This window comes from Sedimentibacter sp. B4 (assembly GCF_000309315.1).
Lineage (GTDB): Bacteria > Bacillota > Clostridia > Tissierellales > Sedimentibacteraceae > Sedimentibacter > Sedimentibacter saalensis.
In genome coordinates, this window is the sequence record NZ_CANG01000955.1 from 57,672 (window position 1) to 173,014 (window position 115,343).

The 115,343-nt window shown below is 34.4% G+C and carries 115 protein-coding genes, 1 other RNA gene, 6 pseudogenes, 4 riboswitches and 1 other annotated feature (1 of these 127 only partly in view); of the genes and pseudogenes, 27 read left to right on the top strand and 95 right to left on the bottom strand.

Annotated features, from left to right (window positions below):
• Window positions 1–86, bottom strand: the 5' portion of a protein-coding gene (locus BN358_RS25740; protein WP_019229948.1) for a hypothetical protein. 85 nt of this gene lie to the left of the window's left edge; only the first 86 of its 171 coding nucleotides appear in the window; the start codon lies at window positions 84–86; the stop codon falls past the left edge of the window.
• Window positions 87–668: 582 nt separating this feature from the next.
• A riboswitch (purine riboswitch) is annotated at window positions 669–770 on the top strand.
• Between the two features lie 112 nt (window positions 771–882).
• Here BN358_RS25740 and BN358_RS18200 point away from each other — a divergent pair.
• Both BN358_RS18200 and BN358_RS18205 read left to right on the top strand, forming a co-directional pair.
• Window positions 883–1,950, top strand: a complete 1,068-nt coding sequence (locus BN358_RS18200; protein WP_019229949.1) for a hypothetical protein — start codon at window positions 883–885, stop codon at window positions 1,948–1,950.
• A 12-nt stretch (window positions 1,951–1,962) separates the two neighbouring features.
• Window positions 1,963–2,502 (top strand): phosphoribosyltransferase family protein, encoded by a 540-nt coding sequence (locus BN358_RS18205; RefSeq protein ID WP_019229950.1) that lies wholly within the window; start codon window positions 1,963–1,965, stop codon window positions 2,500–2,502.
• 98 nt (window positions 2,503–2,600) lie between these two features.
• On the opposite strand, the gene BN358_RS18210 is transcribed toward BN358_RS18205, so the two are convergent.
• Genes BN358_RS18210 through BN358_RS28425 form a run of 3 tightly spaced genes read right to left on the bottom strand, consistent with a single transcriptional unit; the run spans window position 2,601 to window position 5,432 of the window.
• Entirely contained in the window at window positions 2,601–4,046 is a 1,446-nt protein-coding gene (locus tag BN358_RS18210) for a M20/M25/M40 family metallo-hydrolase (protein WP_019229951.1), read from the bottom strand.
• 31 nt (window positions 4,047–4,077) lie between these two features.
• Complete coding sequence (locus BN358_RS28420) at window positions 4,078–4,701, bottom strand: Na+/H+ antiporter NhaC family protein (RefSeq protein WP_083851660.1); 624 nt, start codon at window positions 4,699–4,701, stop codon at window positions 4,078–4,080.
• 5 nt (window positions 4,702–4,706) lie between these two features.
• The gene (locus tag BN358_RS28425) at window positions 4,707–5,432 is read right to left on the bottom strand and encodes a hypothetical protein (protein ID WP_019229953.1); all 726 of its coding nucleotides are present in this window, start codon (window positions 5,430–5,432) and stop codon (window positions 4,707–4,709) included.
• A 263-nt stretch (window positions 5,433–5,695) separates the two neighbouring features.
• Here BN358_RS28425 and BN358_RS18225 point away from each other — a divergent pair, with 263 nt between their 5' ends.
• The 3 genes from BN358_RS18225 to ygiD all read left to right on the top strand — a co-directional run bounded on the left by BN358_RS18225 (window position 5,696) and on the right by ygiD (window position 9,798).
• Entirely contained in the window at window positions 5,696–7,195 is a 1,500-nt protein-coding gene (locus BN358_RS18225; protein WP_019229954.1) for an NAD(P)/FAD-dependent oxidoreductase, read from the top strand.
• Between the two features lie 218 nt (window positions 7,196–7,413).
• Window positions 7,414–8,820 carry a sorbosone dehydrogenase family protein gene (locus BN358_RS18230; RefSeq protein ID WP_019229955.1) on the top strand — a complete coding sequence of 469 codons (1,407 nt, stop codon included), beginning with the start codon at window positions 7,414–7,416 and terminating at the stop codon, window positions 8,818–8,820.
• A gap of 210 nt (window positions 8,821–9,030) precedes the next feature.
• Window positions 9,031–9,798, top strand: a complete 768-nt coding sequence (gene ygiD, locus BN358_RS18235; RefSeq protein WP_019229956.1) for a 4,5-DOPA dioxygenase extradiol — start codon at window positions 9,031–9,033, stop codon at window positions 9,796–9,798.
• A 42-nt stretch (window positions 9,799–9,840) separates the two neighbouring features.
• On the opposite strand, the gene BN358_RS18240 is transcribed toward ygiD, so the two are convergent.
• From BN358_RS18240 to BN358_RS27165, 27 genes and pseudogenes are all read right to left on the bottom strand, one after another.
• Window positions 9,841–10,215, bottom strand: coding sequence for an MmcQ/YjbR family DNA-binding protein (locus tag BN358_RS18240; protein ID WP_019229957.1), 375 nt, complete (start codon window positions 10,213–10,215; stop codon window positions 9,841–9,843).
• Between the two features lie 145 nt (window positions 10,216–10,360).
• Window positions 10,361–10,867 carry a DUF2812 domain-containing protein gene (locus BN358_RS18245; RefSeq protein WP_019229958.1) on the bottom strand — a complete coding sequence of 169 codons (507 nt, stop codon included), beginning with the start codon at window positions 10,865–10,867 and terminating at the stop codon, window positions 10,361–10,363.
• Window positions 10,867–11,196: a PadR family transcriptional regulator gene (locus BN358_RS18250; RefSeq protein WP_019229959.1), complete on the bottom strand. Its 330-nt coding sequence runs from the start codon at window positions 11,194–11,196 to the stop codon at window positions 10,867–10,869. Before BN358_RS18250 ends, BN358_RS18245 begins: the two co-directional genes overlap by 1 nt.
• A gap of 242 nt (window positions 11,197–11,438) precedes the next feature.
• A complete protein-coding gene (locus tag BN358_RS18255) occupies window positions 11,439–11,858 on the bottom strand; it encodes a UV-damage repair protein (RefSeq protein WP_019229960.1) in 420 nt (139 codons plus the stop codon).
• Complete coding sequence (locus tag BN358_RS18260; RefSeq protein ID WP_019229961.1) at window positions 11,855–13,378, bottom strand: DNA methylase; 1,524 nt, start codon at window positions 13,376–13,378, stop codon at window positions 11,855–11,857. The genes BN358_RS18255 and BN358_RS18260 overlap by 4 nt, the downstream gene beginning before the upstream one ends.
• A 58-nt stretch (window positions 13,379–13,436) precedes the next feature.
• Complete coding sequence (locus BN358_RS18265) at window positions 13,437–13,898, bottom strand: GNAT family N-acetyltransferase (protein ID WP_019229962.1); 462 nt, start codon at window positions 13,896–13,898, stop codon at window positions 13,437–13,439.
• Window positions 13,899–13,967: 69 nt separating this feature from the next.
• Window positions 13,968–14,108, bottom strand: coding sequence for a hypothetical protein (locus tag BN358_RS25745; protein ID WP_019229963.1), 141 nt, complete (start codon window positions 14,106–14,108; stop codon window positions 13,968–13,970).
• Window positions 14,109–14,155: 47 nt separating this feature from the next.
• On the bottom strand, window positions 14,156–15,157 hold the full coding sequence (locus tag BN358_RS18270) for a Fic family protein (protein WP_019229964.1): 1,002 nt from the start codon (window positions 15,155–15,157) through the stop codon (window positions 14,156–14,158).
• 604 nt (window positions 15,158–15,761) lie between these two features.
• Entirely contained in the window at window positions 15,762–16,157 is a 396-nt protein-coding gene (locus tag BN358_RS18275; protein ID WP_019229965.1) for a hypothetical protein, read from the bottom strand.
• Window positions 16,154–18,922 carry a hypothetical protein gene (locus BN358_RS18280; protein ID WP_019229966.1) on the bottom strand — a complete coding sequence of 923 codons (2,769 nt, stop codon included), beginning with the start codon at window positions 18,920–18,922 and terminating at the stop codon, window positions 16,154–16,156. The genes BN358_RS18275 and BN358_RS18280 overlap by 4 nt, the downstream gene beginning before the upstream one ends.
• Window positions 18,923–19,653: 731 nt before the next feature.
• Entirely contained in the window at window positions 19,654–22,785 is a 3,132-nt protein-coding gene (locus tag BN358_RS18285) for a type I restriction endonuclease subunit R (protein WP_019229967.1), read from the bottom strand.
• Complete coding sequence (locus BN358_RS18290) at window positions 22,778–24,010, bottom strand: restriction endonuclease subunit S (protein WP_232233374.1); 1,233 nt, start codon at window positions 24,008–24,010, stop codon at window positions 22,778–22,780. Before BN358_RS18290 ends, BN358_RS18285 begins: the two co-directional genes overlap by 8 nt.
• Window positions 23,985–24,788, bottom strand: a complete 804-nt coding sequence (locus tag BN358_RS18295; protein ID WP_019229969.1) for a hypothetical protein — start codon at window positions 24,786–24,788, stop codon at window positions 23,985–23,987. Before BN358_RS18295 ends, BN358_RS18290 begins: the two co-directional genes overlap by 26 nt.
• Before the next feature lie 3 nt (window positions 24,789–24,791).
• On the bottom strand, window positions 24,792–26,411 hold the full coding sequence (locus BN358_RS18300) for a type I restriction-modification system subunit M (protein WP_019229970.1): 1,620 nt from the start codon (window positions 26,409–26,411) through the stop codon (window positions 24,792–24,794).
• Window positions 26,412–26,423: 12 nt separating this feature from the next.
• A complete protein-coding gene (locus BN358_RS18305; protein WP_019229971.1) occupies window positions 26,424–26,837 on the bottom strand; it encodes a helix-turn-helix domain-containing protein in 414 nt (137 codons plus the stop codon).
• A gap of 775 nt (window positions 26,838–27,612) precedes the next feature.
• Window positions 27,613–28,806 carry an HNH endonuclease gene (locus BN358_RS28010; RefSeq protein WP_019229972.1) on the bottom strand — a complete coding sequence of 398 codons (1,194 nt, stop codon included), beginning with the start codon at window positions 28,804–28,806 and terminating at the stop codon, window positions 27,613–27,615.
• A complete protein-coding gene (locus BN358_RS18315; RefSeq protein WP_019229973.1) occupies window positions 28,803–29,879 on the bottom strand; it encodes a phospholipase D family protein in 1,077 nt (358 codons plus the stop codon). The genes BN358_RS28010 and BN358_RS18315 overlap by 4 nt, the downstream gene beginning before the upstream one ends.
• A gap of 499 nt (window positions 29,880–30,378) precedes the next feature.
• Entirely contained in the window at window positions 30,379–31,233 is an 855-nt protein-coding gene (locus BN358_RS18320) for a hypothetical protein (RefSeq protein WP_019229975.1), read from the bottom strand.
• 18 nt (window positions 31,234–31,251) lie between these two features.
• Window positions 31,252–31,854, bottom strand: coding sequence for an HNH endonuclease (locus BN358_RS22585; RefSeq protein WP_019229976.1), 603 nt, complete (start codon window positions 31,852–31,854; stop codon window positions 31,252–31,254).
• Window positions 31,855–32,021: 167 nt separating this feature from the next.
• A complete protein-coding gene (locus BN358_RS29465) occupies window positions 32,022–32,147 on the bottom strand; it encodes a recombinase family protein (protein ID WP_083851672.1) in 126 nt (41 codons plus the stop codon).
• A gap of 206 nt (window positions 32,148–32,353) precedes the next feature.
• Complete coding sequence (locus BN358_RS18335) at window positions 32,354–32,614, bottom strand: hypothetical protein (protein WP_019229977.1); 261 nt, start codon at window positions 32,612–32,614, stop codon at window positions 32,354–32,356.
• A gap of 62 nt (window positions 32,615–32,676) precedes the next feature.
• Window positions 32,677–34,146, bottom strand: a complete 1,470-nt coding sequence (locus BN358_RS18340; RefSeq protein WP_019229978.1) for a sodium:alanine symporter family protein — start codon at window positions 34,144–34,146, stop codon at window positions 32,677–32,679.
• Window positions 34,147–34,283: 137 nt separating this feature from the next.
• Window positions 34,284–35,126 carry a DNA-binding domain-containing protein gene (locus BN358_RS18345; protein WP_019229979.1) on the bottom strand — a complete coding sequence of 281 codons (843 nt, stop codon included), beginning with the start codon at window positions 35,124–35,126 and terminating at the stop codon, window positions 34,284–34,286.
• Window positions 35,107–36,399, bottom strand: coding sequence for an ATP-binding protein (locus BN358_RS18350; RefSeq protein ID WP_019229980.1), 1,293 nt, complete (start codon window positions 36,397–36,399; stop codon window positions 35,107–35,109). The genes BN358_RS18345 and BN358_RS18350 overlap by 20 nt, the downstream gene beginning before the upstream one ends.
• A gap of 617 nt (window positions 36,400–37,016) precedes the next feature.
• Window positions 37,017–38,975 carry a methyl-accepting chemotaxis protein gene (locus BN358_RS18355; protein ID WP_019229981.1) on the bottom strand — a complete coding sequence of 653 codons (1,959 nt, stop codon included), beginning with the start codon at window positions 38,973–38,975 and terminating at the stop codon, window positions 37,017–37,019.
• A 170-nt stretch (window positions 38,976–39,145) separates the two neighbouring features.
• Window positions 39,146–39,230: riboswitch (cyclic di-GMP riboswitch) on the bottom strand.
• Between the two features lie 280 nt (window positions 39,231–39,510).
• Window positions 39,511–39,794: pseudogene (locus BN358_RS24790) on the bottom strand (LOG family protein); the annotation flags it as partial.
• A gap of 22 nt (window positions 39,795–39,816) precedes the next feature.
• Window positions 39,817–40,050 (bottom strand): annotated as a pseudogene (locus BN358_RS27165) (DMT family transporter); the annotation flags it as partial.
• Between the two features lie 23 nt (window positions 40,051–40,073).
• On the opposite strand from BN358_RS27165, the pseudogene BN358_RS28015 reads away from it, so the two are divergent.
• Window positions 40,074–40,299: pseudogene (locus tag BN358_RS28015) on the top strand (tyrosine-type recombinase/integrase); the annotation flags it as partial.
• Window positions 40,300–40,363: 64 nt separating this feature from the next.
• Here the strand turns inward: BN358_RS28015 and BN358_RS18370 are convergent.
• The 10 genes and pseudogenes from BN358_RS18370 to gcvT form a co-directional block, all read right to left on the bottom strand.
• Window positions 40,364–40,624, bottom strand: a pseudogene (locus tag BN358_RS18370) (GMP synthase (glutamine-hydrolyzing)); the annotation flags it as partial.
• 727 nt (window positions 40,625–41,351) lie between these two features.
• A complete protein-coding gene (locus BN358_RS18375; RefSeq protein ID WP_019229985.1) occupies window positions 41,352–41,876 on the bottom strand; it encodes a hypothetical protein in 525 nt (174 codons plus the stop codon).
• A gap of 1,098 nt (window positions 41,877–42,974) precedes the next feature.
• The gene (locus BN358_RS18380) at window positions 42,975–43,385 is read right to left on the bottom strand and encodes a hypothetical protein (protein WP_019229986.1); all 411 of its coding nucleotides are present in this window, start codon (window positions 43,383–43,385) and stop codon (window positions 42,975–42,977) included.
• A gap of 80 nt (window positions 43,386–43,465) precedes the next feature.
• Window positions 43,466–44,230, bottom strand: coding sequence for a site-specific integrase (locus tag BN358_RS24800; RefSeq protein WP_083851662.1), 765 nt, complete (start codon window positions 44,228–44,230; stop codon window positions 43,466–43,468).
• The gene (locus BN358_RS18390) at window positions 44,223–44,465 is read right to left on the bottom strand and encodes a hypothetical protein (RefSeq protein ID WP_019229988.1); all 243 of its coding nucleotides are present in this window, start codon (window positions 44,463–44,465) and stop codon (window positions 44,223–44,225) included. The genes BN358_RS24800 and BN358_RS18390 overlap by 8 nt, the downstream gene beginning before the upstream one ends.
• Window positions 44,466–44,593: 128 nt before the next feature.
• A pseudogene (guaA, locus tag BN358_RS18395) lies at window positions 44,594–46,125 on the bottom strand (glutamine-hydrolyzing GMP synthase).
• 194 nt (window positions 46,126–46,319) lie between these two features.
• The gene (gene gcvPB, locus BN358_RS18400; protein ID WP_019229989.1) at window positions 46,320–47,777 is read right to left on the bottom strand and encodes an aminomethyl-transferring glycine dehydrogenase subunit GcvPB; all 1,458 of its coding nucleotides are present in this window, start codon (window positions 47,775–47,777) and stop codon (window positions 46,320–46,322) included.
• A 1-nt stretch (window position 47,778) separates the two neighbouring features.
• Complete coding sequence (gene gcvPA / locus BN358_RS18405) at window positions 47,779–49,113, bottom strand: aminomethyl-transferring glycine dehydrogenase subunit GcvPA (protein ID WP_019229990.1); 1,335 nt, start codon at window positions 49,111–49,113, stop codon at window positions 47,779–47,781.
• Window positions 49,114–49,123: 10 nt separating this feature from the next.
• Window positions 49,124–49,498 carry a glycine cleavage system protein GcvH gene (gene gcvH / locus BN358_RS18410; RefSeq protein ID WP_019229991.1) on the bottom strand — a complete coding sequence of 125 codons (375 nt, stop codon included), beginning with the start codon at window positions 49,496–49,498 and terminating at the stop codon, window positions 49,124–49,126.
• Window positions 49,499–49,611: 113 nt separating this feature from the next.
• Window positions 49,612–50,709 carry a glycine cleavage system aminomethyltransferase GcvT gene (gcvT, locus tag BN358_RS18415; RefSeq protein ID WP_019229992.1) on the bottom strand — a complete coding sequence of 366 codons (1,098 nt, stop codon included), beginning with the start codon at window positions 50,707–50,709 and terminating at the stop codon, window positions 49,612–49,614.
• Window positions 50,710–50,799: 90 nt separating this feature from the next.
• Window positions 50,800–50,896, bottom strand: a riboswitch (glycine riboswitch).
• A 244-nt stretch (window positions 50,897–51,140) separates the two neighbouring features.
• On the opposite strand from gcvT, the gene BN358_RS18420 reads away from it, so the two are divergent.
• Window positions 51,141–51,626: a flavodoxin domain-containing protein gene (locus BN358_RS18420; RefSeq protein WP_019229993.1), complete on the top strand. Its 486-nt coding sequence runs from the start codon at window positions 51,141–51,143 to the stop codon at window positions 51,624–51,626.
• A gap of 81 nt (window positions 51,627–51,707) precedes the next feature.
• Here the strand turns inward: BN358_RS18420 and BN358_RS18425 are convergent, their stop codons facing one another.
• From BN358_RS18425 to BN358_RS18440, 4 genes are all read right to left on the bottom strand, one after another.
• Window positions 51,708–51,986, bottom strand: coding sequence for a hypothetical protein (locus BN358_RS18425; protein ID WP_019229994.1), 279 nt, complete (start codon window positions 51,984–51,986; stop codon window positions 51,708–51,710).
• Between the two features lie 122 nt (window positions 51,987–52,108).
• A complete protein-coding gene (locus BN358_RS18430; protein ID WP_019229995.1) occupies window positions 52,109–52,822 on the bottom strand; it encodes a TrmH family RNA methyltransferase in 714 nt (237 codons plus the stop codon).
• An 8-nt stretch (window positions 52,823–52,830) separates the two neighbouring features.
• Complete coding sequence (locus BN358_RS18435) at window positions 52,831–53,769, bottom strand: AEC family transporter (protein WP_019229996.1); 939 nt, start codon at window positions 53,767–53,769, stop codon at window positions 52,831–52,833.
• A gap of 23 nt (window positions 53,770–53,792) precedes the next feature.
• Complete coding sequence (locus tag BN358_RS18440) at window positions 53,793–54,824, bottom strand: M42 family metallopeptidase (protein WP_019229997.1); 1,032 nt, start codon at window positions 54,822–54,824, stop codon at window positions 53,793–53,795.
• A 137-nt stretch (window positions 54,825–54,961) separates the two neighbouring features.
• Between BN358_RS18440 and BN358_RS18445 the strand changes: the two genes are divergently transcribed.
• Window positions 54,962–56,941: a S9 family peptidase gene (locus BN358_RS18445; protein WP_019229998.1), complete on the top strand. Its 1,980-nt coding sequence runs from the start codon at window positions 54,962–54,964 to the stop codon at window positions 56,939–56,941.
• 150 nt (window positions 56,942–57,091) lie between these two features.
• Here BN358_RS18445 and BN358_RS18450 read toward each other — a convergent pair whose 3' ends face one another.
• Window positions 57,092–57,295, bottom strand: a complete 204-nt coding sequence (locus BN358_RS18450) for a hypothetical protein (protein ID WP_019229999.1) — start codon at window positions 57,293–57,295, stop codon at window positions 57,092–57,094.
• Between the two features lie 64 nt (window positions 57,296–57,359).
• Window positions 57,360–57,671 carry a hypothetical protein gene (locus tag BN358_RS18455; RefSeq protein ID WP_019230000.1) on the bottom strand — a complete coding sequence of 104 codons (312 nt, stop codon included), beginning with the start codon at window positions 57,669–57,671 and terminating at the stop codon, window positions 57,360–57,362.
• Window positions 57,672–57,800: 129 nt separating this feature from the next.
• Between BN358_RS18455 and BN358_RS18460 the strand changes: the two genes are divergently transcribed.
• Window positions 57,801–59,165 carry a GerMN domain-containing protein gene (locus BN358_RS18460; protein ID WP_019230001.1) on the top strand — a complete coding sequence of 455 codons (1,365 nt, stop codon included), beginning with the start codon at window positions 57,801–57,803 and terminating at the stop codon, window positions 59,163–59,165.
• A 15-nt stretch (window positions 59,166–59,180) separates the two neighbouring features.
• Window positions 59,181–59,594 carry a hypothetical protein gene (locus BN358_RS18465; RefSeq protein ID WP_019230002.1) on the top strand — a complete coding sequence of 138 codons (414 nt, stop codon included), beginning with the start codon at window positions 59,181–59,183 and terminating at the stop codon, window positions 59,592–59,594.
• Window positions 59,595–59,734: 140 nt separating this feature from the next.
• Here the strand turns inward: BN358_RS18465 and BN358_RS18470 are convergent, their stop codons facing one another.
• The 5 genes from BN358_RS18470 to BN358_RS18485 all read right to left on the bottom strand — a co-directional run bounded on the left by BN358_RS18470 (window position 59,735) and on the right by BN358_RS18485 (window position 65,474).
• Window positions 59,735–60,250: an ECF transporter S component gene (locus tag BN358_RS18470; RefSeq protein ID WP_019230003.1), complete on the bottom strand. Its 516-nt coding sequence runs from the start codon at window positions 60,248–60,250 to the stop codon at window positions 59,735–59,737.
• 85 nt (window positions 60,251–60,335) lie between these two features.
• Window positions 60,336–60,533: signal recognition particle sRNA large type (gene ffs / locus BN358_RS24805), an RNA gene on the bottom strand.
• 8 nt (window positions 60,534–60,541) lie between these two features.
• Window positions 60,542–62,254, bottom strand: coding sequence for an ABC transporter ATP-binding protein (locus BN358_RS18475; RefSeq protein WP_306461335.1), 1,713 nt, complete (start codon window positions 62,252–62,254; stop codon window positions 60,542–60,544).
• Window positions 62,255–62,376: 122 nt separating this feature from the next.
• Window positions 62,377–64,185, bottom strand: a complete 1,809-nt coding sequence (locus BN358_RS18480; RefSeq protein ID WP_019230005.1) for an ABC transporter ATP-binding protein — start codon at window positions 64,183–64,185, stop codon at window positions 62,377–62,379.
• Between the two features lie 194 nt (window positions 64,186–64,379).
• Complete coding sequence (locus BN358_RS18485; protein ID WP_019230006.1) at window positions 64,380–65,474, bottom strand: hypothetical protein; 1,095 nt, start codon at window positions 65,472–65,474, stop codon at window positions 64,380–64,382.
• A 503-nt stretch (window positions 65,475–65,977) separates the two neighbouring features.
• On the opposite strand from BN358_RS18485, the gene BN358_RS18490 reads away from it, so the two are divergent.
• The gene (locus BN358_RS18490) at window positions 65,978–66,544 is read left to right on the top strand and encodes a hypothetical protein (RefSeq protein ID WP_019230007.1); all 567 of its coding nucleotides are present in this window, start codon (window positions 65,978–65,980) and stop codon (window positions 66,542–66,544) included.
• Between the two features lie 78 nt (window positions 66,545–66,622).
• Here the strand turns inward: BN358_RS18490 and sdaAA are convergent, their stop codons facing one another.
• The 4 genes from sdaAA to BN358_RS18510 form a co-directional block, all read right to left on the bottom strand.
• Window positions 66,623–67,510, bottom strand: coding sequence for an L-serine ammonia-lyase, iron-sulfur-dependent, subunit alpha (sdaAA, locus tag BN358_RS18495; RefSeq protein WP_019230008.1), 888 nt, complete (start codon window positions 67,508–67,510; stop codon window positions 66,623–66,625).
• A 1-nt stretch (window position 67,511) separates the two neighbouring features.
• The gene (gene sdaAB, locus BN358_RS18500; RefSeq protein ID WP_019230009.1) at window positions 67,512–68,195 is read right to left on the bottom strand and encodes an L-serine ammonia-lyase, iron-sulfur-dependent subunit beta; all 684 of its coding nucleotides are present in this window, start codon (window positions 68,193–68,195) and stop codon (window positions 67,512–67,514) included.
• Window positions 68,196–68,322: 127 nt separating this feature from the next.
• On the bottom strand, window positions 68,323–69,450 hold the full coding sequence (locus BN358_RS18505; protein WP_019230010.1) for a dicarboxylate/amino acid:cation symporter: 1,128 nt from the start codon (window positions 69,448–69,450) through the stop codon (window positions 68,323–68,325).
• 501 nt (window positions 69,451–69,951) lie between these two features.
• Window positions 69,952–71,025 (bottom strand): acyltransferase, encoded by a 1,074-nt coding sequence (locus BN358_RS18510; RefSeq protein WP_019230011.1) that lies wholly within the window; start codon window positions 71,023–71,025, stop codon window positions 69,952–69,954.
• 253 nt (window positions 71,026–71,278) lie between these two features.
• Here BN358_RS18510 and BN358_RS18515 point away from each other — a divergent pair, with 253 nt between their 5' ends.
• The gene (locus BN358_RS18515; RefSeq protein ID WP_019230012.1) at window positions 71,279–71,521 is read left to right on the top strand and encodes a helix-turn-helix domain-containing protein; all 243 of its coding nucleotides are present in this window, start codon (window positions 71,279–71,281) and stop codon (window positions 71,519–71,521) included.
• A gap of 38 nt (window positions 71,522–71,559) precedes the next feature.
• On the opposite strand, the gene BN358_RS18520 is transcribed toward BN358_RS18515, so the two are convergent.
• Both BN358_RS18520 and BN358_RS18525 read right to left on the bottom strand, forming a co-directional pair.
• Window positions 71,560–71,814 (bottom strand): YaaL family protein, encoded by a 255-nt coding sequence (locus BN358_RS18520; protein ID WP_019230013.1) that lies wholly within the window; start codon window positions 71,812–71,814, stop codon window positions 71,560–71,562.
• A 75-nt stretch (window positions 71,815–71,889) separates the two neighbouring features.
• Entirely contained in the window at window positions 71,890–72,528 is a 639-nt protein-coding gene (locus BN358_RS18525; RefSeq protein ID WP_019230014.1) for an HAD family hydrolase, read from the bottom strand.
• Window positions 72,529–72,798: 270 nt separating this feature from the next.
• Between BN358_RS18525 and BN358_RS18530 the strand changes: the two genes are divergently transcribed.
• Window positions 72,799–73,158, top strand: a complete 360-nt coding sequence (locus tag BN358_RS18530) for a NifB/NifX family molybdenum-iron cluster-binding protein (protein ID WP_019230015.1) — start codon at window positions 72,799–72,801, stop codon at window positions 73,156–73,158.
• A gap of 34 nt (window positions 73,159–73,192) precedes the next feature.
• On the opposite strand, the gene BN358_RS18535 is transcribed toward BN358_RS18530, so the two are convergent.
• Both BN358_RS18535 and BN358_RS18540 read right to left on the bottom strand, forming a co-directional pair.
• Window positions 73,193–73,477: a sodium ion-translocating decarboxylase subunit beta gene (locus tag BN358_RS18535; protein ID WP_019230016.1), complete on the bottom strand. Its 285-nt coding sequence runs from the start codon at window positions 73,475–73,477 to the stop codon at window positions 73,193–73,195.
• A 24-nt stretch (window positions 73,478–73,501) separates the two neighbouring features.
• Window positions 73,502–73,780, bottom strand: a complete 279-nt coding sequence (locus BN358_RS18540; protein WP_019230017.1) for a hypothetical protein — start codon at window positions 73,778–73,780, stop codon at window positions 73,502–73,504.
• A 233-nt stretch (window positions 73,781–74,013) separates the two neighbouring features.
• On the opposite strand from BN358_RS18540, the gene folE reads away from it, so the two are divergent.
• The 5 genes and pseudogenes from folE to BN358_RS18565 all read left to right on the top strand — a co-directional run bounded on the left by folE (window position 74,014) and on the right by BN358_RS18565 (window position 76,746).
• Window positions 74,014–74,574 (top strand): GTP cyclohydrolase I FolE, encoded by a 561-nt coding sequence (folE, locus tag BN358_RS18545; protein ID WP_019230018.1) that lies wholly within the window; start codon window positions 74,014–74,016, stop codon window positions 74,572–74,574.
• Between the two features lie 51 nt (window positions 74,575–74,625).
• Window positions 74,626–75,441: a dihydropteroate synthase gene (gene folP, locus BN358_RS18550; protein ID WP_040583958.1), complete on the top strand. Its 816-nt coding sequence runs from the start codon at window positions 74,626–74,628 to the stop codon at window positions 75,439–75,441.
• 24 nt (window positions 75,442–75,465) lie between these two features.
• A pseudogene (folB, locus tag BN358_RS18555) lies at window positions 75,466–75,803 on the top strand (dihydroneopterin aldolase).
• On the top strand, window positions 75,800–76,273 hold the full coding sequence (gene folK / locus BN358_RS18560; RefSeq protein WP_019230021.1) for a 2-amino-4-hydroxy-6-hydroxymethyldihydropteridine diphosphokinase: 474 nt from the start codon (window positions 75,800–75,802) through the stop codon (window positions 76,271–76,273). The pseudogene folB and the gene folK overlap by 4 nt, the downstream one beginning before the upstream one ends.
• Window positions 76,270–76,746, top strand: coding sequence for an HD domain-containing protein (locus tag BN358_RS18565; protein WP_019230022.1), 477 nt, complete (start codon window positions 76,270–76,272; stop codon window positions 76,744–76,746). The genes folK and BN358_RS18565 overlap by 4 nt, the downstream gene beginning before the upstream one ends.
• Window positions 76,747–76,768: 22 nt before the next feature.
• Here BN358_RS18565 and BN358_RS18570 read toward each other — a convergent pair whose 3' ends face one another.
• Window positions 76,769–77,620 (bottom strand): polysaccharide deacetylase family protein, encoded by an 852-nt coding sequence (locus tag BN358_RS18570; protein WP_019230023.1) that lies wholly within the window; start codon window positions 77,618–77,620, stop codon window positions 76,769–76,771.
• Window positions 77,621–77,884: 264 nt separating this feature from the next.
• Window positions 77,885–78,140, top strand: a binding site (T-box leader).
• A 91-nt stretch (window positions 78,141–78,231) separates the two neighbouring features.
• Between BN358_RS18570 and BN358_RS18575 the strand changes: the two genes are divergently transcribed.
• A complete protein-coding gene (locus tag BN358_RS18575; RefSeq protein ID WP_019230024.1) occupies window positions 78,232–79,425 on the top strand; it encodes a hypothetical protein in 1,194 nt (397 codons plus the stop codon).
• Window positions 79,426–79,518: 93 nt separating this feature from the next.
• A complete protein-coding gene (locus BN358_RS18580) occupies window positions 79,519–80,586 on the top strand; it encodes an iron-containing alcohol dehydrogenase family protein (protein ID WP_019230025.1) in 1,068 nt (355 codons plus the stop codon).
• A gap of 154 nt (window positions 80,587–80,740) precedes the next feature.
• Here the strand turns inward: BN358_RS18580 and BN358_RS18585 are convergent, their stop codons facing one another.
• The 7 genes from BN358_RS18585 to BN358_RS18615 form a co-directional block, all read right to left on the bottom strand.
• Complete coding sequence (locus BN358_RS18585) at window positions 80,741–80,989, bottom strand: hypothetical protein (RefSeq protein WP_019230026.1); 249 nt, start codon at window positions 80,987–80,989, stop codon at window positions 80,741–80,743.
• A gap of 93 nt (window positions 80,990–81,082) precedes the next feature.
• On the bottom strand, window positions 81,083–81,325 hold the full coding sequence (locus tag BN358_RS18590; protein ID WP_019230027.1) for a hypothetical protein: 243 nt from the start codon (window positions 81,323–81,325) through the stop codon (window positions 81,083–81,085).
• Between the two features lie 27 nt (window positions 81,326–81,352).
• Window positions 81,353–81,928: a hypothetical protein gene (locus BN358_RS18595; protein WP_019230028.1), complete on the bottom strand. Its 576-nt coding sequence runs from the start codon at window positions 81,926–81,928 to the stop codon at window positions 81,353–81,355.
• A gap of 269 nt (window positions 81,929–82,197) precedes the next feature.
• Complete coding sequence (locus BN358_RS22590; RefSeq protein ID WP_019230030.1) at window positions 82,198–83,760, bottom strand: DUF5050 domain-containing protein; 1,563 nt, start codon at window positions 83,758–83,760, stop codon at window positions 82,198–82,200.
• A gap of 133 nt (window positions 83,761–83,893) precedes the next feature.
• Window positions 83,894–84,367, bottom strand: a complete 474-nt coding sequence (locus tag BN358_RS18605; RefSeq protein WP_019230031.1) for a flavodoxin domain-containing protein — start codon at window positions 84,365–84,367, stop codon at window positions 83,894–83,896.
• Between the two features lie 11 nt (window positions 84,368–84,378).
• Entirely contained in the window at window positions 84,379–84,762 is a 384-nt protein-coding gene (locus BN358_RS18610) for an FMN-binding protein (RefSeq protein WP_019230032.1), read from the bottom strand.
• A 19-nt stretch (window positions 84,763–84,781) separates the two neighbouring features.
• Window positions 84,782–85,378, bottom strand: a complete 597-nt coding sequence (locus BN358_RS18615) for a TetR/AcrR family transcriptional regulator (RefSeq protein WP_019230033.1) — start codon at window positions 85,376–85,378, stop codon at window positions 84,782–84,784.
• Between the two features lie 226 nt (window positions 85,379–85,604).
• On the opposite strand from BN358_RS18615, the gene nudC reads away from it, so the two are divergent.
• The gene (nudC, locus tag BN358_RS18620) at window positions 85,605–86,447 is read left to right on the top strand and encodes an NAD(+) diphosphatase (RefSeq protein ID WP_019230034.1); all 843 of its coding nucleotides are present in this window, start codon (window positions 85,605–85,607) and stop codon (window positions 86,445–86,447) included.
• A 79-nt stretch (window positions 86,448–86,526) separates the two neighbouring features.
• Window positions 86,527–86,979: a DUF1064 domain-containing protein gene (locus BN358_RS18625; RefSeq protein ID WP_019230035.1), complete on the top strand. Its 453-nt coding sequence runs from the start codon at window positions 86,527–86,529 to the stop codon at window positions 86,977–86,979.
• 180 nt (window positions 86,980–87,159) lie between these two features.
• On the opposite strand, the gene BN358_RS18630 is transcribed toward BN358_RS18625, so the two are convergent.
• The 17 genes from BN358_RS18630 to BN358_RS18710 all read right to left on the bottom strand — a co-directional run bounded on the left by BN358_RS18630 (window position 87,160) and on the right by BN358_RS18710 (window position 101,169).
• The gene (locus tag BN358_RS18630; protein WP_019230036.1) at window positions 87,160–89,163 is read right to left on the bottom strand and encodes a methyl-accepting chemotaxis protein; all 2,004 of its coding nucleotides are present in this window, start codon (window positions 89,161–89,163) and stop codon (window positions 87,160–87,162) included.
• A gap of 221 nt (window positions 89,164–89,384) precedes the next feature.
• The gene (locus tag BN358_RS18635; protein WP_019230037.1) at window positions 89,385–90,146 is read right to left on the bottom strand and encodes a peroxiredoxin; all 762 of its coding nucleotides are present in this window, start codon (window positions 90,144–90,146) and stop codon (window positions 89,385–89,387) included.
• A 237-nt stretch (window positions 90,147–90,383) separates the two neighbouring features.
• Entirely contained in the window at window positions 90,384–90,743 is a 360-nt protein-coding gene (locus tag BN358_RS18640; protein ID WP_019230038.1) for a NifB/NifX family molybdenum-iron cluster-binding protein, read from the bottom strand.
• Window positions 90,744–90,912: 169 nt separating this feature from the next.
• Entirely contained in the window at window positions 90,913–92,463 is a 1,551-nt protein-coding gene (locus tag BN358_RS18645; protein WP_019230039.1) for a glutamate synthase-related protein, read from the bottom strand.
• 208 nt (window positions 92,464–92,671) lie between these two features.
• The gene (locus BN358_RS18650) at window positions 92,672–93,568 is read right to left on the bottom strand and encodes a DUF3658 domain-containing protein (protein WP_019230040.1); all 897 of its coding nucleotides are present in this window, start codon (window positions 93,566–93,568) and stop codon (window positions 92,672–92,674) included.
• Between the two features lie 37 nt (window positions 93,569–93,605).
• Window positions 93,606–93,998, bottom strand: a complete 393-nt coding sequence (locus tag BN358_RS18655) for an N-acetyltransferase (RefSeq protein WP_019230041.1) — start codon at window positions 93,996–93,998, stop codon at window positions 93,606–93,608.
• A gap of 119 nt (window positions 93,999–94,117) precedes the next feature.
• The gene (locus BN358_RS18660; protein ID WP_019230042.1) at window positions 94,118–94,354 is read right to left on the bottom strand and encodes a DUF2164 domain-containing protein; all 237 of its coding nucleotides are present in this window, start codon (window positions 94,352–94,354) and stop codon (window positions 94,118–94,120) included.
• Window positions 94,355–94,378: 24 nt separating this feature from the next.
• Entirely contained in the window at window positions 94,379–95,131 is a 753-nt protein-coding gene (locus BN358_RS18665) for a nucleoside phosphorylase (RefSeq protein WP_019230043.1), read from the bottom strand.
• Between the two features lie 22 nt (window positions 95,132–95,153).
• Window positions 95,154–95,687, bottom strand: a complete 534-nt coding sequence (locus BN358_RS18670) for a GNAT family N-acetyltransferase (RefSeq protein WP_019230044.1) — start codon at window positions 95,685–95,687, stop codon at window positions 95,154–95,156.
• A gap of 161 nt (window positions 95,688–95,848) precedes the next feature.
• A complete protein-coding gene (locus BN358_RS18675; RefSeq protein WP_019230045.1) occupies window positions 95,849–96,514 on the bottom strand; it encodes a DUF1905 domain-containing protein in 666 nt (221 codons plus the stop codon).
• 35 nt (window positions 96,515–96,549) lie between these two features.
• On the bottom strand, window positions 96,550–96,969 hold the full coding sequence (locus tag BN358_RS18680) for a hypothetical protein (protein WP_019230046.1): 420 nt from the start codon (window positions 96,967–96,969) through the stop codon (window positions 96,550–96,552).
• A gap of 40 nt (window positions 96,970–97,009) precedes the next feature.
• On the bottom strand, window positions 97,010–97,972 hold the full coding sequence (locus tag BN358_RS18685) for a hypothetical protein (protein WP_019230047.1): 963 nt from the start codon (window positions 97,970–97,972) through the stop codon (window positions 97,010–97,012).
• A gap of 86 nt (window positions 97,973–98,058) precedes the next feature.
• Entirely contained in the window at window positions 98,059–98,565 is a 507-nt protein-coding gene (locus BN358_RS18690; RefSeq protein ID WP_019230048.1) for a hypothetical protein, read from the bottom strand.
• Between the two features lie 214 nt (window positions 98,566–98,779).
• Window positions 98,780–99,043: a hypothetical protein gene (locus BN358_RS18695; RefSeq protein WP_019230049.1), complete on the bottom strand. Its 264-nt coding sequence runs from the start codon at window positions 99,041–99,043 to the stop codon at window positions 98,780–98,782.
• Between the two features lie 79 nt (window positions 99,044–99,122).
• Window positions 99,123–99,575, bottom strand: a complete 453-nt coding sequence (locus BN358_RS18700) for a hypothetical protein (protein WP_019230050.1) — start codon at window positions 99,573–99,575, stop codon at window positions 99,123–99,125.
• Between the two features lie 12 nt (window positions 99,576–99,587).
• Window positions 99,588–100,181 (bottom strand): hypothetical protein, encoded by a 594-nt coding sequence (locus BN358_RS18705; RefSeq protein ID WP_019230051.1) that lies wholly within the window; start codon window positions 100,179–100,181, stop codon window positions 99,588–99,590.
• A gap of 34 nt (window positions 100,182–100,215) precedes the next feature.
• A complete protein-coding gene (locus tag BN358_RS18710; protein WP_019230052.1) occupies window positions 100,216–101,169 on the bottom strand; it encodes a lysine exporter LysO family protein in 954 nt (317 codons plus the stop codon).
• Between the two features lie 264 nt (window positions 101,170–101,433).
• Between BN358_RS18710 and BN358_RS18715 the strand changes: the two genes are divergently transcribed.
• The 5 genes from BN358_RS18715 to BN358_RS18735 all read left to right on the top strand — a co-directional run bounded on the left by BN358_RS18715 (window position 101,434) and on the right by BN358_RS18735 (window position 105,412).
• On the top strand, window positions 101,434–102,375 hold the full coding sequence (locus BN358_RS18715; protein WP_019230053.1) for a phosphate ABC transporter substrate-binding protein: 942 nt from the start codon (window positions 101,434–101,436) through the stop codon (window positions 102,373–102,375).
• Between the two features lie 107 nt (window positions 102,376–102,482).
• Complete coding sequence (gene pstC / locus BN358_RS18720) at window positions 102,483–103,343, top strand: phosphate ABC transporter permease subunit PstC (protein WP_019230054.1); 861 nt, start codon at window positions 102,483–102,485, stop codon at window positions 103,341–103,343.
• A 5-nt stretch (window positions 103,344–103,348) separates the two neighbouring features.
• Complete coding sequence (locus BN358_RS18725) at window positions 103,349–104,179, top strand: PstA family ABC transporter permease (RefSeq protein ID WP_019230055.1); 831 nt, start codon at window positions 103,349–103,351, stop codon at window positions 104,177–104,179.
• Window positions 104,180–104,929, top strand: a complete 750-nt coding sequence (locus BN358_RS18730; protein ID WP_019230056.1) for a phosphate ABC transporter ATP-binding protein — start codon at window positions 104,180–104,182, stop codon at window positions 104,927–104,929.
• A gap of 12 nt (window positions 104,930–104,941) precedes the next feature.
• On the top strand, window positions 104,942–105,412 hold the full coding sequence (locus BN358_RS18735; RefSeq protein ID WP_019230057.1) for an HAD family hydrolase: 471 nt from the start codon (window positions 104,942–104,944) through the stop codon (window positions 105,410–105,412).
• Between the two features lie 57 nt (window positions 105,413–105,469).
• Here the strand turns inward: BN358_RS18735 and BN358_RS18740 are convergent, their stop codons facing one another.
• The 10 genes from BN358_RS18740 to BN358_RS18780 form a co-directional block, all read right to left on the bottom strand.
• Complete coding sequence (locus tag BN358_RS18740) at window positions 105,470–106,177, bottom strand: B3/4 domain-containing protein (RefSeq protein WP_019230058.1); 708 nt, start codon at window positions 106,175–106,177, stop codon at window positions 105,470–105,472.
• Between the two features lie 59 nt (window positions 106,178–106,236).
• Window positions 106,237–106,331, bottom strand: a riboswitch (guanidine-I (ykkC/yxkD leader).
• A gap of 85 nt (window positions 106,332–106,416) precedes the next feature.
• Window positions 106,417–106,554 carry a hypothetical protein gene (locus BN358_RS25765; RefSeq protein ID WP_019230059.1) on the bottom strand — a complete coding sequence of 46 codons (138 nt, stop codon included), beginning with the start codon at window positions 106,552–106,554 and terminating at the stop codon, window positions 106,417–106,419.
• Window positions 106,555–106,596: 42 nt separating this feature from the next.
• Entirely contained in the window at window positions 106,597–106,812 is a 216-nt protein-coding gene (locus BN358_RS18745) for a hypothetical protein (RefSeq protein ID WP_019230060.1), read from the bottom strand.
• A 277-nt stretch (window positions 106,813–107,089) separates the two neighbouring features.
• Entirely contained in the window at window positions 107,090–108,475 is a 1,386-nt protein-coding gene (locus BN358_RS18750; protein WP_019230061.1) for a sigma-54-dependent Fis family transcriptional regulator, read from the bottom strand.
• Window positions 108,476–108,675: 200 nt separating this feature from the next.
• A complete protein-coding gene (locus tag BN358_RS18755; RefSeq protein ID WP_019230062.1) occupies window positions 108,676–109,716 on the bottom strand; it encodes an electron transfer flavoprotein subunit alpha/FixB family protein in 1,041 nt (346 codons plus the stop codon).
• 17 nt (window positions 109,717–109,733) lie between these two features.
• Window positions 109,734–110,531: an electron transfer flavoprotein subunit beta/FixA family protein gene (locus BN358_RS18760; RefSeq protein WP_019230063.1), complete on the bottom strand. Its 798-nt coding sequence runs from the start codon at window positions 110,529–110,531 to the stop codon at window positions 109,734–109,736.
• Window positions 110,532–110,540: 9 nt separating this feature from the next.
• Window positions 110,541–111,677, bottom strand: coding sequence for an acryloyl-CoA reductase (gene acrC / locus BN358_RS18765; protein WP_019230064.1), 1,137 nt, complete (start codon window positions 111,675–111,677; stop codon window positions 110,541–110,543).
• A 116-nt stretch (window positions 111,678–111,793) separates the two neighbouring features.
• On the bottom strand, window positions 111,794–113,017 hold the full coding sequence (locus BN358_RS18770; protein WP_019230065.1) for a CaiB/BaiF CoA-transferase family protein: 1,224 nt from the start codon (window positions 113,015–113,017) through the stop codon (window positions 111,794–111,796).
• Between the two features lie 68 nt (window positions 113,018–113,085).
• Window positions 113,086–114,405 (bottom strand): GntP family permease, encoded by a 1,320-nt coding sequence (locus tag BN358_RS18775; protein ID WP_019230066.1) that lies wholly within the window; start codon window positions 114,403–114,405, stop codon window positions 113,086–113,088.
• An 85-nt stretch (window positions 114,406–114,490) separates the two neighbouring features.
• Window positions 114,491–115,291, bottom strand: coding sequence for an enoyl-CoA hydratase-related protein (locus tag BN358_RS18780; RefSeq protein WP_019230067.1), 801 nt, complete (start codon window positions 115,289–115,291; stop codon window positions 114,491–114,493).
• Window positions 115,292–115,343: the final 52 nt, after the last annotated feature.

Sequence of the window (115,343 nt, forward strand, 5' to 3'; positions counted from 1 at the left end):
AATACATTCACTCCGTCTATGTTAAACTCATTATAATAATTGTTGTTATCTTCAAAATCTTTTACAAGCTCAATACCTAAGCTCATTGGAGTGCTGCCTCACCCACCAAATGACATTACAGATTTGATGACGTAGGAACTGTTTTGAGCAACTGCAGTGTCATAAGCTTTTTTTTCAATACTAATCAAGATATCACCATCTTTCATATATTAATTTTAATATCAGTTCATTATTACTATTTTAATGTTACAATTTGCCCTTATGTATACACACCTTCTGAATATTCTTTATTAGTAAAAACTTAATTCTTATAATCTAATCTCATTAAATGTACCGTTTTAAGTATATCTTAAAAAGTAAAAATGCAATAGTGTATTTTGCACACTACTAACGCAATATTCATAATTAATCCATTATATTGCCTAATTGCCACGAAGAACCGTCCGGGACCATTGAAAAAGTCTATTTTGTCATCCTGAACGTTAGTGAAGGATCTCATCTTTTGTTGAAAACATGAGATTCTTCGAGCAAGCTCTCAGAATGACAGTGAATAAATGCATAGTTTTTCAGCGACCTCGAACCGTCCCCTATGAACCCTATGACTACCCTACGATTGATATTTACATATTATATATAAAAGCTATTGAAAAATATTATTTAGTCTGTTATATTATTAAAATATGTACTCTCATATATTTTCGAAAATATGGTTCGAAAGTTTCTACGGGATGACCTTAAATTATCCTACTATGAGAAGAATAACAGATAATAGGGTCTTTAAGACCTTGATTTATTGTGCCTAATCTGGAATTCTCCTCAAAAAGAATTCCAGATTTTTTGTTCTTTTCATTTCATAAATCAGAGTGCAACTAAGGAGGAATTATGGAATTATTAAAGGATTTACTTGCTGCATTAAGTGTTGTTCTTAACGGATTGCCGCAAGGATTATTAGCACTATCTTTTGGTTTTGCATCAGTACCGACAGCTTTTGCTTTTTTGGTTGGTGCTGTTGGCTGCCTGGCTCTTGGAGTTGTGGCACCAATTTCGTTTCAGGCTGAGACCATTACATTGGCTGGAACAATGGGAAATAACATGAGGGAAAGATTGTCAATGATTGTTTTCGGAGCAATCGGCATGACATTTATCGGATTGTTTGGTTTGCTGGAAAAAATTGTTTCATTCATCGGTCCTGCAATAACAAACGGTATGATGGCAGGCGTGGGAATAATGCTTGCAAGAGTTGCGTTAAATATGGCAAAGAAAAATAAAATTGTTGGGTACGCTTCAATTGCAGTCAGTTTTATTGTTTACATGATTACAAAAGATTTGGTTTACACTGTAACAATATCTGTAGTTGGTACAAGCATTTTAGCAGTAATATTAAAACAAAAATCAGATTTGATAATTACCGAAAGAGAAAAAATTTCATTTCAAAAGCCTGTACTAAATTTAACTGTAATACAAGGGGCTTTAGCAATGATTTGTCTTAATATTGGAGCCAATATTGCTTTTGGAGAAATTACCGGTTCAATTGCAAACACTGCTGTTAATATAGATCATTTATCAATTGTAAGCAGTCTGGCTGACCTTGTTTCAGCATCATTTGGAGGAGGACCTGTTGAATCCATTATATCTGCTACGGGTGGAGCTCCTGATCCACTGCGTTCTTCTGTTATAATGATGGGCATTATGGCAATAATATTGTTCGCGGGACTTCTGCCTAAAATCGGTAAGTATGTGCCAAGCGAATCAATAGCAGGTTTCCTATTCGTTCTTGGAGCCATAGTAACCGTACCTGTTAATGCATTGGCAGCACTAAGTGTAACTGGTATCCCCGGGGGAGCTATGGTAGGAGGTATCACTATGACCGTGACAGCTATAAGTGATCCATTTTACGGAATGTTGGCCGGAGTTATTTTTAGAACTGTAGCAAGTTTAGTTGGAATGTAACGGAGGTTTATTATGAATACATATAATATTGAAGTGGCAGGAGTAAAAAGAGATCTTCCAATAATTAAAATAAAAGAAGACTTAAGCATTGCCAGCTTTGTAATATTGGGTGATACAGAATTGGTGTGTGCTGCTGCTGAAGAAATTGTAAAAAAACTGCCTGAATTAGATATATTGGTTACAGCTGAAGCTAAGGGAATTCCCTTAACATTTGAAATATCAAGATTATTGAAAATGAAAAATTACATAGTAGCCAGAAAAAGCGTCAAACCATACATGGATTCACCTATTATTGATGAGGTTGTATCTATTACAACTCAGAAGAAACAACTTTTAGTGCTGGATGAGCAGGATGCCTTGAGTATTAAAGGAAAAAGAGTTGCTATAATTGATGATGTTATAAGTACAGGAGAATCTATAAAAGCAATTGAAAGGCTTGTTGAATCAGCAGGCGGTATCATAGCTGCAAAGGCAGCCATACTTGCAGAAGGTGACGCAGCAAATAGAAATGATATTATTTTCTTGGAAAAGTTACCGTTATTTGAAGAATAAAAGTAAATAATTTTAAACGCAGCATTCGACAGTTTGAAAAGTCGAATGCTGTTTTTTTCGTAAACAATGGAATCATAGAATATCATGGGGACGGGGTGTTATAATTGCTTTATCAATCTGATGTAAAACGCAACAGTTTCCATCAATGCTTTTACCGTGATTCGCTCATCATTGCCATGAATCATGCCTCTCTCTTCAGATGAAAGCGTCATTGCTGAAAATCTTAAGACGTTGTCGCTTATTGCGCAAAAATGCCTAGAATCACTTGCAGCTAACATCAAATAAGGTGACACAATAGTTCCTTGCCATGTTTCTTCTATGGCTCGCTCCACCTTTTTCCAACCCTCCGATGTGGTATTCGCTATTGGTGAAGCGTTATGTCCCCCTATGCAAGTTACTTGAATATCGGAATCTGATATTATACGGTTAATACGCGCTAATGAACTTTCTACAGTGTCGGTAACCATCAAGCGTAAATTCAGTCCTACTTTGGCCTTGGGAGGCATGACATTGAACGCCTGGCTGCCTTCCATAACTGTCGGTGCAAGGGTGGTTCTAATGAATGCATTCATCTCTCCACCTTGCTTTGTAAAAAGAACTTTTAAAAGCGGTCCAAAACACCACATATTCGCAAATATTAGACGGTACATAAACGTTGAATGTCTTCCCATTTTTTCAAACATCTCCTTAACCGCCGGGGAAATATTTGCTTTAAAAGGATGCTGTTCAAGCCTTACCACTGCTTTAGCCAATTTTCCCACTAATGTATGTGAAGGAGGTGCTGATGAGTGACCACCTTTACCAGACATTTCTAAAACCACATCCATGTATCCTTTTTCACCTACACCGATGAGCGCACTTGGTTTTGTGACTCCCGGAAATACATTTTCAACAATTGCACCGCCTTCATCCAAAACGAGTTTTGGGCGAATGCCACGTAATTTTAACGCTTCGACGATAGTTGGTGCAGAATTACCGCTAATCTCTTCATCTCCTGAAAAAGAAAGATAGATATCTGTTTCAGGCACAAACCCCTCTCCTATAAGCTTTTCTACAGCTTCAACCACACCACAAAGCGTTCCTTTTGTATCAAGTGTCCCACGTCCCCAAATAACGCCGTTTTCCAAAAGGCCTTCAAACGCAGGCTTTGTCCATAATTCCTCATTCACTGGAACGACGTCATAATGTGACATTAACACCACAGGATCGCCGGCAATCTTGCCGGGCCATCTATACAGAACACCTGCATCACCATGAAGTTCTCTCGTACAAGCTTCATTAAGTCTAGGATAATTCCTTACAAGCATTTCCTTGAATCGCTCGAACTCCTTAAAATCTATTTTTGAACGGTCATTATACGATATGGTTTTGTGCTGTATCATCTCCTGAAATCTTTGAACGATGCCGTTTTCGACAGCTGAATCTTCTATTCCTGTCGGTGTTTGCTTTATCTCTTTTGATTTTTCGGGTTTAAAAAATGCTGTTCTTAAAAATATACTTGCTGCAAATAAAATTATTAATCCTAATAAAATATAAATTATCATCGTTTATCCTCCTTATTTATAATTAAGCATTTTATAATCCGTACCCGATTGTAAAGGCAACAGCAAGCCAAAATAGCGATAAAAGCATCAAAATCCCTTGAAGTGGCAATATGAATTTAATCCACTTACCATAGCCGACTTGAACCAGTCCAAGTGAAATCAACAGCACCGCATTAGTTGGATAAAATACATTTGAAAATCCGTCTCCAAACTGAAAAGCTAAAATTCCCAGTTGTCTTCCTATTCCAAATAGGTCCATAATTGGCACAAGAATTGGCATTAATATAAATGCCTTAGCACTGCCGGATCCAATAAAAAAGTTCATAATCATAACAATAATAAATACAATAAAAACTGCTATTAACGGAGATGTGTGACTGATATTTTGTGAAATTTGATAGAGAATGGTATCCAAAATATGACCTTCAATCATAACGTGTTTGATACCTGTAGCCAGTAAAATTAATATTATGGCTGGTGACATATCCTTTGCACCAATGAAAAACTGTTTTGCCACCCTTGTAGGTTTCCAATTTGAAATAAGCCCCACACCAATGCCTGCCATAAGAAAAATAACACCGATTAATGGCAATGTGTAATCTCTTAACGCTTCCACAAAAGGTGTAGCTCCCACAAGCATAAACATGATGAGCATTAGGACTATAAAAAGCCATATGCTTTTTTTGATACATCATAATTGTCTGTAAGTTCATTTTCCACACAATCTATCCGATGTTTCTTTGTTCTCCTGAATAAAAATGCTACTAAAATAACATAAACAGAGATAAAAACCAATAGTCTCAGCAATGCCCCAGAAAAAATAGGAACATCTGCAAGGCCTTGGGCAACACCTATGGTAAATGGATTTGTAACTGCAGCAGCAAAGCCAAGTCCGGTTGCCAGTACACTTACGCCCAGCCCTGTCAATTCATCCCACCCCATTCGTCTTGCAAGGATAATAATGAGTGGTACGAGGGGTACTACTTCTTCAAATACACCGATGAAAGCACCAAGAGCCATAAAAACAAAAACAAGCATACAAAGAAGTGCAAATTCATTGTCTTTAAATTTCTTAACGATGGCTAAAATGATGCCCTCTATCAGTCCCGTTTCTTTAAGAAGATGAATCGAGCCACCAATGATTAATAGAAAAAGAATAATGGCTATCACAAGTACTCCTGATTCACTGAAGAGCACCAGTATGGGTGCACCTATCCAAGTGAGGATTGGGATTCCCTGTTCTTCTCTTTCAGTAAATGTCATCGTCTCAGCATTAAAATCACCATTAGGAATTAAATACGTCAGCAAACCCGTTAAAAACAGCATGATGATTAAAACGATTGCCGCGGACAAAAATGTCTTAACAGCTGGATTGTTTTGCTTCATGATTTTCCCCCTCAATAAGCCAATTTTCTTCTATAAAGCGAAAAGTGTTTGTACCGTCTGAGCAACAACTTGCTTCATTAATTATATGAATAAATTTCCAAAATTACAACTTATTTCTGAATGCCCTGATATTTTTAGAGTAATTTTCTCCTAATTGTCCTTTAATTAAAGTTCTAATAGTTTATTTCTTAATAAAGAAGATGTTAATATTGTAATTTTTGCAAATACTAAGAAGATAGATAGTATAGTTTAAGGAGATTTTTATGAGTAAAAAAGCAATTATTATAGGTGCCGGAATTGGTGGCCTGTCTTCAGCTTTAAGACTTTTACATAATGGATATGAGGTAGAGATTTATGAAAAAGAAAATTCAATTGGTGGAAGAGTCAATATTATAGAAACAGAAAACTTCACTTTTGATTTAACAGCTTCAATCTTAATGATGCCTGATGTTTATAAGGAGCTTTTTTCATATGTTAATAAAAATTATGAAGATTATCTTGAGTTTATAGAAATTGATCCTATTTACAGAGTTTTTTCGGGTGGTGGGCATTTTATAGACTTCAATACAAGTATCTCTAAACTAACTAAAAATCTAGAAGCCATATCAAAGGATGACTCTCTAGGTTATTTTAAATTTATATCTGATGTTTATGAAAAATATTTAATCGCAAATAAATATTTTCTGGAAAAATCACAAGATACTCCAAAGGATTTCTTTAATTTAACAACTCTATCTAAAGCATTTAAAATACATACACTTTCAACCTCTTATGATTTCATCTCAGATTATATTAAAAATGAAAATATTCGGGAATACCTTGCCTTTCAATCTATGTATGTAGGTATATCTCCTTATGAAGGTCCTAATATCTACACACTTATACCCGTAGTATCTCAATTATATGGATTGTGGCACTTAAAGGGCGGAATGTATTCATTTGTTAATGCTATTTCTCAATTAATTGTTGAATTTGGAGGCATCATAAATACAGGAGCAACCGTTGAAGAAATAATATTTTTAAATGATAGAGCCATTGGAATAAGAACATCCCAAGCTATAGAAAAAGCAGATATCATCGTATGCAATGCAGATTTTCCGTATGCTATGAAAAATCTAATTAAGGACGAACATTACAAGAACGATTATACCGATAACAAACTCTCTGAGTTAAAATACTCTTGTTCTACTTTTATAATTTATTTAGGACTCAGAAAAAAATACCCTCAATTAACAGTTCATAATATATACTTGGGTGAAAATTTCAAAAATAATATAGAATCAGCCTTTGAAGGTAATTTACCTGAAAGCCCTACTCTTTATATTTACTGTCCCAGTAGAATTGATGACAGTATGGCCAAAAATGAAGGCGAATGTTTAAACATTATGCTGAGAGTACCTAATCTGTTTTTCAATAAAATAACCTGGGATGATGTTACAATTAATAAATTATCAAATAAAATAATTATGGAATTGAAGAAAATAAAAGGGTTAGAGGATATAGAAGAGAATATTGTATATAAAAATCATCTTACTCCTCTTGATATGGAGCGTAGATTTAATGCTTATGGAGGCACGGCCTTTGGACTTAGCACTACATTGACTCAAACAAATTATTTTAGACCACATTTTAAATCAGATAAAGCTAATAACTTATTCTTTGTAGGTAACTCATTGCATCCTGGACCTGGAGTATCCTTAGTTTTAAACTCAAGTAAATTAGTAACTGAGGAAATATTAATAGAATCCCAAAACAAGGACTAGTCAATGTATAAGCAATGGGCACGTGATTATTATGAACTGTGGACGATTTTCCTGACCAATTCACACTCTGCAAATATTTTTAATAAACCATTTGTCTTGCCGAATTGCCACCGAGAGCCGTCTCCTATGTCTCATAAAGGTCTCCTGTCTTGTTTTTTTATAGTACATCGAATGATTCCAAACATATACTAATAAAAAAGCAAAAAGGAGTGTAATCATTGAAAAAAGTAAATGTTAGACTGCGCCCCATAGTGAATAACATAAACTTGCCAACCGTCATTAAAACAGCCATTCTTCCGGGAGACTCAATGGAAAGTTTGTTTATTGCAACACAGGTGGGTGAAATTTTTTATGTAAGAAATGAAAATATAAGGTTATTTTTAGATATTCGCCAGAGAATAATAGAGCTGGGTGCTAATGGTGGGTATGATGAAAGAGGGCTCTTGGGCTTAGCGTTCCATCCTGATTTTTATAACAATGGCCTTTTTTATCTCCATTATACAATAGCCGGAAGCCAAGGTCTTGGAGCTCTGCCTGGTTCTTTCCTGCCAAACCCATGTAACCCCAATACCCTAAACCAAAAATGGAATAACAGAGAAACAAACTATGATCATATTGATACAGTTGAGGAATGGATTTTACTGCCAAACGGTCAAACTCATAGAAGACGTTCGTTGCTTAACTTAAGAAGACCTTTTATGAATCATAATGGTGTCAACAGCTTAAACTTTTCGCCGGAAACAAAAAAACTAATATTGACAACCGGAGATGGAGGTTCTGGTTATGATCCGTTTAATTTAAGTCAGGATATAATGGAAGTTGCAGGCAAAGTAATTGAAATCGATGTAGCTATGAGTACTTTTGTGGATATCCCAGAAGTAACGCGATTTGATGAACTTCCTGAATCTATTTATAGAGCTCTTTCTGTAATTGCCAAAGGTGTTCGAAATATTCCCGGCATTTCATTTCAAAGATATTACAATCAATACATCAAATATGTGGGAAATGTTGGTCAGGACTTGGTAGAATCAATTTTTTCATTTGTTTATTATACTCCAATACCGGTCACTGAAATAATTCAAGCTTCATCACAAAATCGTGAGTTTAATCAGGAAGCTCTCGTAAACCTAGGCTGGAGGGGCTGGGAGGGTAATTTGCCGACTACCATTATACGAGGTTGTTCAGCAAACTCTTCTTTAGCTCAGGAAACTATTGCTTATTTCAATGAAGCAATAAGCACTTCAGCTGGTCGTATACATCCTCTGACTTGTTATTATCACATAGATTCACGGCCTGATAAATTTAGCGGCTCAGCGCTAACAGGTGTTCAACCATATATGGGAAGTGAAATTCCCGATTTATCAGGATGCGTTATTTTTACTGATTTCTCATCAGAAGAATCTCCGCCACCAGAAAGAGGAGTCTTAGCCTACACTAAAGTAAGGCCAGATTGCAAAGAAAATGATTACGGTATTATTGAACCAGATTATAATTTTGGCAATCAATCATCATTTTATGTCAGCCTGGGTACTAATCTCAATCAATCAAGACTATATTTAGGCGTCTATGGTTCTTCAAATGTAACCGATTATAATAAAGGCACCATTTTTGAAATTGTTGAATAATGCGATAAAATTCTGGCGACATTCCTCAGAATTTATTGATAGTTGAAAGGATAACACCTTTTTAAATATTCGTACACAAAGCTTGCTAAAAATAAATATATAAAAGAATATATTACATTTTGCAATACAATTAGTACATTAAAAAATGTTTTCAATAAGTATTTTATGGGTATTATTTATTTATCAAATGTATTGGAAGGTAGATAAAGTATGAAAAATATGCCTGTATTATTTATTGGTCATGGTTCGCCCATGAATGCAATTGAAGATAACAAATTTGTTCGTGAATGGCAGTCGCTTACAGAAAGATTACACAACCCTAAAGCAATATTATCTGTTTCAGCTCACTGGTATACAAATGGGACTAAAATTATGGATGAGGAATATCCAGAGACAATATACGATATGTATGGTTTTCCGGATGCTCTTTATAAAATTATATACGCTGCCAAAGGCTCTCCTGAACTTTCTAACAACATTATTAAAATATTATCTCGTCCAGTGGAAATAGATAATTCATGGGGCTATGACCACGGAACATGGTCAGTATTACACAGAATATACCCAAAAGCAGATATTCCGTTGATTCAGCTTAGTGTCGACCGTAACGCTTCCATGCAAGAGCATTATAATATTGGTCAACAATTAGCCAGACTCAGACAAGAAGGTGTCCTGATATTTGGAAGTGGAAATGTTACACATAACCTAAGTAGAATTAACTGGCAAATGGATGGAGGATATGATTGGGCTGAGGAATTTGATAATTATATTATAAAAAATATTAAAGACAAAAATTATGATAATGTGGTTGATTATAGAAAGATAGGTAAATCTGCAGATTATGCTGTACCCATTTCCGACCATTTTGCTCCGCTTTTATATGTATTAGGAGCATTAGACGGAAATGAAAAACTAAGCGTCTTTAATGACGAAGGTATTATGGGCTCCATGTCTATGACAAGCTTTTTATTCGAATAGTTCAAAAAATATCCTGCGTGAATAATCGCAGGATATTTTACCCTAATTTACTTTATCACTACACATTATTTCCATCTGTTTTTTCTTACTAAAACCTAAAAACACTAATTGATAGGATTTATCCAAAAGATCCTTTAGCAAATCATCTGGTACTTCTCCATCTGGCTTAATGGAATTCCAGTGTACTTTATTCATATAATATCCCGGAATTATGTCCTTAAATTGACTTCTTAAAAAGTCTCCTTCTGCTGGTTCCAATTTTAAAGTAATATAATAAGGTTCATTATTTTCGTCCAAACAAACAGCAGCAAACATCTTCCCGCCAATCTGATAACGAATCCAATTCCAATCCTTTTGAAGATCCTTAGTAACACCTTTTTTACTTACTAAAAATTCATCAACCCACGTATATCTCATATATTTTCCTCACTTATACTTTTTTTCATACGAGCCAACGGGGATAGTTCTCACTGTACGTTCACACTCAACAAAATTCTTTTTTAGCAATTTGCCTTGCTGGATATACACTAGGAACCGTCCCCTATGGCATCCTATGGTTTCATCATTCATAGAGTTGTCTATCTTTTATCATAGCTTCCTTTTTGCCATGAATTCTGCCAAGACCATACATAAGCAATGTTGCACACAATAAATTGATAGAACCTGCATGTGTCGGATTAAATGTATTTATGACTCCAATAATCAGGTTTGCAATCCCAGCTATTTCAATTGTTCTTCCAATTCTATTCAGATGGGTAATTCGTGAATCTATGTCTGAAAAAATATCGAACGAACCATCTTCAGTTTTTTTGCAAAAGTAAACCCACTGCACTACGCGACCAATGTATACAGCACCTGTTTCTTTCATAAAATTAATGTATGCATCATCTACTCCATGCATTTCCAGGCGAATAATGTACTCACCGGGTTCACACTTTTCAAATGTAAATCTGCAAAAGCTCACTTCGCAAAGAACCCAACCGTTCATCGCCATTTCGTTAAGCCATTGCTCTTCTTTTTCAAAATCCCATGCCCAAATCCATTTATGGATAGTCTTCTTTTCTTTCATCACTTTTCCCCCCCAAGAATTAAATCTCCATTATAAACAAGTTCTCTCAGACGTTCAATCTCACTCTTTAAAATCGACACTCCGCGTCCCGTTATCTTATATTCTTTCTTTCTGCTTCCTTCTTCGACCGGAAGAAGAGTTATCCATCCTTTTTCACACATGGTATTTAGCGCACCATATAATGTTCCTGCGGCTAGTCTGATTCGTCCTTTTGATAATTCCTCTGCCTGCTGCATTATTCCGTATCCATGTTGCGGTTTATACAGCGATAACAATATATAATAAGTTGTTTCAGTCAACGCTAGATTTTCATTCATGTTCTTATACATCCTCTCGTCACCCGTTATATCGTCTGTCGTTATATCGTAAATATATTATATCGTCACACGATATATTTGTCAACTCTAAAATACAAATAAAAAGTGGTTTAGTTTATTGTTGACAATCCAGATTTCCATTTAAACTTTCCATCGATAATGCCTACTTAAAAATAATAAAATAGATGGCTCTGATTACCGAAAAATTCAGTAATCATAACCATCTATCCAAAATTCATGCTAACCCGATATCCTCACATGGTTTCAAATATCTGCCCATCAATGCTGGCTATTTCATCAATGGAGACCCTTGTGCCATCGGTCATAACAACAACCCGTTCATATTCATCTATCTTTTTAGCCCTGCCGCTAACAGTAACATAGGCGCCGCCGTTCTTCTTTTCATCTGGCTGAAAGTAGGTAATTGCTATTTTTGGATGCTCTTTAAGCTGATCTGCTATGATTTGAAGCCTGATGCTCAAAACGTCCTTCATGTATTCGTCCAATTCCACTCTCTCCCCAGTCAATCTTGCGGTTTCTTTGATGGCGTCACCATATCCGGTCAGTGCGGCAAAAGGAGAAAACTGAGCTGCCCGGTCAATAGCCGACATATGAGGGCGTGTTGCTGAGACATGGTGCGGTAGATTCATGATGTCGTCATATGATTTTTTCATGCCTTATGACCTCCAATTTGCTCATTTCTTTCCACTGTGGTTGCGCCTTCCTCCAGATTCATACACTTTAGGATGGCATTTTTTCCATATTTCTTTTTTATTTGTAGTATTGCTTTCTGCATCTTTTTTTCACGAGCAAGCTCGGCTTCTTCATATGCTTTATTCGCCTGTTCAGCCTCATAGTCTGTAAAAAGATCAAGCTGTTCATTGTTATCTGTCTTTTGAACAGCTGCCTCGTCAACAACATGATTTGCAGTAATGTTGACTCTCCTGATTAAAAGGTTTTTATCAACGATGCGCTCAAACAGCTCTGTGACGGCATCCAAAATTAGCTTTGAAGAGGAGGTCTGCCTGCCAAGATTTGCCGAACCATGGGCAGATTTCGGAACAACACGTCCGTAGTAGTCGGTTGTAATCGTCCCCTTATATGATTTCTCTTTCACAGGGTTTGATAGATTTTCAATGTCATATCCAACAGTCAAAACAAGCTGATCGGTCACAAGCTTCTTATCTACTAAATCAAGTACAAGTAAATCAGTCATTTCTCTCACAATCAACTTCGCTTTATCAAATGTATAGGCAGAGTGCAGCACCTGCCCTGATCCAATACTGTTTGTGCTTGGCTTATATGCCTTAATATGTGCAATGGTGCATGGTTCCCAACCCCATGCATGGTCAATAAGCAGCTCAGCGTTGATGCCAAACAGCTTATACAGTAAATCCTCGTTGTAATAATCATTTGGCTTCCCAAGAGAACATCTTGCAATATCTCCCATGGTAAAGAGCCCTTGTTCTTCCAACTTCTTTGCATACCCCCTGCCTACGCGCCAAAAATCTGTTAAAGGCTGGTGTGACCACAGCAAGCGACGGTAGCTCATTTCGTCCAATTCAGCAATCTTCACGCCTTTTTCATTGGCTGGAATGTGTTTTGCTCTAATATCCATAGCAACCTTGCAAAGATACAAGTTTGTTCCAATTCCTGCTGTTGCTGTAATACCCGTCGTTTCAAGAACATCAAGAATTATTTTTGTGGCAAGCTCATGGGCAGAAAGATTGTATGTGTTCAAATAATCAGTGGCATCAATGAATACTTCGTCGATAGAGTATACATGGATATCTTCGGGGGCAATGTATTTCAAGTAAATATTGTAAATTTGCGTGCTGTACTCTATATAAAGGGCCATCCTCGGCGTAGCAGCAATGTAGTCCAACGCCATATCAGGTGAGGATTTCAATTCAGCATCGTTGAAGGATGCTCCTGTAAAAGTTCTCCCTGGTGCTTTGCGCCGACGTTCTGAATTAACTTCCTTGACCTTCTGCACCACTTCAAACAGCCTCGCCCTGCCTGGAATGCCGTACGCTTTGAGAGAGGGAGAGACAGCAAGACAGATGGTTTTTTCAGTGCGGCTTGCATCAGCTACAACCAGGTTTGTGGTCAAAGGATTAAGCTCTCGTTCCATACACTCAACCGAAGCATAAAAGGATTTTAAATCGATTGCGATATATGTTCTGTTCTTCATTTTATTCTCTGTCCGCCTCCTTCAAAAATTATCTGCCGTCAATTGAATTTCCCATTTACTACCACAATTCTTTCAACATTCTAAATTCCTTGTAGATAGTATCCCCAAATTTATATTCAAACGAATACTTTTTATTAAATCCATATTTTTCATACAACTTAATAGCTACTTGATTATCTATTTCTACGCTTGTATATAAACTTTCATCTGGAAATTTATTGTTAAAAAAATTTAAAAACTCTTCTAACGCTTTTGAGCCAAATCCCTTGCCTTGATGCTTTATATCAATCATAAATCTTGAAAATGACCATCCAGATAGTTCTTCATCGTAATCATATAATAAAAATCCTACCATTTCATCACCATTATATATTGCTAATGGATATAATTCATCTTCATAAAAAGCTTGTACCAATGAAAATGCATTACTTGCAACATAGTTAGTTTGATGCTCTCCTACCTTTAAAGACACACAAGTGTTATAATTAAATTTATCTATTTCTCTAAAATTAATATCCATGTAGTACCCCTTCATATTTCTATTTATGCTTTGTCACAAATCATTCGTATATATTTGTTAAATCTATTTCTATATCAGCTCTGGATCATCACCATTTACCATACCATCGAATATCATAAGTACTTCTTCTGTTTCTGTGCTGTAATAATATTCCGTTTCAGGATTGGTAAAACTCATTGCTTCGAGTACATCTTGTAATTTTACTTTCATATCTGCTAATCCTTTCTTTAGGTTACCATAAAAGTATCGTATATTTATTATTTTACTTTATCCTTCACCTTTTTATACTTCTGCTTACTGCTATTAGGCTTATCTGGTATCGTCATTTCAATATAACCTAGTTCCAAAGCTGGCAACAAGTAATTATCTCTAAATGTTGGTCTATGCTTTAATCCCAATAATTCCATAAGCTCCTTGGTTGAACATTCTTTATCACCGATAACCTCTAATAATCTTTCAACTTGTTCGGTAACTTGTTCCATGACTTGTTCGATGTCATCAATTTCACATAATGCATCATAAATGGCTTTTAACAGAAACTCTATGAATTTTCCTGAATCAGCACTATGGTCACATTCACCTAGCACTTTGTAATATTCTTCTTGCCTTTCCCTGATTAATGTTTCTATTGGAAGCCAGCCAAACAGCGATTTCCATTTATATAGCAATAGTGTCTGCCACATTCGTCCCATTCTACCATTGCCATCTACAAATGGATGAATAAATTCAAATTCATAATGGAACACACAGCTTTTTATAAGCGGATGAACTTCTGCCTTCTTTGCCCAATCAACTAATTCTTTTATCAGCTGTGGAACCTGATTTGCAGGAGGTGCCATATGCACTAACTGTTTTCCGGCAAATACGCCTACACCACCACTTCGAAATGTTCCTGCTTCTTTTGTTAATTCATTCATTAGAACTTTATGGGTTAGTAACATATCCTTAACTGAATACGGATTCATTTCTAAAAGCTTGCTATATGCTTCAAAGGCATTCTTTACCTCACATATCTCATCTGGTGCTCCCAGAATCCTTTTCCCATTTATAATATCGGTTACCTGATCCAAAGATAAGGAATTATTTTCAATTGCTAAAGAAGCATGAATTGTTCGAATACGATTATCCCTTCTAAGTCTTGGGTTGTTGCTCATATTATCATTTATCGTAATTTGGGTTATTATTTCAGTAATAGCAGAAATTAAATTTACCATCTTATCTGTTATTGTATATGGTGGAACATAACCTTTTTCGATCATATTTTTCCTCGCTTTGTGCTATAATTTGCACCTATATGATTTAACATTATTATTTTATCACTTGTACATTATTATACCGTACAAGTTTTAATAATACCACTACTTTTTGTTTTATTTTATAAGTTTATTTTAATTCGTGATTGTAAATATATTTTTGCTGCAGAATATAATATGCACCCTTTAACAAGTATTATGTGCTTTGCGCCTTCATGAAACCTAACAAAAAATCATTGTAAAATAATTAGAATCAAACTAGAATCACACATAAAAATAACGCTACACACCTTAATTTTACAAGGTCGTAGCGTTTATTCATGTTATTCCTACTCAATGATTATTTAATTTTCATTAATTTCTTTCATTGATTTTACTGTCTTTCATGTTTCTAATATCTTTATTTTCATCAAAAAAATCAGGCTTCAAAAATTATATGTACGAATTGTGTACGCCTAATTTCTTATATCAATTGCTATTTCAGATAATGACTTGAGTGCGTAAAAAAGATGTCGTATTCCCCTGGTAACCACTTGCGTTACAGTTCAAGCGAATTGCATCAAATAAAACTTTCAATAGTGCGTTCCACTCTTGAAGGTTCGACACAATTTTAGTTCCAACCATTTATAATTTCCACTAAAGCATTAAGAGACTTTTCATCCATTGGCAAGTCGATATCTGTGATTATCCAATGTCCGTTGGAGTACACTCCTATACGATCCATTAGAACATGATGATTCCCACTGCTCGGGTCTTTATCTGGAGGCTGCAAAGATACTAAAAATTCTCTACCATCTTTTGTTATTTCAATCCATTTCCAGTTAGTTAAATCAAAAGGCTTAATTAACTGACCGCCGGATATATATTTCTTCACACCTTTTCCGGCCAAACCCCGCTTTTTAACCTTATACCCACATTTTTCTAAGTAGTCAACAATCTTTAGTCTTTCACCTTCACGACTTTCTGTATATACCTGTTTGATTAGTTCAAAAAGTTTTTCATTCATATACCTATAGACTCCGTGATTTCATTGGCGAGTTTTTTTACGAAGTAGTGATTGTTTGTACGTCCATTTTGCAAAATATGTTGTCCTATATCGGTCTTGATATAGTCCATTTTTGAAACCTTTCGCAAGATTAGTACCTTCATATTGCTATCCGCATTTACCATTAAATATGATAACCGTATCAGAGCAGCAGTTGCATAGCTTCTTGCGTGTAGAAGCTCTATAAGTGCGACAATAGCATAATACAAGGCATCTGAATGTTTATCCTCGCTAACTGACAATACAAAGTTTAGGATAATACCTAATATGCCGTTATCTACCATATCAATATCTGCATCAGACAAATAATTGCCGAGATACCTTAGCGCTCTTATAAAATCACGCTCTGAATAACTGGACATCGTGGCAAAACCTATAGCTACTTCTTCGAACGATGTGCAACCCAAGCTTATCTTGAGCAAAAGATAGCAATATCGTACTACATTTGGACCGCTTCCTCCAAAAAAAGAGTCGAATCGAGCATTTGTGATTTCTGCTTCGTGCGCTGTTATCAGTTCAGAAAATTGTTCCCATGCTCCGTGAGCAGGATATGTATTCCTAAGGTAAATTGCGAGTAAAATGGCACCTTCCTTTGCATCACTCTGATTATTTTCATTGAGTATTGTGTCCTGAATCAGGGTAACCATTTCACTAATTTCATCAGCTTCAAGCCAAATGCTCTCAGCTTTTAGAATACTCCTGATAATATCACAGGGATTATATGTATATGACGAATAATATACACCGGATTCATTTGGCGTAATTCTCTGCCTCGCTTCATTGATATATTTGTCTAAATGAACCTGGGGGTTGTTATCTAATCCGATTTCAAGATCATAAACGCCATTGTAGAAAGCAGGAATTTTTTCTTTTACAGCACTATCCAAAGCAGATGTATCTATAGTTGCTATCTTTCGGTATGCAATTATTGCGTTATTAAGCTGGGTATTGTTTGCCAAGTTTTCCATTGCCAAAAGGGTAACCAGCTGTTCCATGACCCTTGTTTGAATTTCCTCCGTGCATTTTGCATAATCAATGTGTTTAAGAACCTTTAAAGTCTCATCACAGAATCTCCAGATGCATTTAATAAAAAAGGTTAAAGCCAATTCCAGTAGATGCATATTATCGGAACGTCCTATAATAGAAAATGCGGTTCGAAGGATAAAATACCCTGTAGAAACAATTCTCGAGTCGGCATCCTCACACCACGCATTGGATTGAGCAAAGAAAATATCCTCTTGCTTTTTATACTGTTCATCGCTCATGTAATACCCAAAATGTTCAAGAAGCAAGCAGACTGATTCAAATTGTTTATGCTTAAACGGTACGGTCTCGATACTTTCAATAATAACTTCGATATCATCTAATGTTACGGCATCCACGCTATTACGATACGCTTTGACGACTTTACTTAATGATTTTTCGTCTTGCTCAAGAATGTACATCCTTGCCAGTTCACGAAAAAGCCTTACATCTTTGCAATCAACATACTTTGTGAATAGAACCTCGGCGTACCTATTACACGTTATCCGAATATTAGTTAATGAACCAAATCGCACTGCAATATTAAAACATGAAGCAATATCATCGAAAGCACCATTCATAATTCCCATGCGGTTAGTATAAGGGGATTCTGTAAGCATTTCAAAATGTTCTTTAAGTAATTTTGATTTTTGGTTTACTGCGAACCTATCCAGCAGAGGGTAATACACCATTTCTGCACTTTGATTTAAAATCTCTTGTCCCTCTGAACTAAACTGCATTTGATTTTTTGTTTGATCTAACATATCGCTGATATTTCGCATATCAATCGCAATATCATTAACCAGCCATTCTGGTACGCTTGCATTGCCTTTTATAAGTTTATATGCTTCGCATATCTTTGTTAGGCAGACATTGAGATTTCCAGAAAAAAATTCGGCGATTGCATCAAATCTTATTCGGAGCACATCCGCAATATCATTAATTACTGCTGGTTCAGATAATACCGCATCCTTAAGCTGTGTAAAAATATCAATATTAAAAGTCTTACGCCCTATTACCATACGTAAGAAATCAGCACATAGATTGTCGCATGAAGTAGACGAATCATTTTCATGCGGAAATAGCTTCTCTCCATAAGGATTCAACACTCTCACTAAGATATTTTTTGAAGAGTACCGTGCAAATACATTTTTATTTAATGTGATTAATGAACCTGCTTGTAAAATATGCGCTTCCGCTGTAGGTTGAACATCCGATGTGATGTCTGTGCCTGAATCCAAGTTACCAGCTCTTTTCCGATACCAATCTAATAAATCTTGTATGGCACGTTCGTAAGCCACCTTTGGAATTTCAGCGAATTCATGTATTGTTCGATAAATGGTTTCACCGGATTGTCGGAGTTCACTATGCAATGGGATATCATCTTTAATTCGTTCGTCGCAGAAAAAGTACAGCCGGTGTATTCCAGTGTTGATTGCCTGTTTATGTTCCTTATAGACTGCATCTGACACGCCATCGGCATTATCAATTAGAAAGATACAAAGGTCTGATCGAGAAACTTCACTTAGATAGGCACCCTGAGTATTTTGGCTGCTGGCTTCTTGCTCAAAAGCGTATACAGAAGCAACAAGACCCGTTTCCATTAGTAAGGTTTTAAGTGCATGGCGTATAGGCTTATACCGTTCATCGATTTTTGAGCTGATAAATATAGTAAGCTTTCGTTCAATATCTTTACCGAGCATATTAGACATCTCCTTCTGGTTGACTGTTGATTAAGATGGGTATAAATTAACCTCAAACTTTCCACAATTATTATAGTTTTGAATACTGTATTCCGAATTTAGCCTAAATCCTTTATCAATGACCCTACTAATGACGTATTGCTAGAGGTCTTTGATAATGATCTTATAAGCATTTTTTTCATTATACTACAATTTCTACTTTATGGAAACGATTATTTGTAAAAATGACCAGTGTTGAAAAAATTCTAGCGCATAAATATACTTATATATTTTTTGTGTTACCCGATTTAATAACCTAATTATTATAAATAAAATCTGAATTTTGCGACAATTAAATAAGCAATCACATTATATACATGCACTTAAACCAAAAGCTATACCTTTTCATATACCTTTATTGTTAACTAAAAATATATAAAAAAATATACTATTTGACTTGTTTCTGTTTTATCATATATTCTTTTAAACTTCACCCTATACTGTTTTTTAACCTACTTTATATTTTTTAGAGCAGTTTTTTATGATTATAAGATTTTTAGTTAATGCTTTATATTATTGAGCAGTATACTATCTCTTTTAATTCAGCAATCCATTTCTATATTAAACTGAAATTTGCTTAACATAATTAAAATGTACTGCTAATATGCAAAGCAGTACATTTTATTAGTTTTTAATTATTAAGATAGTAAAATTCAGCTTGTGTCTATATTCCTTACAATGCTATCAAAACATTAAATCAAACCAAAATACTTTTCAAAAAAAGCTTTTAGTTTTTCGATAACGATCTGTTTCTTTAGCGTTCTATTTGACCCACCTGAGAACCTTGAAATTGGTGGTAATATTTTATCAATATCTGTACCAGTAGTCTTAATATCACCATCTCTAAAAGAATTCTCAATAAATTTCTTGGCTTCATCCGGCTTTAATTTTTCTTCGTCAATAATTGATTCCAAGTCCTGATCTTTTTGTTTTCGCACAAACTCTTTCCAGTCTTTATCAACATCTGTTTTCACAGTCATTTGGGCAACAAATCCCTCAATAAGGGCTTTTTTACTGCGTAGCTCGACACTTGCATCAATGGATTTGTTGATGTTAGCAAGAATGGTTTTATCTTCACAATTGGACTCGTGATATTTGGCGACCAGCATTAATATATAATCTATATTAACCTCAACCTGTTTAATAAGTTCAAGTTCAAAGACAATATCATCATTGATACGCTCTTTCTCGACATCACTTTTCTTTGCATAGTCTTGATACAGGTCAATATAAATACTTTGGTAATCTTGTAAATCTCTAACAGATACAAAATTATCATTTTCAAAGTCGTCGAAACATCTTAAAATATTTCTTAATCGTAAAATGCGACCAAACAATTTTATGAATTCTTTTTGTGCATCTTCACCAATAATATCGCGACAAATAGAGAATTCATTCACAAGCTTTGTTACAAGTTCATTGTACCCTTCCACATGCTTGCCTTTTTCGTCTTCATAGCCATTCATATATTCATTGTAGGTTTTTAGAATAACCATTCCGCTTGTATTCTTATCTCCAAAGAGAGCCAACGCATCATTGGTTGCAGTTTCTAAATTTCTAAAACAAACAATATTACCAAAGGTTTTTACAGAATTTAAAATACGATTCGTTCGAGAAAATGCCTGTATTAAACCGTGGTCTTTTAAGTTTTTATCTACCCACAAAGTATTAAGCGTAGTGGCATCAAATCCTGTCAAGAACATATTTACTACAATAAGCAGGTCGATTTCACGGTTTTTCATACGTAAGGACACGTCTTTATAGTAGTTTGGGAATTTATCAGCAGAAGTATCGTAGCTAACATTAAATTGCTCGTTATAATCCTTGATAGTACTATCAAGAAAATCACGAGATGTTTGATCAAGCCCACTGGTATCAAAATTCTCGTCCTTCAAAATATCGTCCGGATCTTCTTCGTTTTGGCTAAAACTAAAAATTGTAGCAATATTCAAGTTATGAGCAGTTTCTTTCATTTGCTTTTTGAATTCATTGTAATAAGCAATTGCTGCAGGAATAGAAGCAACTGCAAAAATGGAGTTGAAGCCATTAACCTGAGTTGTTAACTTCTTTTCTTCCACAGTGTTGTTTTTAGACCTTGCCATTTTTTCAACATTTGCAATCACTTTATGGTCATAGTAAGACCTGTTTTGGTTACGGTATGTTTTTTGCTCAAAGTGTGAAAGGATATATTCAGTGATTTCTGTCACCCTTTTAGGATCAAGTAGTGCTTTTTCACGGTCAATAGCTTTTACTTGCTTATCATACAATGCTTCAGGGTTTTTAATGGTATTGATATAATCAATCCTAAATGGTAAGACATTGCCATCATGAATAGCGTCCACAATGGTATATGCATGCAAAGGCTTTACTTTGTTGCCGTTCTCATCAGGTTCACCGCCAAAAATTTGGGCAGTAGTACGCATATTGGGGTCATTTGAGGCATTGGAATTTGAAGCAAAAATAGGAGTACCTGTAAACCCAAAGATATGATAATTTTTAAAATGTTTTGTAATAGCCTTATGCATGCCACCAAACTGAGAACGATGGCACTCATCAAAAATCATAACAACATGTTTTTTATAAACTTCATGATCCTTGTTTTTGGAGATGAAATTATCTAACTTTTGAATGGTGGTAATAATGATTTTGGCGGTACTATCTTCCATTTGTTTTTGCAGAACTTTAGTAGAGGTGTTGCTGTTGGCAGCGCCCTTTTCAAACCTGTCATATTCTTTCATTGTCTGATAATCAAGGTCTTTTCTATCCACAACAAACAGTACTTTGTCTATATCTTTTAATCCTTGAGCAAGCTGTGCTGTTTTGAAACTGGTTAAGGTTTTACCACTGCCCGTTGTATGCCAAATATAACCGCCTGCTTCAGTTCTGCCTGTCTTTTTTAGATTGGTAGAAATAGCAATCCGGTTTAAGATCTTTTCAGTTGCCGCAATTTGATAAGGACGCATCACCAAAAGCAGTTTTTCCGAAGTAAATACACAGTAACGAGTTAAAATATTTAAGAGCGAATGCTTGGCAAAAAAGGTTTTGGTGAAGTCTACAAGGTCAGGGATAGTACGGTTTTTCTCGTCTGCCCAATAGCTTGTAAACTCAAAACTGTTAGAAGTCTTTTTCTTTTTTGAAGCGTTTTTCTCGGCATTGTCTTTAATATGCTGAAATCTAGTGGTGTTAGAATAATACTTTGTATTTGTTCCGTTGGAAATAACGAACAATTGCACATATTGATATAACCCAGAACCTGCCCAAAAGCTATCACGCTGATATCGGTTTATTTGATTAAACGCTTCACGAATAGCGTTGCCACGTTTTTTAAGCTCAATATGTACGAGTGGCAAGCCATTGACCAAAATAGTCACATCATAACGAGTGTCATGATTTCCGCCATCCTCTTCATACTGATTGATGACCTGTAAGTAATTGTTGTGAATATTTGTTTTGTCTATCAGTTTGATATTCTTGACATAGCCATTATCAAGTGTTAAATTCTGTAAATAATCTTCCTGTATTTTTCGAGTTTTCTCCAAAATACCGTCATTTCCGTTGGCAATAACGCTACTATAAAAATCGTTCCACTCTTTATCAAAAAAGGTGTAGTTATTAAGCTTTTCAAGCTGCGTCCGGAGGTTGTCAATTAAATCTTGTTCACTTTTTATGGTGATATATTCATAACCTTGGCTAACAAGACGGTTTATAAAATCTCTTTCAAGCTCTACTTCGCTTTGATACTCGGTGCCTTTTCTTTTTTCGGGAATGTATTCGGCAACAACTGTGCTTTCTGTGGAGCTCGCCACAATTTCAAAGCTATTCATTTTCGCAAACCTCCTTTTCCTTAAAAGTTAAAAGCTTATCTCGGTAATATTCATATTGCTGCTCACGGGCTTTAATTTCTGCCGGCAATCCCTCTCTGATGCCGTTACAAAGCTTATCAAAACGGTCGAGAATGTCAACGATATATTTGACGCGGTCGAAATCCGGGACAGGAATAGGTATTTTATTTAAATTGTCTTGTGTCAATTTAGGCTGTGCTGCCGTAGAGATATTTCTACTTAAATCAATCGCATTTAAATATATTTCTACAAATTTTCGCATTTCATAAGTATCAAACTTCAAAACATGTGCATGGTTGTTAACCCAATTTTTACCACTAATTGAAAATGCTATTGGTGTACTTCGTGCAATGAGATTAGCTCCATCTTCGGATACTAATAAGTAATCTCCATCAAAAATATAATCACTGACATAATCAACGATACCAGAGGCTCCATAGTAGGGATATTCACCTGCTTGACGGGCACTTTTAGTTACTGGCTTCCTCTGACGATCACAATTTATACAAATTTTTTCAAGAGGCTTTACCTCCACTTCATCACCAAAAGTCAACAAATTATCCCTATAATACTCATACTGTTTCTTTCTCGCTTTAAGCTCCGCTTTAAGCTCCGCTGCAAGCTCCACTGTATGCTCCATGAAATTGTCCAAAATACGGACAATTTCCTCTTGCACAGGCAAGGGTGGGAGGGGGATTGTCATATTCAACACATCATTCATATTTGGGTGTTTAATCCCTGAACCTCTATAATATCTATCAATAGTTTCACCATTATTTAACATCCAATAGTACAAGTACTTGTTTAAAAGTTTTGTTGTATCGTTTGATGTTGCGATACGATTATCAGCCGTTACAAACTTTCCTTTATAATATTTCAGAACCTCTTTAACTGGTCTTGATTTTCCCCAAGGTATAGTAACAACTTCTCCATAGCATAGATAATCGGCAGCTAATTCTTCAGTAGTCCATCCAGTTTGTTCTCCAGTTGAAAGCAAAAACACATCTCCGCTTGATTGCTCTAACTTAAACAAATCTGCCGCAAGCAAATATGGGTATGTAATAATTTGTGGTTGTTTTTTTCTATCAACACTATTAAACCGCTTATCCCAGATTGTAACTTCCCACATTGGGACAAATTCTACCCCATCAGGGCAAAGCTCATTTATAAGCTGTTCTAAATTACTCAGCTTCCTCACCTCCATCATTCCAACCCAGTGTGCCAATAGCCGTTATTAATTCTTGATTGGTTTTAATTTTTTCTAGCACCCCTGTAACTAAGCGATAAAAGGCATCAAATTTTTGTAATGCCTCTTCTTCATCGTAATCTCCATGAACCACATCACTTAACTCGCCAAATAGTTTATAACCATCTTCGGCAAATTCAGAAGGAATAATATTGCACCTTTCCTTGACAGGATTAAGTATTTGAAAGAATGGCTTAGGTTTGCCATCTGATTTCTTTGTTTCAATCGGGGGGTCTGCTGCTTCAGCTGTTTGCGTTATAATTCGTTCAAAAACTTTTCTCAAATAAACAATTGATCCCGCCCCAAAGTTTTCTCTTGCTGCTCGTTTCGCTTTCTCTAAAGCTTCTGTAAAATCGCCGTAATTTTCTGTGTTTAAAGAAACAAACTCAGAAAATTTCTCGCTTCGTTTAGCTATGCGAATATAGGGGTATGGGTTATGTATATCATCTTCATCTCTACACTCTAACAAAAACCACATCTGTACAGAAGCTCCACAACGAGGGCATTCAAGAACACAATCTATGCTAACTGTTTTTTGATTTACACCAATGCAAAATATTTCTTCTCCAGAGTAGAAGGTTCGTTGGTCATTACAGTTGTTGCAATAAAAATTCAAGGCAACTTTTCCTTCCGTTAGCTTTTTGGAATTACCTGTTTTAAGCTTTCTGTTACTTAAAAAGCCCTCTACCTGTTGAAATTCGGTTGTTATAGATTTTGACAATACATCTGATAATCTCATATACTATGCCCCCTCAATCTCAGCTATGATAGCATCAATCTCAGTTCTCAACGTATTTTCCCGCTCAACAATTTGAGAAATTTTAGCATTGAGAACAGCTATATCAATAATTTCTCTTGTATCCTCGCTTTCCACATAAGTTGATACAGAAAGGTTGTAATTCGCTTTTTCAATATCTTCTTGTTTTACGAGTGCAGTAAAGTGTTTTTCTGTTTTTCTGTTTTTATATGCAGTCAAGATATTTTCAATATTGGTTTTTTCATCAAGCTTATTACTATTTGTAGCTTTAACAAACTCTTTTGATGCGTCAATAAACAGAGTTTGATTGTCGATTTTAGATTTTTTTAGCACCATAATACAGGTTGCAATACTTGTTCCGTAGAAAAGGTTATCGGGCAACTGAATGATACATTCAATATAGTTATAATCAATCAAGTATTTTCTGATTTTTTGCTCAGCTCCACCACGGTACATAATGCCGGGAAAGCAAACAATAGCAGCTGTACCATTTGTAGCAAGCCAGTGTAGAGAATGCATAATAAAGGCAAAGTCAGCTTTTGACTTAGGCGCCAGCACTCCGGCAGGAGAGAAACGAGGGTCATTTATCAATGTGCCGTTATCAGAGCCTTCCCACTTGATGGAGTATGGGGGATTAGAAACGATAGCTTCGAAGGGTTCTTCATCCCAATGCTCTTTATTGGGGTCTGCCAGTGTGTCTCCATGTTTTATGCTAAATTTCTCATAACCAATGTCATGCAAAAACATGTTAATACGACAAAGGTTATAGGTTGTAATGTTAATTTCTTGCCCGAAAAATCCGTTTCTAACATTTTCTTTACCAAGGATTTTTGCAAATTTCAGAAGCAAAGAACCACTGCCCACAGCAGGGTCATACACCTTGTTTACCTCAGTTTTGCCTACTAAAGTGATTTTGGTTAAAAGCTCAGATACTTCTTGAGGCGTAAAAAATTCGCCACCACTTTTACCAGCATTAGAAGCATACATACCCATTAAATACTCGTATGTATCCCCAAAAGCATCAATAGAGTTATCTTGATAATCACCAAGATCCATATCGCCAATTACAGAAATCAGCTTTTTTAGTCTTTTATTTCTTTTTATAACAGTTGGACCAAGCCTGTTGCTATTTACATCAATATCGTCAAAAAGACCCTTAAAATTTTCTTCACTGGGACTACCAACAGCAGAGGCTTCAATATTTTTAAAGTTCTGTTGCAATATTTCATTTAGATTTTCATCGAGATCAGCAACTTCAAGTTCTTTTTCTTTTGCCTCTTTATCAGCTTTGTTAATTTTGTTCAGCAGGGTTCCAAACAATTCACTTGGTAGAATAAAGAAACCTTTTGTCTCTACCATATCAGCTCTAACATTTTCAGCTTCTTCATCAGATATATTAGCATAATCAAATTCAACGTTGCCAGCTTCCCATTCGCCTTTGTTGAGGTAAGTAGTTAGATTTTCAGAGATATATCTATAAAATAGCATACCTAAAACATACTGCTTAAAATCCCATCCGTCAACACTACCTCTAAGGTCGTTGGCCAGTGCCCAGATTGTACGGTAAAGCTCACTTCTTTCTTGTTCTCTTCTATTATCAGCCATTTTCGTTTTCTCCTATTTCACAATACTTAATATTTGATTTCGCATTTTTTCATCTGCTTTAGCAAGGCGAATGATATTTCGCACATCATCATCTCGCATAATAAAATCAGCTATATCCGCTGAAACAACTCCACGTTCTTTTGCAGCCAAATCAAAAAGCTTATTTTTAATTTGATATGTATCATCGCCAAGATTTAGAGCAACAATAATACTATTGAGCAAATTCTCATCGGGTGGGCGATTGTTTCCTTTTTCTATATCGCTAATATATGTAGGTGTCTTGCTTACTTGTTTAGCAAGCTCCCGTATGGATATTTTTTTTGCTTTACGTAAGGCACGCAAGTATTCGCCAAAAACAAGGTCTTGATTTAAAAGTTCTATAAAATAAGTTTCCGCATTAGCTGTGGAAGGTGTTGTATTTTTCAATATGATCACCTCAATATAAGTTAGTTAGCTTACTAATAACTATTATATAAGATTTTCCAACTCCTGTCAATAAAAAGCGGTATCTATGAAAAAGCAAAGAGCCATCAATTATTCGTTTGAATAATTGATAGCTCTTTAGCTCTATTCAGTTTTACTTGACCCTCGGTTCACAAGTGGCCTTTATGACTACTCATATTCGCCCAAGGGATTAAAAATACAGCAGTATATAATTTAAAAATCGTTAGCCCCTTTGATTTCAACCTATTTCTTCTCTATCAACACAACTGTCTCAATGTGCGTTGTGGCTGTAAAATGATAATAATTGGCGAAATTGTAATGATTTTACCCCGGGGTAACATTTTGTATTTAAAGATTTTCTATTATATTTATTAACAAACATACCCTAATGATATATTTTCTGTTTGACTTCATTAATTTGACAATATATTATTTATAATCCTTAATTACTTTTTCTATTGTCACTTTGAATTCATCTTCTGTCATATGGCCGATGCAGATATGACCCATCTTAGTTTTCCTAGGATGATTGTCATATTCTTTTAAATGGTCTACATATAAATAGCCACCTACCCCTCCATTAACTTAAGGTTTTACCATTGTAGCTACATTTCTTTTTTTGATATTGATAAATTTATCATCATATCCATATTCGTTGAATTTTCAACCTTTAGTTGTATGCGATACTAATCCATATGATTTTAATATTTCATCAACTTTTACAAAATTTAAGCTCATTTTTTCCTCCAATAATCTTTTATTGTTTACATCCTTTTATTATTGCTTTTAATTCATCTATATCATACGGCTTATCCCCAATTTTAGAATGAAGAGCCAAATGACAGTTAGGACAAACAGGTCTTAAGTCTTTTATCGGATCAACTTCATATTCTTCATTTATTTCAGATAATGACTTAATATGGTGAACATGTATTTTACCTTTAAATTCATCTCCGTAAAATTTTCCGAAGTCAAAACCACAAACTGAACAAACACATCCGTAGTATTCAATGCAGGCTTGTCTTGCCTTGTAGTTTCTTTCATATGAATTTACTGTAATCTGTTTCTTTGCACCTTCCTTAAGAATTTGATGTATTCCAACAGGTATCTCGTCTGGAGTGATGGATAATTGCTTACTTTGAATTAGTGCGTCTATTTCTGACATATATAAAAGATTTATCTTTTGTTTAGATTGAGAAAATACTGTAATATTTTTATCTATGTTTCTTATTTCCTGTATTGTTATAGGTTCAAATACCTTAATAGTATTAATATCAAATTTATATGCTCCTAAATATTGTTTCTCAACAGGTATATTAAATCTTAAAATACTCAAAAGCCTTGCAGATGCAATTATGACATTATCAAATTGAAACAGTATCAATGACCCTTTCGGTGCATCCATACCAACTTTTTTGAAATAATATTTACCTTGTCTACTATTTCGAAGTTTTCCTAAAAAGTAGTCGTTCTGCACGTCCTCTATACTCATGTCAGGAAACTCTTCTTTCTTACTCATTGGCAATATTCTTATAGATAAATCGGTTTCAATTTTTATATTTTTATTTGGTCTTGGTAAGTCAATTTCAATATGCAAATAGTCAGCAAGTTTATACCATTCAGTGCATTCTCTAATTTTCTTACACTCTTCCTTAAAGACCTGGCTCGGGGTTAGTTTTTTAGCCTCAGAAAAGTATTCAGTATAAAGGTTATAAAAACCGATTCCAGCAACATTTTTACCTTTTGTCACAACTTTTGCTGAAAGGAATGGAAGACTCAATTCATAGCAAAGTTTAGAAATTTCACCAATATGTTTTGGAACTTGACGATGATGAATTGGTGGATTCACTCGGTCTCCTAATTCCTTATATTCTACATAGGATTCCTTCTTCAATACTGTTATTAAGAGCTGTTCTGCAAGCTTTATCTGCTCTGTTGTCAATTTCATCATTTTTCAATCCCCTGCTTATTATTATCTTGATTACAAATATCATCAATTCTATTAATAATGAACTGGGCAAATTCCACTGTCAGCTGTATTTTATCCAGTCCGTACTTCAATCCACCAAGAGTTTTACCTCCTCGATTTGTTATCGACTTATCAACATACAACTCAGTAAATTCCTTTTCCAACACTCCTAAAACCAATTCAAAATTCCACCAATGATCACTGTACAACTGCGAGAGGCAATCACTTTCAACATAATGAGGCCACCTTATTTCATCTGGATTTGGCACTGTTAATGCTTTTTCTGAAGTAACCTGATAATATCCCAATAATCTACCATTACCTACTGCATAACAAATAAGTATATCATTTTCAGTTACTGCAGTTGGATATACCTTAGAGAAATAAATATCTGTTGACATAACCACCTTATCAATATATGGCTTATCTGTACTGCCAATTGGCTTAATGAAATACTTAACATTTGATGATTTTTTGGATGGCTTCATATTCATAAACTTTGAAGCATCAAATTTTGCTGCTAGCTTTTCTGGTTTATTTTTAATTTTAAATTTATCTGCTTCTTGCTTAATTATATATATTTGTTCCTTTGTAATTTGTATATTTCCTTTGTAACCAAGTATCGTATCATAAATATGTTTTTGTTTTTTCGCATCCTGAAATACTACTCCCCACTCATGATTTTTCTCCAATCCTTTTTGAGTAAAATTTGCAGAAGATATAATAACACCTACATCTGCTTTATTTTTATAAAACAGATATACTTTGCCATGCAATTTTTCATCAATGATAATTTCATATGCAATCTGATTCTTATCAAAAAAGTTTACCAAAACAAATAAGCTATCTGCTTTTCGTAACCCTTCATCAAAAGCCTTTAGAACTGTAACAATGATGACTTTTTTAATCTTTGATACCAAGCCTATTTCATGCATAATATGCTCAATATCATCAGATAAGAAAGGTGATGCTATAATCAATTCATCTGACAATTTAACTAGTTTTTTTACATAATTCATATGTTGCTTTTCATCATAATTATAAAGTATTTCCATGACTTTTATCCTCCAATACCTGATATAACATTTCAAAGTCACAAATAATTTAATCTATAAATTTCACATCACTTATAGCTTCTGATTTTTTAAATTCTACTATCTGTAATTGTTCTCATTACTTTAATGATAAAAAAGTAGGATTTAGTATTTTTGTTAATAGAGTTTCAACAACTTTCCTTTCATCTTCAGTTTCAAACTCTTTCCAATATATTTCTACTACACCTTGATTCTGTGAGAAAAATCTATCCACCTCATGTCTTTTGTATCCCCAGGAACAGGAGAAAAACATTCTATGTAATGACTTTTTATACGGTCATATAAAATTTATCCTTACCAATATACAAACATTTGCCATTATATATATATATTCCTGCTTTCTTTTGAACTTGTCCTTTTATGAAGCTAAATTGCCCATTTTTTCTTCTTCTAATAAAGCAACCAATTTATCAATTATATTCATGACAATATCTCCATTTAATTTAAGCATAGCTAATTCCTAATTGTTTAATATTAAGTCTTGTGCCCACTCTTCAACTTTTTTATTACCAGTAATCACAAACTCCTGTCCCCTACCAACTGTCTGTAATGTACAATGGTCACTATTTAGCTTCCATATTGGATTTTCATTCTTAGCAGCTATCTTCTCATGAAATGTCATTTTAGTATTAAATTTAGGATGAAAATAAGATGGTAGTTTCCACAGGGATCTTTTTTCTTGACCATCACATGTTAAAACTAAAGGTTTATTATACTTTAGACATCCGTATCCAGGCTTTAAATTGTCAAAGCTTAGTTTATCCGCTGATATATAAGCAGTATTTTTATCCCTATTTCTACAGTAATAATGAGGATGCATGTTTTTCCATTTTTCATATTTAGCTTGTCTTGATATGCTTTGTATTTCACCTACTTGAAGGTAGCCCCAAATAATATGTTTATCTGTTCCTTTAATATAAGTATACCTGTTATTTATTCTCTTTACTTCTCTAAACCACCCAAAAAATAGAAACAAATCTCCCTTTCCTACATTTTGATTAGATAGATGTGATTGTGAACTATTACACTGCCCAAATATTCCTCTCCAATCATTATCCCTATTTCTTATGGTGCTCTGATTTAAGTCAGGGTCTAAATGGACATACTTATTTTCAAAATCATTAATGCCTAAATCGTTCATAATATTTGCATATGTAAAGTTTTCATTAAAATCAAGATCTTTATAAGTTATACCTGTATCCATGTCATTTTCTGGTATAGGAAATGATATAAGTTGATTTTCTTCTATTAACAAAGGACTTGGATATCTGCCAGCAGCAGAATCAAATCCCTTTCTGCTAAGTATTATCTTCATTTTTTTCCTCCAACTAAATCACATAGAATCACTTTTACCTAAATTACATTTAGAGCAAAGTGTTTGTAAGTTGTCAATTGCCGTTTCTCCACCTTTCGACCATGGAATTATATGGTCAATATGTAGTTCAACATTTACATCCTTAGCGGGTGAAGCCCCACAGATACAACATTTAAAGTTATCTCTTTTTAATACATCAAATCTCAATTTTACACTTGCATCTCTTTTAGTTCTGTGCTGTATAACCTGGTTGTCAGCAAATATTACTTTTTCTTCTTTTGTATGTATATCATTATTAAAATCATAGTTGATTATTCCATTAGTCCATTTCCCAATAGCTATTTCATATCCCCCTTTTGGTTTATGAAATATTGTGCCGCTATAAGAAAAATTCTCGCCTAAAAACTTATAAGTTTTATTCCCCATATACTCAAATAAATGTAAGTGATTTTCAAAATCAATTCCATTATTAATTCGATTATAACAATAATCACTAGGTATTATACTTCCAGGATTGCATCCATGTTTTAAAACAACCTTATTAATGATTTCTTGTGTAGTAAATTCATTTCCTATTTCACACCATTTAAATGTGTCTCTTACCTTGTCTAAAATAGTCATTCGTTTAGTTTTCCCCCTTACCCTAAGATAACGTTTTTATCTCCTAATATTATAACATAATTTTTTCCAGTTTCATATAAGTAATTAACTTAAAAATCCATCCTCAGCAACATTAAAAGCTAGCAATGTCGACATCATCTGTGTCAGTCATTATAATAGTGCGCCCCTTATAGTTTATCATTTTTGAGCATACCGCGAACCGTATTATCATGCCACTTTCCCCCTGTTACAGATTTCACCCCTTTACTGTTTAAATCCTTGGTTATTGTGAAAGTTCCTTTCCACGTAGGTATTCTTTAAAAATATATTTTACAATCTTGATATTTTTACTTACACCTTTACTTTTTTCCTGTTCTGTTCCTAGAAATATATGATATTAACAATTTACTGAAAAAACTTATTTCAAGTTCACCAATATTAATTATTCATATAATTATAGATCAATAAAAAATAAAGAAATGGCATAAATTAATACCATCTCAATTTATTTAATATGGATTTAATTATTATAGATTATCTCTAAAAATTCGTTAATATCATCTCCAACTAACTTTTCATCTCCGAAGTAAGCTTCAATTAGTTCAAAACTGTCATCCTCTAATAATTGAAACATAGCTCCTGCAGCGCCCCAAGGTTGATTATTGTTTGGATTTACTACTGTACCATAGAAATATACACGGATGAATTCATTGCCTATTATTTTACGTTTTGTTTCAGGATCAGTAACGTAGGCAAGTTTTCCCAGGAATCTTTCTCCCATATTATATACTTAAAACCAGCGCCTCTTTAGTTTAATGAGGTGCTGGTTAAATCCTGCCAAATCTATTTTAACATAGTTGTACCAAAAACCCTTTTGTTCAAATGTTTTTTCTTGCTGCTTTTTGCTTCTATCTTTTGATATTTATATTCCCAACTAATATTTCCGCTCAATATCTTTGAATCATAATCGTCTAATATGGAACGCACATCTTTAGACAGTGCAAATAAAGCTATAATATTTGGTATTGCCATTAGTCCTACAGTCATATCTACTAATTCCCATACAAATGTAGCATCTATCAATGTACCAATTATTAATGAAGCAATTACTATAACCTTAAATGTATTTAAGGTTACAGGCTTTGCATTAAACAAAAACTTTACATTGGATTCTGCAAAGAAATACCAGCCTATTATTGTTGTCAGAGAGAAAAATGATAAGCAAACTGATAGGAACATTCCCCCAACACTTCCAAAGTTTAAAGTAAAAGCATTTTGTGTCATGACCGTTGCACTTTCGGCCATTACTGATGCAGGTATTGTTGAATTATATGCACCTGTAGCCGTATTTACCATAACAGTTGATGTACAAATTAAAAATGTTGAAATAAACACTCCAATCATTGCTGAAAAACCCTGCTCTGCTGGATGCTTTACATCTGCAACTGCATGTGAGTGAGGTGTGGAACCAACTCCTGCTTCATTGGAAAACAATCCTCTGGCAAGACCGTATCTTACAGTTTGTTGAACTGTTATACCAAGTGCACCTCCGCCAATTGCGCCTGGTGTAAATGCTCCAATAAAAATACTTTTAATAGCTGTAATAAACCCGCCTAAATTTAAAGCAATAATTACCAAGCTTCCAAGTATATAAGCACCAGCCATTATTGGAACAACAGTTTCAGCAAAAGAAGCTATTCTTCCCATGCCTCCCATCAATATCAAAGTAACTACTATTGCAAGACCCACTGTAACTGCAATAACCGGAATATTAAACGCTGAACTAACTGAACCGGCAACAGAATTTGATTGAACCATGGTACCGACAATTCCCATAGTTACAACGGCTGTTATGGAGAAAAACACAGCAAGCCATTTTGATTTCAACCCATTTTTAATATAATATGCAGGTCCACCTACCAGTTCTCCATCTTTATTTTCTCTGTATTTTTGAGCCAATACTGCTTCGCTGAAAATAGTTGCCATTCCAAAGAACGCAGATACTATCATCCAAAATGCAGCGCCAGGACCACCTGCTGCAATAGCTGTTGCAACACCAACTATGTTTCCTGTACCTACCTGTGAAGCTATAGCAGTTGCTAAGGCTTGTACAGGAGTCATTTTGCCTTCTTCAGCCTTTTCCTTATTTGCTATTTCGGCAATCATTTTCCTCAAGCCCGGAATTAACCTAGTAAATTGAGGAAACTTAAGCTTAATAGTCATGAAAATACCAATACCCATAAGTGCAAAAATTAGCACATAATCCCAAAGCACTGTATTAATCATTTCAACAAAATTTCTGAAATTTTCCATTATATAAATCCTCCTTAATTATATATACATTAAATCAATCGTGTTTAATGTTTTCATATATTAATCGAGGACCTTCAAAAATCTTCAGTAAGTTTCATGTGATTAAAAAAACGATGTCATTTTTTCGAATTTTTTTTTCAAGCTTTTTCTGTTTCACTGTAGTATACAATACCATCAATAAATTTTTTTAAATTAACTTTACCTCTTTTTTTACTTTTTTCTCTAATAAAATCCATTTCTATTTTTATCTGTTCAAAATTGTATAATCCATTTGAATACTCTGTAAATATCTCATTCATATAATCCTCCAGTCCGATGTTAGCAAGATTTTTCATTCCAATAGCTGCAGTCCTTCTGATTCTCTGTTCCATAACTTTAGGGTTATCTGTAAAATGGCTGCACAAATCTGCAATAGTCTCATCAGACGTGTGTTTATTATTATCAATTAAATATTTAGCAATATTAATAATATCCTGACTTCCTGATTCACTCAATATACCCATTCTTTGCATAACCCTTTTAATACCAATAATGCTATCTTTAGTATGCTCTAGAACAGATGCACTTTGTTTATCAGAAAATAAACCTTGTATGGTTTGTAATTTCTTGTTCATTTCGAATTTATATGTAACATTTTTAATTACACTTTGTACTTCTACTGCATCAATAGGCTTTGAAATGAAAAATTCTATTCCATGCTCATATGCTTTTGATATCATTTCCTTGGAGGATACCTGTGATATCATTATATAATGTATTTCTGGATACTTATTTTTAATCTCCTTTAGAATACTTATGCCATCCTTGACTGGCATAAGCAAATCTAATAAAACTAAATCTGGTCGGATAGCATCAATTTCCTTCAATGCATCAGGTCCATTATAAGATGTGCCTACTACTTCTCCCAATTCCTTATCATATATTATTTTTTCAAGAATTCTAACTACATTTATATTATCATCAACTATGAATATTCTCATTTGATTTTTCCTCCAAAATAATTTTAGGGATATTAATATTAAAAATCGTTCCAATTCCTAATTTAGAATTTACTTTCACTTCACCTTTAAGTTGTTCTTCAACAATATACTGCACTATGCTAAGCCCTAATCCTCTATTTATTTCTCCTGTATCATAATTAATTTTAGTAGAAAACCCCGGTGAAAAAATTTCATTAATATCATTTTCATTAATTCCAGATCCATTATCTGATATCTGAAATATATGATCAATTTCATCAACACTATGAACAACGCTAATTTTTGCATCAAATTGAGATTCACTAATAGCATCCATGCTGTTCATTATAAGATTTCTCAAAACTGACATCAAGTAATAATGTTTATCTGTATAAAAATTTTCACCCATAATAAATTCGAATTCTATGTGTTTATTGATATTTTTGGATTCTCTAATCATTGTTTCAAGCAAAATATTGTTAATATCTTTGTATTCCATACCATTATCATTCAGCTCATTTTCCGTAATGCTTTTAATTCCTCGAACCACTAATCCATTTTCTTTCTTAATTTCATGAACATCTCTGGCAATATTTAAAGCATTGTTAGCCCAGTTGTCTTTATTTTGATTATTGCTAATTTGCTCAAATAAATTATAAGATTGCGACATAACTTTTTCAATATTATCCATATTTTTTTCAATCCAAAAAATTTCAGTTTTTAGTTGAGATGTAAGCCATAACAGCTTTTTATATCTATCTTCATGCTCTCTCTTTGTTAACATCAAATCATAGTAGTTAAATGCTACTAATATAGCTAATACTAAAGATGATCGAACAATGCTGACAACCAGCAGTGATGGAATAACTTCAATTAGATTTGTATCAGCAAAAATAAAATACCTAAAAAACACTTCAATAGAATTTAATAAAAAATCACATGAAATAAGCGCCAAAAAAACAAAACCTATATTGTGCTTTCTACCATTTTTTATTAATAATTTATATAATAATGGATAAAAAATATAAAATAACATTTCCGGCATATAAGCAATGAATACTTCATTGTTATAACCAATAGTTACTTGATAGACTGCTAATCTTAATAAAAAAACCGTGACAGCAGATAACATTCCCATCGATATAGAGCTTATATCTTCATAATAATAAAGAAATGTCACAAATATTATTACACCTGCAGAAACGACAAAATCACTTTCTGATAATCCTAAATTAATTTGAGATGCTAATGCAACCAATATGGATGCACTTATAATCTTTTTTAAACCTTTCATTAAAACACCACAACTTCCTTTGGTCTATGGAACTGTTTTCACTGTCCCTTCATTTATATATTTTTAACATGTCTCCCTTTTTCCCATACTTAATGAATCATATTATATCATAATATTTATAATCCGGCTCTGCTTATTTAGCTACTGTTGAGTATTCATTTAATCAATATCATTATGTATTTAAGTTCTTTAACTTATCAACCAAATTATTAATTTAAATTTCAAATCAGCATATTTATTGTCTGAAAATTCTTTGACTGGGTTTACTTTCTATCACCCTGTTCGCTTTGATGTCTCCTGTCTTCATATCTAACATCTCCTTTTTAGGTCAAAAATAAACAATGACCGTATTAGATTTTCTAAAAATGCTTCGAAAATCTAACAGGTCATTATAAATTCTTAAAACCTTAAATGCAGTTCAGTGTGCTTTCGTGTTCTTTTCTACTAATGGAATAAGCGTAAATGCCGTCACTAAAAATTATTGTGTAAATTTTTAAAATTGTGTCTAAAAACGAGTGGTGGTAACGGTAAACGCTAAGAGGAAGCAGGACATCAACAAGACGTTCATGATCCAACTTCCTCTTAGGTTATTTATCCAATGACTTACTTAAGAGTCATTAAACTTTAAACTTCGTAACTTGAGTGAGCAGTTCTTGAGCCACACTTTCTAATTGGACAGAAGATTGAGCAATTGTTTCAATTGAAGCTAATTGTTCTTCTGAAGAAGCTGAGATTTCCTGCATGCCAGCCGATGTTTTTTCAACCATCGCAGAAATATTCATGGATTGATCAGTTACTTCATTTGTCTGATTATTGATCTCCTCTAAAGCTGTGGAAACCTCATTGGATATTTGCGCAAGCTCAGTAATCGAGTCAAAAATCTTGTCAAAGCTTTCTTTTGTATCTTCTGCCGAAGACTCCATAACAAGGGCGCTTTCTTTAACCTGTTTCATATTATTAACGGTTTCATTCACTCTACCATTGATGCCATTGATAATATCTTCAATTTTCTTGGTGAAATTACCTGATTGTTCAGCCAGTCTGCGAACTTCTTCAGCTACAACGGCAAATCCTCGTCCTGCATTACCCGCACGAGCTGCTTCAATCGAAGCATTTAAGGCAAGGAGATTGGTTTGTTCTGAGATACTGTTAATTGCACCAACTATATTGCGAATCTCATCAGCCATTGTAGCCAACTGATGTACTGATTCTCCAACAGCATTCGTATAATTGTTGTTTTCTTCGATTTTTTGACTTTGGCGTTTAAGAGCCTTTTGACCTTCTTTAGCAAGTTCTAATGATTCTTTGGCCTTACCTGCTGTAACTTCTGTTTTAATCGTAGCTTCTGAAACGATACTATTAACCATAGTAATCGCATCTGTTGTACCCTGAATCATTATAGCTTGATTACTATTGTCTTGAGCCATATCGTTTATAGTTGTAACGACTTGGGTTAAGCTCTGGGTGGTTTCTTCAGTTGTTGAGGATAATTGTAAAGAATTAGATGCTAACATCGAGGCAGCTGTTTGAATGTTGCCTACAAGTCCCCTTAAATCTTGAGTCATTGTCTTAAGATTATGATAAAGTTGACCGACTTCATCCTTTGATTTGATTTTCATCTCAAAGTCTTTCAAATCTCCGCTGGCAATTGTTTTAATAATATCGGATAACTTAACAAGCGGCTTAGTAAAGCTTTTTGAAAAGTAAAGGCCAAGTAATCCCACAACTATGGCTGCGCCAACGACCAGAGCGATAGAGGTTTTCAGGAGTTTATAAGCGGAAGACATTGCAACCGAAACAGGTGTTTCTACAGCAATTAACCAGCCCGTCAACTCGTTCAATGTATGGCTGACAATGACCTCTTCGCCTTGAATATTTGTGGTTTGCAGGGTCGAATTTTGTCCGGTTAAACCTGTCTGGACAAATTCTAAAGAGCTAAAATCTTCTTGGTTTTGGACATATTCCAGATTTGGATGTGCCAATACAGTCCCTTGTCTGGAAAGAACATATACGTTTGAGCCATCCACTGAAAGCTCTGTGACAAAGTCACTGATATGAGCGAGCTCAATGCTTGCTTGTAGGCCTCCGATGATGTTGTCATTCATATCACGAACAGGCGTAGAGATAACGACAAGCATTTTACCGGTAACCTTTGAAACGAGAATATCAGATACATACTCTTCAGTTCCACTCATAGCTTGAATATAAAATTCTCTATCTGTGACATTGGTAAAGGCATCATCATTACTTTTAACGACTTGTTGTCCTTCGGCATTGTCAAGAGCAATAGTAAGAGCTGGATCTACTTTAGCAGCATCCACTAGAATGTTTTTCGCATTGTCTAAATCAAAATTTCGAATAGCCGGTTGATTAGCAACCATATGTATGGTATTGAAATTTTTCTCAATCGTACTGCTTATTTCAGCCTCAGCAATTTCTAACTTGTCTTGGCTTAGTTGATATGTAGATTTTTCAGAATTTAAAACAAAAGAGTATACGGATACAACTGAATAGATTAATAGTGGAATCAAACTTGTAATTAATAGCATTGAGAATAATCGTGTTCTGAGTTTCAAATAAACGCCCCCTTGTTTAATTTTTATCAGACTTTCGCAAAACGTCACATGCCGCATAAATACAGCATTTTGTTTGGTTGAAGTAGAACAACTTTTATTTAGTTTCGCATTTGCCGATGAATTATTATTTAAAAAACTCAAAAAAAAGTCGCATTTAGCGACAAAAAAAATTCGGCAGTCTGGCAGCCATCAGCAAGATCTGGAAGGCCCATAACTTTGCGTCCTTAGCTTTCGCTAAGTTTGCCTTTGTCGTAGTATACTTAATTTTAATTAAATATATTGTATGTTGGTCGTGATATCACCTTACGAATTTTACGACTTATTATTGATAAAGTCAAGATAATTTGTAAAAAAATGACAAAAATATATACAAACTAGATATATCGACGGATATACATAATAGGATCCGAGCGATCATTGAGTTGAAATATCACATTTAATGGCTTATATTAGCTAGTAAATGCTGATATTTTTTGTCATGTATACAGAAAGGTTTATTCATCAATTATAAATTTTCTATTTTGTTTGTAAATCATGCCATTTTTTTCTTTCTCTCATGCATATCTGCAACTTCAATAAATTGAGTAAGATTCACATTTGCAATTTTTTTAGGGAAAAGACCTTTAGGCATCACACCTATAACCTTGCCATTATTTTTAAGTACCTGATTAGACAAATCACCCATTAAACCTACTTTAGAGCAGCCATAAACCAACTCGATTTTGTTATGTGCCAGAATTTCTCCAAGCTGCAATGCAGTCATTTTATATTAGGGTTATTACTGAAATTAGAACCTGAATAAACGCATATTCTATTCAATGTTTATCCTCCTTTAGACTATCTAAAATTTTTGTATTATAGCTGCCCCTGTTATAAGTAAAACCACTCCAAGAATTCTTTGCGGATTAATAAGATGTATCTCATTTCCGAGAAAACCATAATGATCAAATATAATCGATAAAATTATCTGACCGCAAATTACTAGACTAAACATATTTGCAAAGCCTATTTTAGAGGAAGCAAAAATTGTAACAAAGATATAGAAAACTCCTAGTAAACATCCACCATTGAATACCTTTGAGCATATTTGCACTATCTGATATGGATAGGGGATGTAAAAAGTCTGGTACTAAAAAAATTAGATTGCATGACTTAAGACACAGCCATGCATCTTTGTTAGTTGAAATGGGTTTCTCTCCATTATTAATAAAGGCTTGGTCATGAAAAAGTCGAAACAACAATGAATACATACTCTCATCTATACCCCAATAAACAAAACCAAATTGCATCAGCACTTCAAAATTTAGTAATAGAATCAAATTAGAATCACACAATAAAAATAGAGCTTATAAACATTGATTTAACAACGTTTGTAAGCTCTTTATTTTTTATTCCCACTCAATAGTAGCTGGTGGCTTGCTTGTTACGTCATAAACTATACGGTTTACATTGTCCACTTCGTTAACTATTCTGTTACTTACTTTTTCCAATACATCGTATGGAATTCTTGCCCAGTCGGAAGTCATTCCGTCTGTTGATGTTACGGCTCTTAATGCCACTGTGTGTGAGTATGTTCTGCCGTCTCCCATTACACCTACGCTTCTGATGTTAGGAACGCATGCAAAGTACTGCCATATTTTGTTTTGGAGACAATACTCATCTTACTGGAAATATCATTGTTGAATTTTCAATATTATTTATATTTTAATATAGCATTTATCGGTTTGTATATACAAGAAAAGCCAGTTTGTTTTTACTTATCTAATCGGCTTACTGTACCAAATTTTTATGGTAACACTTTAATGCATTGAAGTCAACACATACCAAGTAACTATATATTAATATTTTTGTATTTAAAGCCGTCTTCCTAATATTAAAAAATTTCTGTGACATAGATGTGAAGGTACTATACCTATACTTATGTAAAATTATGCATTAATAAATGTAAAATATCCCCCAATAAAAAAGGGTAGCATTACTGCTACTCACTTATATTAATATCAAAACAAATAATCTTTTCTATTTCTAACATACCACAAGCATCTCTCAGTCGTGATAAACTTCCTGGACATCGTCGCAGTCTTCAAGAGCTTCAATGAGTCATTCAAGATATTTGACATTTTCTTCATCTTCTACCTTAACAGTGGTTGCAGGTATTCAAACATTAATCAATTAACCATTTTTTAACATCTTATTGGTGATTTATACCGCAACTGTGAAATGCGATTCGTTTATCTCTGTTCTATCAAAACTCATTGTCCAAATCAACTGAAAATAATCTATTTTGATTATTAATACAAGAATAAAAAAGCCAAAAATAAATGCAGAAATAGAAAAATTATCTCCGTATTATTTTGGACCAATTGATTAAGATTTTTACAGATGATGATTACCTGAATTTAAAAGAAGTTTTTCGGTTATCGTTATATAAAAAAGACCTGCGTTTTTAAATTCGGGCTGTATGTCTTTGATCTCCCATTGAAGTTCATATAACTTGTCAAACCCTAATTTTTCCCCTTCTGCTTTAATTTGCCCAGCGTAACTACCTCGTCTTTTTCTAATTGATTTAATTTTTTCAAAAATTATTGACCTTTCTTCTTCTGAAACTCCAGTATAATCAATAATGGGTGTTAAGCCGACTCTAGAAGAACGTGTGTAACAGTACATGCCCCATAAAAAAGCCATTTCATAAGCATTTAAATTTACTTCTTTGGCATGAACAATTACTTTTATCTGGTTTCCTCGTACTTGTGTAACTTTTCCAAACTCATTAATTATTGATATTTTTTTTTCGTTACTGACAGTGCTTTCGTAACCCTTATAATCATCAAAATAGTCTCTAGAAGTATCAACTATGTCTTGTCTTAAACCTTCTCTAATTATCTCCCATATACCTAGCATGTGTTTTATGTACCTCCTCTTCAAATGTTGAACTTGGCAAATGATTTCATTGATCTTTAAAGTAATAGCATTAATTAGCTTAATCTTTATGTTTCAAGAATACATGTAATCTCATTAATATAACTATTCAATGGTTTTCGAGCTTGTAAGTATTGTTTCTTATTAACCTCCTTTGAAGGTCAAAAACTATTTAGTTTAAAACTTTGTGATTCCTTGAGCAACTACCATCCACTAGTGCTTTAATTTAATAAGTTGCCAATATTAGAATTATAATATATTTTTACCTAAATAATGTCAATATCAACTTTGCATTTTATGTCATCTCATTCTTTGAATGCTAAATCCATTAATTAAACTTTAATATTTTATCTTTGTAGTGATAATAGTTTTCTATTATATTCTTAAGTTAAATAAGAACATAATGTTGGAATTATAAATATCTTGTTTCTAAAATTCTTCCGTCAAATTATTTTGCAGAATTCAAATACCAGAGCTTCTCTCAGATATATCTATGCTTATAACCACTGAACAATTAACTTAGTTTATACAATTACCCTATATTGGGTTCACTATTAATCAGAAACTTGTGGCACAAGTTTGTGCCTAACTCAATTTCAACAATTCTTAGGCACATTTGCAATTTACTACTTAATTAAAACCCGCATTCTAACATTTTGACCATATTACAAATCATACTTAACCCATTATTCTTAGCAAAACTTTTCAACTTCCTCTAATTAGTTAAAATGGGTTTAACCAAAGTTAAAACTCAGCAGAATGATTGTGGTGAACCAATTACACTTTCATGCACAATATTATAATCGAAAACATGAAAAGGGGCCATAATTCCTTCAGTTTAATGGCAGCTGAATATCTTTGATGTAGCTTCAGTATGCGAATTTTAACTCCAATTATTTAATGTCCATGCACTTCCTAAAACCCCTCATCCCGTCTTTCAAAGCTTATATCCGTTCTTCCTAGTAAATTTTCCATTAGGAATGCCTCCTTAAAAATAATAAAATAGATGGCTATGATTACCGAAAAGAACAGTAATCATAAACCATCTATCCAAAATTCATACTAACCCAATATTATTTTTCACCAAAAGGTGGGGATTTTAACTGATAAGGAAGAAGATATAGTATCATTTAGTGGTTCTATAAATGAGTCTGCTACGGGGTGGCTCAAAAATATAGAAGAATTTAAGGTTTTTAAGTCATGGAAACCTGAACAAAAGGAATATGTTGATTCTGATTCACATCTCATTTTTTCCCTTACTTCATTCATCATCTCTAACTCAATATCTGAAATAATTGAATATGCACTTTTGGCAAAAGTAATTTTCTTATTAATTTCTTTGAATTCCTTTATTGATGCCATACCTCGTTCAATTGCCAATTTTATTTCATCTAAATCTTTATTCATCTTTTCAATATCTACTTCAAGTTTTATTACTTTTCTATTGTTTTCTTTATTTAACTCAGTATTGTCTAGCCTCTTTTGATGCATATCCTTAATTTTTTCTTTATCAGTAAATCCTTTTAGATATGCATCTATTTTATTTATCTTCTCAACTAAATGTTCGATAGTTAACTCAATAATTTTTTTCGTTCTAACAACTTGTCTCTTATTGCTTTATATTCTTTTGTTTCGTCGATTAAATTTTCTAATTCTGATTTAATTTTAGTTAATATTTGAATTGATTCAGAAGAAAATGATAGTCGTTCTAATAATTTTTTTACTTCATTTTCACAAGAACTATGCTCTATTAATTCTGTTTTACACACCAGGCATTTGTGTTCTTTTATCATTCTTTCAACGAAATCTTTTTCTATTACAGGAGGAAATGCGCCTTCCTTTTCTTTTTCACAAATTATATCATATGTATATTTAATTGAAGGATAAAATGAAAATAATGTTAATAATGTTTCTTCTGCTGTCGCATTCCTTAACCTTATATAACTATCTAAAATTAAATTTAAACTTGTTGGTATTGGAATAACACAAGCTTTTCTATTTTTAGTATGATTTAATGTTATTACACCTTGTTCTAAACTTACATCTTTAATTTGCAATTCTCTTAACTCTTGTGCCCTAATCCCAGTTGCAAGCAGGAAATTTACTATTACCCAACTTCTATATTCATTGAAATTATCTTCTTTTGGTGGTTTAAGTAAGGTCTCTAATTCCTCTCTATTGTAAATTTCTTTTATATAATCTTGTTCTATAACATGTGTAAATTCAATACTGTCTTTAATATAACCCCTTTTAATGCCATATTTTACTATTGGAGAAACTTTAAAAACATATGAATTAACTGTTTGTGGCTTTAACCTTTCTTTTAAACTAAGTATATAATTGTTTAATTAAATCCTGCGTTACCTCGTTACATTTCAAATTTTCTCCTGCAAATTGCAAAAAGTACTTGTTAGCGAAAAAATACCCTTTAATAGTTGTTGCAGATAAATTTTTCAACTTACATTCTTTTTCATATAAATCATAAAGATTTTGATATGAAATATCTTCAACTTTGCATAATTGTAAATTCTTTCTTCTTTTAATCTTCGTTCTTCCTTGTAAATTTTCCACTGGGGAAGCCTCCTTAAAATAATAAAATAGATGGTCATAATTACCGAAAAATACAGTAAAATCATAAACCATCTATCCAAAATTCATACTAACCCAATATTAAATTACATTGAAATTTCAACGTTTTTCTATTCCCACTCAATAGTAGCCGGTGGCTTGCTTGTTACGTCGTAAACTATACGGTTTACATTGTCCACTTCGTTTACTATTCTGTTACTTACTTTTTCTAACACATCGTATGGAATTCTTGCCCAGTCCGAAGTCATTCCGTCTGTTGATGTTACGGCTCTTAATGCCACTGTGTGTGAGTATGTTCTGCCGTCTCCCATTACGCCTACGCTCTTAATGTTTGGAAGGCAAGCGAAGTACTGCCATATTTTGTTCTGGAGTCCTGCTTTTTTGATTTCATCTCTGAATATGAAATCTGCTTCTCTTACTATTTCAAGTTTGTCTTCTGTGATTTCTCCAAGAACTCTGATTGCTAGACCTGGTCCTGGGAATGGCTGTCTTTCAACTATTTCTTCTGGAATTCCAAGTTCTCTTCCCACTTGTCTAACTTCGTCCTTGAACAGTTGTCTCAATGGTTCCAACAGTTCAAAGTCAACATCTTCAGGAAGTCCTCCAACGTTGTGGTGACTTTTTATAACCTGAGCTGTAGCAGTTCCGCTTTCAACAACGTCAGGATAAATTGTTCCCTGTACCAGATAATCTATATGTCCAAACTCTTCTTTTAATTTTTGTTTTTCTTCTTCAAATACACGGATGAATTCATTACCTATTATTTTACGTTTTGTTTCAGGATCAGTAACGCCGGCAAGTTTTCCCAGGAATCTTTCACCTGCATTAACTCTTATTAAATTCATGTTGAACTTTTCCTTGAACACCTGTTCAACCTGGTCGCCTTCATCTTTTCTCAAGAGGCCGTGGTCAACAAATACACAGATCAGGTTTGATCCTATTGCCTTATGAACCATCACTGCTGCTACAGAAGAGTCAACTCCTCCTGACATTGCACACAGTGCTTTTTTTCTCCAACCATTTCTTTTATTTTAGCAATTGATTCTTCGCAGAAATTTCCCATAGTCCAGTCTTTTGTCATGTTGCATACATTGAACAGGAAGTTGTTGATTACTTCTCTTCCTTTTTCTGTGTGTTCAACTTCTGGATGGAACTGAACAGCATAGATGTTCTTTTCTGTGTTTCTCATGGCGCATACAGGGCATGTGTCTGTTTTTGCAGTTATTTCAAACCCTTCTGGAGATTTTTCAATATAATCAGTATGGCTCATCCATGCCAGAGAGTTTTGCTCAATGTTACCGAAAAGCTTGTCTTCTGAGTTTACTTCTAATTTAACTCGGCCATATTCTCTTGAGTCGGCTCTTTTTACCTTGCCGCCGAATTTTTGTGCTATAAGCTGTCCGCCATAGCAAATTCCAAGTACTGGAACTCCAAGTTCAAATATTTCCTTGTCAACTGTAGGAGCCATGTCTTCATAAACACTTGCAGGCCCGCCGGACAATATAATTCCCTGCGGATTTTTTTCTTTTATTTTATCGATTGTATATGTGTATGGCACTATTTCGCAATACACATTGGCTTCTCTAACCCTTCTGGCTATAAGCTGACTGTACTGTGCACCAAAATCAACTATTAATATCATTTTTTACTCCTCTTAATTTGTTTTTTGAAGCGACCTTTATATTTTTCATATAGATTATCAAAAAAAATTGACTGTGTCAATTAATAATTGTAACTATTAGTGTAATCAAACTAAAAACACTTATGATTTCGTTTGCATACTTTTATTTTAGTCATCAATTAAAAACAGGCTTGAGAGCCTGTTTTTTTGAATGTCTATTTTGTGTAGCGAAGTATCGGTTTTCTTGCTGCTGTTGCTTCATCAAGTCTTGATATGATTGTTGTGTGAGGAGCTGTTTTTACCAGTTCCGGGTCATTTTCTGCCTCATCAGCAATCTGTCTCATTACTGCGATGAATTCATCCAGCGTTTCCCTTGACTCGCTTTCTGTCGGCTCAATCATCATGGCTTCTGAAACTATGAGAGGAAAATATATTGTCGGAGGATGGAATCCGAAATCCAAAAGCCTCTTGGCAATATCAAGAGTTGATACTCCGTTTTTCTTTTTCTGCCAGTCTCCTGAAAGCACGCACTCATGCATGCATTCCCTGTCAACAGGAAGAAAATATTTGTCCTTCAGCTTGTTAGCAATATAGTTTGCATTTAAAACTGCATTTTCTGAAATTGATTTGAGTCCGTCAGGACCCATGCTCATGATGTATGTGTAGGCTCTAACCAGAATACCGAAGTTTCCGTACAGGGATTTTACTTTTCCAATGGAAAGTGGTCTGTCATAATCAAAAAAGTATTCATTTTCATTTTTTGCAACAACAGGAACAGGCAAAAATGGAACAAGATCCTTTTTAACTCCAACAGGTCCTGCACCCGGTCCTCCTCCTCCGTGAGGAGTGCTGAATGTTTTGTGAAGGTTTAAATGCACAACGTCAAATCCCATGTCCCCGGGTCTTGAAATTCCAAGAATTGCATTGGCATTTGCTCCGTCGTAGTACATGAGCCCGCCTGCTTCATGGACTATTTTTGTTATTTCAAGGATGTTTGAGTCAAACAATCCAAGTGTGTTTGGATTAGTGAGCATAAATCCTGCTATTTCATCGCTCATGACACTTTTTAACGAGCCTATATCAACCAGTCCGTTTTCACCGGATTTTACCTCAACCACATCAAATCCAGCAACTGCTGCTGAAGCCGGGTTTGTTCCGTGTGCTGAGTCAGGGACAACTATTTTTGTCCTCTTCATGTCATTTCTGTTGTTGTGGTATGACTTTATAATCATTAACCCAGCAAGTTCCCCATGAGCTCCAGCTGTTGGCTGAAGTGTGAATCCATCCATCCCTGTTATTTCAGAAAGCATGTTCCCAAGATCATACATTAGATGAAGCGCCCCCTGCACTGTCTTTTCAGGCTGATATGGGTGTATTTTTGCAAATCCGTCAAATCTTGCAGTTTTTTCATTGAGCTTAGGATTGTACTTCATTGTACAGCTTCCAAGAGGATAAAATCCTGAATCCACTCCATGGTTTCTCTGTGAAAGCTGAGTGAAATGTCTCACTGCATCAAGCTCAGTCACTTCAGGCAAATCAGGAGATTCTTCTCTTAAATATTTGTTGTCAATTGTATCATTTATACTAAGTTCCGGCACGTCGCAGTCAGGAAGTGAATATGACTTTCTGCCGCTTTTGCTCATTTCAAATATTAAAGCTTTATGTTTTTGCATATTATTCCCCTGCCTTTCGTGCAAAATCGTCTATTTCCTGTTTAGTTCTTTTTTCAGTAACAGCAACAAGCCAAACATCTTTATGTTCAGGATACTTTTTACCCAGGTCATATCCGCCTATAAAACCATCTTCAAGAAGTCTGTCGTTAAGCTTTTGTATTTCTTCAGTGCTCTTAACTGCAAATTCCTTGAAGAAAGGTGCAGTGAACAAAGGGGTGAATTTTCCTGTGGCAATCAATTGGTCATAAGCGTAGTGTGATTTGCTGAAGCATAGCTCTGCAACTTTTTTAAGTCCTTCCTTGCCCATGAGAGTAAGGTAAATTGTAGCCTGCAATGCATTTAGAGCCTGGTTTGAGCATATGTTTGAAGTTGCCTTTTCTCTTCTTATGTGTTGTTCTCTTGTTTGAAGAGTCAGTACAAATCCTCTGTTTCCCTGTTCATCGGTAGTCTGGCCAACAATTCTACCGGGCATCTTGCGCATCAATTTATCTGTAACGGCCATGAATCCAAGGTAAGGTCCTCCAAAGCTGAGAGCATTCCCAAGAGGCTGACCGTCTCCAACTGCAATATCAGCTCCCATTTCTCCCGGGCTTTTCAAAACAGCCAGAGATATAGGGTCTGCACTTACAACAAGAAGGCTCTTGTGTTCATGAGCAATTGCTGCTGCAGCTTCAACATCTTCGATAATTCCGAAATAGTTAGGGCTTTGAACAATTACTGCTGCAGTATTTTTGTTTATCTTAGACTTTAAATCCTCCAGATCAACCTGGCCGTTATTGTATGCTGTTTCAACAATAGTCATGTCTCTGAACTTTGCGTAAGTGTCAAGTACCTGTCGGCTTTCAGGATGCACTGAAGATGCTATTAATATTTCATTTCTTTTTGTTGCATCACATGCCATTATGGCAGCTTCAGTCAATGCTGTGGCTCCGTCGTACATGGACGCATTAGCTACAGGAAGACCGGTAAGTTCGCATATCATTGTCTGGTACTCAAATATTGCCTGCAATGTTCCCTGGCTTATTTCAGGCTGGTATGGAGTGTATGCTGTATAAAATTCCTGTCTTGAAATAAGCTGGTCGATTGCTGCTGGAATAAAGTGATCATATGCCCCTGCACCTAAAAAACATGCATAGTCATCAGTGTTTAAATTTTCCTTTGCCAATGACTTCATATTATTTACAAGCTCCATTTCAGATTGAGCTTGAGGAATGTTCAACTTAGTTTTTAAATGAACTGAATCGGGAACAGCTTTGAAAAGAGATTCTATGTCTGGATAACCAATTTCTTTCAGCATCTGTTCTCTGTCTTCATCAGTATTTCCAATATATCTCATAAACCCCTCCTTAGTCGCATATTTTTTCGTAATCTTCTGCACTCATGAGGCCTGATACTTCTGATGGATCAGACATTTCAACAGCAATAAGCCATGCTTCATATGGTGATTCATTGATGAAACTTGGATTGTCGGAAAGGCTTTCGTTTATTTCAACAACCTTTCCTGAAAGAGGAGAAAAAACTTCTGAAGCTGCTTTAACAGATTCAAGAACTATGCATTGTCCTCCGGCTTCAATTTCTGTGTCAACTTCCGGCAAATCAACATAAACAACATCTCCCAGATGATCCTGAGCATAGTCTGTAATTCCTATATAAGCCTTATTTCCTTCTACCTTTACCCATTCGTGTGATTCTGAATACTTTAATTCGCTTAATACTTTCATGATATCCTCCATATAATTGATTTTAATGATGAACAAATTCATCCATATAACATTGTTAATTTAATTCTACCAAATATTGTCACTTTTAAACATTTCTCTTCGTTTATATATCTTTAGCTTTTCTTATATTTTTTAGTGTAAAAAGGTTTCTTGATAACTTTTGCCTTAAGGTTTTTGTTTCGTACTGATATTTCTATTTCTGTGCCTTCCTTTGCATATTCAGCTTCAATTAATGCCAGCCCGATATTCTTCTTAAGGGTTGGTGAAAAGCTTCCTGTTGTAACATAGCCGATTTTTCTTCCCTCAGCAAAAACTTCATAGTGACTTCTAGGAATTCCTCTGTCAACCATTTCAAATCCGATTACTTTTCTTTTCAGACCTTCAGCTTTTTGCTTTGCAAGAGCTTCTTTTCCAATGAAATCATCCTTGTTAAGTTTCACAAAAAATCCAAGTCCTGCCTCTAGTGGGGTAATGTCTTTGTCTATTTCCTGCCCGTAAAGAGGAAGTGCTGCTTCAAACCTGAGAGTGTCCCTTGCCCCCAGACCTGCAGGCACAAGCCCGTATTCTTTTCCTGTTTCTAGAATTAAGTCCCACATTTGTGGCCCATGGTCAGCTTTAAAATATAGTTCAAATCCATCCTCACCTGTATATCCGGTCCTTGACACTATAGTCTTAAATTCACCCACATTAACATCACCTAAAAAGTGATAAAATTCAATTAAATTTAAATCAACTTTAGAAAGCTTCTGCAAAATAGTTTGAGCTTCTGGGCCTTGCAAAGCAAGCTGAGCATATTCATCAGAAATATTTTTTATTTCCACATTTCCAAAAGACTGTGACAAAAGCCATTCAAAATCCTTTTGTGTATTTGAGGCATTTACAACCAGAAGATAATCCGTGCTGTTGTACTTGTATACCAAGAGATCATCAACCACTCCACCATCGGTATAGCACATTGGAGTATATGCAATTTGATTGTCATTAAGCACAGAAATATCATTTGTAACAATCATCTGCAGATATTTCTCGGCATCTTCTCCCTTAACAGTGATTTCTCCCATATGAGAAACATCAAACAGACCAGCCTTATTCCTCACAGCCTCATGTTCAGGAATAATTCCCGAGTACTCCACAGGAAGCGCCCATCCCCCAAAGTCAATTACCTTTCCTTTAAGTTCAACATGCTTTTCGTATAATGGTGTTTTCTTCACTCTATCACTCCTTAATATTTTTAAATTATAAAAAAGACAGGGGTAACGACGATGTCATTATCTCTGTCTTAGCTGTACTATTCAGAGTTTTGTCCAAGCGCAGCCCTTTTGCCTGAAAGTTTCGTAACACTCGACCAGTGTTATTTGCTTCTTCGGCGCCCCTTGGGGACTCTCCTGTGCTTTTCACTCAAAATTATATTTATAAATATAAATGTTCAAATTTCAATTGTGAAAAAATGTTATTTTATATTACAGCATCATTATAATACCCTATTTCAAACGTGTCAATAGTTTTGTAATCGTGAAAAAATCTACTTTTCAGAATATGTAAAACTGCATTTTTATTAATGTTAGTTTTATCACAATGCACAAGCTTGACATTTGGCAAATAAAATATTATCATTTAATTATCTTATAAATTGGAGCAGGCCATGAAAATACTGATAGCGTATGCAAGCAACAACAATACAACTCAGATGTGCGCAAAATTGCTGGGAGAAAAGCTTCCCGGTGCTGATATTGTAAACTTAAAACGAACAACCCCCGTAATAAACGATTATGATACAGTAATAATTGGAAGTTGTATTAGATTTAACGATGTTCATAAAACAGTTAAAAACTTCGTAGGGGACAACCTGGATAAGCTCATGAAAGTAAATACCGCTATTTTTTTATGCTGCGGGTTTCCAGAAAAAATCAATCAATACCTTCTTCATAACATTCCTAAAAAGCTGTTGAACAAGTCAGTATCTATTCAATGTTTCGGAGGCAGACTTAAGGTCAAGCCATACAAATTAGTGGACCAGCTCATAATTAAGACCGTGAGGAAAAACTTCAAAGTTGACAAAAGGGAATTAACTTCAATTGACAATGAAAGCATCAGCAAAATGGCTGATGATATATTAAAATTGAAATAAAAAAACGGTAACCGTTCAGAGAATAGCTGAACGTACGTTACCGTTTTATTGTTGCTGCAACAAATTAATTATTCTTAAATGTTACCTGAAGTTGGTCTGGTTGTTGTCTCTTTTTATTTTTTTCTTGTCTTTGTTGTCAAAACTGTTATCGTTCCTGTTGTCTGAACGGTTGTTGTCGTTTCTGTTGTCAAGACGGTTGTTATTGTTGTCGTTTCTCAAATTATCAATCATATGCTTTTGCTGTTCCCTAAAACTTTGCTGACTGTCTAACTTGGCTTGTTCTTCCCAGTTAAACAATTTTTCATTGTTATTGTTATTGTTGTTTTTATTTTTGTTTTCATTAAAGCTAAAATTTTTCATTAATTTCATCCTTTCGAAATGATATTGGGCTTTTTAAACCTCTATATATTATTTACAAAAGGGTTTTAAATATTTAACCTGTAAATGTTATACTCTTATTTCATTTCCATAAATTGATTTATTTAACTTAAAAAATGATACATTGCAATGCCTGCAGCAATGGTAAGGTTCAATGAATCAATCCTGTCTGTGTGTTTGATGAATACGCTTGTTCCTGCTTTGGAAAAACTTGAGTCCAATCCTGTTGCTTCATTGCCGAACACCAATGAAAAATATCTGTCTTCATCATGTTTTATTTCTTTCAGGGACACAGCTCCATCCAGCATGAATGTGTAGACTTTATGATCATTGAAAGCCTTCTGGTAATCGCTGAAATTTTCGTAATATTTAAAATTAAGCTTGAACAGAGCACCCATTGATGCTCTGATTACTTTAGGATCAAATATGTCAACTCCCGGGCTTATTATTGCAAGATTGCTAAGGCCAAAGCCAATCAGAGTCCTGATAATTGTTCCCATATTTCCCATGTTGCTTGGGTTTACCAGCACTATGTGTGATTGATCCTGGTCAAGGCTGCATTCATATTTATTGAATACTCCCACAACAAAACAGTTTTCCTTGTCGCTTATTTTATTGATTGCCTTGTCGTTAATTTCCGTGTTAATATTGTATTTTTTGCACAGTTCAAATATGTCCATGGAATTATCAGACCTGTAGCTTGAGCTGACAAGCACTTTTACCACATCATTTGGTCTTGATGTAATTAGCTCCACAGTAGGAAACATTCCAAATGTGTATGAATGCTCAAAATTTTTCTTATATGATTTTATTTCCATAAGCCCTCCTAAAATACTCCAACTGTTTTTAACACAAATATAAACATAAAAATTGTGAATGGACTGAACATTGTGGATACAAATACAAGCTGTCCTGCAAGCTCGTAGTTGCAGTCATACTGCTGAGCCATAGTATAGCTTGAAACAGCCACAGATGGTGCAACCATGCTGAACAATGCTCCAAGTTCTGGTCCTCTGAAACCAAACGCATATGCCATTCCTATTACAACTGCGGGAATTACCAGAAGCTTTCCTATGGTCACAACCGTTATGTAATTGAGATTTTTCCTGATGTTATTTATTTCAATGTCCCCGCCAAGAGCCATGAGCGCTAGAGGTGTTGCCATATCTGACATGTCGCCTATTGTATTTTCAATGAAGACAGGAAGCTTTATCCCAAGAGCCGAAACTATTATTCCAAGAACAGAGCCAATTATCAGCGGGTTTTTAACTATGCTTATTATATTTTTTTTGATATCACTCTTATCATTTGAAAACATGTCTAATATTATTACTGCCATAAAATTGTAAATTGGTATTATTATGGCAACAAGTGTTGTTACAACGGCAAGTCCCTCATCACCGAAAATGTTCTGGCTCAATGACACTCCAAACAACACAAAATTGCTTCTGTAGAGACCTTGAATTATAATACCTCTGTTTTTGTTGTCCTTTTCAAACCTTGGCACTGCAAACAACGATATTCCTATTATTGTAAAAACCACTGCAATTGCAAAAATAATAAGCTTAATGTTCACTTCGTCCGAAACCTTGCTTTTGTAAATGTTGTTGAAAAGAAGAACCGGAAACAACACCTGAAATGCAAATGTGTTTGCTTTTATAAGAAATTCACTGTCAAATATTTTTACCTTTTTTAAGAATGCACCGACGCACATGAGCAAAAATATAGGCGCCACCACATTCAATGAAAATATTAAATTTTCCACTTGAGATCATCCTTAAATGTATTTTATTCTGTCAGATATGCATAAATAAGTTTTATTGTGTTTTCAATTCCATCTATATGTGTTCTTTCCATTCCGTGAGAAGCGTGAACTCCCGGACCTATGAGTCCGCCCTTTATGTCATTTCCGCCTTTCATTGAGGCAGAAACATCAGAGCCGTACATAGGATATATGTCTACTGCATGTCCTATGTTATGTTTCATAGCCAGTTCCATTAGGCGTCCTGTAATTTCGTAGTCATAGGGTCCTGAGCTATCCTTGGCACATATGGAAACTTCCTGTTCCGTGCATGACAGGTCAAGTCCCACGCATCCCATGTCTATTCCAATCATTTCATCTATATCATCAGGTATATTTGAACATCCGTGCCCTACTTCCTCATATGTGGAAATGATTATTTTCACTTTATTCTTAGGCTTTGTACCAAATCTTTTAAAAAGCTCCATGAGACTTAAGGCACATGCTGTTCCAGCCTTGTCGTCCATATACCTTGATTTTATGAATCCGGATTCAGTCACAACAAACTTTGGTTCAACAGAAATAAAATCACCTGTTGAAATATTTAGAGCATTTACATCTTCCTTTGTTTTCACAACTTCATCAAGCCTTACATACATGTTGCTTTCATTTCTTTCCTTAGTTCTTGAATCTTCATAGACGTGAACTGAAGGAGATGTGGAAAGAATTGTGCCTGTGTATGTTTTGCCGGACCTTGTATGGATTTTGCAGTATTCTCCGTCAAGCGTTGGAAATATGTTTCCGCCGATTGTGGTGAACTTGATTTTTCCATCTGATGATACTGATCTCACCATTGCTCCCAGCGTATCCACATGTACTGGAATTCCAATGCAGTAGCTATTGTCAGTTCCTTCTATTTCTATTATTCCGTTACCTTTTTTATTCTTTTCAAATTTATATCCGTATTCCTGAGCAATATTTTCTATGTGCTCAATTACTTTTTTGCAGTATCCAGTTGGACTTGGTATATTGATTATTTGTTCCAATAAATTAAGTGTAAAACTTCTGTTTAGTTCCATATCCGTCAACGCCCTCCCTTATTATATCCAGTTGATTATACTACCAAAACGGAGCATTATTCAATAATTAAATTGCATAACTCAAAAATTGAATATATAATATTATTATACACGAAAATTAGCAAAGGGGGCATATTATGGAAAACTTAAAACTGAAAGATTTTTTAGATTATAAGTTTTTGTCCGGACTTGAGCTTTCTCCAAACAAAAACTATGGTGCTTTTATAGTAAATTCTGCAGATTACGACGAAAACAAGTATTTGTCCAACATCTGGATTTACAACTGCATAACAAGAGAATACAAGAAGCTTACAACCATGAACAAGGAAAACAACTTAATCTGGCTTGACAATGAAGTGATTCTTTTTTCATCATTAAGAGATGAAAAATTGAAGAAAAAAATTGAAGATGGTGAGCACTGGACTGTTTTTTATGCCATTAACATTCATGGAGGCGAAGCATATGAATATATGCGCATTCCTATGAATGTGAACCAGATAAAGAAAATCGCCGATGAAAAATTCCTCATTGCAGCAACATATGATCACTATGGCATCAATCTTCATTCCCACAAGGGAGAGGAAAAGTCAAAGGCAATTGACCTCATAAAGGAAAACAAGGACTACGAAGTGTTAGATGAAATACCGTTCTGGTCCAACGGCGAAGGTTTTACAAACAAAAAAAGAAACAGACTTTATTTGTTTGACAGAGGAACAAAGGACATTGTACCAATTTCTAATCAGTTTGAAAATGTAGATCTATGCTCTGTGAAGGATGGCAAGGGTCTTTATGTATCTCAAAACTACACAAACAAAATGGAGCTTACAAACGAACTTTACATATATGACCTTTATTCAAGCCAGGCAAAGTGTCTGGTGGAAGAAGATGAATATTCCATAGATTATGCTGAATTTGTTGGAGATGAAATTATTTTTGCGGCATCTCCTATGGACAAATACGGCCTCAACCAGAACTTCAACTTTTATAAAATAACCGGCCACGATGTTCAACTCATAAGCTGCCACGATTTCGGAATGCACAATTCAGTGGGCTCTGACTGCCGTTACGGCGGAGGCACAGATCACAGGGTATTTGACAACTGCCTGTACTTTGTTGCAACTGAAAACAAAAGCTCGTTCATTAAAAAATTGAGTCTTGACGGAACAATTGAAAAATTAACATCAGACAACGGCTCTGTAGACTGCTTCGACGTGTGCAACGACGGAATTATATTCATAGGATTAAGAGGAACAAAGCTTCAGGAAATCTACATAACAGAAGATGGGGTTGAAACTCAGATAACAAAATTCAATGAAAAAATAGTTGAAACAAAAAATATAATTGTTCCTGAACCTCTGGAATTTGAAAACGACGGAGTGAAAATCGAAGGCTATGTGTTAAAACCTGTAAACTACGACGAAAGCAAATGCTACCCTGGTATACTTGATATTCATGGAGGTCCAAAGACTGTTTACGGAGAAATATTCTACCACGAAATGCAGGTATGGGCCAATGAAGGATACTTTGTTTTTTTCTGCAACCCAAGAGGAAGCGATGGCAGGGGCGATGAATTTGCAGATATAAGAGGAAAATACGGCACAATCGATTATGATGATTTAATGAAATTTACAGATGAGGTTCTAAAAAAATATCCTCAGATAGATTCTACACGCATAGGAGTTACAGGCGGTTCATATGGCGGATTCATGACAAACTGGATAATCGGACACACAGATCGTTTCAAATGCGCAGCATCCCAAAGAAGCATATCCAACTGGATCTCCAAGTTCGGTACAACGGATATAGGCTATTATTTCAATGCTGACCAAATATCATCAACCCCTTGGGACAACATGGAAAAAATGTGGTTTCATTCACCCCTTAAATATGCAAACCAGGCAGTAACACCTACATTGTTCATCCATTCGGAAGAGGACTACCGCTGCTGGCTGGCAGAAGGACTTCAGATGTTCACTGCACTTAAATACCACGGCGTGGATGCAAGGCTATGCATGTTCAGAGGAGAAAACCACGAACTCTCAAGAAGCGGAAAGCCGAAGCACAGGGTCAGAAGACTGGAAGAAATGACAAACTGGTTTGAAAAATATTTGAAATAACTTAGATTTATAATTATAATTGATATATGGTGATTTAACCTGCTACATATAAATCAAGCATGATATCATGTTCATAAAAAATTTATATAAAACAATAAAACCTTCCAGTAGCGCTGGAAGGTTTTATTCAATGTACTATGCCAGATACTATTAGCAGTGTCCGCCTTCTAATTTGTCGCAGCTGCAGAACAAAACAACTAAAAGCAGGAAGAAGAATAACAAGCTGTCATTATCTCCAAATCCGCCTACTCCGCCAAGTAATCCGTCATCACCTGAGAAACAAGCAAGAACTACTAAAAGCAGGAAGAAGAATAGTAAGCTGTCTCCATTATCTCCGAATATATTGTTAAACATATAGTACCTCCTAAAATTGATTTTGATATATATTATTCATAAGGGTGTTTATTTGTTACTTCATTTACTCATTTAATGATTGTAAAAAATATATTATTTTATCAACAAAATTTCCCTTATTATCACAATTTAAGCTGTCACATCGCCTTGAACCATGAACAAAACCTCTTCCTTCAATTCTTCTGTCCTCATCCCTGAACTTGTATTTGTCGTAATTGTATTTCAAATTATCCACGTCCTCCAGCATGCTGATAAGGTATTCTCTTGAATAATCATCGCAATAGGAACCATTGGTCATCCTGTTTAAAATATATATCAATTCAATAGCATCATACATTTTATTGATCATTTCCTGGTCTGGACCTCTTCTGTCCATATTACCACCTCGACATATTTATTTGTATTATATGAAAGATGGCACCCAGAAGGTAACAATTAAAATATATTTATTTTTATTAAGATTTGTTATATAATAAATCTATATAATTTGAATTGAGGTATTGATATGAAAATATTCAGCAATATTTTAATAATAGCACTGATTGGACTTTTTTCATCCACATACTTGTTTAACCTGTCGCCCATAGACTACAGAGGAACCATTGAAATTGAAACGCCGGTGGAAGAAAGCGCCTTAAGGCTCACAACAGAAAAACAGGAGCTTTTAAATCCTGAATCAATAACAATAAAACATGAGTCAGAAAATGAAGAAGTACTTAAAAGTGTAGCAGACAGCATCTTTACTGTAAGCGTGTATAAGGGCAATGTGCCGGTTAAGGAAAATATTAAAAACCTGGAACTTGTATCTCCTTCAACTAATATGACCATTTCAATTGATTCTGCCAATCCAATGGTTACAACCCTTGACATTAGTCAGAAAAACCTCGGTCTTGAAGATGGAACATACAATTTTGTGTTCAGTTCAAACTTAATAGCTAGTAAGGAAAATGAATCCGTTTCTGTTAATATTACATACGATACAGCCGGAACATACTTCCCTGCTTCAAATGCAGCACAGTCCGGTAAAAAAGGTCTTACACTTTATTTTGCAACACCAAACGCAGACACATTAATTCCTGTTACAAGATTTGTTGTTGAGGATAAATCATTGACAAGAATGGCAATAGAACAGCTTCAAAACGGACCTGAATCAGGAAGCCTCAGGACTGTTATAGGAGATGTTACAAACACCACATACAACAACGGAAATGTTGTAATAGACATTCCAAGTTCCTATGAAAGCTACAACAATGGAAGCACCGGCGGACTGTTATCTTATGAAGCATTTAAAAAGACTATTTTCGGTGTTAAAAGATACTGGCCTATTTACAGCCTTTCATTTACAGTTGACCGCAAAAGTGTTGATTCATATTTTCACGGTATTGACAATGTTACTTCATTGCCTTATGCAAAAGATAACTACGTACTTTACATGTCATACAAAGTTGACGGAAGATACTACTTGTTTGATTACAAGATAGATACACAACAGGCAGGAATAAGCGAAACAGACGCACCAGAACTCAAAGCTCAGAAAATGTTCGATGCATACAAGGATACAGATATCCCTTACGGAATTAATCCAATACCTGAAAGTGTCATTCTAAAAAGTGCAGCCATGCAGGGAACAACTCTTGTATTGGATTTTACTGACAGCCTCATGAATGCCTACAACGGCAAAAATGACTTAAGGCAGATGATGATTGATTCCTTCACATACACATTTACAACAATACCGGGAATCAGCAGCATAAGAATTACTGTGGAAGGCGAAGCATTGAAAAACTATGTGGAAGGAACAGATTTGACAGGAATATTATATGCCCCTGAGTTCATAAACCCTGAAAATACAACTCAGACAAACAACTAGAAAGAAGGAAATCATATGAATGGTTTTAGAAATTTTATGGTCGGAAGGTACGGAACCGATCAGTTTACACTTTTCCTGCTGATAACAGGTATGGTGTTGACATTTATAGGCGATGCCCTTAATCTTGAATTTTTGACAATCTTAACCTACGCTATATTCATAGGCTGCGTTTACAGAACCTTGTCAAGAAACATCCCTGCAAGGCAGAAGGAAAATTTCATGTTTCTTAAATACTGGAATCCTGTGAAGACATGGTCAAAATCAAAATATAACATTGTTAAAGACAGCAAAGACTACAAATACTTCAAATGTCCAAACTGCAAGCAAATTATGCGCGCTCCCAGAGGCAGAGGTAAAATATCAGTAACGTGCAGAAAATGCGGCACAAAGTTCATACAAAATCATAATAAAAGAAGACTGTTGCATTAAGTATGTTCATGTCATCCTGAGCAATAGCGAAGGATCTCATCTTTTGAAATTCTGAGATTCTTCGGGCTAAAGCCCTCAGAATGACACGATAATAAACACTTATGCAACAGTCTATTTTATTTTACTTATTACAATTTAATTTACGATTCAAGCATTTCTCTTCCAATTGGAGTGTTTTTAAACACCGCCAGAAACATTACAGCTACAATTATTCCTGCAGCAGACTGAATAACATTGCCTGGTATTTCGCTTATTGTTGTAATGAAGTTGCCCACCATGAGGGAGCCAACCATGTAGTATCCGAAAATCTGCCATACACTGCCCATTGCTGCACCCATCACCCATTTGTTTTTAGTTTCAGGAAGTCTTTCTATAACTGTTCCCATTATAAGTCCCATGACACCCTTGATTATGAATGTTGGAAGAGCATAGTAAGCATAGCCTCCAATAATATCTGCAAGAGACGCACCGATTGCTCCTGCCCAGGATCCGTTTCTTTTTCCAAGGAGAATAACAGCTATAAAAATAAAACCGTCTCCAAGATGTGTGTATCCGTTTGTTACAACTGACGGAACCTTGATTATGAACGTAGCAACGCAGATAAGTGCTGCAAACAATGATGTGTAAACCAAATCTTTTATATTTTTATCTTTCATATAATTCTCCTGTAATTTACTTTAATTAAATTATATAGAAAACTGTACCCTTTAAAAGATACAGTTTAATATTTTTAATAGATTACAGATTAAATTTTAAATTAAAGCACCCTGCCGAGATCCAACCAGGCTTCCTTGCGTCACACAAAACGGTCTACTTATTGCTGCTTCCTTCCGGACCTGACAAGATTCATAGGGTTCTGTTGCGCGAGACCAAGTTTTCACTGGGACAGAGTGCATTAAGATAATAACACAAATAGCATTTCAAGTCAATATTAATCTGGATAAATTCTATTTTAAAACTTCGAGAGTTTTTTCCTCTTCAAACTGTTTTGTGTAAAGTTTGTAATAATATCCTTTTTCGGCAATGAGACTTTTGTGGGTTCCTTGTTCCACAATTTTTCCGTTTTTTACAACAAGAATGATATCGGCTTTTTTTATTGTTGAAAGCCTGTGAGCAATTATGAATGAAGTTCTTCCCTTAAGAAGATAATCTATTCCATCTTGGATGAATTTTTCTGTCTGTGTGTCAATTGAAGAAGTTGCTTCATCAAGCACAAATATTCTTGGGTTTGCAAGAATTGCCCTTGCAATGGAAATAAGCTGTTTCTCACCTGTTGAAAGTTTATCTCCTCCTTCTCCCACTTCACTTAAATAGCCCTTTTCAAGCTTGTCGGCAACTGTATTTACAGACACTATTTCAGCGGCCCTTATTACTTCTTCATCTGTTGCCTCCAGATTTCCGTACCATATGTTGTCCTTGATGGTGCCTGAAAACAAGTGAGGATTTTGCAGCACATAGCCTATATTAGAATGAAGCCACAGCTGGGACCTATCCCTGTAATCCTTGCCGTCTATTAAAATTTCTCCTTCAGTAGGCTCAAAAAACCTGCATGCAAGGTTTACAAGAGTGCTTTTGCCTGCTCCTGTCTCTCCTACTATAGCTACATTTGTTCCTGCCGGTATGTGGAGGTTGAAGTTTTTTAAAACTTCTTCATCTCCGTCAGGATATTTAAAAGTAACATTGCGAAATTCTATGTCACCATTTATTTCTTCCCAGTTTTCTTTTTTAGGATTGATGTTGTCTCCGTACTTTTCAACAACATCAGCCCTGTCCTTTATCAATGGCTCCTTCTCCAAGAGGTCAGTGACTCTTTCCACATTGGCCTGAAGTGCAATAACATCTGTATATGTCTTGGCTAATTGTTGTACAGGTTCAAAAATGTTGATTGCATAGGATATGAATGCCGACAGTGTTCCAATCTGTATTACATCGCCCATAGCCAGATATCCGCCTCTTGCCAGTACAATGGCAGTTGAAACCGAGCCAAAGAAAACTATTATAGGAATGTACAATCCGTTAAGATTTGCCATTCTGAGAGAGGCCTTCTCCATATCAAGACTCACGCCTTTAAATTCGTCAAGGTTTTTGTTTTCAATAACAAGCGTCTTTGTGGTTCTGGCCCCGGTTATTCCTTCATTGAATTGACCTGTAAGCTTTGAGTTTACTTTTCTTAACTTTCTGCTTGTTGAAAGCATTTTTTTCTGAAAGTACAATGTAATAACTGCCATCAAAGGAACAACAACCATAACAATCAGGGCCAGTCTTACATTTAAAAGCATCATTGCAGCAAATGCTCCTATTACATATGTGCATGACCAGAAAACATCAACAAGACCCCAGGCAATCATGGAGCCGATCTTGTTTGTATCGCTTAAAGTTCTTGCCAGTATGTAACCTACCGGAGTTGTGTTGTAATATGACAGGGAAAGATTTTGGAGGTGAGTGAATATTTCCTTCCTCAGGTCCTTGCCTATGTGCATTTCCACAACTATTGCATATCTGGCGAATATATTTACTGAAGATGCCATAACAATGAGTGCTACGCAGTAAGCAATTATAAACATGTCCAGTCTTTCAGTGGTACCCCTGACTATGAAGTTATCCACGGCATATTTTTGAAACAATGGAATGGAAAGATCCATCAGTGCCGTAATAAGCATAAACACAACAATTCCCAATATCTTTTTTTGTATGGCAAAAAGAACCTGCCAAGCTTAAACCACGTCTTTATATTAATCGATTTATATCCTGTATCTTCTTCGTAATATTCCATAAACTCCCCCTAATCAACATCAGATAAGTTCATCTGCACATTGAATACTTCCTTGTATATGCCGTCCCTTTCAATAAGCTCATCATGAGTTCCCATATCAGCAACCCTGCCCTTGTCAAGCACCAGAATAATGTCTGCCTGCATGAGAGTTGTTATACGGTGAGAAATCAATATTATGGTAGAATCTTTTTTGTCTTTTTTAAGTGCCTCACGAATTTTTGCATCTGTTTCTGCATCAACAGCAGAAAGAGAATCATCAAAGACCATAATAGGAGTTTTCTGAAGAAGCATCCTAGCAATTGAAACCCTCTGCTTTTGTCCTCCAGACAGTGTAACTCCTCTTTCTCCTACAATTGTATCATAACCCTTTGAAAATTCCTCTATTGCTTCATCAACCTGTGCGATTGATGTTGCTTCCTTAACATCATCAATAGTTGCATTGCTTTTTACAATGGTTATGTTGTCTTTTATGGAACGTGAGAACAAAAATGGCTCTTGCAGCACCATTCCTATATTTTTTCTCAAATATTCTCTTTTTATTTTGCGTATATCCACTCCGCCTATTGTTATGCTTCCGCAATCCTCCGGAAGGTCATACAGGCGGTTTAAAAGGTGCATAAGAGTTGTTTTTCCTGAACCTGTACCTCCAAGCACTGCAAATGTTGTTCCTGCCTTTATTTTAAAACTCACGTCATCTAGGACAGTAACACTTCCATCATATTTAAACGTTACATTTTTATATTCAATGTCCTTGTTCATGTCAGGCTCAACTGACTCAGGAGTTTCATGCTCTTCAGGCTCCCTTAATATTTCGCATATCCTTTGTGCTGAGACCTTGGTCTTGCTCAGTTCTCCGAGAATACGTCCGAAACTTCTAAGAGGCCATGCAATCATTGAAGTGTATGACACAAACACAAGGAATTCTCCAAGAGTGATAACATTATTAACAGCCTGATAAGTTCCGGCAACAACAATTGTCATAACCATGAGTCCTGTTACAAGATCTCCTATTCCCCAATAGTACCCCAGCTGGTATCCAAGCTTCACCCACAAGTCAGAAAATTTGAGATTTCTTTCTGAAAACTTTTCTATTTCATACTTTTCCCTTCCAAATGCCCTTACAACCCTCACACCTGTTAAATTTTCCTGAGTAGCCGTAAAAAGTGCTCCTTCAGCTTCATCAGCAACAAGAAATTTTTTTGATAATATTCCGTAAAATATGGATGAATACAGAATGACCACAGGAACAAAGACAAGGACCATCAAAGTTAACTTCAGGTTCATTGGAAACATCAGTGCCAGGGATATTGCAACAAGCATAATTGTCCTGAACATTTCTGACAGCTGTGTGCTTATGAAATTACGGAGAACCTCCACATCAGATGTAGACCGTTGTATGATGTCGCCTGTCTGGTTTTTGATGTGCCAGCTGTAAGGCAATTTTTGTATGTGCTCAAACAATTTGTTTCTTATGGTCTTAACAGTTCCTTCTGTTGCCTTTGCAATTGAGATTCTGCCAATAAAGTCAGCAAAAGAAGCAATGATGGCTATAGCAATTACAAATGCTGCACAGAGCCACAAATTCTGCCTCAGCCCCTCTCTGCCTCCAGACATACTTATTAATTTCATCAAAGGTGAAATAAGTTTGTACGGAACATCATCTATAATAGAATCGACCGTAAAGCTTATAATTTGAGGCGTAGTAAAGCCTGCCACAACGCGGACAACGGTTGCAGCAGCAGAAAGGGCAATGAATTTTCTGTAGCCCCGGGTATATGAGTAAATAGTTTTTAAATTTGACTTATTCTTGGCATCCATAATAACCTCTGTCAAAAAATCCCAAAGCAAAATACCTTGGGCTTATTAAATGTATATGTAATCTTATCTGTACTGTTTATTCATTCTATAATAATTTTATTTGCATGTCAAATTTTATATGACAAGTAGATAAATAAAAAGAGCATTTCTTCAGGTCAACCTGAAGAAAATGCTCCTAAATTACTTACTAGTTATTATTTTGCTGAAGCAGCAGCCTTAGCAACTATGTTCTGGAATGCGTCTATTCCTATAGTTACTGATGAAACCAAGTCTGCATCAGTTGTTGTTCCTTCTGCGTCAACTGCAATTGCTGTTACTTCTTCTGCAGTCTTTCCAACTACGAAATCAGCAAATGCTTTTGCCTGCTCATACCATTCTTTGCCAATCTTAGAAGCTTTTTTCATGCCATAGTTGTCGCCTAACTCATTTTTAGTCAATACATCAGCAGCTAAATCAGTAGTGATTTTTCCTGTTGTATCAAATTTAACATTTGACTGAGATGCATCTATTATGCTTGAAGTGATTTTTCCATCAGCATCGAATGTTGTTACAGTAAATGTTGAGTATGCCTGTGCAACGCCTTCTGCATCAGCAGCTGCATCTTTAGATTTAGAAATTGTTGTTACTACTCCAAGTCCTAATTCATCATTTTTAGTTGCTCCTAAAAATTCAGCATTTTCAACTGCTTTTTCAACTGCAGCAACATAACCGTTTATTTTAATAGTTACAGAAGAAGTTAAGTCAGCTTCTGTTGGTACTCCTGTGTCAGTTACAGGTATAGCTTTTATTTCTTCAACTGTTTTTCCAACCATGTAATCAGCTAAAGCATTAGCTTGTTCAAACCACTCTTTGCCTATTGAAGAAGCTTTTGTCATTCCATAATCTGCTCCAAGTTCTTGTTTAGACTTGTATTCTGCTTCTTTGTCAGAAGCAATTTTTCCTTCTTTTGTGAAGTTGATTTTAGTTTGTGCAGTGTCAATAGCAGCTTTAACTATTTTTCCATCCTGATCAACTGTAACTGCCAATACAACTGAATCTGTCTGAGCTAAACCGTCTTTTTCGCCTGCATCAGCTGATTTTTCAACTGAAGAAATAACTGCTAGTCCAGTTTTTACAGAATCTTCAGTTACTTCAACTTCTCCTGCTACTGGTTCTTCAGTCTTTGGCTCTTCTGCTGCTGGTTGTTCAACAACAGGATCATTTGAAACCGGTGCTTCTTCTTTTGCACATCCTGCAAAAGCAAATAAAGACATCGTTAACATTAATGATAATAATATTGATTTTTTCATTGTCACCCTCCAAAGTTACAATAATTTTTTATATATAACGGCTTTTGCCGATTATACCGTATTTCTGTTATCGATACAATATTAACAAATTGTTCTTAATGAGTCAACGTTTTTTCACTGCTAATATTATCTTATTATGCATTATTTTGCATCTTTGTTTTTCTTATCACAAAGACTTTTGCATTCTAACATGAAGCCTCCCAAAAATCAACCTTAAAAATCGAATTTGACAAAATGTTAAAATTTCAAGCTCCAGTTTCCCACATATGACACTTATATGAAAAAGAAATAGAATTTTTTTTGCTTTTTTTATAATTGTTAAAAAAATAAAACATTTGATTCGATTTTCTTCATAATATCTACATATTTATTTTTTATCAATTTATGTATTATTTATAATTTTATATATAATTCAAAAAATATATATTATAAATTATATGGACATGATTAGGCAAATAAGTTAAAATAAATTTATATTTTAAGAAAAGGAAAGAAGGGATACTGTGAACACAATTACAAAAGAAGAAGCTTGGGCTTTATTAAAGGAATACAACAAGGATGAATTTCATTTGAAACATGCAGAAACAGTGAGTTTTGTAATGGAATACTTTGCCAAGAAATTAGGTTTTGAGAATGAAGCTGAATTTTGGGGCATCGTTGGATTATTGCACGATCTTGACTTTGAAATGTATCCTGAAGAGCATTGCATGAAGGTTCAGGAAATATTGAATGAAAAGGGAATAGACCCTAAAATTACCCGTGCCATTGCAAGCCACGGTTACGGATTGACTCCAGCTGACATAAAACCTGAGCACACAATGGAAAAAGTGTTGTTTGCAACTGACGAACTTACAGGTTTAATTGGTGCTGCAGCACTTATGAGACCTTCTAAAAGCACATTGGATATGGAATTAAAATCCTTGAAGAAAAAATATAAAACTCCAAGTTTTGCTGCAGGCTGTTCAAGAGATGCAATTCAAGACGGAGCAAACATGCTTGGTTGGGAACTTGATAAGCTCCTGGAAGATACTCTACAGGCTATGAGAGCATACGAAACTTCTCTACAATAATATAAGAAAATATAAGAAACAACTCAGCATCCATGCCAGAATGCTGAGTTGTTTTTATTTTTGGGGGGATTTTACTTATTAATCCATTTTGTTCATTTTTTCAATTTGCTCTTTTAGCTTTAAAGCTGTTGGAGTCACTGCAATTCCGCCAAGTGATGTTTCTCTTAGCTCCGCAGGCAGCTGCTTTCCAACTTTGTACATAGCAACAATCATTTCATCCAGCGGAATTTTGCTTGTTATTCCACTCATTACCATGTCAGCTGTTGCTATAGCGCTTACTGTTCCAGCTACGTTACGCTTTGCACATGGAACTTCAACAATTCCTGCAACTGAGTCACATACAAGACCAAGAATGTTTTTTATTACTATAGCTGCAGCATCCATTTCCTGCTCAGCTGTTCCGCCAAGCATATGAACAGCAGCTGCAGACGCCATTGCAGAGCCTGCTCCGCATTCTGCCTGACATCCGCCTTCTGCTCCTGCCAGTGTAGCATTCTTAGCTATTAGAATTCCTATTCCGCCGGCAACAAACAATGCCTGAATCATTTCATCTTCTGTTTTATTAAGTTTTTCTCCGACAGACAACACTACTGCCGGCAATATTCCGCAAGAACCGGCTGTAGGGCAAGCTACAATCCTTCCCATGGCTGAATTTGTTTCAGAACATGACATAGCTCTTGACATTGCATCAACCATGAACTCTCCGGTCAGCGCTTTTCCGCTTCTTGAGTATTCCTTCAATCTTTTTGCATCACCTTTAATAAGGTTTCCTGCTGTTTCTATTTCTTTTTCCTGAGAATTTGTAGAATATTTTCGCATAACATTGAGGTTTGCTCTCATTTTATCAATTACTTTTTCACGAGTAAACCCGCTTCTGTTCATTTCTTCTCTTATTGCATATTCTGCAAGAGTAATATTCTCATTTTTTAAAATGTCAAGTATTTCTTTTCCTGTTGAAACAAACATGTTATATCGCTCCTTCTATAATCGGATTAACTACATTTACGCAATGTATTTCTTTGATGTCTCTTACTTTTTCCAATAGTTTTTCGGGAATGATGCTGTCTGTTTCAATAGCCATAGTAGCTTCTTTACCTTTTTCGTTTCTGTACACTCTCATGTTGGCAATATTTATATTTTCATCATACAAAATATTTGCTATCTGAGAAAGAACACCTGGTATATCCTTATGCTTTGTAAGAAGAGTAGGGCGCTCGCCTGTAAACTCAACTTCCTGTCCATCTATGTCGAAAACAATTATATTGCCTCCGCCTATAGAAGAGCCCATAACTACTGCTAAATTGCCATCTGCTTTTGTCATGACAAATCTTACAGTGTTAGGATGAACATCTCCTAAATCTGCTGCAATAAAATTGTATTCAATGCCTTCCTTAGCTGCCAGTTCAAATGAATTTCTCAGGTCTTCATCCCATGGATCCATACCTAAAATTCCTGCAACCAAAGCCTTGTCAGTACCGTGTCCTTTATATGTTTCTGCAAACGAACCGTGAAGAATAAAATCAACTTTTATAATTTTACCGCCTGCTACTGTTCTTGCTATCTTAGCTAATCTAGCCGCACCCGCAGTGTGTGAACTAGATGGTCCAATCATAATCGGCCCAATTATATCAAAAACACTATAATCTCTCATTATTATCTCCTTAAATCATACCGTATCTGTCATTTGTTTTGTATGACTACCAATACAGATTGCCTTAATCTAAATACTATTTATCTGATTGTTTACCTTGAATTGTATCAACTAACATAGCTATCGCCTAGTCTCCTGATACGTTGCATGCTGTTCCAAAGCTGTCCTGAGCAATGTACAATGCTATCATCAATGCAAGCATTGGTTCTGTAAATCCTAAAACTGTTTCCAATACTCCAAGAGCTGCCATTACAGCGCCTCCAGGAACTCCAGGTGCGGCAACCATTGTTATACCAAGCATTGCTATAAATCCTGCAAATGCAGTCAAGGTTACCGGAACTCCATTGAGCATCATTACAGCCAATGCACATGTAGTCAGTGTTATTGTGCTTCCTGATAAGTGAACTGTTGCGCACAATGGTACAACGAATTCTCTGATACCTTTGGAAATACCCATTTTTTCTGAACAATTTACATTAACAGGAATAGTTGCAGCTGAAGACTGTGTTCCAAGTGCAGTAACATAAGCTGTTATCTGAATCTTCAGGCATTTGAATACATTTTTCTTACTGATTGTGCAACCGATTACAAATTGGATAACAATCATTGCTAAATGCATTGCTATTACAACCAAGAATACTTTCCAGAATACAGAGAACACTGTTGTAACTTGTCCAGTATAAGTCATGTTTACGAAAACACCTACTATATATAACGGAAGCAATGGAATTACAATGCTTTCAATTACTTTAGATATAATTTTCTGAAAATCTTCTGCTGCTTTTCTAAGAGGTTCACTTTTTGTCACGGAAATTCCTAAACCTAAAATGAAAGATAAAATCAGTGCTGTCATAACTCCCATTACAGCTGGCATCTCAACCTTGAAGAATGGTTCTAAGTCAGCTGCTGCTTCAGCTATGCTGCTTGCAGATTCTGGAGTAATAAAAGAAGGTAAAAAGCTTGTTCCTACAAAATATGCTGTAAACCCTGAGAACAATGTAAAGCAATATGCAAGTCCAACTGTTATTCCCAAAAGTTTGCCGGCGCCTGTGCCTAGTTCAGCAATACCGGCTGTTACAAATCCTAAAATTATTAAAGGGATTATAAAACCTAAAAAGTTTCCGAAAATTGAAGTAAAAGTTACAAATACTCTGTCAAGCCAAACTGGTGCAAAACTTCCTAGAACAAGACCAAATATGATACCAATGATAATTCTGGGTATAAGACCTAATTTGAATTTTTTTTCTTCTGCCATTTGATTAATCTCCTCATTTTTATTTGCATACGTATGTCAGATACTCCGGATGTATCTATTTCGCAGACGTTGCGTGAATTTTGTATATTCATCAAGTGCATATGCGAATGTTATCATTAATTGACAAATATGTCAATAGAAATTTGTTATTTTTTTGCTAAAATTCTACAATATTTTTATTAAGAATTGGTAATTATTTTAGCTTCAAACTTTCAATAACGCTACTTTTTTTAGAATTTTATAACATAAAGTTACTTGAAACAGCAGAATATCATTGAAAAGCATACGTTTCGCCTATGTTCGTTATATATGCAATAAACGTTATTTTGTGCTAGTTATGAATACACTTTAAATTTAATCATCAAAAACGCATTTTCTTTTTTGTACACATTTCTGCTACATTTTTCAACATAATGATTTTTGCTCATAAAAATAAAAAACCACAAGTTTTCTTACTAAACTTATGGCTTTAAATGTTAAATAAATTTCAATATTTATCTTTTAGCTAGCTGCTTCAGCAATCTTTGCTCTTTTTTTCTTCTTGATATTGTTCCTTGCAGCTGTAAACAAAAGACATGATATTATGGTTACAGGCATTACAGTTGCTGAATAAAGTATAAGTCTCTTTGTAACAGACAAAATACCATTGTTTTCAGCATACAAAATCATTACTGTAAGAACAAGAGGATGCATTAGGTAAATGTAGTATGAACTTTGTCCGAACAGCTTTATGAAGCTGTAGTATTTGCTGAACACTTCCTTCATTACCAGTCCCACATAATAAACAAAGAACACAGATGATGCTGAGAAAAAAAACCAGACATATGTTGATATACTCATATCATAATAAGATACTACAGTGTATGCGAGGCCTGTTATTAAATATCCTGCTACCACATGTATCTTATGTCTTTTAACAAAGGACAGAAATAGCGCTCTCTCCAGCGTGACATAAATACCAAGCATATAAAAAACAACATACTTTAAAAAAAGCCTGTCTGACAATTCATATCTTATAAACTCAGCGCTCAGCAATGTAATAACTGCTGCAACTATCAATACAGTAACTTTTTTGTCTGTATTTCGAAGGATATAATAAAGTAAAGGTCCCACAACATACATTTGAACAATTATTATTACGAAATACAAATGATATGACATTGTCCCCTGGAAAACTCTCGTGATAAAAAAATTAATGTCCCATGTGTAATATCCAATCTTTATATATGCCCTATAATATATGACACACCATAAAAGATACGCCACAAGCACTTTGGTCAATCTTCTTTTAAGGAAAGAAAAGTACTTGAATTCCTTTTGTCTGTAGCTGTAGAAACTTGTAACGCCGCTTAAAAAAATAAAGATTGGAGTGGTAAACTTCAAACTTCTGTTGATTAACAGCATTACTAAATGAGGAAAGCTTCCGTGAATATAATCGGTAATACCTGTTGCTGTAATATGTACAATCATTACGGCCAGACAAGCTATAAATCTCACGTAATCCAGTTCGTAGAGCTTGTCTTTATTTTTCTTCCCAACTTCTATAAATTCAGACATTTCTGCTGATAAATTCATTAAATCACATCACTTTCTAAAATATATTTTTAAGTTTACCACTTATAGAAGATAAAATCAATCAGATTTATATTGGTAAATATGTATTCGCAATTTAAATATTTATGCAAACGAAGACGATTTTCGCCCATTTGTATAAAATTTTATAATATTTTATGATATTTTATGTATTTTATACGTTATAGCGTATACGTCATGACGAAGTTGTGCTACAATACTTTTAAAGGTCGTTTATTGTAATGGGAGGTATATTATGTGTGTAAAAGAGGCAGTAATAAATAGAATTAATGATATTTGTTCCGACAGGGGGCTTGCTGTAAACAAACTTGCAAACTTATCCGGAATTACTCCTTCAACAGTCTATAGCGTTTTTGACTCGGACAGAAAAGACATCGGCATTGTATTGATAAAAAAAATATGTGACGGTTTAGAAATATCCTTGGAGGATTTTTTCTCGGCTGAAATATTTGAGTCTCTTGATCAGGAACTTATATAATGAACTTTAAAAGGGTGTAAACGTACAGTTTTCACCCTTTAATTTGTATTACCATTTTTAATTTGTCTGAGCAGATATATATATTTTTTTTCTGCCGCTTCTACTTTATAAATTGCATAGTCAACCAGATCAGGCTGTGACACATTTTCAAATATGTTTTTAGCGTCTTCCCACTCTCGTTTTGCATTTTCTATATTTATGTATATATCTTTTTTTTCTTCTGATTTTTGCGGATGTTTGAAAATTTCTAATATATTTTTAATTCTCAATTCTTTGTTTGAAATCATGCTCATGGAAAAAACCTCCTATATATATTATTATAGACAGGAGATTCCTTTTTATTCACGATATACCAAAATATATGGATACTATTTTATTATTTCTTTAACCCTTGCAGGGATTTGAAAAACACTGTCAGCATAAGGAACAACCTCGTTTATTTTACCAAAGCCATATCTAGCATGGATAAAAGGAATTCCGGCAAATCTGGCAGAGCTTAAATCACCTTCCGTGTCACCTATATACACAGCTCTGTCAAGATTATTTCTTTCCATAACTAATTTTATATTTTCACCCTTTGTCTTTCCTGTGCGGCCGGGATTTTCATAATCATCAAAATATTTATTCAGATTGTAGTACTTAAGAAAAGCCTCAATATATCCTTCCTGGCAGTTGCTTACAATGGAAAGACTGTACTCTGAAGACAGTAATTCAAGTGTTTCTTCAACCCCGGGAAACAAAATGCCCCCATTTTTTTCAATGTAGTCTTGTTCAAACATGATGCACCTGTCAATTATTTGTTTTCTTTCATCTAAAGAAAAATCTGCAAAAAACAATGCTGCTATTTCATCGATGGTCTTTCCCATGAATCCTTTCATTGCTTGTACAGTCATTTTATAATTTATATTGCCATATGTTGCAATGGCCTCATTCCATGAACTGGCTACACTTTCTGAAGAATCCCAAAGAGTTCCGTCCAAATCAAATATAATTCCTTCTTTTGTCATGTTTCCTCCGAATTTTTTGTCTGTATTTCTCTTGTATTAGTTTGTTTCTCTTCTAATTTTCAAATATAACAAACTTTTAAAATTTGCATAAATATTATACAGCAGTAAAGCAATTAATGCCATTATTTAACTCGATTTTCCTAATAACTTTTTTATCATAAAGTAATAGCAATTTTATTATTGACATATGACATTTATAGGAGTATTATCTAGTAAAGGATTTATCTATTCCTGAGAACATTTTTTAATAATATCTAGGAGGATTAATATATGAAAATAGCATTGCCATCAAGACAAAATCTCATTGATGACCACTTTGGACATTGTGAATATTTCACAGTCTATACTGTTAACGAAAACAAAGAAATTACAAAGGGAGAAACTATTGCTTCACCAGTGGGCTGCGGCTGCAAATCCAACATAGCGCAAACACTGGCAGAAATGGGCGTCAAAGTAATGCTTGCAGGCAATATGGGAGACGGAGCAGTCAGAGTCTTGGGTAATTCAGGCATAGAAGTTATACGCGGTTGTTCAGGCGATGTACAGACAGTTGCAAATAATTATCTTGCAGGTTCAGTTACTGACTCAGGAGATTCATGTCACGCTCATGAACATGAATGCCAACATTAAATACTTACAGCAGCTTCCCATGGAAGCTGTTTTTTTAGCTATGTTTTCTCTTTGTAATTACAAGGTAGGCAATTCCTATTACCGCAAATACAGCAAATACTGCTGTTATTCCGGGAGACACGGAACCTGAAAGATAAATTGTTGTAGGTCCGTCAGCTCCTCCTATAATACCTATAGCGCTTGCATCTCTTAAATCTTTGTTTAACTTGTATGACAGGTAAAGAGGAAGCAAGTACTCGTACAAAATGCCAAATGCTGCTGCAGCTGTGCAAAAGACAGTTAGTATTATAACTATTTTTCTAATCAGTTTATTGTTCATTTTTTCTCCTTATACAATCATTTTTCACTGTAGACCGTTATATTTCAAAATTGTAATTATATTGTTTATTTCAAGCTTATTTGCAAGAAGCTGCTTGAATTTGACTGTGCTTGTTTTTCCTTCTGCCCGGAGTTTTTCCATTTCTCTTTCAATTTCTGAATATTTCTGAATTAATCCTTCATAGAAGTTTTCAAATTTTGCAAGCTTATCTATTACTTTTCCTATATATATTTTTCCGTCACTTTTTAAATCGTCACATAAAGCATAATAAACATCATTTGTCTTCTTAGTCAATCTTTCCATGAATACTCCTTATTATAAGTTGTCTTAAGGCTTAGTTATATAATCTTATTACTATTATATAACCCACAAGAACTATTTTCCATAAATATTATGGACATGTCAATTTTTTTACCACAAACATAAACATTGAACAAGATTAATTTTATGATATAATTATACAATACAATCAATTCGGCATACTAAATCAAGCATTATATATACAAAACAAATCATTACATATAAGGAGAAATATCATGGATAAGGAAAGAATCGAAAAAGCTGTCAGGGAAATTCTTTTTGCAGTTGGTGAAGATCCTGACAGAGAAGGACTTAAAGATACACCTAGAAGAATGGCAAAAATGTATGAAGAAATATTCGCAGGTCTTCATGAAAACCCTGCAAAGCACCTGGAGATTTATTTTCAGGAAGAAAAGTATGAAGAGCTTGTGCTGGTAAAGGACATACCATTTTATTCAGTCTGCGAACATCACCTGGTTCCGTTCTTTGGAAAAGCTCATGTTGCTTATCTGCCTAAAAACGGCAGGCTTACAGGATTAAGCAAACTTGCAAGGGTTGTGGAAACTGTGGCTAAAAGACCTCAGCTTCAGGAAAGAATCACTTCAACAGTTGCGGATACAATCATGGAAAAACTTGATCCTTATGGAGTCATAGTTGTAATCGAAGCTGAGCACATGTGTATGACAATGAGAGGCGTTAAAAAACCCGGTTCTAAAACAATGACATCAGCAGTAAGAGGTCTGTTCAGAACGGATCCAAAGTCAAGAGCTGAAGTTATGTCGATGATAAACAAATAAGAGGTAGAGATGGATAAAAAGGATATAAAAATTGTTCCACAAAAAAGAACAATGAAATTTTTAGGCCGTGAACTAGAGTTTGGGGAAAGAACATTGATAATGGGAATACTGAATGTAACACCCGACTCATTTTCAGACGGAGGCGATTATTCATCTGTTGACATAGCAGTTGAACATGCCAAGGAAATGTTAAGAGATGGAGCAGACATAATTGACATTGGAGGAGAGTCCTCAAGACCCGGGCACACAAGAATCAGCGCCGAAGAAGAATTGAGAAGAGTAATTCCTGTAATCAAAAGACTCAGAGAAGAAACTAATGCCATAATGTCATTAGACACCATCAGAGCAGAAGTTGCCGAAGAAGCAATTAAGAACGGTGTTCACATAATCAATGACATATGGGGTTTTCAGGAGGACAAAAAACTTGCAGATGTTGCTGCAAAGTACCAGACTCCGGTAATTTTAATGCACAACCATGTTGGAAATGAATATGACTGTGACGTTGTGGAAGCAATCAAAAAATTTCTTATGGAATCTGTAAAAATTGCTAAATCAGCCGGTGTAAAGGATGATATGATAATTCTTGACCCGGGACTGGGAGGATTCGGTAAGACAGTTGAGCACAACTTTGAAATCATGTGCCGTCTAAGTGAAATAAAGGACCTTGGATACCCTGTGCTCATAGGCACATCAAGAAAAAGCATCATTGCCAAAGTACTTGATGTTCCTCCAAAAGACAGAGATATTGGAACAGCTGCAACAACAGCATTAGGAATAGTCCAGGGTATGGACATTGTGAGAGTGCACAACGTATTGGCCAATGTGCATGCTGCTAAAGTTACTGATGCAATAATCAGGAGAAAATAAATGGATAAAATAATTATGGAAAATATGGGTTTCTACGGCTATCACGGCGTATTGGAACAGGAGAAAACCATAGGACAGAAGTTTTTTGTGGACGCATACCTCATCTTGCCCCTAAAAAAAGCAGGTGAAACAGATGATTTGAATTTTTCCGTCAGCTATGCGGATGTTTACTTAACCATAAAAAAATAGTTACAGAAGAAAAGTTCAACCTGCTTGAAGCACTGGCAGAAAAAATATGCAGCGAAGTTTTAAGTTCATTTCAGGATGTTCAAAAAATAACTGTAAGGATTAAAAAGCCTGAAGCGCCTGTTGCCGGAATTTTCGATTACTTTGGAGTTGAAATGGAGAGGGAACGATCATGAGCAAAATATATTTAAGCCTTGGAACAAACCTTGGAAATACAAAAGAAAACCTTACACATGCAGTACAGCTGCTTTCAGAAAAAATAAACATCTTAAAAACTTCTTCATTTTATGAAACAGAACCTGTGGGATACAAGGATCAGCCGTGGTTTATGAACATTGTTGTGGAAGGAACAACTCACTTGTCTCCGGAAGACCTGCTAGTTTTCACCCAAAGCATCGAACAAGCGATGAAAAGAGTAAAGACAATTGTAAATGGTCCAAGGATAATAGATGTAGACATACTCTTGTATGAAGATGTAAAATTAAATACAGAAACTCTTATTATTCCACACCCGAGGATGACTGAAAGGGCTTTTGTAATGTATCCTCTTTTTGAAATATCACCGGACTTGTTGATTGAAGGCAAAAGCCTAAAAAATATAATGGAAAATTTTAAAGGTGAAGAAATTAAAAGGCTTGATGTATGAAAAGGATAAATCAAATACTTACAAATGAAGATTATATTAAATATCTGAGAAAAAACAAAGATGCAGAAGGTGACAGAATTTACTGCCATCACGACATAACTCATTTTCTTGATGTTTCAAGAATTGCATACATAATCTCGCTGGAAGAAAAATTAAATGTCAACAAGGAAATTTTGTATGCCATGGGCCTTCTGCACGATATTGGAAGGTGGATGGAATACGAAAGCGGCATAGACCATGCGCTGGCAAGCAAAAATCTTGCAGAAGGGATACTACTGGACTGTGATTTTAGCGAAACAGAAATTCAAGAGATTTTAACAGCAATAGAATCACACCGAAACATTAAAAGCACATCTGTTCTTGGGGATTTGCTTTACCGTGCCGACAAACTATCAAGAAACTGCCTTCATTGCAGCGCTATAGGTACCTGCAAGAAGTTTCAAAACAAAGAAGTGCCCGTCATTCTATATTGATAGAACAACGGGCATTTCCGTTTTATTCTACTTCTTCAAGCATTTTGAAAAATTCATCGTGGTTTATTCCAGAAGGTCGATTAATTCTTTTTAGCTCATACAAATCATCCTCGTCGCCTGTTAGGATATTCACTCCGGATGTGCTTGACAGCGAAGCTAAAAATCCCATTTCCCTGAGTATTTTCTTGCACTCCTTACACATGGCTCCAAAGGGATACGTGAATGCACTTGGAGTATAACCTGTCTTGCCGCTGATTAGAAGCTGCAGGTATCCCACATCATTTACAATCACCTTCTTGTAATCGTCATAGGATTCTCCGTCCAATATGGTACATCCCACACGATTATTCAATTTATGCATTGCATATGAATGATTTTGAATTTCCACATATGGAGAAGCTGAAAGTTCTTCAACCTGAGACCAGTTCAAATAAGGATTAAGATTTTTGTCTTCAGAACTTTTGTCAACATATTCTCCAATTATGGACATGACTGCCTTGCTTTCATATTTTTTTAAAAGTGGCAGCACATAAGTGTAATAGCTTCTGAAACCATCATCAAATGTAAGCATTATTGGTTTTTCCGGAAGACTTACACCATTGTACACATAGGCAACCAAATCTTCCACTGTAACTGTTGTATATCCATGTTCCTTCATGTAAATGAGATCAGCCTCCAGCTCACTTGGCAAAACAGTGTATTTTCCCAGACTGTTCCTGTTTTTTAAAACCTTGTGATACATTAAAACAGGCAATCTTACTGACGGTCTTGCTGCTGCAGGAACAGCATCACTTATATCTTCAACGTTAAAACTCATAATAACAACAAGAAGCATTGTCAACAATGCAGCAACAATTCTTTTTATATTTTTCATAAACACCTCTGTAATAATTATTTATAATACATTTTATGTACAAACTCTGGTTATAATTACTGCTGAAATAATTGTTCTGATTAAATTGAGAGCGACTATGACGAAAAACCACAACTCATTATAAATTTATGGCACGTAGACGAATTATAATTACAATCAATGCATGATTATTTTTAAATTAATTTGAAAAAATTTCAAAAAAGTGATTGACAAATAAAAACGCCAGTGATATACTCACGGACAATACACAATTTAATGAGCAACATAAACGCAGTGATAAGGAGTATTAAGCATCATCAGTGATTTCAGAGAGTTGTTGGTTGGTGAAAAACAACATCAGACGATATGCCGAACTAGCCTTGGAGCGGATTTGCCGAAAATAAATATACAAGTAGGCATGTACGGGCAGCCAGTCGTTAAAATGGCAGGATATCGATTAGAAATAATCCGTATCTAGAGGGCATTTCGTATGAAATGAATAAGAGTGGTACCGCGAAAGATTTTATCTTCCGTCTCTTAGGGATAATTCCCTGAGAGAGGAAGATTTTTTTATACCTTTTTCAGGCGTATCCGCCTTGTGTATAAAAAATAAAACTGGAGAGGTATACAAAATGGAAAAACAATCATCAGCAAAAAACATCAAATTCACAGGAGCTTTTGCAGTAGCATGCGTGTTGTTCGGATCTCATGCAGGCGGTGGCTTTGCCACAGGCAATCAAGCAACTCAGTACTATGTTCAGTATGGATGGGCGGCACCTTTTATGGCAGTATTGGCCATGGCATTATTAACATTGACTATCAGGGAATGTATGATTATGTACAATTCCAGAGGTTTAGGAAGTTATAAAGAGCTTTTCCAAACTCTTTATCATCCTTTTGACAAGCTGTCGATATTATTTGATATTTATTTTTACACTATGGTTTTATGCGCTGTAGGAGCAGTGGTAGCAGGAGCTGCTTCACTGATAAATAAGACATACAACATTCCCTACGCATATGCAGTACTTTCAATCGGAGCAATATTGCTGACACTTACAATTTTTGGAGCAACTATGGTTTCCAAAGCCTCAACAATAATGTCAATAGGAATATTGACATCATGCGCTGTAATATTCATGATGGGAATCAATGCTAAAATGCCCGAAATAAGCACAATATTTTCAGCTCGTGAAAGCACCAGCAGCATATTCAAGGGAATTTTAAAAGCATTTACTTATGCAGGTTTTCAATCTGTGGTTATTCCGACCATGATATCATGCGGCAAGTCATTGAAAAGCAAGGAGGAAGTATCCCGCTCAATGATGATTGCTTTCATCATAAACTCAATTGCTCTTGTTTTGTCTGTTATCATGCTGTTAGGATGGTATGCAGAATTTAAAGCAGCAAGCGAATCAACTCTGCCTTCATTGTATATAACAAAACAATTGGGAAAACCATATGTTTACTGGGCATACAACATCTCATTGTTCCTTTGCTTTATTTCCACAGGAGTAACAACTATTTATGGTTTTGTTGAAAAATTTGAAAAAGCTAAAGCATTGTCTGGAATAAAAAAAGTAATAGTTCGAAGAGTCATGGTATCAGCATTTATAATGTCTTTATCAATGGGAATTTCTATGGTTGGTTTGGATAAAATCATAAAATACGGCTACGGATACATGGGATACCTTGGAATTGCAATAATAATAGTACCATTCCTTACAGTGGGAGCATATAAAAACCGAAAATACCTGAGAGAAAACAACAAATCAAGAGAAGAAAACTCTGACATAAACATTACATTTACTGAAAAAACAGAATTTTAACAGCCTGGCAAATATTCATTTGGCAGAAAACTAACTAAATTTGGTAGCCGCAGCCAGGAAGCGGCAACTGCAACATGCAGTAACGGAGAAATCATGAAAACAAAATTATTTCCAAGCTACACCATAGGACCTGATGCGTACAACGAAATAGCAGAGATTTGTATGCCATTTGGAAAAAAGATTGCTGTAATAGGAGGCGAGCGCGCCATTAATGCAGCTAAAAATAAAATAAAAAGTGCTGTTGCTGATAGTCAGTTAATCATCACAGGATTTTTTCCTTATGGAGGCGAGGCATCAGTAGAAAATATTGAAAGGCTCAAGTCAATTCCCGAAATTGAAGAATCAGACATAATTTTTGCAGTGGGCGGAGGGAAGGCCATTGACACTGCAAAGGTTCTGGCTCAAAGAACAAGCAAATCTTTTTTCGCTTTCCCTACAATTGCCTCTACATGTGCAGCCTGCACCAGCCTAGGTATATTGTACCATCCAGATGGATCATTGAGAGAATATTCATTTTCATCAATACCTTCAAAGCACATTTTTATAGACAGCGAAATCATTGCAAATGCACCTGATAAGTATCTTTGGGCAGGAATCGGAGATTCCATGGCAAAATATTTCGAAAGTTCAGTATCAAGCAGAGGGGATGAACTTACTCATTCTCAAGAAATGGGTGTTACTATTGCTTCAATGTGCAACGGTCCGTTCCTGAAATATGGAGTCAAGGCCCTGGAAGACTGCAAGAAAAATATAGTATCAAGCGAACTTGAGGAAATACTTTTGGGTGTCATTGTATCAACCGGATTTGCATCGAATCTGTTGAACATTGATTTGACAACAGGGCTTGCACATGCTGTTTATAACGGATTTACCGTTATACCGCAAATAGAAGAGCATCATCACCTCCACGGAGAAATTGTATCATATGGAATTCTTGTTCTTCTTGCTGTAGACAAGCAAGAAAATGAACTGAGACGCATCCATAAATTCAACAGCGTCCTGGGACTTCCAACTAAGCTGTCTCACCTGCACTGCTCTATGGATGATGTGGATAAAGTGATTGAAAAGGCGCTCAAGGGAATAGATGTAAAACATTATCCATATGTGGTCACGCCTGATATGATAAAAAGCGCAATAGAATATCTGGAATCATACATTTAAAAAACTAAAAAAATAAGATGTATCATTTGATACACCAGATTGATGGCAAGTAACTTATGACGTTGTCATTCTGAGGGCTTAGCCCGAAGAATCTCATTTTTTAAATAAAGATGAGATCCTTCACTATCGTTCAGGATGACAACGTCGGGGGTTGTTAAAACTCAATAAATTTAGATGATATACCTTCTAACTTTTCAACATCATTGCTCAAGTGATTAATTTCGTCTTCTTCACCTGTAAGTTGAAGTATGATGATACCCTGAGTACTGCAATTGTCATTTTCTCCGGTTTCATGGAACCCAACCCTGGTTGTAATGATACAGCCGTATTTAGTAAGTATCTCCTGAAGGTGAGGAGCTTTTGAATTTCTTCCGTCCACCTTTATTGCCATCAATTTGTTCATATGATCCCTCCAACTGTTTAATAATTTAAGTATTTGCTAATTTTTCTTATTTATTCAAACAGCTGTCTGTTGAAATTCAATGGATTTTTGAATTTATAAATTTATATCTGATATTTTTACACCGTCAATTTCAATTACCTTCAAGGATTCCGAATTTAACCACAAAATGTTTCCGCTGTTGTCACAAACTGCTGCCATGGGAAGTGTTCCTTCCTCTTCATTTGGGAACAGATTTCCTCCCAAAAAACTCGGTGTTATGGCTTTGTATGCTCCATATCCTGTTCCCAGCAAAATATAGTTTTTTTCTGTGTTTTTAACTCTCACTATTACCGACATATTTCTCCCTCCAAAATCTTTTGTAATTTAAATTGTCCATTGATTGTGAATAATACCTGTCAGTTTCCAAGTGCCTTCATATTCTTCAAACACCAGTCGAAGACTTTTCCAGTCTGCACCTCCAAAATCAGGATTAAATCCTGGAAAGTAATATTCTGCAATTATGGCGTTTTTGTACACTTCAAATTGGTTTTCAGCCATGTTGCCGCTGCTTAAAACTTCATTGTATCCAATAGCTTCTGCATTTTTAAAATCTTCTGAATAAATAAACTCAGCATAATATTCACCGGGAGTAAGCGAAATTTCATCACCCCTACCGTCATAATTTCCCCAGATATATGTTGTTTTGTCATTGAAAAAATTCTTCACTTCTTCCTGGCTTAAAACAACATCCTTATCAACAGAAACATTTGTGTATGGAGTAAATCTCACTCCCTTTTCCGGATGGACAAATTCAGAAACTTTTTCAAAATCCTTATCACTTATTGCATTTATCAATTCCGCTGCAGTTTCTTCAATTATCTTCTTTGCATATTCCGCCTTTATTATGCCTTTTTCATCCAGTTCATACTCTGCTTCATTATTTTCAGGTTTTTTCTTCATCTTCTTTAATTTCTTTTTTCTGATCATTAATTTTTACATAACTGCATGCTGAGCTTCCTGCAGCAAGCAGTACAGCCATAAATATAATTAATATTTTCTTCATGTCATCACCTCATCAACATATTGTATATGTTTATTTCCATTCCTTATATTATACATCGTATATTTGACGATTTGAAATCAAAATATGTTCCATTGCTAAACAAGGCCAATTCAAATAAAACAAAATCTTTATTCAGCTTAAACTGAATAAAGATTTTATATATACATTACTCACAGTCATAAAATACTTGATTATCGTTTACTATAACTTTTTTTACAGCAATTGATGATTTAAAAACCTCTTTTCCTTCACTGTTTAATATCATTACTTTAAATTTGGAACTGCTGCTTTTTTCAAATGTACTTGCAACATATCCATCTTGTAAGTTCAGTGATTTGACAATTCCTCCAGGATTCAGTGAACTTGACTGCCCAAGTTTAAAAAGTTCATGACCCTTATCATCTGCAGAAACATAGTACACAACATGATTCAAAACAGTAAAGTCACTAACAGTAAAATCTGTCAGCTTTTCAGGCATATTGCCGTCTAATGGCATCTTATACAAGTATCCTTCAATATCCATAAAATAAATGGTATCATCACATATTATAAACTTTACAGCAGACTCCTCACATAATCTTGTAGTTTCACCGGTTTTAATATTTACCTTGTGAATTCCTGTGGTTCCAGATTCTGAACGGGGCTTGTAGTATGCAAGGACGTATATATCATCACCTATCAGATAAAGGTCTTTGCTTGGACTTCCTCCCTCGCTGTTTTCTGTCCTGCTCCAGGTCCAGCCATAAATATAATTACTATCGCCAATTGGTTTATATTCAGCCTCACCAACTTTCATTATTGAAAGGTTATTTTGTGACGGAGGCACGAATTGACACACATTTATTATATAATTGCCAAAGTCCCTTCTATTAGAATAGCCCTCAGAAAATGTTTCATTTGTACCGTCTTCATTGAGAATAATTTTAAAGTCAGTACCCATGGAAGCTCCTCCCTGATGGTATGACAAAATTGCTTTGTCATCAACAGTTTCCAATGATGCGTAAACATAACTGTTACCATATGTCCAAAGTGGAAGTTCATAAACATTTTTTCTTATAGAAGGATTATTGATTGGAGACTGATAAATAATTCCCTTTTCTCCTTCGTAATAATAATACTTGCCTGCAACAATAAAATCCCCTATAAAGCTTCCGCCGTCCCTTACTGCCAAAGGAAGTTCAACCTCTGCTGCCTTTAGACCACTATACTTCGGATTTGTCATTATTAATCCATCTTTATTGGAGAAAGAGTATTTCCACCCAAATTCATCAACTGCAAATTTCCATGTCATAGGAAAATATGTAACATCTCTGAACTTAAGAAGAGGATATTCTTCATTTGAATTTTTAATTGCAGTTCCGTTAACTTTTATACTAAAAGCAGGTATTGAAGCAGCATATTTAGTAAGGTTTTTCCTGGCAATGGTATATGGTTCGTAAGTGACTGAAGTTTCTGAAGATTTAGTTACTTCAAGACCTGTTACATCATTCCACTTTGTTTCAATTCCTAAAAACCTGCTGTCAAAGTACGTCATAGGAAAATATGTAATATCCTTATAAACTATCAAGGGATACTGCCTGTATTCATTGTTAATCTTAATACCGTTCAAAACCACATCAAAAGCGGGCAATGCAACCAGCACTTCTGTTGCATAGACACTTGGCTTATTTAATACGGTAAACAAAATCATAAAACACAAAAAAAACATAATCTTAGATTTTTTCTTCATCTTTCCCTCCACCTTATGATAATAATATATTAGACGATTTGAAATTGCATATGTTCCATTTGTACAGTGGTATTAAGAAAAATGAACATACGTGCTATAAGTGTGAAAACTTCCAACTGTCTATAAGTACTATTTAATTTAAATCCATTGCCAGTTTCTTAATATTATCATGATGTATGTCTGACCTGTCTGATGAAATTTTAGAAACTTTTTTGACTATTGCTTTTTCCATGAAGTTCATCTTTTTGAAATTAAATTCTCCTCCAAAGTTTCTTACTGATTTTGCTTTGCTTATAAGTTCAGCCGGAAAATTATCAGCTATTTCTTTTTCCATCATGTCGCCTTCCTGCATGCCACAAATAAACAGTCCAACTTCCTTTTTCAACAATACATCCAGATTAGCAGAAATGAACTCTGAAACTTCTTTTTGTATTCTTCCAATATAAGCAGAACCGCCGATTATTACTCTGTCATAGCCGGAAAGATTCACAGTTCCTTTTTCTTTTAAATTAACAAGTTCCACATTACCATTTAATTCCTTGGACAATTCTATCGCACATTTTTGTGCACAGCCATACTTTGTTCCATAAGCTATTAATGTATTCATACTCCCTCCAATTAATTATTCAACGCATTTTCAATAGATTTAAGATATGCTTTGCTTGTAACCGTCCCACCTGATACAACATCAACGTCGTTATTTTGTTCTTCAATAACATTCTGAAATAGTATTGTGCTTAATTCAGGACTTACAATCTTTACGTCTTTTACAATTTCTATATTCGTAATTCTATTGTTTGCAACAGTTACATTCAGTTCATTGGTCCACCTTCCAAAATCATTCCTTCCGTTATATACTCCATCCTTGATTTCTGATAAATTTACCGGATTAATGACTACATTTACTCCTTCTTCAAGACCACGGCTCAGATAAAACACGCCTGAAGCAGCAACAATCACTAACAAAAGTAATATCAGTCCTATAAATTTTAATACTTTCATTTCTTTCTCCCTTTAATTTTTATATTTTACACACAACTTCTTCTATAAATGTTTCAATTAATCTTTGTCTTTGTTCTTCGTCCAGTTCTTTTTCAATTACTAATTTTACAATCAACCCAAATGTTGAAACTACAATCATTTGTGATTTCAATTCAATCTGTTCATCATTCAGATTTGTGTAAATTTCTTTTAAACATTTGCAAAGTGCTGTTAATGCAGGCTTTTCTTTAGATGCTCCCCTATAAAGAGATGATGTGTGTTTGAGTGCATAAGGAGATTGATTTAACTGTGCTGCAAGAAATTCATCAGGCATGCTCAGCGCCTCTTCTATGTAATCCCTCGATATTCTTTTTAACTTGTCTGATGGTTTTAAATCTTCGTCAGCGGATTTAGTAATTGCACTGATGATTCTCATGTAGCCGTTTTTCATGACCTGATTCATTATTTCATCTTTGTCTTTAAAGTAATGGTATATGATTGCAGGTGAATATTCAATTTTATTGGCTATCTTTCGAATTGAAAGATTGTCAAATCCTTCTTTTGCAATAATTTCCTTGGCAGCAGAGATTATAAGTTCTCTCATTGCTTCTATTTCTCTTTCTCTTCTGTTATACATTTTAACCCCTGTTGAACATCGTTTATATTTTGAACACTGTTTAATATTAAAATATCACTTTGTCAATTAATTGTCAATATTTAAATTTACTTTTTTAAAATTTAATTACCATGCAATTAAAGCTGAATTTTGCATCTTACTTATAGAGTATTTCATCAAATTCATTTTCAAGCATTTTATGTTGTGATATAATAAAAATTAATTAAACTAGTTGGGAGAGATAAAGATGATCCAAGACATAGAGCCTAGAATATTCAATAATAAATTTAATAATAAAAAAGCAGAACCACATGATTTATTTCTTTCATATGAAGGAGATACAGTCCTGGTCAAAGAAGGCAAGGACAAACTATGGTATCCTTCATTTTCTGATTTTGAAAAAGATTATCCTCACTTAATAGATGATGCTCAATTTCTTTTCACCATTGATGAAATCAATTACTATCTTGTGGATGAAAAAGGACTTGATTCTGCAGAAGGATGGACATATGCAACCACAAACAGATTCAGGACTGAGCTGAAATATTGGAGATCTTTTGCAGGTGCAGTTGGTTGGCAGTTAAACCGCTGGTATTCTAATCACCAATTCTGCAATAAGTGCGGAAAAACAATGAAACGTTCTGAAAAAGAAAGGATGCTGTACTGTGAATCCTGTGGTTTCCAGACATACCCTACCATATCTCCATGCGTTATAGTTGCAGTACACGACGGCAACAGACTGCTTCTTACAAAATATGCAGGACGAGCATATACCAGATACGCTCTTGTGGCAGGTTTTGCAGAAATAGGAGAAAGTCTGGAGCAGACTGTTCACAGGGAAGTAAAAGAAGAAGTGGGCCTTAAGGTAAAAAATCTGAAATTTTATAAGAGCCAGCCATGGCCTTTTACTGACACCCTCCTTGCGGGTTTTTATGCCGAACTTGACGGCGATGATAAAATAACACTTGAAGAAGATGAACTTTCTCTTGGAGTATGGGTTAAAAAAGAAGATATACCTCCTGCAGAACTGAACATAAGCCTCACAAGTGAAATGATGGAAGCATTTAGAACCGGAGCTGTTGAATTATAAGTGTCTGAAATCTTGCCAAACATTTGTTTCGATGTTATAATATATGTGATAGACATCAGAAGGAGAAGTTGTTAGCCATATGGGATGGAATGAAAAAGAATTTTACGATTTAATGCAGAGCAGAAACACCAAGTGCTCAAAACAGGAAAACTGGGACAAGGATAAATACAATGAATATGCAATGAAATCGAAAAAAACAACCCATTCAAAATACAGAAACAACAAGGTTGTAATCGATGACATAACATTTGACAGCATGAAGGAAGCTAACTTTTATCTTGAATTAAAAATGAGAGTAAAAGCAAAAGACATCAAGGGTTTTGAACTCCAGCCCAAGTTTCTTCTTCAGGACTCTTTTATCAAAAATGGAGAAAAAATCAGAAAAATTACTTACATAGCAGATTTTTTGATATACCATATGAACGGCGAAAAAACAGTTGTTGACGTAAAAGGATATGAGACACAGGCCTTTAAGCTTAAGAAAAAATTGTTTGAAGCCAAGTATTCAGATATGAAACTTATAATCATCTAAATAAAGTTCATATACGTAAAACAAGGGGCTGTTGTATTAGTTATTATTATCGTGTCATTCTGAGGGCTTTAGCCCGAAGAATCTCAGAATTTCAAAAGATGAGATCCTTCGCTATCGCTCAGGATGACAAAAATATACTTAATGCAACAGCCCCTTTAGTTTATTTGCTTTATTTAGTCATCATATTTTAAACTTAGTAATAATATCCTGCAAATTCTGTGCTATGGATGATAAACCTTCACTTGAACCTGCAATTTCTGAAGCTGAAGCTGCCTGTTCTTCTATAGATGCAGTTGCTTCCTGAGTGGCTGCAGAATTTTCCTCAGCAATTGCTGAAAGATTTTCCATGGTAATCAATATTTGATTTTTCATACCTTCCATTTCTGCTCCGGCTTCGTTCAGCTGTTTTACAGTATCAACAGTTTCCTTCATTGTCTCAGAAATCACCTGGTATTTATCTCTGCTGTCAATTACGCTGTTTGTCTGTTCTGCTGATATTGCAGTTACTTTCTCCATTGTTCTTACAGCATTTTCAGTGTTTGACTGCAATTCGCTTACAATTTCATCAATTTCCTTTGTGGATGAAGCTGATTGCTGCGCAAGATTCTTTATTTCTTCAGCAACAACAGCAAATCCTCTGCCTGCGTTGCCTGCTCTTGCTGCTTCTATTGCAGCATTCAGTGCCAACAGGTTCGTTTGCTGTGCAATTGTGGCAATAACACTGCTTGCTTGTCCTATTTTTACAGAACTGTCATTTGTCTTCATTATTACTTCCTTGATATCATTTGTTGCCACATTACTTTCCTCTGTGATCTTATATAAGTTGTCGATAACCTTAAGCCCATCCTCAACAACTTCTGCCACCTTATTTGATCCGGCATTCATATTCTTCATATGAAGTTGATTATTTTCAATTATTTCACCTAGTGCAAAAGCCTTTGATGAACCTTCTTCTGTACTTTGTGCCTGGTCAGCGGCACCCTTTGCTATTTCCTCAACAGTTTGTGATATTTGTTCAGCAGCTACTGCGGATTGTTGTGAAGCAGCAGTTAATTCTTCTGATGAAGCAAGCAATTGTTCCGATGTGTTGGCAACTTCCTTAATGATACTTCTTAGATTATCAATTATACTTTGCATTGCTCCAGCAAGATCACCTATTTCATTTTTTTTCTTTAAATATTTTTTAGATACATCTTCTGTAATATCCAAATCTGCTATTCTTTTCGAATATCCGATAACCTTTACTATAGGATTTGCAATGGTACTACCAATAATAACAGCAAAAAAAATACTTGCTGCTAAAGTAATTATTAATATTCTTACAATGGAATTAACCAATTCTGGAATCGCTGAAAGCACTTCCCCTTTGTCTGCAGTTATAACAAATATCCAGTTTGTTCCCTGTATAGGAGAGTAACCGGCATATAATTCTTTTTCATTGAATATATAACTGCTGACTCCTGTTCTTTCTTTAATGGCTTTTTCAAAGATTTCTGACAATGACTTTAAGCTTTCATCGGTTTTTGCTTCTTCTATAGGATTAAACTGATTCATTACCTTGTCTCTGTCAGGATGTGCAACTACTGTTCCAATGTCATTTATTATGTATCCATAGCCACTTTCTCCAAACCCCACATTATCAGTAATTTCGCTGAGCGCATTTCCATCTCTTCTTCCAATCAATGCTCCAACAATTTTTCCATCTTTCATAATGGGTACAGCATACATCAATACCGCACTATTAGTAACACGGCTTATTATTACATCTGATACATTTTTTTCACCGTTTAATGCCTTTACTACATATTCCCTGTCACCTAACTGGCTGATTGTTCCATCTGAATAATAAGTATTTCCATCAGGCTTAACGACAGCAATGTCCATGAAACTTGTATTCTTCAACTGTTCTATCAATATAGACTGTTGTTTGTTCCAATCCATTGAATTTATGCCCTGCATAAATGAAATCATTTCTAATGAGCGCATCTGCAGCTCTATTCTGCTTTGTGTAAATTTTGTTGCTTCTGAAGTTAATGAAGTCAGTGACTTCTCGGCTTCACTTGTTACTACATCACTTGATTTTTGAACTGACGTATAACCCAAGACAATGGATGATACTAAAATTAAAGTTGAGAAGCATAAAACAAGTGTGCTTTTAATACCCCTTAATTTGATTTTTTTCAATTTAACTAATCCCTCCGATTTTTATTAATGCTAAAACTTGACAATTGATGCTAGCAATTCAATTAATCTGCCATTACTATATCGTCAACAAGCTCATTTAATTTAGTTATATTTATAATTTTATAACTATAGTAATATTTTATTATATAAGGTTGTCTCACAGGAGAGTAAAATGTGTTAGTATTTAAATAAGCCAATAACCTTATAAAAAGCTATTGGCTTTAAAACTTATTTCTCTTTAATTTTTGAACTGAACTATAATCAGAATTCATATTATTGTTTTGAGTTGTATCATTAATTGAGTTGTAGTCCTTATAACACAAGTACCAGCTGTTGCAATTGGCTGAAATTTCAGATTCTCCTTTTGTTCTTTGCATAGCCTCTTCCAGCGTGTGAGGCGGTGGAACTATGACGGGATCTCCCGGCATCCAGTTTGCAGGAGTATATAAATTATACTCTTCTGTTAATTGAAGCGAGTCTATCACACGCAATATCTCATATGTATTTCTTCCACAGGAAACAGGATAGGTTATTATTGCACGTATTTTTCCGTCAGGGTTTATTATAAAAGCATCCCTTACACTTTCTTCAAATACCCTGTCAGGGTTTACCATATTATAAAGATTTGCTATTTCTGCATTCCTATCGGACAATAAGGGGAATGGAATTGTCATGCCTGTTCTTACAGATATGTCCATTAGCCATTCAATGTCGGCCAAAGTACTGTCTATTGTTATTCCTAATAGTTGAACATTTCTTTTAACAAACTCCTGGTAGAGCTGTGTAAAGGAAATTAATTCAGTTTCAGATACAGGAGTGAAATCTCCCGGCTGACTGAAAAACAACACCCACTTTCCTCTGAACTGTGACATGGTAACAACTCCATGAGTAGAAGATGCAGCAAAATCCGGAGCCAGTCTGCCTATTGTAATACATCCTTGGTTAATGTCAGAATCATTATCTGTAACTCTATCAGCAATCATAAGTACTCCTACAAATATGTTTTATTATATTTATATGATTACAGGCTATTGTTATGAATCAAAAACATTATATTTTACGCACACTTAATAGCACAAATATATTCTTTCATAAACAACTAATACATTTAATTAGTCATCATGACATAATGAAATTAGCTAATTTATAGTTTATAAATTATTTCAGCATTTTTTGTTAATTAATAAATTATCTTTTTTACTCAATCACTCAGATTATTTCTATTGTCCATGAAATCCTTCATGAAACTCATCTAATAGATGTAGTTCTTCTGCGATAAACTTTTCAGTATTTTGTTTTACAGTTCCGTTAATCCCTTTGTAGATCAGCACTTCTGCGCTACGCAATGCCTTTTCAGCATTTTCACCGCAACGAAGTGTAATAAGAGCCTTTATTCCATTATCCGCAACTACCTGTGCCACTCTTACTCCGGCTCCTCCTTGTGCTACAACGGCGCTGTTATCCAAAAATTCGCTTTCTTTTGTAATTGTATTGTACAGAAGTATGTATGGTGCACGGCCAAAGGACTCATTTATGTTGGAGCCCATAGATTTCTCTTCTGCTGGAATTGCTATTTTCATAATTACACTCCTTTTAAATTTATTTTAATTGCTTGCCAACTATTAACGTTATAGTTTATGACATATGTTATTTATATTTTTATTATAACTTATTTACGTCATATGTCAATAATTAAATAAAAAAAGGTTCAAGAATTTCTTGAACCCACCTAATTATATATTTATTTGACTACAACTTTTCCAACTCTCTTATCAATATGTCATCATAAGTATCCAGACATGTTACTTGTGCTGCAAGTTCTGTCATTGGAATTATATCACATCTGTCTATGTTGCTTAATTTGAACTTTCGGTTTAAGGCCATGAGCTGTTTCATTCCTGCAGACAATCTGTTTATATAAGAATAAACACCAATTGCACCAGCTGAAATGTCTTCAGCATTTTCATAATACAACTTCAGTTCTCTTATATCTGCAAATATTTCTTCCTTTGTACTTCCAAAACGCTGTATCTCTTTTGGTACTGTGCCTGAATTAATCAATTCTTCTACTTTTTTACCGGACATTGCAGCTGCCATGGCTGCTCTTCCTACAGCAACAAAGTTTATGTATGGAGCTCCAAGGGCCAATCCTTTATAAATTTGATCTTCGGATGCAAATCCTCCTGCTATGGCAATTTGAGGGAGATTATAATTTCTAAACTTAAATTTTTTTAATATATCATAGAGCATGCTTTCCAGATAAACTGTTGGTATACCCCATTCATTCATCATCTTCACAGGACTGTTTCCGGTTCCTCCGCCTGCTCCGTCAAATGTTATTAAATCAACTCCTGCTGCTGAAGCAATTTTGATAATTCTCACCAGATCCTTTGGATCAAAAGGACCAGTTTTAAAGCATATATGTTCTGCTCCTAAGTTCCTTAATTCAGCAACACGTTTAATAAGTATTTCTTCATTCCACATAGGAAGCTTGCCTATTCTTTCAAAAACCTGCCCTTTTCCATTTTTATAATTTTCAGCAATTTCAGGGTCTGAAGGATCAGGATAGACCAAATATCCCATATTTTGAAATTTAATTGCATCGTCTATGCTTTTTACCCTTCCCATGCCTTGAATACCTTTAGCTGCCTGGCCGAACTTCATCTCCACAGATTTCACTCCAAGTTTAGTTATGGCATAATCCAATACTCCCAAGTTCTCATCGTCATAATTTGCCTGCAGAATTATATCACCATAACCTCTATAATACTGCCTGAAGGAATTAACCATTTCATTAATTAGCGGTGAGGAAACAACTTTTCCGTTTTCTATGAGGAGGTTTTTATCTTTTGCAACTACATCTTCTCCTATAACCACTAGGACACCGGCCATGGCTGCCCCTGCATAATAATCCTTCCAATTCAACTTTGCCATGGCTGGCAAAATTATTGGAGCCTTCATTTTTATTTTGTTTTCAACTCCAAAATCTATATCTATATCAGCTTTTGGATATGTAGCAGCATAGGCGTCTTCTTCGCATCCAACTGTACCAAAAACTCTTCCATTAACATTAAAATGAGAGAAATCCAATGGATATTCTTTTTCAGAAGCAAATTGGTTTACATCAGTTTCATATGGATAAATTGCTTCTGAACCTCTAAGTGCAGATAACCCTATTTCACATGTACCGGTACAACTTGATGTGCAAACTGAACACAAACCCGAAAATCTAGAAACGTTTTCCGGAGTCCTAACTTTTGTATGAGTTGTGGAACTTCCTAATAAAGGACTGTAAGACATAATTACCTCCATTAAAATAGACTTGCATCGTCGTCAAATTTTTACTATATTTAGTTATAGTCAATATTTATGACATATGTTGTTTAATGAAATTATATCTCTTTTCATGTCATATGTCAATAACTGAACGTATCAAATCTTCTTAATTAATTCATCATGTTACTTTTTTCTCTATTTTTTGCACATTAAGTATCTTACATATAATAACCTACATCTTTTTTAGTGTTTGGCTGTAAATTTCTTTATTTTTTTTCACTACAGCCAGTTTCCCTTGTTCTATCATCATATTGATTCTTTTGGCATACCACCAGTCACCGACTCCAAGAGGATATTTTCCTAGTATTTTTCCTATTAATCGAGCCATGATAAATTCACCGTCCGGGATTTCCTTTTGAATGATGTGGTCATAAAAATTTTCCGGCACACCTATGACCTTTCCGTTAACAACAGCGCGCAAAGTACTTTTTTCCTCCTTTAATTCAGTCCAATTTGATGCATAGGAACGTATTTCACAAGCAGACAATTCTTTTGCCAAAGGAAGAAATTCATAGAACTTTCCAGCTGCTACTTCTCCCCATGTGGTGTAAAATTGTATTTCATTGTCTGAAATCTGCACATGGTGGGGGAGCTTCACAGCAAAAACACTGCAGTCATATTCTTTTAATAAATTACACACAAAATAAAACCCACACACGGAATATGGGGCATCGCTGTACCATAAGCGGATGTCTTCTCCAAGAGCTGCATATCTCTTAAGTTTCTCTATTTCACTAAGGTATTTTGCCCACGCCTCTTCAAGACTTTTCATAACATCACTGTCATTAAATCCATTTATGGTATACATATCAATTATTAGATTTTTTCTGTATTCGCTGTCAACCGGAACGTCTATATGTCCCATATCAAGTAAGAACGGAATGCAAACCACCTGTGATGAATTGCCACCGACTGCTTGACCTTCAAACATCTTCTCAAGTTCTTCTCTATCAGGCTTCTTCCCAGTGCCCATATATGAAATCGCCATGTTGTCAATGTCAGGCTTTTGGTAATTCTTTGCTGCCTTCATGCCTCCGCCTTCGCTTTCTCCAAACATTACCTCTATCATATCGTTCCTCCTTACTCTTTCCTTATAACTGTTCAAATTATTTTAATCTCATTTCAATTGTGTTTTCTTTAAATCCTAAGCTTTTATAAAACTCAATGGTATTTAAATTTTCCACAGCCACTGTTATGGAAATATCTTTACAACCGTTTTCGTTCAGCCAGTCTATGTGACTGTTCATCAATTTTTTTCCTATTCCTGAGCCACGATAATTTTCAGCAACATGAAGGGAATGAATGCACCCTTCATGTTCTTCAAATGTAGAAATGGCATATCCCAGTATGTTGTTGTCAGATTCTTGTGCTGCTGTAATTTTTAAATGTTCATTATCAAAAGAACTGAAATGATTCATACGTTCTTCGAAAACTAAATCCGCATAAAGGTCTCCAAAATTCTCTGAAATATTTTCATGGTATTCCTTGTTTTTTTCCATAATTCTTTAATTATTGAAATCTCATTAAATGGTATGTCTCTGCAGCAAATCATAATTCCTCCATAGATTTTAAATATTAATCAATTACCTACTTCCGTTATAGCACTAATGAACTTATATTAATATTTCTGAATGGACAGTAAATCTTCACATCTGTCATTCATATATTTATAGGAATCATAGACTCCCTGATTATAAAACTCTGCTGCCAACTCTTCTGTTATAAATTCAAAAATCATAATTGAAGCCAAATCGCCTAATTCTTCATCTCTTTCATTTAAAAAGTAATTCTTAATTTTAAAAATCATCTCTTCTCTTTTTTCTTTAGGTAATTCAATTTTATTTTTTTTGTTCATACGATCTCCTGATTTATCTATATATTACACTCTGGATGCTACCTGCAGCGCTATCTGCAGATATTTCTCAAATGTGCTTCTGCTGATTTTACCCATAGTCCGTGAATCCCATTCAATTCCATCCAATGTGTCTTCAGCATACAAGAATTGATACAGCTCAACATTCCTAAATTGACTCACTGCCATAATTGATGCACATTCCATGTCAACTGCCAGACATCCTTCCAATTTTCTATTCATCATATTTTTTCTTGTTTCCCTGTACAAGGCATCTGTTGTCCAAGTCTTCGTCTTTATGTAAGGAATATCCAACTGCTGAAAAATACCGGCAAGTTTATCTGCTGTACGTACTTCTATATAATCAGCCGGCGGCGCATAATGGTAGCTGGTGCCCTCATCTCTGTATGCAGCAACCGGTACTATAAAATGACCTGCAGCAATGCCCTGGTCTAATGTTCCGCATGAACCGAAGAACACAAACTTCTTGCCTCCCTTGGCTATTACCTCTTCCATGAGGCCTGCGGAACCTGCACCTCCAAGTATTGTTTGATATACAGCAACATCATTGCCATCATAATTTATTTTGTAAATTGGAATAGTATATCCTGCCGACATATCACTTATCTGTACTGCACTATCCATATTTTTAACCAGGTTGATTATCTTGTCACTGAACGTAGCAACAACAACTTCAGGAAAATTGTCTATTTTTCCTGTAACACAGCTCGGCTTTAAAATTTCTTCCGTTTCATTGTCAAATGAATTCAATATGCTCATAATATCCCCCTAGCTCATAATATCAATCAATCATCATACCCATGCATAGAGTATCATAAAATGTTCCATTTATTAAAATGTCCCTTTTCAACATACCTTCCTCTTCAAAACCCAGCTTCTTATATAGTTTTATTGCTTTTAAGTTGTCTGTTCTGGTTTTCAAATTTATTTTTCTGATAATACCTGAACTCTTGCTCCAGTCTATCAGGTACTTAATAAGTTCATCCCCTATTCCATATCCCCAATATTCCTTCAGAACACTTATACCGAATTCTCCAACATGAGCAAGTCGTTTCCTCGAACCTCCCGAGAAGTTTAAGTTTGCTACAATTTTTCCGCCTACTTCTGCCACTACTGATATGGCATTATCTTTTTTTAATATGTTTTCTATAAATACTTCTTCCTGCTGAGCGTTCATGTCAAACTCTCCGATTCCAAATGACAAATAGTCAGATTCTCCTGCTACGGTATTGATATAATTGATTAATGCTTCAGCATCAGATGGCTTAGACCTTCTGATTATTAACTTCTCACCGTTTATTATTATTTCTTTCATTTAATTCTCCTCCTGGTAGTCCACTGATTTTTTTAAATATCACTTTTTAAATGACACAGCTTTTTTCTAATAGATTGATAAAAGTGTCAATAAATTCAGTCCATCTAATACAACATCTTTTGCTTATTTAATACAACCTGTCCGAATATTTTACAGTCAACTCATACGAATATTTCTATATAACTAATTAAATTTTCATATGGATACACCGCTAATATCCCATGTGTAGGGTCGTAATATTTACCATCATAATATATTGAAAGATGACTTTTGTTTTCTCCTCTAACATTTATAATACAACATTTAGGCAATTGAACATTGCTGCTCTTAGTATAAACCGGTTTCTTATAAGAAAATCCGAAGTAGTCTAATGTTTCTATGACCTTGCTAATGCTGGCTTGATGTTTTGAACTATTCATTATTTTTATAACTTCGTCAACAGAAATACCTGCAAGCATGGCAAGGCTCGTTTGACCGCAGCATCCATTATGCGGTTGTTTTATGTAGGTTATGCCATCAATTTTTCTTATAGGATGTTCTTTGCTATATGGGCTATTTGAGTTTATTCGACTAAGTCCATCAATTATTTTAAAACGTACATCAAGTTCATTATCAAAATCAATTTTTTTGCATACTTCCTTTATTACAGGTATATAATAAATACCGTTGCCTTTTGGAACAAGTTTGCACTCAAAAGAAATGTCAGATATTTCAACTTTAACAGGTATAAGTCCTTTTTGACCGCACTTCTCCCAGACATTAAATGGAATCTTTATAAATGCTCTATTGCCTTCTTTGTGAATAATCGACTTAAAATTGTATATCATCTGTTAACCGTCCTTTTGCATTGAATTTTCTCTACTTACTCAATATTTTTTGTTAACTCTTTATATTTTTTTTCATTTATATTCCATCTCAGTGGATAGCCTATTGTGCTTCCGATTAAATAACCATAAAATATAGGCAAAGTATTTTTAAGTTTACTGAAATCTCCATCTGTCGCTGCTATGACCACGATGGTAGTACCCCATATGGTTATGCTTATAATAACATCCATGTATAAAACGAACAATATTTTACCCTTACGTCTTTCCTTCCCCCAATACTTGACGTATTGTTCATCATCCATATAAAATAACTTTGATAGTTTACTTGGTTTTATTTTATTTGACTTAACAAGGTATCGAAATAAATAACTCATTACGATAATTGCAATAATAAACACAATTATTGTTTTTAGTACTGAAGCTCTGCTAAAACCTAAACCTGCCCATCTGCCCATCTAACATCCCCCATTTCATTAAACATAACTATTCAAATCATCAATCAGCAGTCCAAATATTATCAAAATATAAATACTTATTGTCTTTACTTAATTCTGTTTTTAATTTATAAATTTCTTCAACATCTTCATATACTAATTTTACGTGATTTACTTCTCCACCATTTACGGCAAAAATATACATATCAACTTGTTTTCCTTCACTATATCCACTCGATTTAGTCACAAGCATTTCGAATGTTTCTTCGATATTATCGTCAACCTTGACCATATTTTTATTAATGAAATGTGCCGAAGCCCTTAGTCTAACTGCATTATCCCATAACTCCGTCAATCCTTGTTCCATATATGACTTATCAATTTCCGATAACATATAATTTGAGCAAGTAGCCATATTGGAATTAACCATTGCACTAATTGCATTATTCTCAATATGATTCACTTCTTGTGCAATTGGCATTAATGATTGAGCCGCGCATAATAAAATAGGAGAACGGTAATATGAATCCTTATATTTTATAGTTCCATCGTCAAATATTAATATTTCGTTGATAGTATCCTTGAAATGATATTGTAAAATATAATGAAGACGGTAATCATTATGCAATTGAACACTAATATAATCATCATCTGTAATAATACTTTCACCTAGAAATAACCCTTGAAGTATAATTTTATTTATTGATGTATCTTCTTTTATATCTAAAATATTGCCATCATAGTTTTCTAATGTTATCTTATCAGTTTTTTCAACATCCTTCATCCATTTAAAATTATCTTCAATTACTGATAGTTTCAGCATTTTTGCTTCCATATAATTATCATGTGACTTTTGAACTCTAAGTTCCTGGTACTTTTTTTCCGTTTCATCAACTAGTGTTATTAAATCTCTATTTGTTAAATACAATTTAAATAAGGCAGAAATACCTATAACAATAAATAAAATACTAATAGCCATTATATATTTATTTTTCAACACAAATATTCCCCCATATTTCTTCATACAATCCCCTTTTCCACTTATAAGATTGCATTTCAAATTTTTTCTATTTCTAATGTTTCAATAACAAATACATATATGCGACACTACTATTGCTCAGATATAATATATCTCTCATCTAACCAGCTAAACAATTCTTCAAATAAGTTTTCATCACTCTCTCTTACCAAATAGTTTCTATATTCACCACTTTTATTGTAGAATGTCACTTCATCATCAGAATACACATTTACTTGTTGGTGTAATATATTTCCTTCATAATTTATTGTGCAATCTATTATTCTATAACTATACTTTGCAGGTATAAACAAATAAGAAGTAATCTTTGGAGCCTTTGAATATTCATACTTATTTAATATTTTCATAAATTCATCAAATTCCTCTTTTTTTAATGTAATACTATATTCATTAGGACCCTTGAGAACTTCGTCTTCTTCTAAATCATTATATATTACATTTACAAAAACAGATCTTACAGAACCGCTATTTATTACATCATATAAATTTACTGGTCTTGTGTAAAAAAGGTACAAAGATAATATAAAAAATATCATTATTAGAGTTGAAAAGTCTTTAATTTTATATTTTCTCATCATAATCTCACCCCAATATTTTAAAATATATCCATTATATTATAAGACGAGAAAAGCAAAAGATTTGTTACACAATCTTACATATAAATAGAAATATTTTACAACTTATATTAATATTTAAGTTATGATTTTATTAGATAGTACTTTCCATCCTATATAATCATATGATAAGTTCTATATTGCAGTGCCCTGCCCTTCTTCATAAACCCTACTTACCTCAATAATTAATATATACAAATAAAACAAATCCAATAAAAGCGAAAGCCATTATAAAATAAATATATCCGGCTATTTTATTGTTATCCTCAACTATAACCCACACGCCTCGCAACACAGTAATTATAAACGCTAAAACAAGCCACAAAAACCTGAATATATATTCTATACTTGAATCATCAAATTGAATCGTCAAAATCATTGAAACTGCCATAATCAATGTAAGTATTATAATTATTATTTTCAATTTCTTATTTCTATTCATAATTGTATTCCTTATTTAAAATTTCATAATCTTCTATACAACATCCACTTTCTCATTATCCCATCCCCCATTTATTCCTTTAATAATGATTAAATGTTCCAACCATATCGTGTTCTATAATCTTTTCACCCTTAACCCTTGCATTTATTCCCACGCTTGTCAAAATTGCTTTAGCATCCTTAACTGTCAGCCCTTGTTTATCTACAATTATACTCCAATTAACCTCCAACACTTCTTCAGGCACTATTTCCTTATTAAGAATAATTACATTATCATATTCTATACTATTTAATACTTCAGTTTTATAATTTGGTTTAAGAATTCTTATGAATATATTGCCTAAACTTTTATTGGTGAAAAATACGCCGTAAGAGATTTTAGTTTTATTTGGCTCTATTTCTTCTATATCATAATTCCATCTGGTAATTGCTAATTCTTCATAACCTCCCAACCTGTACGGTTTTGAAAAGTAAAAAATTATAACCAAAGTCAAATACACAATAATAACACGCCAAGCAATTTCTTTTGACATTTTTTCCCCCATTTATTTTATAACTTCATATTTCACATCAGCATCTGTAAAGTGGGAAGTGATTAATCTAAGATCATCAGTCTTGACAATCACTTCAGAACTTATATGCTCCACTTTTTCAGGTTCAAGATGATATAATTCTGTAACATGTAAATCAGGTATAATACCATAATACGGATACCACTCTTCAGTTCCATCTTCCTTTGTAAAGTAAAATTTTGCTTCTACGGTCTTTTTACTTTTATTTACAACATAAGTTTCAAAGGTCACTAACTTAATTTCAGGATTTTTTGCATCCGGAGTGCTTATATGAATTGTTGGAAATGGCTCCATATTAATAGAATTATTACTAAAAGACCACATTGAATATATAGCACAACCAACAATAAGCGGTACAAAAATTAAGTATATTATTTTGTTCTTTTTCTTCATAACTTTGGTGATAAACAAAAATAATAATAACAAAATTATTGAAATATCAGTGTATATTACTAAATCTTTAAATCTTTGAGGATATATATCGTTAAATGCCATAAACCCTATTAATTGGCCTAAAATTATAGTTACTACTGGAAAAAGAGAAATAGCGTTTTTAAATATTTTCATTTTCAAATCTCCTGATTGAGTATTTCATACAACCTTAAAATATTTCGCATAAAATCGGAAGCATAAACGGAACTGTAAAAGTTAATATAACACCTGTAATCAATGTTACCAATCCAATTTCAACTCCAACAAATTTTGTTACTGGAACAAGCATTGTATCCATATTTCCCGCAGCTCCTCCGGCAATAGGACTTCCTGTGCTTATTTTTATAAGAAAAGGCAAAAGCAACACTGTAAAGAACTCTCTCATGACATTTACTATAAAACCATATGTGCCCGTTTCAATTCCATATACCTGTGTCATATATGCTCCAGTTAGACTGTAGTAACTCATTCCGCTCGCTGAAATTATTGATATGTGTGGAGGCAGTTTAAGAACAATTCCAGAAATTGCTCCACCTGTAATACTGCCTATAAGAATAGCTATAGAAATATAAACAACTCTGAAGCCAAGTATTTTTATATATTTGAATACATTAATATTACAGCCAAGGCTTAAACCGACACTCATATATAAAATTATAAGTGAACCAGTAAGCAAATAGTCAAGGACATATATTAAATTATCCGGAAACAGAAAATAACCGATAATTACTCCTGAAACAATACTTGCAGGCATGATCCATACAAGTATAGAACCACTCTTAACTTCTTCATCCGAAATATTAATTTCATCACTGATATTGACATTTTCTGCACATATCCTATTCTTTAACTTTTCCAAAGGCAGTAAAGTTTTTTCTACTATTACAGTAAATAAAACGCTGAAAAAAATAGCACATAGAGAAATAATCAGACAGTTAAAGCCTATTGAATGCAAATTCAGCATAACTGAGTCATTTATACCTATGTTTAATCCAATGGTCAGCATTAACAACACCAAAGCAACGTTAATAACTTTGTCTGCTATGCTCAACATTTTTTGTGACAGATGGCGCAATCCCAGCAACAATCCAATGCCTAGGCATATAAATGGCATAAATATCATAAAATCCCCCCGTTAATTATCTGTAAATTGCAATCGTTTACAATATTATAACACAACTATATCACATATTATACAAAATTTGTATAATTGACTAAAAAATGCATGAACCTATTTCTTCTGTTTCATAAAAAATAAACTTAAATCTTTGTTTTATTATTACTTTTTTTAATAACTGACTTGGAATAATGAAATTGTTTCATTATATTAAATTGCCAATTTATGTTATATTATTAATTATCGACAAGAATATAAATGAGGTGCAAAATGAAAAAATTAAATGTTTTAGGTATTCTTTTAATACTTTTAATGGTACTTGCAGGCTGCAGTACTGAAAAACCAGCTGCTGCTGAACCAAATGCAGCTCCTGCAGAAACACCGGTGGTTGAAGAACCAAAGGAAGATGAATTTAATCCTCAAATTTTATTTAACGGATCATCTACTCTTGCTCCTGTAATGGCTTCTATTTCTACAAATTTTATTGAAGGTAATGTTACATGGGACAAGGTTGATGCTTCATTCCCTGAAAAAAACATAGCAATATATGTTTCAGCAGGTGGTTCTGGACAAGGTGTTAAATCAGTTATTGACCAGACAAGTGACTTTGGAATGGTGGCAAGAACAGTAAAGGATACTGAAAAGGAACAGCTTCCTGAATTAAAGGAATTTAAAGTTGGCATAGATGCTTTAACATTGGGTGTAAATCCTAACAATCCTGTACTAACAGTTAAGGACAACTTAACAAAGGATGAAATAATAAAAATATTTTCAGGTGAGTTCAAAACTTGGAAAGATTTAGATTCTTCACTTCCTGATAAAGAAATAATTGTAGTTACAAGAGATATAGGCGGCGGTGCTCACGAAGTGTTCCAATCTAAAGTAATGGGTGATGTGCAGGTTAAAGCAGATGCTATTCAAGCTCCTTCAATGGGAGCATTGGTTACAAAAATAATTGAAAACGAATATGCTATCGGATATGCTTCTTTTGGAGTTGTTAACCAAAATATAGGCAAGGTTGCAACATTAAGTGTTGATGGTGTTGAAGCTTCTGAAGAAAATATTATTAATGGTTCCTACATAATTCAAAGACCTTTAATAGCAATATTTAGCGGTGAACTTACTGCTCCCCAACAAGCATTCATGGATTATGTAATGAGTGAAGAAGGATTAGCAGTTGTAGAATCTATGGGTTTTGTACCTGTAAAATAAATTACCTTCTAGACGAACTGAAGAATCCATATTATTATGAGATTCTTCATGCTCGGTTAGATTGACAATGAAATGTAAAGTAATGACTATGACAGTTAGGAGTCATCATGAAAGAGTATAAAGAAAAAATCTTTAAAAATTTAATTGCCATTGGAGCTATATTGTCAAGTATTTTAGTTCTGCTGGTATTTTTTTATATATTAAAAGAAAGCATTCCTTTTTTTAAAGAAGTTCAAATAAAAGAATATTTATTTGGAGACACCTGGAGTCCATTAGGCATTGAAAAATACTCATTTCTTCCTATGATACTTGCAACTCTATATGTTTCATTTTTAGCTATTTTTATAGCAACACCGCTGGGAGTAGGCTGTGCACTGTTTTTAAGCTTTCATGTCAATAAAAAATACTCAAAAATAATATTGTCATTTATTGATATGATAGCCGGTATTCCTTCTGTAATTTTTGGTTTTGTGGGCTTGATTATTCTGGTTAAGTTTTTAGAAAATAATTTAAACATGGCAACTGGTGAAAGTGTGTTGGCAGGCGGAATACTTTTAGCAGTAATGCTTTTTCCGTATATAGTTACAGGCTGCACTGAAACCTTTGAAAAGGGAAAAAGAAAATTTTATACTGCCTCTCAGTCCTTAGGAGTATCAAAATGGTATACTATGAGAAAAGTAATGCTTCCCTATGCAGCAAACAGTATTTTTGTCAATATGCTGTTAGCCTTTAGCAGGGCTATGGGTGAAACAATGGCTGTTATGATGGTAACCGGAAATTCACCTATATTCCCGCGACTGTTAGGAAGGGCTGAAACAATTCCTTCTTTAATTGCGCTTGAAATGGGAACTTCAACCTACAAAAGCATTCATTATTCGGCATTGTATGCCGCAGGACTCATATTAATAATTATAATTTTAATCATTCAATTAATTGCTGATAAGATAAATAAAATAGAATCGAGGTGATTCTAGTGGAAAATAAAATTAAGGACTTTATATTTAAGCTTTGGGTTATATTATCAGGATTAACAATTATATCTGTAACAATTGGAGTATTTTCATACTTGTTGTACAAAGGCTTTAATGTTATTTCAACTGAATTTATTTTCAGTTCGCCAAAAGGAATCCCTTTAGGAACAGCTGGAGGCATATTTCCTGCAATTGCAGGTTCTCTTTTGTCAGGACTGTTGTCCGGCCTGTTTGGAGGAACATTAGGTTTATGTACTGCAATTTACTTAGTATTTTATTGTGAAAATAAAACAGTAAAACATTACATTTTACAAGCACTGCAATGCCTGGCAGGAATTCCGTCTGTTGTAATAGGGTTGTTTGGATATTCATTGTTGATAGTAGGCTTAGGAATGAATAAAAGTCTGATGAGTGCATCAATTACCTTAACAATTATGATTATACCGTTTATTTCTATAAGAATTAAAAAGGCGTTGGAAGAAACCTCAAATGAGCAGTTTATTTGCTCCTTGAGCCTTGGTATACCAAAGAGTTATACAATTGTAAAGCTTGTTATTCCAAATGCATTTAAATATATAATGACTTCTCTAGGATTAGGTGTAGTGTTTGCCATGGGAGCCACAGCACCTATAATGTTTACAGGGGCTGTTATAATTTCAGGAATTCCTTCAAAATTAACAGATCCATTTATGGCGTTACCATACCATTTATATATTTTGGTTAATGAAGGATTATCTGTTGAAATGGCATACGGTACTGCCTTTGTATTAATTGTTATTGTGCTTTTAATCAATTTAATCTGCCACTTTGTCGGCAATATTGAGGATATATAAATGAACGAAATTATTTTGAATACTGAGGGCTTATGTGTAAGCTATGGTAAAAACAATATATTAAAAAATATTGATGCTTCTTTTGAAAAGAATAAAATTACTGCCATAATCGGACCATCGGGCTGTGGTAAATCTACATTTTTAAAATCATTAAATAAAACAGTTGAGGAATATGGAGGAAATATATCAGGCAGTATTATATTTAATAATAAGAATATAAATGATATGCCTCTTCAAAGACTAAGGAATTCCATAGGAATGGTATTTCAAAATCCTGTTGTATTTCCATTTTCAATTTATAAAAATATGACTTACGCTCCAATTTATTATGGAGAAAAAAACAAAGATAGATTAAATAATATTGTTGTTGATAATTTAAAAAAAGCAAATCTATATGAAGAGGTCAAAGATGATTTGAACATGCCGGCTTCCAGATTATCAGGAGGGCAGCAGCAGCGTCTGGTTATAGCAAGATGTTTGACTGTAAATCCTGAAATAATTTTACTGGATGAACCTTGTTCTGCATTGGATATTAAAAATACCTCTTACATTGAAAAAATGCTCCTAGAACTAAAAAATGAATACACCATAATAATTGTCACTCATAACCTGGCTCAAGCTAAAAGAATTGCTGATTGTGTGATGTATATGGAAGATGGCACCTTGGTAGAAATGGGAAGTCCTGATGAAATATTTAATAATCCTGTTGATTCAAGGACTAAAGAATATATAATGTATATGAATAATTAACGAGGTGATTGAGTGATAAATATTAATATACCCGGCAGATGTTCCTACAGTATAGAGCACATAGTATTTGATTATAACGGTACTATTGCTGTAAATGGAATAATCTCCAGATCAACAAGAGAAAAATTATCAATTCTGTGCAACATGGCTGATGTGTATGTGCTTACTGCAGATACATATGGCTCTGCAGCAAAGGAATGTGAAGGACTTAATTTAACATTAAAAACTTTTCCAAAAGATAATGCTGCTGATTATAAATTAAAAATCGTAAATGAACTTGGCAAAGACAAAACAATGTGCTTTGGAAACGGATATAATGATATAAAAATGTTTGAAGCTGCCTCTCTTTCTGTAGCAGTACTGGAAAAGGAAGGCATGTGCGGCGCACTCTTAAAAGAAGCAACTATATTAGTTAAATCCATTGAAGATGGAATAAATTTGTTATTAAATACAAATGCATTGATAGCAACTCTTAGGGGATAATGGCCGTTTCATCAGCGATTATCAAGATCGTGATAAAACAGCCTTTCCTCATGTAAATTACTCTATTACTAGTTCCTTGTTATTAATGTCCAGCACAGAAATTTTACATGTTCCGCCTAAGTTATCACTTACATTTGCAGCCAGATCATTTAATGCGTTCTCAAATTCCGCAGACCTAGTTTCATCAACTGATTCAATACACATGAAAGCATTTTTTGTATTCTCAGTAAGCATTGTTCTTACTGCTTCACGCCAGTTCCAACATCTGCATATTGCGCCCATATCATCTTTGTAGACTATTTCACCTTCATAAGGAGGTGAATTTTCATCTGTTCCAAGAGGAATAAATTCCTCATTTCCAACAGCCGCAGTCAACCTAATATTACCTGCAAATTTGTCAATATCCTCACCGCCGCAAGGCAATGCATACTTTAATGAAATAGAATTATAAATATCAACCAGTGGATTAATAGTTCCAATGTGATTTCCATTATGAACTCGCTTCAGCAATGCCTCAATAGAAGCCCTTACACCTTTCTTTGTTTTAAATTTCTGGAATGCTTCTCTCCATACTTTTATTACACGGTTATTGCTGAATTCTGGATCCTGCAAATATTTCAATGCTTCCGTTTCTCCATGTGAAATCATTTCAGCAAATTGTTCTTTATCTTTTATAGAATTATCTATGCCATTACAAATAACAATTCCTATTTTTGCATCAGGAAATAAACTCCAAAAAGAATCTTCAATAATAAACTTTTTCATAATAAATACCTCCAAATTAGTTTAATAAAATAAAAAAGCCCATAGAAATATTATTCAATATCTCCCAGGCTTTTATCCTTCCGTGTACACAGTCAACTGTGCGTTTTCTCTCGGACCTGCCAATATAAATTGCGGAACCCTAGAAAACAAAAAATATATTTGTATTATGTAAATTACATATGAATTTTAGCATAACAGAATATTTATGTCAACAAAATATTATATATACACAAAATCCTTTATTCTGTTTTACTTTTTTCCTTTTTATCTAAATAATCTTCAAATTCTTTAAGTGCGTCAAGTGTACCCTGATGAACTGCACCTTTTATAATTAAGAATAAAATAAGTATCGTTACAAGCAAAAATATAATTTCCATGTTACTTTCCCCCGGTATTTTAGTATGTATTGAATCATTGAATTAATTGTCATTATTTCTGATTATTTTAAATACCTTTTCAGTGCTTATAACTGAAAGAGGAATGTTTAAAAAAATGATAATAAAAACCTGAATTGCATTTGTAATAGCAAGATTAGAATCAAAGGTGACATAATTATTCCATATAAATCCCAACAATTTGAAATATATTATAAAGAATACTATGCAAATTCCCCAATATACAATACTCTTTTTCATTGAATCCCCCTCACTATATGCTCATTTGCTATTCTTAATGAAAAAAACAAATGAGGCATATCAACTCTATAGTAATGTTTAGTAAACCTGTCTGTTACTGTCATTACATTTCGTTTAGCAACATTTTGAGATGCAATGTTGATGTCACGAATAATTGAAAATACTCCTCTCAGTCATTACTCAAATTCATTTCTATTTCAACATTAGAATCAATAAAACATATTTATGTATTATCAGGTTTTTTATCTTTCCAAGGAATCACACTGTTAATAGACATTTATAAGATTTCGTACTTTTCCATTTTCTTGTATAACAAACTTCTATGTATTCCTAACTCTTCGGCTGTATCTTGTACGTTTCTATTGTTTCTTTTTAATGCATCCTTAATCAATAAAGCTTCATAGTTGTTTACTAAATTTTTTAGTTTTTTATTGCTGCAATTTTCATCAATGTCAGCATTACATGAAATCATTTTTGAAGGCAGATCATTAAGCTGAATAGTCATATTTTCGCAAGAAGCAAAGGCGCTTTTTATTACATTTTCTAACTCCCTTATGTTTCCTGGCCAATTATAATTATTTAAGCAACTCAATGCTTCGTCACTTATAGTTATAACTGATTTGTATTTGCAGTTAAGCTTATCTAAAAAATAATTTGCAAATAAAACAATATCATCCCTTCGTTCTCTCAAAGGGCTCACTTCAATATTTACAACATTAAGCCTATAATATAAATCCTCTCGAAACGTTCCTTGTTTGATCATTTCCTGTAAATTTTGACGAGTGGCTGCAATTACTCTAACATCAATTTTAGTAGTTTTTGTTCCACCCAATTTCTCAATTTCATTTTCTTGTAAAACTCTAAGTAATTTTGATTGCATATCATAAGGCATATCGCCAATTTCATCAAGGAATATTGTTCCCTCATTAGCTAATTCAAATTTACCTAGTTTCCCACCTTTTTTAGCACCTGTAAATGAACCTTCTTCGTATCCAAAAAGCTCTGATTCAATTAAATCTTTAGGAATAGCAGCACAATTAATGCTGACCATTGTTTTTTCTCTTCTATTGCTATTTTTATGAATGGATTGAGCAAAAACTTCTTTTCCTGTTCCAGTTTCACCGGTTATTAATATAGGAAAATCTGTTTTTGCAAATTTCATTGCACTTTTTTTAATTTTAATAAAATTCTTATTTTTTCCTATCATGATATCGAAGGAATGACGATTGGATTCAACTTTTTTGTATTCTTCTTTATAATACTGAAGTTCTGAGTACTCCTTCATTAATTTTTGAGCAGAATCAAGTGTCTGAAGTTTAAACTTCACTTGAGCAACACCAGCAATTGCATCTCCTTGTTCGTCAAATACGCAAGAACGATTTACAAGCAAAATGTCATTTGAACTTTCCTTAGCTTCTCCTTCCAAAAACTTATGAATAGCACCTTCCTCACGATACTTTTTACTAACAATATCAATCATTTTGGAATTAGATATAACCTTTAATATTGATGACCCTACTACATCCTCTTTCTTTCTTCCCAAAAAATCACAATACTGTTCATTTATATCAGTAACATTTCCTAATTTATCAACTACGATAAAACCATCGTCAGTCATTTTCAATATTTCTTGGAAAATATATTTATAATTATTCTTGTCCACTTAATATACCACCTATTATAAAAATTGTTATATATAAAATATTAATTGATATTAATTTGTCATTTGATTATATCACAATTCTCTGTTGAATAAAATGGTTTTTCAAATTCTAAAATTACATTATTACTCTTATCTAAAATTAAAAAGCCCGCAAAATGCGAGCTTATTAGTACAAATTAAGCTATATTTCAATGGTTTATTTATATCTCTAAGAAATGTTTTTCATTAATTGCTTCAATCATAGCCGGAACTATTTCATATAAGTCTCCAACAATACCAAAATCACATATTTCAAATATTGGCGCATTTTTGTCCTTATTGATGGCTATTATATATTTTGATTCATGCATACCTGCTTGATGTTGAATAGCACCGGATATTCCGCATGCAACATATAAATCAGGTCTAACTGTTGTGCCGGTTTGTCCAACCTGATGTGGACTTTCAATCCATCCAGCATCAACAGCTGCCCTTGATGATCCAACTTCTCCACCCAATGCATCGGCTAGTTCTTGAATTAATTTAAATCCGGAAGCTTCTTTTAAACCTCTTCCGCCAGAAACTACAACTTTTGCTTCTATAAGATTTACTCTTTTCTTTCCACTCACAATTTTTTCAACCAATTTAACTCTCAAATCTTCTTTTATTATTTCTGGATTTATTACTTCAACTTCTCCTGCCGCATAATCCACATGTACTGCCTTTGCCATAACACCTGGTCTTACTGTTGACATTTGTGGTCTGTTATTTGGACAAATTATAGTAGCCATTAAGTTTCCGCCAAATGCCGGTCTTGTTTGAAGTAATTTTCCATCAGTTTCGTCTATTTCTAATTTAGTACAGTCAGCTGTTAATCCAGTACCAACTTTTGCAGCAATCCTTGGACCAATGTCTCTTCCTATTGATGTTGCTCCTAACAATACTATTTCAGGTTTTCTTTCTTTTATCAAATCAGAAATGGTTATTGCATATCCCTCTGTATTAAAATCTTTAAGTAATTCATGCTCAATATATAAAACCTTATCTACACCAAAGTTTAACAGTTTTTCTGTTATGTCTTTAACTCCATATCCTGCTATTACAACATTCAATTTTTTATTTATTTTTTCGGCTAATTTTTTTCCTTCACCTATTAATTCGATTGTTACAGGATGAACCTTCCCATCGATTAGTTCACCAATAACCCATACATCATTGTAATCCTTAAGATCAATACCTTGATTTACTTTTGCTCTTTCCATTATTGTCCCTCCTCTCACTAAATTAGGTTTAATTCTGATAATTTCATTATTAATGTATTTGCTTTATCTTTTGAACCATTGCCATCAATTATCACTGAAACCTTATTTTTTACAGGTACAAAAGATCTATAAACATTAGTTGGCGATCCTTTTAACCCAATTTGTGTTGAATCAACAACTAAATCACCAATACAAAATACTCTTATCTTTTCTTCACCCTTATCTCCATATGCTTCATTTATGCCCTTTATTGTAGGGTACCTTGGAACATTGAGCTCTTTTATGGCAGTCAATAAGACCGGCGAAGCCACTTCAAATACATACTCGCCATATTCAGTGTATCTAACTACCTCAAGCTTATCATCTTCATATTTTACATTTTTCACATATGTTACCTGAGGTATGTTTAAAAATTCTGCAATTTCTGGTCCAACCTGAGCTGTATCTCCGTCAATTGCCTGTCTGCCACAAAATACAACGTCATAATTTCCGATTTTTTCAATCGCTGCTGCTATAATTGTTGCAGTAGCCCATGTATCTGAACCTCCAAATGCTCTGTCACTGATCAATACTCCTTCATCAGCTCCCATTGCCATGGCTTCCTTCAAAACATCCTTAGCTTGTGGTGGTCCCATGCTTAATGCTATTAACTCTGCACCAAATTCATCTTTAAATCTCAAAGCTGCTTCCAGAGCATTTTTATCATCTGGGTTCATGATGCTGGGAACACCATCTCTTATAAGAGTTCCAGTCTCTTGATTAATTCTGACTTCATTAGTATCTGGAACTTGTTTTAGACAAACTATAATTCTCATATTACCCTCCTAGCCAAGTACCGCTCTTGAAATTACAACCTTGTGAATTTCAGAGGTACCTTCGTAAATTTCTGTAATCTTTGCGTCTCTTACCATTCTTTCTAATGGATAATCTTTCATATACCCATAACCACCATGTATTTGCAAAGCTCTATTTGTTACAAAGCTAGCAGTCTCGGATGCATTTAATTTTGCCATTGCAGCTTCTTTTGTAAAAGGCTGCCCAGAAATTTTTAAATATGCAGCTCTATAAGTCATCCATTTTGCACATTCAATTTTTGTCGCCATTTCTGCTACATACCATTGTAATCCTTGCAAAGCAGCAATAGGTTTTCCAAATTGAACTCTTTCTTTCATATAAGAAACTGATTCCTCTAATGCTCCTTCAGCTAATCCTAAGGCTTGTGCTGCAATACCTATACGCGCACCATCCAGTCCAATCATGGCTATTTTAAATCCTTGTCCTTCTTTTCCAACAAGATTTTCTTTTGGAACACGGCAATTGTCAAAAATTATTTCAGCTGTTTGAGAAGCTCTGATACCCATTTTATTTTCAATCTTACCAACTGAAAATCCTGGTGTATTTGTAGGAACTATTATTGCTGATAATCCTTTAACTCCTTTAGAAGGATCCGTTGATGCAAATACAACTACATAATCAGCAACATTACCTCCTGTAATGAAACATTTAGTTCCATTTAATACGTATTCATCCCCATCTAATATAGCAGTAGTTTTTACTGTTGCCGCATCAGATCCTGCATTAGGCTCAGTTAATGCAAATGCTGTTTTTTTACCTCCGCTTGTAACTAGTGGCAAATATTTTTGTTTTTGCTCTTCAGATCCAAACTTTAATATTGTTTGTACAAACACTGCATGTATAGATAATATAGCGGCTGTTGCTCCGCATTTTTTAGCAATTTCAGATATTACAATAATTTTTGTAATATCGTCCCCGCCTGATCCACCATACTCAACCGGTACAGCTATACCAGTAAATCCACACTTAACCATCTTATCAAATGTTTCATGGGGATATCTTCCATCTCTATCTATTTCTTCTGCTAACGGTGCTACTTCCTTTTCAGCAAATTCTCTTGCAACTTTTTGAATCACTTCTTCAGATTTTGAGAAGTTAAAATCCATATTTATTTCCTCCTTATTATTGCGTAATATTATCAGCAACGCTGAGTATTAAATTATAACTATAATCTTAAGTAACATTTTTTAATAACATAAGGATATTTTATAGCTTAAAATACTTATTCTGATTTCTCATATGGAACTTTAGCTATAATATTTTCTTCTGATAAATTTTTAATTTCTTCTTCTGTGTAACCTAATTCCAACAATATTTCGTCGTTATTTTCTCCTATCAACGGTGCATCATTTTTAATTTCAACATCAATTGTATTAAACTTAACTGGAGGCATTGCCACGTAGCACTTAGTTCCATCACGATTTTCAACTTCATATACATAATTGTTTGCACGTGCTTGAGGATCCTTTATAGCATCTATTACATGTTGTATCTTTTCATGAGCAATATCTAATGCTGTCAGTTTCTTGTCCATTTCATCCTGAGTCCATTTTTTAAACTCTGTTGATATTATTTCAATTAATTCAGCAGCATTTTCTTTTGCAGCAAGAGTAGTTTCATATTTTTTGTTTCCTATCAAATCTTCTCTTCCTATTACCTTGCAGAACGTTTCATAATACCTCTCATGTTCAAGAATACTTAAAAATATCCATCCCCCATCCTTACATTCATAAGAATTAATTACTGGTGAGTTTGCTTTTTTCCTTGTTTTTGGATATTCATCACCATATTGTGTGGACGCCACTAATGCGCTTAAGTTCCATATTGCTTGTGCAAATAAGGAAACCATTACTTTTGCCCCAACTCCAGTTCTTTGTTGTTCATAAAGTGCTGCTGCAATACCTCCAGCTAAACTACATGAAGTTGTTGCATCACCAAAACCAATTGGCGGATTAACTGTTGTTCCTCTTTCAGCTGCATCGGCCATAGCTCCGCTTCGAGCCCAGAACGCTACAGTATCAAATCCTGGATTGTCTTTTGCAGGGCCATAATCTCCAAATCCATTTATTTGTGCCCATACTATTTTGGGATATTTTTTATGAATGCTTTCATAATCCAATCCTAATTTTTCAAGAGCTTTTGTCCTATAGCTTGATACAAATACATCTGCTTGTTCTAACAGTTTTTCCATAATTGCCATACCTTTTTCTGACTTTAAATCAATGGCAATTCCTCTTTTTTCAGAATTATAGCAACTATATAATGGATTGCTGCCAAAGTTTGCAGGAGCTCCCATACCAGCACCTGTTGTTCTTCCAGGATCACCCCAAAATGGCTCAACTTTTAAAACATCAGCTCCCCAATCAGCAAGTATTCTTGCAGTACCAGGACCAGCTATAAAATATGTTAAATCAATTACCTTTACTCCTTTTAATGGTTTAAACATGTTATCCTCCTAATTATTAGTTAATTCGATTTTCCTTCATCTTAAATATCATCTTTTTATATAAAGTATTATGGCAAAGCTGGGAACATTGAAAACAGTATTACAGCTACAACAGACCCAATTGCTGGTACAACGACTGTTAACCAAAATATTAATCCATATGCATCCTTATGTGATTCATTACATAAACCATTAGTTACTGTTACTATATAACCATTATGTGGAAGAGAATCTAATGCAGCTGATGAGATGCTCATTACCCTATGAATTGCTGCAGCTGGTACACCTAAAGCTAAGTAAGCCGGTCCTAAAAGAGGTGCTGCAATTCCTAATCCACCTGAAGCTGACCCACAAATACCAGCAATCACTGTTGTACCAATGGCAACCCCCACTAAAGGTGAGCCGGGTATAGATATCATTGCATCAATGACAACAGGGAAAGCTATAGTCGCTTTAACAACTGCTCCAAAGCCAACTACTGCACAAGTGTTTGATATAGATACCACTGATTGTTTACACGCTTCTCCAAGGTTGAATAATATTTTATGATTATCTTGATATTTGTTTAAAAGAATTATTACAGCAACTGAACCTAGAAAAACCCCAAATTCTAATGGCACCAATGTACTGCCACCAATTTTTATATTTATTAAAAGAATTGTTAATATCAGAGGAATTACAGCTAACCAACCGCTTGGATATGTTGCATTATCATGAAATACATCCATAGGTTTGGCCACAAAATTTTCACCTTCTAATCTTGCCTTATTTACAGTTTTAATCAATATTATGCTGCCTAATATCAAAATAAATGCTGAACTAACAAATCCATTTATTGCTCCAGCCATCAAATCTGTTCCTAATGCAGCTGCTGGTATGGCATTATGTATTTGTGGTGCCCCTGGAGCAACCATTGCCCATGTAGAACAACCAAAAGTTAATGCAGCAGGAATGAACCTTCTTGGATAATTTGCTTGTTTGAATACTTCTAAAGCTATCGGAAACACTGCAAAACTCGCAACAAATACGCTTACTCCTCCATATGAAATGATACCGCATGCTAATGGTATTGAAATCAATGCCATACTAGGTCCAAATTTATCTACTATCATTTTTGCAATGGATTTAGCTCCGTTTGTAACTTCATATGCTTTACCCATTATTGTTCCTGTTAAAAAAATCAAAAAGTTACTTTTAAAGAAACCTACAAAACCTCCCATGTAGTTTTCTTTTAAGCCATCATAAAGATTAATACCGCCTGTCAAAGCTACTATTATTGAACAAAGAATAGCTACAACATAAATATTAACTCCTCTCATTATAAGTATTACTAATAATCCGAGTGATACTAAAATGCCAATTAAGCTTATTACCACTGATACGTCCATAATCTACACCTCTAATTTAGCTTTTTATATTTTAAAATAATTTCGTCCATTAAAGATCTTTACTTAACAAAATTTTAATTTGGTTCTATTTGTTTTTAAATACTGCAGGTCTCTTTTCAACAAAAGCCCTCATTCCTTCATCTTTATCATCTGTAGCAAATGATAAGGCGGCCATATCCTTTTCTAATTCCAATCCATTATCAATATCCATCTCTAAACCACGATTTATTGCCACTTTTGCAAATCCAATAGCTAATGAAGCATTTTTAAGAATTGTTTTCATCATATTTTTAGCTTCTTCAATTAGCAATTCAGGTTCTACAACTTTGTTAACTAATCCTACATATAAGGCTTCTTCTGCTTTAACTTGCCTTCCTGTATATATAAGTTCTTTAGCAATACCTGAACCTATTAATCGCGGTAATCTTTGCGTCCCTCCAAAGCATGGAATTACCCCTAAACCTACTTCGGGTTGTCCAAATACTGCTTTTGTTGAAGCAATTCTAATATCACAGCTTAATGATAATTCACACCCACCACCTAAAGCATAGCCATTAACAGCAGATATTACTGGTTTTTCTAAGTTTTCTATTTTATTAAAAATCATTTGTGCAAGTGCTGCATATTTTCTTCCTTCAATGCTTTTGTAACCTTGCATCTGAACTATATCAGCTCCTGCTACAAACCCTTTTCCTTCTCCAGTAATTATTACACCTCTTACTGAATCATCCTCTGCAATGCAATCAAAGATTTTATTAAGATCAGAAAGAGTATCATTGTTTAATGCATTTAATGCTTTCGGTCTGTTGATTTTTACTAAAGCTATTTCATCTTCTACTGTTACTAAAACGTTAATTAATTGACTTGATATTTCTAATATTGACATTTATGTATCCTCCTTTATATTTCTATCCATCTATCCAGGCCTTTGGACAATT

What these genes read in the sequence shown, in the direction of transcription:
- BN358_RS18665 (WP_019230043.1), bottom strand. Translation starts at nt 95,131, where the DNA reads ATGAGCATATTGAATTCATTTGACAATGAAACGGAAGAAATTTTAAAG.
- BN358_RS18530 (WP_019230015.1), top strand. Translation starts at nt 72,799, where the DNA reads ATGAAAATAGCATTGCCATCAAGACAAAATCTCATTGATGACCACTTT.
- BN358_RS18590 (WP_019230027.1), bottom strand. Translation starts at nt 81,325, where the DNA reads ATGTCGGTAATAGTGAGAGTTAAAAACACAGAAAAAAACTATATTTTG.
- BN358_RS18290 (WP_232233374.1), bottom strand. Translation starts at nt 24,010, where the DNA reads ATGATGGAGGTGAGGAAGCTGAGTAATTTAGAACAGCTTATAAATGAG.
- BN358_RS18465 (WP_019230002.1), top strand. Translation starts at nt 59,181, where the DNA reads ATGAATGGTTTTAGAAATTTTATGGTCGGAAGGTACGGAACCGATCAG.
- BN358_RS18460 (WP_019230001.1), top strand. Translation starts at nt 57,801, where the DNA reads ATGAAAATATTCAGCAATATTTTAATAATAGCACTGATTGGACTTTTT.
- BN358_RS18580 (WP_019230025.1), top strand. Translation starts at nt 79,519, where the DNA reads ATGAAAACAAAATTATTTCCAAGCTACACCATAGGACCTGATGCGTAC.
- BN358_RS18340 (WP_019229978.1), bottom strand. Translation starts at nt 34,146, where the DNA reads ATGGAAAATTTCAGAAATTTTGTTGAAATGATTAATACAGTGCTTTGG.
- BN358_RS18650 (WP_019230040.1), bottom strand. Translation starts at nt 93,568, where the DNA reads ATGATAGAGGTAATGTTTGGAGAAAGCGAAGGCGGAGGCATGAAGGCA.
- BN358_RS18445 (WP_019229998.1), top strand. Translation starts at nt 54,962, where the DNA reads ATGGAAAACTTAAAACTGAAAGATTTTTTAGATTATAAGTTTTTGTCC.
- BN358_RS18260 (WP_019229961.1), bottom strand. Translation starts at nt 13,378, where the DNA reads ATGAAGAACAGAACATATATCGCAATCGATTTAAAATCCTTTTATGCT.
- BN358_RS18605 (WP_019230031.1), bottom strand. Translation starts at nt 84,367, where the DNA reads ATGAATACATTAATAGCTTATGGAACAAAGTATGGCTGTGCACAAAAA.
- BN358_RS18640 (WP_019230038.1), bottom strand. Translation starts at nt 90,743, where the DNA reads ATGAAAATAGCAATTCCAGCAGAAGAGAAATCTATGGGCTCCAACATA.
- BN358_RS18275 (WP_019229965.1), bottom strand. Translation starts at nt 16,157, where the DNA reads ATGAATGAAAAACTTTTTGAACTAATCAAACAGGTATATACAGAAAGT.
- BN358_RS18345 (WP_019229979.1), bottom strand. Translation starts at nt 35,126, where the DNA reads ATGAGAATATTCATAGTTGATGATAATATAAATGTAGTTAGAATTCTT.
- BN358_RS28420 (WP_083851660.1), bottom strand. Translation starts at nt 4,701, where the DNA reads ATGCTCATCATGTTTATGCTTGTGGGAGCTACACCTTTTGTGGAAGCG.
- BN358_RS18645 (WP_019230039.1), bottom strand. Translation starts at nt 92,463, where the DNA reads ATGTCTTACAGTCCTTTATTAGGAAGTTCCACAACTCATACAAAAGTT.
- BN358_RS18280 (WP_019229966.1), bottom strand. Translation starts at nt 18,922, where the DNA reads ATGCTCGGTAAAGATATTGAACGAAAGCTTACTATATTTATCAGCTCA.
- BN358_RS18680 (WP_019230046.1), bottom strand. Translation starts at nt 96,969, where the DNA reads ATGGGCAGATGGGCAGGTTTAGGTTTTAGCAGAGCTTCAGTACTAAAA.
- BN358_RS18350 (WP_019229980.1), bottom strand. Translation starts at nt 36,399, where the DNA reads ATGAAAGGTTTAAAAAAGATTATAAGTGCATCCATATTGGTTGCATTA.
- BN358_RS18440 (WP_019229997.1), bottom strand. Translation starts at nt 54,824, where the DNA reads ATGGAACTAAACAGAAGTTTTACACTTAATTTATTGGAACAAATAATC.
- BN358_RS18635 (WP_019230037.1), bottom strand. Translation starts at nt 90,146, where the DNA reads ATGATTGCTGATAGAGTTACAGATAATGATTCTGACATTAACCAAGGA.
- BN358_RS18525 (WP_019230014.1), bottom strand. Translation starts at nt 72,528, where the DNA reads ATGACAAAAGAAGGAATTATATTTGATTTGGACGGAACTCTTTGGGAT.
- BN358_RS18570 (WP_019230023.1), bottom strand. Translation starts at nt 77,620, where the DNA reads ATGAAAAATATAAAAAGAATTGTTGCTGCATTGTTGACAATGCTTCTT.
- BN358_RS18700 (WP_019230050.1), bottom strand. Translation starts at nt 99,575, where the DNA reads ATGTCAAAAGAAATTGCTTGGCGTGTTATTATTGTGTATTTGACTTTG.
- BN358_RS18655 (WP_019230041.1), bottom strand. Translation starts at nt 93,998, where the DNA reads ATGGAAAAAAACAAGGAATACCATGAAAATATTTCAGAGAATTTTGGA.
- BN358_RS18320 (WP_019229975.1), bottom strand. Translation starts at nt 31,233, where the DNA reads ATGAAGATAATACTTAGCAGAAAGGGATTTGATTCTGCTGCTGGCAGA.
- BN358_RS18775 (WP_019230066.1), bottom strand. Translation starts at nt 114,405, where the DNA reads ATGGACGTATCAGTGGTAATAAGCTTAATTGGCATTTTAGTATCACTC.
- BN358_RS18610 (WP_019230032.1), bottom strand. Translation starts at nt 84,762, where the DNA reads ATGAAAGTATTAAAATTTATAGGACTGATATTACTTTTGTTAGTGATT.
- BN358_RS18760 (WP_019230063.1), bottom strand. Translation starts at nt 110,531, where the DNA reads ATGAGAATTATAGTTTGTCTAAAACAAGTTCCAGATACTAATGAAGTC.
- BN358_RS18705 (WP_019230051.1), bottom strand. Translation starts at nt 100,181, where the DNA reads ATGAAAATATTTAAAAACGCTATTTCTCTTTTTCCAGTAGTAACTATA.
- BN358_RS18335 (WP_019229977.1), bottom strand. Translation starts at nt 32,614, where the DNA reads ATGGGAGAAAGATTCCTGGGAAAACTTGCCTACGTTACTGATCCTGAA.
- BN358_RS18255 (WP_019229960.1), bottom strand. Translation starts at nt 11,858, where the DNA reads ATGAAAAAATCATATGACGACATCATGAATCTACCGCACCATGTCTCA.
- BN358_RS18520 (WP_019230013.1), bottom strand. Translation starts at nt 71,814, where the DNA reads ATGAGCATGATTTCAAACAAAGAATTGAGAATTAAAAATATATTAGAA.
- gcvPB (WP_019229989.1), bottom strand. Translation starts at nt 47,777, where the DNA reads ATGCAAAAACATAAAGCTTTAATATTTGAAATGAGCAAAAGCGGCAGA.
- pstC (WP_019230054.1), top strand. Translation starts at nt 102,483, where the DNA reads ATGAAAGAGTATAAAGAAAAAATCTTTAAAAATTTAATTGCCATTGGA.
- BN358_RS18265 (WP_019229962.1), bottom strand. Translation starts at nt 13,898, where the DNA reads ATGGATATTAATTTTAGAGAAATAGATAAATTTAATTATAACACTTGT.
- BN358_RS18470 (WP_019230003.1), bottom strand. Translation starts at nt 60,250, where the DNA reads ATGAAAGATAAAAATATAAAAGATTTGGTTTACACATCATTGTTTGCA.
- BN358_RS18210 (WP_019229951.1), bottom strand. Translation starts at nt 4,046, where the DNA reads ATGATAATTTATATTTTATTAGGATTAATAATTTTATTTGCAGCAAGT.
- BN358_RS18480 (WP_019230005.1), bottom strand. Translation starts at nt 64,185, where the DNA reads ATGGATGCCAAGAATAAGTCAAATTTAAAAACTATTTACTCATATACC.
- BN358_RS18730 (WP_019230056.1), top strand. Translation starts at nt 104,180, where the DNA reads ATGAACGAAATTATTTTGAATACTGAGGGCTTATGTGTAAGCTATGGT.
- nudC (WP_019230034.1), top strand. Translation starts at nt 85,605, where the DNA reads ATGATCCAAGACATAGAGCCTAGAATATTCAATAATAAATTTAATAAT.
- BN358_RS18380 (WP_019229986.1), bottom strand. Translation starts at nt 43,385, where the DNA reads ATGCATCAAAAGAGGCTAGACAATACTGAGTTAAATAAAGAAAACAAT.
- BN358_RS18565 (WP_019230022.1), top strand. Translation starts at nt 76,270, where the DNA reads ATGAAAAGGATAAATCAAATACTTACAAATGAAGATTATATTAAATAT.
- BN358_RS18540 (WP_019230017.1), bottom strand. Translation starts at nt 73,780, where the DNA reads ATGGAAAGATTGACTAAGAAGACAAATGATGTTTATTATGCTTTATGT.
- BN358_RS18420 (WP_019229993.1), top strand. Translation starts at nt 51,141, where the DNA reads ATGAAAATACTGATAGCGTATGCAAGCAACAACAATACAACTCAGATG.
- BN358_RS18315 (WP_019229973.1), bottom strand. Translation starts at nt 29,879, where the DNA reads ATGGAAATACTTTATAATTATGATGAAAAGCAACATATGAATTATGTA.
- BN358_RS18690 (WP_019230048.1), bottom strand. Translation starts at nt 98,565, where the DNA reads ATGATGAGAAAATATAAAATTAAAGACTTTTCAACTCTAATAATGATA.
- BN358_RS18675 (WP_019230045.1), bottom strand. Translation starts at nt 96,514, where the DNA reads ATGATATACAATTTTAAGTCGATTATTCACAAAGAAGGCAATAGAGCA.
- BN358_RS18240 (WP_019229957.1), bottom strand. Translation starts at nt 10,215, where the DNA reads ATGAGATATACGTGGGTTGATGAATTTTTAGTAAGTAAAAAAGGTGTT.
- sdaAB (WP_019230009.1), bottom strand. Translation starts at nt 68,195, where the DNA reads ATGAGAGATTATAGTGTTTTTGATATAATTGGGCCGATTATGATTGGA.
- gcvPA (WP_019229990.1), bottom strand. Translation starts at nt 49,113, where the DNA reads ATGAGATATATTGGAAATACTGATGAAGACAGAGAACAGATGCTGAAA.
- BN358_RS18740 (WP_019230058.1), bottom strand. Translation starts at nt 106,177, where the DNA reads ATGAAAAAGTTTATTATTGAAGATTCTTTTTGGAGTTTATTTCCTGAT.
- BN358_RS28010 (WP_019229972.1), bottom strand. Translation starts at nt 28,806, where the DNA reads ATGATGAAATTGACAACAGAGCAGATAAAGCTTGCAGAACAGCTCTTA.
- BN358_RS18575 (WP_019230024.1), top strand. Translation starts at nt 78,232, where the DNA reads ATGGAAAAACAATCATCAGCAAAAAACATCAAATTCACAGGAGCTTTT.
- BN358_RS18710 (WP_019230052.1), bottom strand. Translation starts at nt 101,169, where the DNA reads ATGATATTTATGCCATTTATATGCCTAGGCATTGGATTGTTGCTGGGA.
- BN358_RS22585 (WP_019229976.1), bottom strand. Translation starts at nt 31,854, where the DNA reads ATGACTATTTTAGACAAGGTAAGAGACACATTTAAATGGTGTGAAATA.
- folE (WP_019230018.1), top strand. Translation starts at nt 74,014, where the DNA reads ATGGATAAGGAAAGAATCGAAAAAGCTGTCAGGGAAATTCTTTTTGCA.
- BN358_RS18625 (WP_019230035.1), top strand. Translation starts at nt 86,527, where the DNA reads ATGGGATGGAATGAAAAAGAATTTTACGATTTAATGCAGAGCAGAAAC.
- BN358_RS18250 (WP_019229959.1), bottom strand. Translation starts at nt 11,196, where the DNA reads ATGTATAAGAACATGAATGAAAATCTAGCGTTGACTGAAACAACTTAT.
- BN358_RS18505 (WP_019230010.1), bottom strand. Translation starts at nt 69,450, where the DNA reads ATGGCAGAAGAAAAAAAATTCAAATTAGGTCTTATACCCAGAATTATC.
- BN358_RS18595 (WP_019230028.1), bottom strand. Translation starts at nt 81,928, where the DNA reads ATGAAGAAAAAACCTGAAAATAATGAAGCAGAGTATGAACTGGATGAA.
- BN358_RS18755 (WP_019230062.1), bottom strand. Translation starts at nt 109,716, where the DNA reads ATGGAAAGAGCAAAAGTAAATCAAGGTATTGATCTTAAGGATTACAAT.
- gcvH (WP_019229991.1), bottom strand. Translation starts at nt 49,498, where the DNA reads ATGAAAGTATTAAGCGAATTAAAGTATTCAGAATCACACGAATGGGTA.
- BN358_RS22590 (WP_019230030.1), bottom strand. Translation starts at nt 83,760, where the DNA reads ATGAAGAAAAAATCTAAGATTATGTTTTTTTTGTGTTTTATGATTTTG.
- BN358_RS18205 (WP_019229950.1), top strand. Translation starts at nt 1,963, where the DNA reads ATGAATACATATAATATTGAAGTGGCAGGAGTAAAAAGAGATCTTCCA.
- BN358_RS18780 (WP_019230067.1), bottom strand. Translation starts at nt 115,291, where the DNA reads ATGTCAATATTAGAAATATCAAGTCAATTAATTAACGTTTTAGTAACA.
- BN358_RS18745 (WP_019230060.1), bottom strand. Translation starts at nt 106,812, where the DNA reads ATGAAAAAGAGTATTGTATATTGGGGAATTTGCATAGTATTCTTTATA.
- BN358_RS18425 (WP_019229994.1), bottom strand. Translation starts at nt 51,986, where the DNA reads ATGAAAAATTTTAGCTTTAATGAAAACAAAAATAAAAACAACAATAAC.
- BN358_RS18245 (WP_019229958.1), bottom strand. Translation starts at nt 10,867, where the DNA reads ATGAAAGAAAAGAAGACTATCCATAAATGGATTTGGGCATGGGATTTT.
- BN358_RS18485 (WP_019230006.1), bottom strand. Translation starts at nt 65,474, where the DNA reads ATGAAAAAATCAATATTATTATCATTAATGTTAACGATGTCTTTATTT.
- BN358_RS18615 (WP_019230033.1), bottom strand. Translation starts at nt 85,378, where the DNA reads ATGTATAACAGAAGAGAAAGAGAAATAGAAGCAATGAGAGAACTTATA.
- BN358_RS18535 (WP_019230016.1), bottom strand. Translation starts at nt 73,477, where the DNA reads ATGAACAATAAACTGATTAGAAAAATAGTTATAATACTAACTGTCTTT.
- BN358_RS18770 (WP_019230065.1), bottom strand. Translation starts at nt 113,017, where the DNA reads ATGTTTAAACCATTAAAAGGAGTAAAGGTAATTGATTTAACATATTTT.
- BN358_RS18685 (WP_019230047.1), bottom strand. Translation starts at nt 97,972, where the DNA reads ATGAAGAAATATGGGGGAATATTTGTGTTGAAAAATAAATATATAATG.
- BN358_RS28425 (WP_019229953.1), bottom strand. Translation starts at nt 5,432, where the DNA reads ATGAAGCAAAACAATCCAGCTGTTAAGACATTTTTGTCCGCGGCAATC.
- BN358_RS18695 (WP_019230049.1), bottom strand. Translation starts at nt 99,043, where the DNA reads ATGAATAGAAATAAGAAATTGAAAATAATAATTATAATACTTACATTG.
- BN358_RS18270 (WP_019229964.1), bottom strand. Translation starts at nt 15,157, where the DNA reads ATGATCGAAAAAGGTTATGTTCCACCATATACAATAACAGATAAGATG.
- BN358_RS18585 (WP_019230026.1), bottom strand. Translation starts at nt 80,989, where the DNA reads ATGAACAAATTGATGGCAATAAAGGTGGACGGAAGAAATTCAAAAGCT.
- BN358_RS18300 (WP_019229970.1), bottom strand. Translation starts at nt 26,411, where the DNA reads ATGGCTGATAATAGAAGAGAACAAGAAAGAAGTGAGCTTTACCGTACA.
- BN358_RS18430 (WP_019229995.1), bottom strand. Translation starts at nt 52,822, where the DNA reads ATGGAAATAAAATCATATAAGAAAAATTTTGAGCATTCATACACATTT.
- BN358_RS18510 (WP_019230011.1), bottom strand. Translation starts at nt 71,025, where the DNA reads ATGAATTTATCAGCAGAAATGTCTGAATTTATAGAAGTTGGGAAGAAA.
- BN358_RS25745 (WP_019229963.1), bottom strand. Translation starts at nt 14,108, where the DNA reads ATGAAAGTAAAATTACAAGATGTACTCGAAGCAATGAGTTTTACCAAT.
- BN358_RS18295 (WP_019229969.1), bottom strand. Translation starts at nt 24,788, where the DNA reads ATGAGATTATCAGATGTATTGTCAAAATCTATAACAACCGAATTTCAA.
- BN358_RS25765 (WP_019230059.1), bottom strand. Translation starts at nt 106,554, where the DNA reads ATGGAAATTATATTTTTGCTTGTAACGATACTTATTTTATTCTTAATT.
- BN358_RS18715 (WP_019230053.1), top strand. Translation starts at nt 101,434, where the DNA reads ATGAAAAAATTAAATGTTTTAGGTATTCTTTTAATACTTTTAATGGTA.
- sdaAA (WP_019230008.1), bottom strand. Translation starts at nt 67,510, where the DNA reads ATGTTTGTTTCAACAGGAAAAGAAATACTTGACATTTTAAAAAATGAG.
- BN358_RS18670 (WP_019230044.1), bottom strand. Translation starts at nt 95,687, where the DNA reads ATGAAAGAAATAATAATAAACGGTGAGAAGTTAATAATCAGAAGGTCT.
- BN358_RS18450 (WP_019229999.1), bottom strand. Translation starts at nt 57,295, where the DNA reads ATGTTTAACAATATATTCGGAGATAATGGAGACAGCTTACTATTCTTC.
- acrC (WP_019230064.1), bottom strand. Translation starts at nt 111,677, where the DNA reads ATGGATTTTAACTTCTCAAAATCTGAAGAAGTGATTCAAAAAGTTGCA.
- BN358_RS18515 (WP_019230012.1), top strand. Translation starts at nt 71,279, where the DNA reads ATGTGTGTAAAAGAGGCAGTAATAAATAGAATTAATGATATTTGTTCC.
- BN358_RS18225 (WP_019229954.1), top strand. Translation starts at nt 5,696, where the DNA reads ATGAGTAAAAAAGCAATTATTATAGGTGCCGGAATTGGTGGCCTGTCT.
- BN358_RS18455 (WP_019230000.1), bottom strand. Translation starts at nt 57,671, where the DNA reads ATGGACAGAAGAGGTCCAGACCAGGAAATGATCAATAAAATGTATGAT.
- BN358_RS18375 (WP_019229985.1), bottom strand. Translation starts at nt 41,876, where the DNA reads ATGCTAGGTATATGGGAGATAATTAGAGAAGGTTTAAGACAAGACATA.
- BN358_RS18475 (WP_306461335.1), bottom strand. Translation starts at nt 62,254, where the DNA reads ATGCTTATTACGGCACTGATGGATCTTTCCATTCCATTGTTTCAAAAA.
- BN358_RS18200 (WP_019229949.1), top strand. Translation starts at nt 883, where the DNA reads ATGGAATTATTAAAGGATTTACTTGCTGCATTAAGTGTTGTTCTTAAC.
- BN358_RS18285 (WP_019229967.1), bottom strand. Translation starts at nt 22,785, where the DNA reads ATGAATAGCTTTGAAATTGTGGCGAGCTCCACAGAAAGCACAGTTGTT.
- BN358_RS18660 (WP_019230042.1), bottom strand. Translation starts at nt 94,354, where the DNA reads ATGAACAAAAAAAATAAAATTGAATTACCTAAAGAAAAAAGAGAAGAG.
- ygiD (WP_019229956.1), top strand. Translation starts at nt 9,031, where the DNA reads ATGAAAAATATGCCTGTATTATTTATTGGTCATGGTTCGCCCATGAAT.
- folK (WP_019230021.1), top strand. Translation starts at nt 75,800, where the DNA reads ATGAGCAAAATATATTTAAGCCTTGGAACAAACCTTGGAAATACAAAA.
- folP (WP_040583958.1), top strand. Translation starts at nt 74,626, where the DNA reads ATGAAATTTTTAGGCCGTGAACTAGAGTTTGGGGAAAGAACATTGATA.